Genomic DNA, 81,992 nt, shown 5'->3' with positions numbered 1-81,992 from the left:
CGCACGTAATATCTTGTTACGTGCTTTGTCGGATTCGACCTGTTCTGTCAGCCATGACGGAATTGCGATCGTTACATCTCCAGCATTGCACAGCTATGTAGAGAAATGTTCAGCGTAAAAGAATCAGCCGCAGTTTCAAGAACTGTCAACTGGAATTGGTGCAAGGCCCTCATGGAAAGAATATTAGTAGTTGACGACGAAGCAGACTGTCAAACAGTCTTGGCAATGTATCTCGAAAGCCAAGGATACCGGGTTGAATGCGCTAATTCAGGAGTTGAGGCGCTCTCAATTTTTGAAAATGCCCCCCCAGATTTGGTGATTTCAGATGTGATGATGCCGGAAATGGACGGGTTTGAGTTTTGCCGGCGCTTGCGTACTACACGTTTGGGACAGTTGGTGCCGTTTATATTTTTGTCTGGTCAAGGCGAAATTGAGGCAAAAGTTGAAGGTCATGCGATCGGCGCTGACGATTATCTGGTAAAACCTTTTCAGTCTGAAGAAATCTTGGCTAAGGTGAAAGCTCAGTTAGAGCGCTCCCACCGCATTCACGCCGAGATTGTCCGACTGCTGCAAACTTCTACCGCCCTGGCGGTGGAGCCCAAAGTTGTCGCAGTATTGCCACCACTAGCACCTTTGCCTCTAACACCAGCCGAGGAAAGAGTTTTTTGGGAGGTGATCCAGGGTTATACTAACAAACAAATTAGCGATCGACTGTTTATTAGCCCCCGCACCGTCCAAGCTCATTTAGGCAGCATATTCAGCAAACTACAGTTAGAAAATCGCGCCCAGCTTGTGAGATTTGCCCTAGAAAGGGGATACAAACCACCTCAAACTTAGCTCCGGTCTCAACTTACGGTGTACCAGCCCTTAATTACCCGCAATAAAAACGGTTTGTAGTGAGGACTTTAGTCCTCATAATCTGAGGACTAAAGTCCTCACTACAAACCCATCTGATTGTCGTCGTTCGAGAGAACCTGATATTATTCCAAATTCAAAACACAATAAGGAAAACTCGTCGTCACGCAAACCATCGGCCCCAAATTTGTACCCCGCAAATTTGCACGTTCCAAATCAGCCTGCCGCACGTCCCTCGCCGCATCGATATTTGTCCCGGTCAATTGAGCTCTAGGAAGCCTGGTATTTGACAGAATAGCATTCTGCAAATTAGTATCGCGCACGTCAGCAAAAGACAAATCAGCCCCGCTTAAATTCGCGCGATTCAAATTCACTCTAAACAGCAGCGAACGTCGCAAATCTGCATTCGACAAATTAGCTTGCAGCAAATAAGCTTCGCCCAAATTAGTATTAAAAAGCTTAGCACCGCGCAAATCAGCTCTCGTCAGATTGGCCCGCCCCAAAAAAGCATTAGACAAATCCGCATTTCGCAGATTAGCGCTGTCCAAGTCGGCACCATACATTTCAGCATTAACCAAGTTAGTATTTGCCAAATTAGCACCACTTAAATCTGCTTCTAGCAAATTAGCTTCGTAGAGATTAGCTCCGCTTAAATCAGATCCTCTTAAATTAGCTCTGTACAAACTCGCCTTAAACAAATCAGCATTTCTCAAATCGCAGCCCTCGCACTCCTTAGTTTCTAGCAACTGTTGGACGTGATCGGGATTTTGAGCTTTCACGGGGGGTGCCAGCAAAAACGGCGCTAAAACTGCTACAGTTGCCGTTACACTTGCCAAGATTTTAAATTTCACAAACAAACCTCACTGCCACTTCAGATCGATCGTACTCGCAAACAGTAAAATTTCAACCCATTTCCCTCACTCTTTTCTCCCTCTCTGCGTTCTCTGCGCTCTCTGTGGTAAAAAAAATAGCATTCGCCGCAAGGCGGGCAACAAAGCCCGCCCCAGTCAACTTAATTAAGCCTCATCTAAAGCCGCAACACCAGGCAATTCCTTACCTTCTAGCAGTTCCAAACTAGCGCCGCCACCAGTAGAAATGTGGCTCATTTCTGGCCCCAGATTCAACTGTTCCACAGCCGCCACCGAGTCACCGCCACCGATAATCGTGGTAGTACCAGTCTTAGTAATTCCAGCTAAAGAATGAGCAATTCCTTCAGTTCCCGCAGCAAACTTCTCCATCTCAAACACGCCCATCGGCCCGTTCCAGATTACCGTTTTGCAATCGGCCAAAGCATCTTGGAAAGTTTTCACAGAATCCGGGCCAATGTCCAAACCCATCCAACCGTCGGGAATGCTCTCAACGGAGACAGTTTGAGTGTTCGCATCAGCAGCAAACTTGTCAGCAACTATCACATCAGTAGGCAACAGGAAAGTAACTCCCCGTTCCTTTGCCTTCGCTTCCAAAGACTTAGCCAGTTCGAGCTTGTCATCTTCCACCAAAGACTTGCCAACGTTCAAACCGCGAGCTTTGTAGAACGTGAACACCATGCCGCCACCCAGCAGCAATTTGTCGCACTTTTCGAGCAGTTTTTCGATGACTCCAATCTTGCTGGAAACCTTAGAACCACCGATGATAGCAGCTAAGGGACGTTGCGGATTGTCGATCGCACTACCGAGATATTGCAACTCCTTCTCCATCAAAAACCCAGCCACCGAAGGACTCAGATACTTAGTCACACCCTCAGTCGAAGCGTGAGCCCGGTGAGCCGTACCAAAAGCATCATTGACATACAAATCAGCAACAGAAGCTAACTTCTTGGCAAATTCTGGGTCATTTGCTTCCTCTTCAGGGTAGAAGCGGACATTTTCCAGCAAAATCACATCGCCATCAGCCATCGCCGCCACAGTAGCAGCCACTTCATCACCAATACAGTCGTTAGTCTTTTTGACTTCCTTCCCCAACAATTCCGACAGCCGCTTAGCAACCGGAGTCAAGCGCAACTTCTCCGTCACACCCTTGGGACGCCCGAAGTGACTGCACAAAATGACCTTAGCGCCCTTCGACGCTAAATCCTGAATAGTCGGCAGAGCAGCCCGGATGCGAGTATCATCGGTGATATTGCCGTTGTCGAGCGGCACGTTAAAGTCCGCGCGCACCAATACCCGTTTGCCCGATAAGTCCGATGCCGATAAATTTGCTACAGTTTTTTTTGTCACAGGATTAACCTCCTAATATTTGTGTTTTTGTCTAATTCCGTTGAAATGGCGGCACTCGTCACTTGCACTTGGGGCCTCGGGCGCATTCAACCGCGCCCGTACAAAAAACGGAAGATGAAACAAACGGCACTGATTTGGCTCAACGTAAACATTTTATCGGAGTCCGTGTCCGGGAAATGCGAACTATGTTCAAGACTGTCTTATTTCCTGTAGATCAAAGCCGAGAAGCCCGCGAAGCGGCGGAAAAGGTTGTCAATATTGTGAAAACCTACGCTTCTCGTTTAGTTATTCTGTCGGTAGTCGAACCCCCAGCCGAGGAGGGTGAGGCACCGCGAGAGGTGATGAGTTCCCCCGAAGCAGTCGCCAAACTGCTGTCTGAAGCCCAGTCGATGTTTTCCCAGCAGGGAATTGAAGCTGAAATCATCGAACGAGAAGGCAAACCTGCTTTCACGATTTGTGATGTGGCTGACGAAGTTGGGGCTGATTTGATTGTGATGGGCTGTCGTGGGATGGGTTTAACTGATGATGGTGCGTCTGACAGCGTTACCAGTCGGGTGATCAATCTGTCTCCTTGTGCAGTTTTGATTGTGCCTTAGTCAGTTGACAGTTGACAGTTGACAGTTGACAGTTGGCAGTTGACAGTTGGCAGTTGACAGTTGACAGTTGGCAGTTGACTCCGAAAGCAGTTGACAGTTGGGGCGGTGCCCCGCCTTGCTCGCCCTCTTAGTTGACTCCGAAAGCAGTTGACAACTAACAACTGACAACGAACAACGAGAGCATCTCAGTTTTGATTTTGTAGTGCGAGCTTAAGAGCTCGCTTGCTGTTAAAACCAAGCGAGCTCTTAAGCTCGCACTACAACAAAAAAATGCTTTTTGCAAAAATTGAGATGCTCCCCGAACAACTGACAACGAACAACGAACAACTGATAACTGACCACTAACAACTAACAACTAACTAATAACTAATAACTAATGAAAATTCACTGGTATCCCGGTCACATTGCCAAAGCTGAACGGGCATTAAAAGAACAGCTAAAGCGGGTAGATGTGGTGCTCGAAGTCCGAGATGCCCGCATTCCACTAGCGACTTACCACCCCCAAATGCCTACCTGGGTGGGCGGTAAGGCGCGAGTGTTGGTCATCAACCGCATGGACATGATTACGCCTAGAACCCTCGATGCGTGGGAAACCTGGTTTGAATCTCAGGGCGAAACTGCTTATTTTACTAACGCCGAGCACGGTCAAGGAGTACACGATGTTTCCGATGCTGTCCAGGAGGCTGGGGTGCAGCTAAATAAACGCAGATTCGATCGAGGAATGCTACCCCGTCCAGTCCGCGCCGTGGTGATGGGCTTTCCCAATGTCGGCAAATCTGCTTTAATTAATCGCCTTTTAGGGCGCAGAGTAGTAGACAGTGCCCGCAGAGCTGGAGTAACTAAATCGCTCCGATGGATTCGCATTTCTGACGAAATTGAGTTACTAGACGCCCCCGGAGTAATCCCCACCCGGATTAACAATCAAGAAAATGCCATAAAATTAGCTATTTGCGAAGATATTGGCGAAGCAGCTTACGACAATCAGGTAGTAGCAGCAGCTATGGTTGATTTGCTCCTCGGGCTGGAGGCGGCTGATGACACATTGATATCAGTATCTGGTTTCAAATCTCGGTATAAATTAGATATAGGATCTAGCAATGGTGAAGATTATTTGCACGAAGTAGCAAAAGACAGGTATAAAGGAGATGTCGAACGAACGGCGCGGCAGATGTTAAACGATTTTAGAACTGGTGTGTTGGGTCAGCTTACTTTGGAGTTGCCGCCAGCTTTATAAGACTTGTAGGAGATTTGATCTGATGAATTCAAGTCTTATCAAAGCCTTGAAAATTCAACAGCGGTGCTGTCTATGAATGAACTGAATCTGGAACTTCAAATTAATGGAATCATCGAAAAAACCGTGCCTGTCGAAGGCGAGCAATTTATTATCGGTAGGTTGCTAGAATGCGATTTGCAACTGCCTTTTTCTGACATTTCCCGGCACCACACCCGCTTGTTTAAAATAGCTTCAGGGGAGTGGCTAGTTGAGGATATGGGCAGTACCAACGGGACGCTACTAAACAACAGTCCCCTCAACCAACCTCACTTAGTCAATCAGGGCGATGTGATTTATCTGGGACACCGGATTAATTTGATTGTCGTTTTGCCCGATCGCTCTGACCCCCAACTTCCTGAAATCGGCACCATGCCCGAAGGAGTGACTATCCTCGGCAAAGCTAAAGAACTGCAAAAACAGTGGATAGAACCAGACACAAAACTTGAAAAAAATTACGAACAAGCTATCTCGCGTTTAAAATACTTAGTCGATATTGCGAAGTATTTAAACACCGCTGAATCCATCGAAGCAATTTTCGATCAAGTCCAGCAAATCGTGTTCCGCGATATCAAAAATATCGAACGTTTGGCACTATTAATAGACTTTCAAAATAACGGCGAACTCGAAGTAGTTAAGACTGCCGCCAGACCCACTGCCAAAAATAAATATATCCCTGCTGACGGCAGTTGGATCGGCCGGACTATTTGCCGCAAAGTATTAGACGAACAAGTTGCTCTCAAAACTGCCGACGCTCAGTTTGACGAACAGTTTGACGACAATATAAGCATGATCGATAAAGGAATTCGCACGGCGATAGCTGTTCCTCTCTGGGATGAAAATACAGTTTTTGGAGTGCTTTACGGCGACGCTCAACTGACTTCTAGAGAGTGGTATCTGGGCGGAGATGAAGACTTGAGCTTTTTTTCAGCTTTAGGAAATATCGCTGCTTCTAGCGTGCAGCGGTGGCTGCTGACACAAAAACTCCGCACCCAAGAAACTATGCGGCAAAGATTGGAACGCTATCACTCTCCGGCTGTGGTGCAGCATTTAATGAATACGGGGACTTTAATTGACCACCGCCTGCCGCCTGTGGAACGCGAAATCAGCATTTTGTTTGCAGATATTGTGGGCTTTACTGCGATGTCTGAACGCTTGAGGCCCCCTGAAATTGCCCGGTTGCTGAACAATTTCTTTGAGGAAATGCTGCAAGAAGTTTTTGGGGAAGGAGGAACTTTAGATAAGTTTATTGGAGATTGTATTATGGCATTTTTTGGAGCGCCGGAACCTCAACCGGATCATGCCGATCGCGCGGTGGCTGCTGCTTTGGGAATGCTCAACCGTCTTGACGAACTCAATGCAAATAAGAGTTTGGGCGAACCGCTGCAATTGCGGATTTCTATTAACAGCGGCAAGGCAATAATTGGTGATGTCGGCAGTTCTAAAAGAGTTGATTATACTGTGTTGGGTTCGACTATTAATCTGGCTGCTCGGATGGAGGGAATTTGTCAGCCTGGGGAATGCGTGGTGAGCGAAGCTACTTACACGTTGCTGCGATCGCCCCAAAGTTTTGAGCCGATGGGAGATTTCCGCTTTAAAGGAATTGACAGACCGATCGTGGTTTATAGTACCAACAGAAATTTAAGGTAATGGGGCATGGGGCATGGGGCATGGGGCATGGGGCATGGGGCATATTGATTTGGACTAACGGAGGACACTCCAAAAGCCGTTTCCCTACCCCAAAATAATCGTCATGCTTGCAAGAGATGTAACTAACGCCCACTTAATTGTAGGGAAACGGCACTGCCGCGTCCTGACTCTGGGTAATATTAATTCCGGTGTTACCGGATTTGATATGAAGTCATCATAAAACTTTTATAACTGATCGGGAATGGTATTAAATAGGGAGTTTTTGACGCTGAGGATTTGAACTTCATCTCCTATGTGTACTATTTTTCCGGCTGATTGAAGTGGCACTCGCGTGTTAACGAGCAGCCGACTAAAGTGATTGAAATGCCCTTTTTTTTGCAATTCAGGCATGATTTCATTTTGCTTGGCTGTTAGCATAGTTTTCAAGTTTGGATAAGCTTCTTGAGCAGCAGAATTTCGGTTGGATTGCAGACAGGGCTGACCGGGATTAATACCTTCAAATATTACTGGCCCTATTTTAAACCTGACAACTTCATCGGCTGCTCCGAAAAGTCGATCTTCCCAAAAAGCCGGGACATCTCCTATTTCAATATTAGCTCGCAAGCGATGGCGCATTTCGTTAACGCAAACTCTCGGAAACCAAGATGCTACTTCGGCTATTGTTGCGGTACTGATAATGCTTGGCCCGGGTGCTGCGGTATCATCGGGAAAGCCTGCGAGCAAGTTTTCAATTAATTTGACCGGGAAACCGAAGTAGTTGCTCAACCAAGATTCTATTGCGGGGCGTTCTCTATCTACATGAAAAAATATTTCTTGTTCGGTGTCTTGAATTTTCAGACCGGCGATTCTCTTTTTTATGTCAAATGATAGGCGCAGAAAATGGACTCCGCTGTTGCGCTTAGCGTTAACAAATGCTCCGGAAAGATCGCAGATGGCAAAAGAGCGATCGCCTGCTAGAGCTCCGCTGGCAAGAATATTAGCTTGACTGACAGCTATGCCGTCAAGGGACTTGACCGGATAGATATGAATGCTGGCGACGTAAGACATTGTGATTCATTGATAAATAATTGTTGTTTTAGATACACTATAGCATCCTCCGCAGGCAGAATGATGACCGCAGTTAATTCCATGAAATTACAAGGGGCGATTTTTTATTAGTTTATATTTGGCAGCTACTTGTAAAGAAAAAGTAAAGAATTTTTGCTGGGCTGATGGCAAATATTATACTAATAAATATAAAACAATTAACCGAGTTGCAAGCAATGACCGACTCAAAAAAAATAGGCAAGATGTCGAGGCGGAGTGCGATCTGGATGTCAAGTGCAGGGGCGCTGGTGGCAACCATGGCCCCAGGGCTGTTCAAAACTGAACCGGCCTATGCAGAAGGAGTAGTCTCAAACATCACTCCTGAGGCCGCACTCAAGAAATTGATGAACGGGAATCAGCGGTATATTCACCAAAAACGGACATTTCCCGACCAAAGCCGATCGCGAATTACCGAAGTAGCAAAGGGTCAACATCCGTTTGCAACCATCCTTGCTTGTTCTGATTCGCGGGTAACACCCGAAATTATTTTCGACCAAGGATTGGGGGATTTATTTGATATCCGAGTAGCTGGAAATTTTCTCGACGACGGGGTTCTCGGAAATATGGAATATGCCGCATTAGAATTAGGCGTTCCGCTATTAGTAATTCTGGGTCACGAACGCTGCGGTGCTGTGAAAGCGGCTTTGGATGGTAAAGCTGTGCCGGGTCACATTAGCACTTTGGTGGCGGCGATTAAACCAGCCGTTGATGCTACAAAAAATCAATTGGGCGATGCTTGGGATAACGCAGTCAGAGCTAATGTAAAAATGAATGTAAAAAAGTTAAAATCTGCGTCGCCTATTTTGGCTGAAGCAGTGAAAGCGGGAAAGCTTAAAGTTGTTGGGGCGCGCTACGATTTGGACAGCGGCAAAGTAGAGATAATTGCTTGATTTTGTTGGTATTTTTCGCAATTTGTAGGGTTAATGCCAAGAGTGCTTACCCCTCTGGGATCGATGGGAAACTACCGACGATTGCCCCTACAAATGACCTACTTAACGAGAAAGTAGATATGCAGGTTTAGATTAAACCCATTTCTTGCAGTCCGCGGCGCAGGCGTTCTGCTTCAAAGGGGCGGCGCTGTTCGTGAAGGGCGATCGCTCTTTTGAATTCTGCTAAACTTTCGGGCATTTTGCCAATTTTCAGCAGCGCTACTGCCAAGTTTTGATGGGCTTCGGCGTGTTCGGGATCGATTTTAATGGCTTGTCGGTAATAGGCGATCGCATCTACCAAATTTCCGGTTGCTTTCAGTGTGAGTCCTAAATTGTAGTGACCTGGTGCAAAATTGGGATCTATTTTTAAAGCTGCTTTGTAAGCTTTTTCTGCTGCTGGCAAATCTCCTTCATCTTTGAGCAAATTGCCCAAATTATTGTAAGCACCTAATTTGAGCGCCGGGAAAACATCTGTATTAATTGCGAGTTGATAGTGTTCTTTGGCTTTGGCAAATTGCTGTTGCTGGCGGTAAGCAATGCCTAAATGATAGTTAAGTTCGTAAACAATAGATTCATCAATTGTCGCCGCAGTCAATCCCCTAGTTAATAAATTAATGCCCCGCGCGATTTGCCCGCTTTCTACGTACAGCGCGCCTAATTTGCTGCACGCATAAGCATCGTTTGGATAATAAGCTATATAGCGTTCCATTGCTGTTTGAGCTTTTTGGAATTTGCTTTTTGCTGCGATCGCATCTTTGTGATAACCAGAGTGCCAAATCGCCACATCGGGGAGAGAAGCTATTTTCCACTCTGGTTCGCGCTGCAAAATCTCAGCCACGCTGTCGTCTACCATGGCGTGGTAAGGGCGAGAAAAGCGGATGCCGGGGCGATTGCGAAACAAACGCGACACTAGGGAATAGGGTGATTGAGATGCACCGATTTCTTGGCGGATGAGATTGATTAGCAACAGTCGATCGCTCTTAATTGCCTGCTGGATCTGAGGTACAATCTCCGGTACCAGCACCTCATCGGCATCCAACACCAAAATCCAGTCGCCCTGGGCGTGCTTCAGAGACTCGTTGCGCGCCGCTGCGAAGTCGTCGCACCATTCAAAGTCATAAACCCTCGCCCCGGATTCTCGGGCTATTTCACGAGTGCGATCGCGCGAACCGGTATCTACCACCACAATTTCGTCAACAACACCCTTCACGCTGTCCAAAGTCCGCGACAGTGTTGCTTCTTCATTCTTGACGATCGTGCACAGTGTCAGATTCATCGGGGGCCAACTTTCCTAATTTGACAAAAATATTGTAATTTTTTTACCAGTAAAACACAAAAAGTCCCAGAAAAATTTTTCCTATTGCCCTTCGGCTTTGAGCATAGGTACCTTTCTTCCTTAGAAAAATTTGGTTGTACCAACCGCACCCAACGGTTGGGACGTTCTGAAATTGCACTTTATATGAGTAGTCGATTGCTTCTGTCCTAAATAAATAAAGCCTTCTATCCTAGATAATTAAAGGCTTCGTTCTTAGTTGTGCGCTCTACGTTATGCATTCTTAGTTGTGCGTTCTTCAATAACTCTTTTGACATATTAAAAAGCCTTAAATTAGGACGATTCATGAGAAATTCTACCTCTATCGGTTCATCCCTACGGTAGAGGAAAGGACGGGATATCAGTTGTTATTCTTAGAACATAAGACAAGGCAGACGAAAGTTAAACACTCAGGAGAAAAAGAAATGGGAATTATTGCTTGGATCGTTTTAGGACTGATTGCTGGTGCGATCGCCAAAGCCATTTATCCGGGAACTCAAGGTGGCGGTTTTGTCGCAACAACAGTTTTAGGAATTATCGGCGCGCTGGTGGGAGGTTATTTAGGCCAAGTCTTTGTGGGGACTAGCGCGGGAGCATCCTTCGGAGCATTAACTGTACCCAGCATAGCTTTTGCAGTCATCGGCGCGATCGTGGTACTTTTCATCTGGGGATTGTTGACTCAGCGTGCTGCATAATAAATATTTCCAATTCCCAGTCGATCGTATAGGGTATTCATAAACCCGGTTTCTTGAGGAAACCGGGTTTTTCAATATCGGAGTCGGCGGTTGAAACTCGGCGGTTGAAACTCGGCGGTTGAAACCGCTACTACACAGACAAAACCCGCCGACGCGGGTTGAAGAGTAAAGACAAACTCGGCGGTTAAACCCGCCGACGCGGGTTGAAGAGTAAAGACAAACTCGGCGGTTGAAACTCGGCGGTTGAAACCGCTTCTACACAGACAAAACCCGCCGACGCGGGTTAAAGAGTAAAGTTAATTAATCCGCAAGTCGAAAGGTAAGCGAACGTAAATCCCTTGCGGGTCATTCATCGACTTGATAACAGCCAATTCATCCTGCATTTTCTTAACTTCTGCACTCAGCGGATCGAGTTTGGTGGCTGGTTTCACAACGCGAACGCCGGATATTCTTTCCAAAATTTGCTCTTCCAAACTGCGGCGTTTTGGATATTCTTCTAACTGCCAATCGTCGCCTAGCTTAGCTTGCTTAGCTGCTTCTCTAACGGCATCTTCTAGGCCGCCAATTTCATCGACTAAGCCCAACTGTTTCGCAGCCGTACCAGACCAAACTCTGCCTTGAGCAATTTCTTGCACCTTGTTTTTTGGCAGTTTGCGGGAGTCGGCGACTTTGGTGATAAATCGATCGTAAATGCGATCGACTATTCTCTGAATATTCGCCAATTCTTGAGGATTTTTGGGGCGGGAAACCGTGTTAGTATCCGCAAAACGGGCGGTTTTTACCACGTCCCAAGTTATGCCGTTGTTAGCAGCCAACTTTTCGGCATTGAATAGCATCCCAAAAACGCCGATGGAACCAGTAATCGTACTGGCTTCGGCAAAGATTTTGCTAGAACCCATCGAAATCCAATAGCCGCCGGAAGCTGCTAAATTGCCCATCGATACGATAACTGGCTTTTTTTTGCCTGTCAGCGCGACTTCGCGCCCGATGACTTCCGCAGCCGTCGCGCTGCCTCCAGGGCTGTTGACGCGCAGAACTACTGCTTTTATGTCGTCATCTTCTCGGATTTTACGCATTTCTTCAGCGATGCGATCGCCCCCTACTTGAGTCGGGCCGCCTTCGCCGTCTACAATCTCACCTTCAGCGTAAAGGACAGCAATTTGGTTTTTCTTGTGAGCGCGAGTAGAGTTTTTACTCTCAGCAACTCTTGCGTAGTTTTTCAAACTTATTTGCTTGAAAGATTTATCTTCTGCATCGGTTCCTGTTAGTTTTTTCAGTTCTGTTGCAATTTCATCAAAGTAGACAACTTTATCAACTAACTTGCCTTTGAGAGCTTCGTTAGCCATCAAAGTTCCGCCATTATCTGCAACTGCTTGCAGTTGGGGAACGCTCAATTTGCGGCTCGGCCCGACAGTTTTTAAGTATTCGCCCCAAATATCTCCCAGCAATTTTTGAGTTTGCTGGCGATTTTCCGGGCTCATTTTTTTGAGCAAAAACGGTTCGACGGCTGACTTGTATTTACCGACGCGAGTGACTTGCACTCCGAGGCCGTATTTCTCGAAAGCACCGGTTAAGAACATTGCTTGACTGCTAAAACCGTTGATTTCAAGAGATCCGTAAGGATTCATCGCAATTGTGTTAGCAACTGAACCGAGGTAATAATCTCGCTCATTCCAGTCCATTTCGTAAGCAAAAATGGGTTTTTTGGCATCTCGGAAACGCTGTAATGCCGATCGAACTTCTTTGAGATTAGCAAACCCGCTGCTGCTGGAATCCGAACTGCCTTCGAGATACATCCCCACGATTTTCGGGTCTTTTTTCGCAGATTCGATCGCATCTAAAACAGTCCGCAGCGTCACAGCATCCCCGGATTCATCCGAAAGTGCTTCTTGAATCGCCGCGCTCGTGCTGCGGCTCGGTTTGCTATCGGTGATATTTAGAGAAAGGTCTAATACCAATACAGACTTATCTTTAACTTGCGGGCCTGAATCTTTAGACGACGATGCCGCCAGAGCAATTAGCAGTACCAGTCCTCCCAATCCGATGCCGCCCAGCAGCAACAATCCCAGGAAGGTTCCCAGCAAACTTGCACAAGTATATTTTAGGAAATCTTTCATTTAGATAATTAGTCAGTTGACAGTTGACAGTTGACAGTTGACAGTTGATAGTTGATAGTTGACAGTTGATGGTTAACAGTTACAGTTGGTAATTGGTAATTAGCAGTTGGTAATTAGCAGTTGTTATTTGTTATTTTTGAATCTCTCCCAATAATCAGTAACTACTGACTACTGACTACTGCCAACTGCCAACGGGAGCATCTCATTTTTGAAAAAAGCATTTTTTATATATAGTGCGAGCGTCCCCGCTCGCGAGTATTATACCGCTCGCGAGCGGAGACGCTCTATAAATGCAAAACTGAGATGCTCCCACTGCCAACTGCCAACTGCCAACTGCCAACTGCCAACTGCCAACTGTCTACTGCCAACTGCCAACTGACATACTTTTATCTTAACCTTTCCAAAACCCCAGAATGTTTTAACTCATCTAAGTTAGCGCAGCCCGTACAAAACATCACAGTAGCGATTTCTGCAATTAAAACCTCAGCTAGAACACCTGCTGCTGATTCCGATGCTGCGGCTGCTTCCAGAAACGGCCGCGCCAGCCCCGCCACATCCGCGCCGAGGGCGATCGCCTTGGCTGCATCCAAGCCGTTTTGCAAGCCCCCAGAGGCAATCAGGGGAACATCCGGCGCTACGGCGCGGGTGCTGACAACGCACTCGGCTGTCGGAATTCCCCAGTCGGCAAAGGTGGCACCCAACCTGCGCTGCTTGCTGTCTTTGGCTCGCTCTCCTTCTATTTTGGCCCAAGAAGTGCCTCCGGCTCCGGCAATGTCGATCGCGCTTACCCCAGCCGATCGCAATTTCTGTGCCATTTTTCCAGAAATACCGTTGCCTACTTCTTTCGCAATCACCGGTACTGGTAATTTATCGCACAATTTAGCAATTTTTTCGAGCAGTCCTTTAAAATTAGTATCGCCTTCAGTTTGAACGCACTCTTGCAGCGGATTGAGGTGTAAAATTAGGGCATCTGCTTCCAGAATATCGATAATTTTTTGACACTCTTCCAAACCGTAATTGTAGTTTAATTGAACCGCTCCGATATTAGCAAATAGCAGAATATCGGGAGCGCGGCGGCGCACTGCAAATGTAGGAGCAAGTTGAGGGTTTTCTACGATGATGCGCTGGGAACCGACTCCCATCGCCAGTTTGTATTCCTGAGCGACATCGGCGAGGCGATAATTAATGGTCTGGGCTAGTTCTGTGCCACCTGTCATTGAGGAAATTAGCAGCGGAGCGCCTAGTTTTTTGCCGAGAAATGTGGATGTGAGATCGATTTGGGTGCGATCGATTTCTGGCAAACAGCAGTGAGTAAAACGGTAGTGTTCCAGTCCGCTGGTAGTTTCGCGAAATTGTACGTCTTCTTCGAGACAGATCCTGAGGTGGTCTGCTTTGCGGGTTTCGGTTTGCGAGGGCGAGGTTAATGGCAAGTTCACAGTGGCTGTTGGGGGAAAGAGTTATTAGTTGGATCATACAGGAATCTTATTTTACTATTTTATTGTTATCCTGGAACGGTCATCGGCATTCCATTATCCGAAGGTTTCAATTTCAGTAAAAAAGGCACTGCTTTTTGCACCCATGCTTTGACAGGCGTATAACTTGCCGCGTGTTCTCCGAAAGAAATTTCCAGCATATCGGTGTGAATTATGCCCGGATTCAAAGGAATCGCTGCCATGCCTCGCGGGAGTTCTTGGGCGAGCGATCGCGTCAATCCTTCGATCGCCCACTTAGAAGCGCAATAGGGCGCGACTTCCGGCGAAGTTGACCTTCCCCAACCCGAACTAAAGTTGACAATTATGCCACTTTTTCGAGCAATCATTGCCGGGACAAAGTGGCGAATCACATTAGCTGTACCTTTAATATTAACATCAATTACCTGAGAAAATTCTTCGCTGGTGATATTCCAAAGAGGCGCGGAATAATTAGTTATAGCTGCATTGTTAATCAGCAAATCTGGCAGTTGCTGCTTTGCCAAAATTTCTGTAGCCCAAGCTTTGACTAGCTCGTCGCTAGCGACATCCAAACAAGTAAAATGATGGGGCGCGCGATATTTTTGTTTTAGTTTTTCCACTGCTTCCGAAGAGCGGGCGCATCCTAAAACTGTGTGTCCCAATTCAATAAACTTTTCGGTCATCGCGAGACCGAGACCGCGACTGACTCCGGTAATTACAATTAATTTTGTCATAGAATTGGTGCAATTTTTAGATTAAGTAATAGAATACATATTGACGGAGCATTTAACAAATCATCCCAGGGGGAAAGCATGAAAGTAAAAGCAGCAGTTGCTCGCAGTGCCGGCCAACCTTTGACCATTGAAACGGTCGATCTAGATGGGCCGCGAGATGGTGAGGTGCTGGTAGAAATTAAAGCGACGGGTGTTTGTCACACCGATGCTTATACTCTTTCCGGCGCCGATCCCGAGGGTTTGTTTCCGGCAATTCTCGGCCACGAGGGAGCCGGGATTGTTGCGGAAGTTGGGGCGGGAGTGACAAGTGTCAAAAAGGGCGATCGGGTAATTCCACTTTACACTCCCGAATGTCGCAACTGCGCGTATTGTTTGAGCGGCAAAACGAATCTCTGTCAAGCAATTCGCCTCACTCAAGGGCAAGGCGTAATGCCCGATGGCACGAGCAGATTTTCAATTAATGGCGAGAAAATTTTCCATTACATGGGAACTTCTACCTTTGCTAATTATACAGTATTGCCAGAAATTGCGGTAGCGAAAATTCGCGATGACGCTCCCTTTGACAAAGTTTGTTTGATTGGCTGCGGCGTTACAACTGGCATCGGCGCTGTCATCAATACTGCCAAAGTAGAACCAGGTTCTAATGTCATAGTTTTTGGTTTAGGCGGCGTGGGTTTGAATGTAATCCAAGCAGCGCGCCTGGTGGGAGCCAACATGATTGTCGGCGTAGATATGAATCCCGACAAACGAGCAATGGCGAAAAAATTCGGCATGACTCACTTTGTAAATCCCCGCGAAGTTGAGGGCGATTTAGTGCCTTATTTGGTAGATTTAACCAAAGGCGGAGCTGATTACACTTTTGAATGTATCGGCAACGTTAATGTGATGCGCCAAGCTTTGGAATGCTGTCACAAAGGTTGGGGTGTGAGCGTGATTGTTGGGGTAGCGGGAGCCGGGCAAGAAATTAGCACCCGCCCGTTTCAATTAGTAACTGGTAGGGTGTGGAAAGGCACGGCTTTTGGCGGCGCCAAGGGCAGAACCGATGTTCCGAAAATTGTTGATTGGTACATGGATGGTAAAATTGATATTGATAGTTTGATTACCCAGATTATGCCGATCGAGCAAATTAATGACGCCTTTGATTTGATGCACCAAGGAAAAGTAATACGCACAGTTTTAACATTTTGAACAAAAATATTTCTCTCTTCTCTCTTCCTCTGCGCCCTCTGCGCTCTCTGCGGTAAAAAAAATCTAATTCACAAATGAAATAAAATTAACATGATCTCAAAATCCCTAAAACTGGAAAAACAATATAAAAGTTTGGGTGGCAAACTCGGCTTTTACAGCCATCAATCCTCAACCTGCAACAGCGAAATGAAATTCACTGTCTACCAGCCACCACAAGCCGAATCACAACCCGTACCAATCCTCTATTACTTGTCAGGATTAACCTGCACGGAAGAGAATTTTATGGCAAAAGCGGGGGCGCAACAATGGGCAGCCAAATATGGGTTAATGCTGGTGGCGCCCGACACTAGCCCGCGCAATACTGGCATTCCTGGGGAAGCGGACAATTGGGATTTGGGAAGCGGCGCGGGTTTTTATGTGGATGCGACAGCCGCACCTTGGAATTCTCACTATCGAATGTACAGTTATGTGGTTGATGAGTTGCCGAATTTAATCGCGTCAAACTTTCCGGTGATACGTGAAAAACAGGGAATTTTCGGGCATTCGATGGGCGGACACGGGGCTTTAATTTGCGCGTTAAAAAATGGCGATCGCTATCTTTCTGTTTCGGCTTTTGCGCCTATTTGCGCCCCTGTCCGCAGCCCTTGGGGACAAAAAATATTTGGACACTACCTCGGTGGCGATCGGGAGAATTGGAAGGCTTGGGATGCTAGCGAATTAGTTTTGGAACAGCAATACAAGCGCCCGATTTTGATTGACTGCGGTACGGATGATTCGTATCTAGCTGACGGGCAATTGTTGCCGGATGCGTTTGCGGTTGCTTGTGCAAAAGTGGGACAGATGCTGACTTTAAGGATGCAGGAAGGTTACGATCACAGCTATTATTTTGTGGCGAGTTTTATGGAGGATCACATTCGCCATCATGCGGCTGCCTTGTGCGAGTAAAAAAGTGACTCGGCGGTTGAAACCGCGACTACACACACGAAGTCTGCCTCCGCAGACTAAGAGATCGAGGGGGTATTTAACCGGATTTGGTATTTAACCAAATCCGGTTAATTTACTTCATGGATCCTTGAGTATCGCGTTAATTCAGACTAATCGCAAATACCCACTCTTTGTACTTGCTATCGCGATTTTCGATAATCCCCGTCAGTTTGTCCAAAATCTTTTCGGTGATGGGTCTGTTTTTAGGCAATTGATAGTTTTCTACTCGGTTAATTGGCGTAATTTTGGCGGCGGTTCCGCACAGAAAAATCTCGTCTGCAATCAACAGTTCTGATTTGTCAACTGGTCTTTCTGTGACTTCAATCCCCAAGTCTCTGGCGATGGTGATTACGCTGTCTCTGGTGATTCCTTCGAGAATATCTTGCTCGAAACCGGGAGTAACTAATTTGCCGTTTCTGGCGACAAATATGTTCATCCCAGAGGCTTCGCTGACTTTTCCTTGGGTGTTCATCATAATCGCTTCGTCGAAGCCGGATTCTACTGCTTCTGTTTTAGCTAGGGCTGAGGTGATGTAGGCGCCGCTAATTTTTCCTCTTAAGGGTAAGCTGCGGTCTTCTTGACGGTACCAAGAGCTAATTCTACAGTTGACTCCTTCTTTGGGTAAGTAGTCGGAAAGTTCTAATCCGTAAACAAAGAAGTCTGTGTCTACGTTGTGCAGTCTGGGGGCTATTCCTAAACTTGATGTGTAGATAAATGGACGGATGTAAAATGATTTTGTTGGCTGATTTTTTTTAACAAAATCAGTGATTACTTGTTGGATTTTGTCCGGGGGAATATCGCAGTGGAGGAAGCTGGCACTTTGACTTAATCTTTGACAGTGACGGTCTAATCTAAATAGTAAGATGCGATCGCCATTTTGGGGGTCTGGAATTCCTCGCAACCCGCCTAAAACTCCGGTTCCGTAGTGCAGGGCGTGGGTGGCGATGGAGATTTTGGCGTCGGTAAATGGGAGAAATTGGTTTTGAAAGTAGGCGATGGGGAGAAAACTATCCATGATTCAAGCTGGCGATGAGTTGGGCAGTCCGCGAGGAATGGTGATTTTGGTTATATTACCATAAGTTATGCGATTTTAGATTTGGGATTTGGGATTTTAGATTGACAATGACTGATTAACTATGGTTATGAGATTGTCGGTTGTTTGATTGTTTTTTTTGAACTAAGATGATTCTTGTGTTGTTATAACGATTTATAAAATAATAAAAATTGCGGTCGGTTTGGTTGATAATTGTTTTGGTAAAGAGTGCGATTCTTTTCTGTAAGCTTCGCTAACGACTATTCACAAAAATCAAGGAAGGGGCAACTGTGGCACGTAAATGTTTCATCATTGAAATGGGGATGGGTATCGACCAGCACGGGCAGGAACCTACTGTGGCGGCGGCTAGGGCTGTACGAAATGCGATCGCCAATAATGCTCTGCTAGGCGTCTGGGAAGTGGCGGGTTTGACTGACCCCAATCAGATGATTGTTGAGGTAAAGGTGGCTGTTCCTTACCCGGAACAAGTGCGGCCGGATGATGTGTTGGCGGTGCTGCCTTTTGGTAGCAAAACTCTGATTGTGGAGCAAGGGGGCATGATTGTGCCAGGAAGGGCGATCGCCTCTCTGAATGATAAAAATGATGAAATGTTAATCGCTGTGGCGGCTGTGACTGTTTTTGTGGACAATCAGCAGTAACTAATAGTGTGTTGTTTGAATAAATCGGCGGGCGCGCAAGTGCGATCGCCCGTCGGTGAGAAAATTATTAATTTAGCCTAAGTTTAACAGCAGCAAAAATAGAGTCCGATCGCGTGAAAGTGCGATCGGACTCTAGCTAATTATTGCGGCTGAAGGACTGGATTATTAGACCTCCGGGCTAGAAGCCCATCCCACAAAAATCTTTTTTCTTGTGGGATGGGCTTCTAGCCCGTCCCAAAATTTGGTTAAAAGGATTTTTGCAAGAGGTCTATTCTAGTTGCTGGGGCTATTGCGAGTGTTGCTAGGGCCGCCGGCATCGTTATTGTTGCTGGGGACAGTAGAGTCGAAAGGACGGCCGCCCGGATTGGTATTGTTGTTCGGATCGCTCACAGGAGCTTCCGAAGAACGATCGGGATTGTTATTGTTGCTGGGGCTATTTGTAGAGTCCGAAGGACTGCCCCCCAAATCGTTAGTGTAGTTCGGATTAGTCGAGTCAAAAGGACGGCCGCCGGGATTGGTATTGTTGTTGGCGTCGATCGCAATCAAGCCCGCAGAATTAGAATTGTTCGAGTCGTTAGTCTGGCGGTTCAATTCTGCGAATCCGGGCACGGCGAGCAAGGAACTAACGCCGGCAATTCCGGCAACAGTAACCAATTTTACGAACAAATTTTGGCGATTTGGTGAAGTCATGAATTTCTAAGCCTCTATGTTTTCAAGTTTTCAATAGTACGCGCGTGCGAATCTATCCCGAGCGTGAATCGCCCGAAACTACCGACGAACCGACGCTGCATCGTCTTTTTTGCGAAACAAGTTGAGCAAACCTAACGCGCCCAAGGCACCCAGCCAGCCCAGATTGTTGGGGCGATCGCGCCGATCGCTCAAAACTCCAGAATTAGTCTCAGTCGGCGCCGAAGTTGTACCGCTGGTACCGGTTGTACCTGTCGTACCGCTAGTACCCGTGCCTGCACCGCCTCCCGACTGGGCAGAAGCAGGCACTGCTAAGGAAACCGTTGCTAAACCTAAAGTACAAGCCCCTGCTAAAACAACTTTCAACAATTTAGAAGATTTCATGGTTATGCTTGCTTTTGCCTTGTAGAGTCCTGCGATCGCTTTTGATTGCAAAACCTTATGGTCAAATTGACAACGGAACGTACAACTCTTTTCATATTCGCTACGGGATAATGAAGGTAAGAGAGCAAATTTAGTCCCGTTCCCTTGATTGTTTTTCCAATTGAAACTTACCCCACAGACTCAATAGTTTCTAAGCTATTACCTTTGGTCTACGGCGCGCTGGAAACAGTCGCTACCATCGGCCACATTCTAACTACAGGAGCGGTTTCCAGCGAAAACTCCAAACAACTGATTCTGTCCTTGATCGAAGTTGTAGATTTGTTTCTGTTAGCCACAGTATTTTACATTACTGCCCTCGGACTTTACGAGCTGTTCATTGACGAGCGCATAAAAGTACCCCACTGGCTGGAAATTCACAGCATCGAGGATCTCAAAACCAAGCTCACCAGCGTGATCGTCGTTGTATTGAGCGTATTGTTTCTCGCTGAGGTAGTTAGGTGGAAGGGCGATCCGAACATCCTTCCCTTGGGAGGGAGTATCGGTTTAGTAATCGCTTCGCTGACGTATTTTCTAAGTTCGCAGGTGAAAAAGCCGAAGTCAGATTTATAGCTGTGCGATCGGGTAAATTACCCAAATTCCGTGCCACCAGCAACGGCAAGCAAGTTCCTTTTTCTGAAACTAATAAATTTAAGATTACATCGGTCTTCGGACTGAGATAAATGCTGTCTTAAATTTGCTTTTAGAGAGAGGAAGGTAGTTGTTTATTCTATATAAAATAGCATTTATGTTAAAAAAAAGGAGACCATTATGCCAGAACAACAATTTGACACATTACCTTCAGAAGCACAAGAACTACCCCAAGGAGCGCAGAATATTTTTAAAGCGGCTTTTAAGAGCGCTAGCGAAGATGGAATGAGCCAAGATGCTGCTACTCGCGTTGCTTGGAACAGCGTAAAATCAGAGTATGTTCAAGGTGACGGCGGGTGGCATCACAAGGGCGACGATACTAACCAAACTCGCAAATCTGTACAGTCTGGTGGTAATTAGTCATTAGTCATCAGTCATGACTCAGAAGTGCGAGCGTCCCCGCTCGCGAACGTTATCAGTTCTATCGTGTCCGCTAAAATAACCTCGATCGGGTTTGAGCGTTGGGACTTGAGTCATCTCTCGTCTGATGAGGAATGAATTCCCAACGATCGAACCAATATGATTGAGGTTCGATCGTTTGGAATTAAGTCCGCATTTTCCGAGGAATTAAGTCCGCATTTTCCGAGTAATGAATTCCTCACTACCAACCAAGCAGTGTATTGATAAGTTAATAAGCATTGACGATCGCAGCAGATAAAATAGCAAGAGAGAGATTTAAAAAATTTATAAATAGCTCTTGCGACAGATGGCTGCCTTATTAGTTATTGGATACTTTGAGAACAGTAAACTTTGTTACAGAATTTATGCTCACTTCATCCCATCCTCTAAAACAGGTATTTCATTGCCCTGAAGAATCTGATTTTTACTCGCACTGCTTGGAAAGTTTAGTGTTAGATACCGCTGACAATTCTCGACTTATAGTAGAATTTGGTTCCGGAGAGGGAAGTCCAGTTATTAAGTCTTTGGTCAGAACTAATTTTGACGGAAAAATACAAGGATTTGAGTTAAATAAGGTTGCGTCGAAAATTGCTGAGTCTCAAATTAAGCAATATCAACTGAGCGAACAATACACTGTCCAAAATTGCTCTTTTTTTGATTCGCCTTTATATCAGTCGGCGAATTGTATAATTTCAAATCCGCCTTACTTGCCGGCGGCGGATGACAAGCTCTATCAGCCGCTGTTGCACGGCGGGACTGATGGTTCTACAATTGCTAAAAAACTTTTATCTTTGGGCTGCGACAAAGTTTTGCTGATGGTTTCGAGCTATTCTAATCCTGTGGGTTTGATCGATGATGCCTTGGATCGAGGCTACTCGGTGGTGAATTTTGAGATTGCACCTCTAACTTTTGGCTATTACAGTTCGGAACCGAAGGTGAAAAGCGCGATCGCCAATCTGCAAAAACAGGGCATGGCTTTTTATTCGGAAAATATCTATCTGCTGGCGGGAGTTTTGTTTCAGAAGCAGCAAAAGTCGCCCAGAGATTTGTCGATCGAGCTAATTCAGTTAATGACAGCCTTGTAAAATACAGCACGGATCGATCGTTCGTTGTTTTATCGGTGGGGGCGGGTTGATTAGATTGTGGGTTGAGTGGCAATTATTGTCTGTGAACCCGCCCCCACCCAACGGCAAATCCCCATCTACGTGTCAATTGTGTTCTGCTGCTTGGATCGATCGCACTACAGCCAACGCAGCCCGATCGCCGATCGACTTCTCCTGATCGTAGCCCAACACCAATTCCCACCCATCCTGCGGGTATTTGTCAACCAGCGGGATCGCCACCTCATCAAGCATCCAGCGCCCGTGACGCTCATCTTCTCGGATGTGGAGTTCCCAATAACCCATCGCAGCCTGGGACAACCCCAGGCGCTGCGCGGCGCCTAGATAATTGCGGTAAGCGACGGGCCCAGCCACCTCAAAATAAGTGAGTCCGCCGTTGTAGCGCAGAAAGTGGCGCTTGCGTTCGGTAAGCAGGAAGTTGTGGTTGATGCTGGCGAGCACTTCCCAAGGTACTAAATCGAAATACGCCTCCGGTTCCGTGCTCATCCCGAATTCTGCCATCATTTGGGCAAAATAGGTCGAGTGCTTGCGGGGTAAGCGACCGCCGCCGTATTCTTCGATCAGCACCCGCGTCAGGGTTGACTGAATTTCGTTGCCTGCCCCGCCGAGGATCCGGGAAAGACGGCTGGCTTCCACTAAACCGTCGAAGGAGGCGATCGCCAGCAGGTGTCTGTATCCCCCTTCAGTCATCTGTTCTCGCAGGTAGCGATCGATCTCAGACAGCGGAGGATCGACATCGACGGCTGCACGATCGCGCAGGGCTTGCTTGACATTCTCGATGTTTTGCACGGCTGCAACGTCGATTTGGGCGAATTCCCACTGCTGCCAAGGTTGTTCGATGCGATCGCGCACAGAACGCAAATAGTGCGATCGTTCGTTGTTGTAGCGGCGCAAGTCGTCGTACCAAAACAAGTTGAGGCGGTTGATGCGGTACAGTACGCGCTGCAAGAAACGGTGCGCGGCCTCATCGCCCTCCGGTTGCTGATATGCCGATCGCAGCGCCACGGCGATCGCGCTTTCAAAATCGCTAACAAGTAACGGTTTTGCAGCCACCGTCTTGTCTAAATCATCCACTAGCAGCAAATTGACAAATTGGCGATCGGCTGCTTCGTAATTTGGAAGTGCGGGTTGCTTTTTAGGAAGACTCGGCGAGTCAATTTTGGGGAGTAAATCTGCGGTATTTTGCATGGAATCAAGTTATGTTAACTCAGATTATTGTGCTGCCTGCCAAAACAGCCAACCGTTGCAGATTGCTGAGGATTCTGGCTGCTTATTTTCAAGATACCGAATCATTCAGCCGGACACACCTTTCTATTGATAGATATTTGTGAGTTTCCCTTCTTCTCTCCTCTTCTTTCCTCTTCTTTCGTGTCCTTCGCGCCTTCGCGGTTCGTCAAAAACAAATCCCACCAAAGTTATAATTTTTTATAACCCCTGTTAATATAGCTATGTTTCGATCGACTATAATCTAAGAACTAATTAGAGGAACGGTAAGTTATGGCTGTGCAGTTGCTCAAAAGACTTTTCACAGTAGAAGAATACCATCAAATGGGTAAAGCTGGGATTCTTTCGGAGGGCGATCGCCTAGAATTGATAGAAGGAGAACTTGTTGAAATGGCCGCTATTGGAACTCGTCATGCTTCCTCTGTGAGGCGCTTAGCCAGACTGTGCAGCCAAATTCCCGAAAATTTGGCTACTTTTGACGTGCAGAACCCCGTTCAGTTGAGCGATCGCACTGAGCCGCAACCTGATATAGTATTGCTGCAACCTCGCGCCGATTACTATTCAACCGCCCACCCCCTCCCATCGGAAGTTTTACTATTAATAGAAGTAGCTGACACTTCCATAGACTATGACAGAGATGTGAAACTTCCTATTTATGCCCGATCGCAAATTCAGGAAGTCTGGATAGTCAATTTACAGGAAAACTGCTTGGAAGTTTACCGCCAGCCGACTGTTAACGGTTACAGTTTAATGCTGAGGTTTTGGCGGGGCGATCGAGTGTCGCCGCTGGCTTTTCCCGAATTTGTAGTTAGTGTGGATTTGGCGATCGGCTAAATCAGGATTATACCATTTTAGATTTGAGATTTGAGATTTGGGAATGACTTAGTGGATATGGGTTTTAAGTTTGCTTGCAGTTGCATTATTTTTTGAATTCAGGATTATTTGCATTCTAGGCGAGCGCGAAAATACTCCTCATAAAAATTGCAGATCGCACTGCAATAATTGCCGCTCGCCAATTCCAGCAACCGCCACCTCTGCGACGGGATTGAAAGTCGATCGGGCGATTTGAGATTGTAGATTGTAGATTTACTCCGAGGAACCGGGTTTCTGCCTAAGTCTTGATATGCTTAAATTTGGTAGCAGGTAATAAATAATAGGTCAGGGCGATCGGTGTATTCAACTCTAGAGCAAAAGTACCAGCGCCTGCAAAAACAGTTAACGGGCGGCATCATCGCCCTTGGCGGCATTTTCTGCACGGGTACTCTTTGGTATTGGCTGGTGGAAAAATGGCCTTTGCTCGATGCCGCTTACATGACTGTATTTACTTTAGCAACTGTCGGCTACGGTGAAATTCACCCCCTCGGAAGACGCGGGCGAATGTTTACCATGTGCCTGATTTTGATGGGCGTGATGGTGATTGGTTATATCGTCAACCGCTTTACAGAAGCGCTGATTCAAGGATATTTTCAAGAAGGAGCAAGAATTAGGCAGCAGCGGCGTTTGGTGGATTCTTTGATCGAACATTACATTCTTTGCGGTTTCGGGCGCACGGGGCGACAGATTGCCTTGGAATTTGAGGCAGAAAATATTCCTTTTGTGGTGGTAGATTCGGCGCTACAGTCGGTGCAGGCTGCTTTGGCGTTGGGGTACACGGCGGTGCAGGGAGACGCGACACTCGATGAAATTTTGTTGAATGTGGGGATCGATCGCGCAATTTGCATAGTAGCAGCTTTGCCGTCGGATGCTGAGAATTTGTACACTGTGCTGTCGGCGAAAACTCTGAATCCGAAGGTACGGGCGATCGCCCGCGCCACCACAGAAGAAGCCGTAAAGAAGTTGCAGCGGGGCGGCGCCGATGCCGTTGTATCCCCCTACATTACGGGCGGCAAACGGATGGCAGCGGCTGCTTTGCGCCCTCAGGTGATGGATTTTTTAGACGGCGTATTGACGGGTACGGATAGTTCTTTTTATATGGAAGAATTTCTGGTAGATCCGAATAGTTGTGTCTACGTCGGAGAAACTTTGAGAAATGCCAAATTGCGATCGCAATCCGGGGCATTAGTGTTAGCAATTCGACGGGCTGGCGGCACTTTGATTGTCGGGCCAACTGGAGAAACTGCGATCGAAGGAGGAGATATGCTAATTTGTTTGGGCACCGCCGAACAATTGCGCGCCCTCAATCAAATCCTCAGCCCCCTAAGTTTTCGCATCCCCCGCCCTCCGAACTAAATTGAAGGACTAAAGTCCTCACTACAAACGGGTTTGTCGTCAAAAATGCCAGTCCTCTTTTGGGGCGGTTTCGGCGGGCGAAGGAGTTAACGCCGACGATCCTTGGGGAAGTTGGTGGGGTTGGGAGGTGCGATCGCTTTGGCAGATTTCACCTACGCAGGTTGGGAATGTCCCAATTGTGGGCCCAGGTTTAAGATTTCTGCTTTGTGGGTGCATGGCTGGTGTCAGCACTGTTTTATGAGGTTTGGGCAGATGAGCAATTTCCAGAAGTCCATCATTTTAGATAATATTTTATGTAGATATATAAATATAAGTAACTTATTTTCAGTTAAAATATAGATAAAAGGATGATTTATGATGGTAGTCTATTTGGAGGGAATTTGCTCTGACCTTGGGACAATTGGTTAGGGAATAAGGAATTCTCTATCATTGGCGATCGCTATGTCCATATAACAAGTATCAGGAAATAGATGAATCAAGTTGTCATTGAAAATCCTATTATTAACTCTGCCTTCTTGGAACCCAAGTACCACTTTCGCTTTGACGATGATGGTATTACCGATGAAATTCTCGAAGAGCGTCGCATCAGCCATTATTTTATCCCGATCGCCCAACCGAAGAAAAAAAGCAAGCAGTTTCAACAACTAGAGCTAAATCTAGGTGAATGGACACAAGACAGAGTAGCAGAAAACAAGTTTATTAACCAAATTCGCGATCGCGTTAGCCTGTGGAGACGTGGCGGCTATCTCTACGTTACCCCTACCACTAAAAAATTGTTGGCATATTGGACTAACCCCGATCGCGAACGTAAATTATATTTTTGCCAAATAGAAGCTTTAGAGACAGTTATCTATATCACCGAAGTTGCAAAAAAGTGCGGCGATAACTGGATTGAGAATCAACTCCGACAATTCAATGAAGATGCGAACCCGCTGCTGTTCCGCATGGCCTGTAAAATGGCGACAGGAAGCGGTAAAACAGTAGTCATGTCAATGCTGATGGCGTGGCATACTCTTAATAAAGCCGCCAACCCTCAGAACAATAAATTTAGCGATGCTTTCTTAGTAGTAGCACCAGGAATTACCGTGCGCGATCGCCTGCGGGTACTCCAACCTAATGATGCTGAAAATTACTACAAAAAACTTGACCTAGTACCACCAGATTTAATCCCAGAATTAGAAAAAGCTAAAATTGTTATTACTAACTATCATGCCTTTAAACTGCGAGAACTTAATTCAGCAGCTCGGTTAACTAAAGATATTCTCGCCCAAGGACAAAAAAGTGCTTTCACTGAAACCCCAGACCAAATGGTAAGGCGAGTTTGCAAAGGTTTAGGAAACAAGAAAAACATTATCGTGATTAATGATGAAGCTCACCACTGTTACCGTCGTCGCGTTGGTGATGACGATGCCAAGCTCAAAGGTGATGACCGCAAAGAAGCAGAAAAACGCAACGATCAGGCACAACTTTGGATTTCTGGCATTGAAGCTATAAAGTCAAAAATTGGGGTCAAAGTAGTTTATGACTTGTCAGCTACACCGTTCTTTTTAAAAGGTTCTGGCTATCAAGAAGGCAATCTATTTCCTTGGGTAGTTTCTGACTTTTCCTTGATTGATGCGATCGAATCAGGCATTGTCAAAATTCCCCGCGTTCCCGTATCTGACGACAACATGAAAGGCGAATTGCCTGCTTATCGCAGTATTTGGCCATTAATTCGCGATCAACTCCCCAAGAAAGGACGCAGTACCCAAGATGAAAGTAAATCATCACCCGAACCAAAACTTCCTAAAGAGTTAGAGGGAGCCTTAGAAAGTCTCTATAGTAACTACAAAAAAGCTTTTGAATTATGGGAACAGGACACAGAAGCTACTGACAGAGGACAAACACCGCCTGTATTTATCGTTGTTTGTAATAATACCAATGTCTCTAAATTAGTTTATGACTATATTGCTGGCTGGGATACTGGCAAAAAATATCCTGATGGTAGACCTGTTTTAGCTCCCGGTAAACTACCATTATTTAGTAACGTCCAAAACGAAAACTGGACAGCTAGACCTAACACGATTCTGGTAGACAGCGAACAACTAGAATCAGGCGAGGCGATGAGTGCTGAATTCAAAAAAATTACAGCACAGGAGATTGAAGAATTTAAAGCCGAATATCGACAAAGATATCCAGGTAAAGATCCCGAAAAAATCACACCAGAAGAGTTACTGCGCGAAGTATTAAATACCGTTGGTAAACCCGGAAAACTGGGGGAACACATTCGCTGTGTAGTCTCTGTTTCTATGTTGACTGAAGGATGGGATGCTAGTACCGTCACCCACATTTTAGGGTTAAGAGCTTTTGGCACTCAGTTGTTGTGCGAACAAGTTGTTGGACGGGGACTGCGACGGATTAACTATGCAGTGAATAAAGAGGGAATGTATGAACCCGAATATGCCGAAGTTTACGGTATTCCCTTTGCTTTTATCCCCTGTGCAGGTTCTAATAAAACACCCAAGCGGGGAACACTCCCTACCCGTGTTCGAGCTTTAGCAGAACGAAATGAATCTGAAATTACTTTCCCTCGATTGACGGGTTATCGCTACGACATTAGCAGGGGCAAATTAACAGCTAATTTTACAGATGTTTGTCAATATGTTATTTCTACGGCTGATTTGCCTACTCTTACAGTCAATGCTCCCATTGTTGGTCAATCCAGTATTCATACATTGGATCAATTGAAATCCCACAGAGAACAGGAAGTCGCTTTTTTGTTGGCAAAACTAACCTTAGAAAAGTATTTTCGATGGGATGGGAATCAGAAACCAGAAAAAACTACAATACATTTTTTTGATGCAGATGTACAAGCTTGGTTGTTTCCCCAAGTTTTGCAAATAACTAAACAGTGGCTCAAAGAATGTGTCCGTTACAAAGACAATACCTATCCTCAGTTGTTAATGCTGACTGAATTTGCCCACGATGCGACAGACAAGATTTATCATGCCATTGTGGAAGGAGAGTTGCGAAAATCTTTAAAGCCAATTCTCCGCCCCTATGATACTTTTGGTTCGACTCGCTATGTAGACTTTGACACCGCCCGTGCGGTTTATACGACTAACCCTCATAAATGTCATGTTTCCCATGTGGTACTCGATAGTAATTGGGAATCAAAGATGGTGCAATCCTTAGAACAAATGAATGAGGTTATCTCCTATGTAAAAAATCACAATTTAGGCTTTACTATTCCCTATACTCTCAATGGGGAACAGAGAAATTATTTGCCTGATTTTATTGTGCGAATTAATGATGGGCCAAAAGAACTATTGAATTTAATTTTGGAAGTATCGGGGGAAGCGAGAAAGGACAAAGCCGCTAAGGTGGCGACTGCTAGAACTCTTTGGATACCAGCAGTAAAAAATCACGGGGGATTAGGGCGTTGGGATTTCTTAGAAATATCCGATCCTTGGAATGCCGAAAAATCTATTCGGATGTATTTGTCTAAGCAGACAGCACAAACGGACACGAATATTAGTACCATTCAAAAAACCCCTGGTGTTTGTGGAGGTAACGCTAGGATACGCAATACACGCATTCCTGTCTGGACAATTATTTCTTTTTACAAACTGGGGGCATCTGATGAGGAAATACTGAGGAATTATCCGGGGTTAACTCCCGCAGATTTAAGATTAGCTTCGTCATACTACGAACAGCATCAAACAGAAATCGATCGAGTAATTGCTGCCCAGGATGACGATGATGAAGATAGCTAGGCTTTACTCTAACGAAAATTTCCCCCTAGATATCGTCAACAAACTTCGTTATCTCGGACATGATGTGTTGACATCCTATGACGCAAAACAGGCTAATCAAGGAATTCCCGATGATGATGTTCTCAAGTTTGCCCATCAACAAGAGCGGGCTGTGATTACGCTCAATAGGCAGGATTTTATTGAACTACACAAGCTTGTCAAAGAACACAGTGGAATTATCCTGTGTAAAGAATGTCAAGGAGATTTTGATTATGAACAACAAGCCTTAAAAATTCATGAATTGATTTTAGATTTCAGTGAATTGAAGTCTCGATTGTTTCGAGTACAAAAGCAGAATATCAAAGGCTGTAAAATTCAAACATTTATCTATAAGGAAATAACTAATGCCTAGGAAAAAGAATGACAAATCTACACCTATTGATAGTGTGAAACATCAGGATAAACGGGCTAATATTCCTACTGAAGAGTTGCGTGATTTTATGGCTGACGACGAGAAAAAACCTCAAAAAGTTCTCTATCCCCGCGATCCATCTTTAGATCCGCAGTTGGTGTGGCAGGGGAAAGACGAACAGGACAGTCAGGATTTAGAAGTGCCTGCTGTGCCGATTTATATTCAGGAGAAAATACACCCCCATGCGATTATTGAGGATTTCAAGAAGCAGGTTAAAAAGGAACAGCCAGCGGAACAATTAAGTTTATTTAGTGATTTTAATGGCTTAGAGTTTGACCAATTAATTGACTTTTATCAGCATAAGGATGGGGTGAAGTGGGCTAACCGGATGATTCTGGGTGATTCGCTGTTGGTGATGAATTCTTTGGCAGAGAAGGAGGGTTTAAAGGGTAAAGTGCAGATGATTTATCTTGACCCGCCCTATGGGATTAAGTTTGGTTCTAATTGGCAGGTTTCGACTCGGAAGCGAGATGTTAAAGATGGGAAGGCTGAAGAAGTAACAAGGCAACCGGAACAGGTGAAAGCGTTTCGGGATACTTGGGAGTTAGGGATTCATTCTTATTTGAGTTATTTACGCGATCGGTTGGTTGTAGCAAGAGAGTTATTGACGGAAACTGGTAGTATCTTTGTGCAGATTGGGGATGACAATGTGCATTTGGTTCGGTGTTTGATGGATGAGGTTTTTGGGAGCGAAAACTTTATTAGTCAAATTTCTGCTACTACTAAAGTTTCTCTAGGCAGTAAATACATCGCTGGGGTTCAAGATTATATTATTTGGTACTCCAAAAACAAAGAAAGTGTTAAATATAGACAGCTCTATGAAGAAAAAAATTTAGTAAGCAATTCTGAATTTACTCTAGCACAGGATATTGATGGTAATCATCAGAGATTAACAACTGAAGACAAGCAGGAAAAAAGTCATATTAGCGATAACTTAAAAATTTTTCAACGCATCGATTTACTTGCGACTGGTTGGGGAGCTAGTACAAATTTTCCTATTGATTATCAAGGCGAAAAATTTTATCCATTAAGGGGCAAAAGCTGGAAAACGCATTTGCCAGGAATACAAAGATTAAAATTAGCTAACCGAATAATTAAACTAGGTGGATATCTTAGATATAAATCTTTTTTTGATGATTACCCTGTTAGCCAAATTACAAATGTTTGGGCAAAAACGGCTGGTGGTTTCTCGGAAAGCAAAGTTTATGTAGTTCAAACAAATCCCAAAATAATTGAAAACTGTCTTTTAATGACTACAGATCCCGGTGATTTAGTATTAGATCCAACCTGCGGATCTGGAACCACAGCGTATGTTGCCGAACAATGGGGAAGACGTTGGATTACCATCGACACAAGCCGTGTTGCCTTAGCACTAGCTAGAACTCGCCTCATGTCTGCTAAATATCCCTACTACCTACTAACAGACTCCCCTGAAGGCATCCAAAAAGAAGCCGAAATCACTAAACAACTGCCATCAACACAACCTAAGACAGACAACGCAATCAAAAAAGGCTTTGTTTATAAGCGCGTTCCTCATGTTACATTGGGATCAATCGCCAATAATCCAGAAATTGATACTATCCATGCCAAATGGCATTTACAACTAGAACCAGTTCGCACTCAATTAAACCAGTTGCTCAAAAAATCCTGGGAAGAATGGGAAATTCCCAGAGAATCCGATGCCAAATGGTCAGATGAAGCTAAAGAATTAATAGCTAAATGGTGGCAACTCAGGCAACAACGGCAGAAAGAAATCGATGAATCTATTGCGCGTAATGCCGATACCGAACTACTCTATGACCAACCTTATGAAAACAATAAACGCATTCGGATAACTGGCCCGTTTACTGTCGAAAGTCTTTCACCTCACCGCATTCTTTCTACTGATGAAGCATACCCAGCCTCAGAACAGGAAGGCGTTACCCAAGCATCAGATCAATTTGAAGTCAGAATCATTGACAACCTGAAAAGGGCAGGAATCCAAAATACTTTAAAAAATCAACGCCTCAAGTTTGAAAATTTAGAGTATTTAGAATCTCATGCGGGTACTTACATTCATGCTGTAGGCGAGTACGCAGAAAGCGATGAAACCATCAAGCGGGTAGCAGTCCACATCGGGCCAGAATACGGCACTGTCAGCGTTGATGATATCAAAGAAGCTGCCAAAGAAGCTGTTAAAGGCTTGGGGAATGATGTATTAATTGTCTGCGGTTTTGCCTTTGAACCTAATGTTAATGAAGAAGCAAAACGTTATGGCAAATTGCAAGTTTTAATCACTCGCATGAATCCTGATTTGTTACTGGGTGATGAACTGCTCAAGAAAACAGGGGCTGGTAATTTATTTATGGTATTTGGCGAACCAGATATTGAGTTAAAACGCCAAAATGGTCAGCTAGTAGTCACCTTAAAAGGCTTAGATATTTACGATCCGACTACAGGAGAAATTCGCAGCAGTTCGCCTGATGATATTGCTTGTTGGTTTATTGACACTGACTACAATGAGGAAAGCTTTTTTGTGCGTCATGCCTATTTTACAGGTGCTAACCAACCTTATGAAAAATTAAAGCGGGCGCTGAAAGCAGAAATTGATGAAGATGCTTGGAGTCAGATGTATTCTACTACTAGCCGTCCTTTTGATTCTCCCAAAGGCAAGAATGAGTGTTAAAAGTGTATGAAAGTCTTTAGAACTTTTGACACTTCACAAAACCTAAAGCCGATGGCGGGATTTGAACCCGCGACCGATCGATTACGAATCGATTACTCTACCACTGAGCTACATCGGCAAGACGATTATGAATAATAGCACAAATTCAACAAAAAAGCAATGAGCTGTAGAATTTCATGAAAAACTCCACAACCCAAAACTCATAACTTGTTAAACCGCAAGTTCTCCGTCTGTTGAGCCGCCTCGGGCACCGGAATAAACCAATCCCCGCTGCATATCCAGCGTCAGCATCGTGCCGTCCCGAATTACCCGCATGGCATTCTCCACACCCACCATCACCGGCACGCCCAAACGCAAACCGATAATCGCGGCGTGAGAAGTCAAACTTTCCTCCTCAGTTACCACACCAGCGGCTTTGCGAATCATCTCCACAAACTCGGCGCTGGTGCGTTCTACTACTAAAATGTCTCCTGCGTGGAAATTGGCTACATCCGCAGCAGTGCGAGCAACTCTGGCCATGCCGCTCACAGATCCTAAACCGACACCGGTGCCTTTGCCTAAAACGGCTGTGACTACCTCAATTTTGATCAAATCCGTCGAGCCGGCAACCCCTTGCTGAGTACCGGCTGTCATCACTACTAAATCTCCGTCGCACAGGAACTCTTTTTCTTGGGCGACATTAATGGCAGATTGAAATGTCTGGCCTGTTGAGGGCAAATCCAGCACCAGTAATGGTTTGACTCCCCATACTAATTGCAGTTGTCGGGCTACGTCTACGTGGGGAGTAACGGCCAAAATCGGTGTTTTGGGTCGGAATTTCGAGACGTTGCGGGCTGTAGCGCCGGTTTTGGTCAGTGTCATAATCGCCGCTGCGTTTAACTGTTCGGAGATTTGGCTGACTGCTTGGCTGATGCCGTTGGTGATCGATCGACCAACATCTTCTACATTTCTAATATTGCCCCTAATTCCTTCCCTCTCCATCCGCACTGCAATTCTCGCCATCGTCGCCACCGCTTCGACGGGGAAACTGCCGACTGCTGTTTCATTGGAAAGCATTACCGCATCCGTTCCGTCGAGAATGGCGTTAGCTACGTCGGAAATCTCGGCACGGGTGGGACGGGGATTGTTGACCATGCTGTCGAGCATCTGGGTAGCGGTAATCACCGGAATCCCCATGCGGTTGGAAGTCGCAATCAAGCGCTTTTGCAAAATCGGCACGTCTTCGGCGGGCAGTTCCACGCCCAAATCGCCCCGGGCGACCATCACGCCGTTGCAAAGGGCGAGAATTTCTTCCATTTGTTCGATCGCCTCGTGCTTTTCGATCTTAGCAATTACCGGTACTTGCTTGCCCGCACTGGCAATCAGTTCTTTAATTTCGAGCATATCCTGGGGATTCCGCACGAAGCTGAGGGCTACCCAATCGACACCTTGGTCGAGGCCAAACATTAAATCTTTGCGGTCTTTATCCGTGAGCGCTTTAATTGACAGGTATACGCCCGGAAAATTCACGCCTTTGTTGTTGGAAAGCGGGCCGCCGACAACGACGCGACAGTACAATTCTCCCGCGCCGCGGTCTACTTTTTCCACACGCATTTCCACTTTTCCGTCGTCGAGCAGAATTACGGCTCCCTCTGGGACTTCCGAAGCTAGGGGTTCGTAGGTGACGGAGGAAATCAGCTCTGTGCCGGCTACCGGGCGGCTGGTCAAAATGAAAGGATCGCCGTTTTTGACAACTATAGAGCCTGTTTCAAAGCGCCCCAAACGAATTTTTGGGCCTTGAAGGTCTTGGAGGATGGCGACCGGCTGGTTGAGTTCAAAGGACGTTTGTCTGATTAAGCGAATGCTGCGCTGGTGGTCATCTTCTGTTCCGTGGGAAAAGTTGAGTCGCAAAGTTGTGGCGCCAGCTTCTATGAGGTTGCGGAGCACTTCTGGGTCGGATGTTGCTGGGCCAATGGTGGCTACAATTTTAGTTCGGCGTAGGGCTTTTGGCAGTTGCATGAATTGAGATGGGGTGGCTGGAGGATTTCTAGTTTAAATTTCGGCTAACTTTTCATCTTTCAGTACAAGCAATGACGCTAGTCTCAAGTCTTAAAAATTTTGATAGTCGTCAAAACAGCAGGCATTGACCAATATATAGAATATCTGACTTTTTACCGATCGGTAATCTTTTCTTGGCGATCGGCTTTTTTAGAAAATATTTCCGCTCCCAGGGTTGACATAAATACAGATATACCCATTTATTAGACTTGAGCTGCTCTGCTATGCGGCTAATCGAGGATTGGGATCGTTTCACAGCAGCAATACTTGGCTTCTTGTGCAGAGGCAACTGTCTGGCGATCGGACTCTGTTTTTTCACGAAACTTTACTATTGGCAGACTTGTATCTTATACTACGCAAGTGTGAAATATTAAGGAGTGTTAACAAAAATGTCGGAGGCAGGACGGCCGCTGACAGTGCCGAAAGAGTTTCTGAGTCCTCCGGGTGACTTGAATCCGACGCTGCTGTTGTTTTTGAGTGCATTAGCGATTATCGCGATTTCCTTTGTGGGTTACTGGTACGGGGACTGGCCGGATTGGTGTTGTTTTTCGCTGAACGTGCTGGCGTTGCACATGGCTGGAACGGTGATTCACGATGCGTCTCACAACGCGGCGCACCGCGATCGTACAATTAACGCTATTTTGGGACACGGTAGCGCGCTGATGTTGGGCTTTGCTTTCCCGGTATTTACGCGGGTACATATGCAGCATCACGCCCACGTTAACGACCCAGATAACGATCCAGACCATTATGTTTCTACGGGTGGGCCTCTGTGGCTAATTGCTGCGAGGTTTTTTTACCACGAGATTTTCTTCTTTAAGCGCAAACTGTGGCGGAAATACGAACTTTGGGAATGGTTTTTCAGCCGTTTGTTTGTGATCGGAGTGGTTTATCTCTCAATTCAATACGACCATTTAGGCTATGTGCTGAACTTTTGGTTTTCTCCTGCTTTGGTAGTGGGGTTAGCCTTGGGCTTATTTTTTGATTATTTGCCACACCGTCCGTTTCACGAGCGCGATCGCTGGAAAAATGCCAGAGTATATCCTAGTCCAATTCTGAATATTTTAATTTTGGGACAGAACTATCATTTGATCCATCACTTGTGGCCTTCAATTCCTTGGTACAATTACAAGCCAGCTTATGAAGCTGTGAAGCCGCTGTTAGATGAAAAGGGTTCTCCTCAAAGTCTGGGAATATTGGAAGGTAAAAAGGACTTTTGGAGTTTTATATATGACATCTTTTTAGGGATTAGGCTGCATCACAAGAAAGCCACTGATTGACAAAAAATCCGGTTTCTTCGAGAAGCCGGTTTTTTTATGTTTTTTATCTAAGCCAATCCCAACCGAAAAAGGTAAGCTAAAATAAATTTATCTGCTGGAGAAGCCTATTTCAATTCAGCCGATCGCAACTGCCATGACCCAAATTACTCTCGACCTCAACCCAATTATCAAACTTACCGAAGAACAGTTTTATTTACTCTGTCAAGAAAACCCAGATTTAAAACTAGAAAGGAACCCTAATGGAGAATTAATCGTGATGCCGCCGACAGGAGGAGAAACCGGAAAACGTAACGTCAAACTGATTGTACAACTGGCAATCTGGAACGAGCAAACTCAACTCGGCGAAGTCTTCGACTCATCGACAGGGTTTACTCTACCAAACAAAGCCGATCGATCTCCCGATGTCTCTTGGGTCGAAAAATCTCGCTGGGAGGCTTTGACTGCACAACAAAGAGAAAAATTCATCCCGCTGTGTCCCGATTTTGTGATTGAAATTCTTTCACCAAGCGATAGCCTGAAAAAAACTCAAGACAAAATGCAAGAGTATATCGACAATGGCTGTCGTCTGGGTTTGTTAATTAACCGCAAAAAGCAACAAATGGAAATTTATCGCCCCGATCGAGAAGTTGAGGTATTGCAAGAACCTCAAACTGTTCCGGTAGATGTGTTGCCGGGATTTACCTTGAATTTACGGCAAATCTGGGATTAACAACAGACTGTTGCAATCCATAACAATTGCAGCTAATAGCTCAACTTCATCAATACTTAATCAGGACTATACCTGTACATTATGTGTTTTTCAGTTGGCTCGTAAACAATTGTGTTTTTCTGATTTTTCAAAGGCTTAGTGTGTTTAATTTGCGCGTCAACAATTATTAAGGGAATTAGACCTGGATCGAAAGCCGGACAAGTTCCGTCTGCTCTAAAATGTTGGCAGTAGTTACATCCTTTGGGAGCATCTCATTTTTGTAAAAGCATTTTTTTCTTATAGTGCGAGCGTCCCCGCTCGCGTATCGTATAATACGCGAGCGGGGACAGCACTATTAAATGCAAAACTGAGATGCTCCCCATCCTTTGTAATCACTCATTTTGTTATTACATCTTTTCATTCCTCAGTTAAAAATCAACCCACCATGGCTGGTGGGTTTACTCTTGAATCAATCAAAAAGTGATTTTCTTATTTTTCCGCAGCAACCGCGACGGCTAAATTCCAATCGGGCCGCAAATTTTGAGCTCCGCGCAAATAAGGATGATAAATTTCGGTGTGTGCGGGCCAATTGACGTGAATTAAAAAGCGGATGCAGCGTTCTAATGAACCCTTAACGTACATTTGCTGCACGTCCAACAAAGGAACATTGCACCACCGAGGGCGTTCGCGGGCGATCGCAGCCGGAAAGACAGCATCCAAATCGCGGGTAACAGAAAACGTAACACTAATTATTAATTCCGGATCTAAATTATTTCTTGTTTCTAATTCATCTAACAGTTCTCTCACCGCTTCTCGAATTGCTTCTACCGAATTATCGCTGGCAGTTGTTGCCCCGCGAATCGCCCGCACTTGCCAATCCACGCAAATATTCTCCATTTTTTATCAGTTGTCAGTTGCTAGTTGTCAGTTGTTAGTTGTCAGTTGTTAGTTGTTAGTTGTTAGTTGTTAATTGCAATTACCAATTACCAATTACCAATTACCAATTACTAATTACCACTGCCAACTGACTACTGCCAACTGCCAACTGACTATTTAATCACGGGCGATACAGCCACAGCGGTAAACCGCTAGTAGACAGCTCGAATTCCAGCAAATTTTTGTAAGCCCAAAGCCCGGATGTATCAAGACTACTCCCCAAGACGCGATTTAGGAAAGGTTTTTGTTTTTCTAGAGTGCAGCATTCGGTTTTTTCGGGATCGAGGCCTGCGAGTTCGGCAGTCCAGCGGCGAGCGTCCTCTTCGGTTCCGAGTCGATCGACCAAACCCAATTCTAAGGCTTGCTGGCCGGTAAAAACGCGACCGTCGGCAAAAGTTTTGACGTTTTCAACGGGGAGTTTCCGGGCTTCGGCGACGGTTTCCACGAATTGCTGGTAGCTGCTGTCGATCAAGTCTTGCAGAATTTGCTGTTCGGGCTCGGTCAATTGTCGATCGAATGCCAAGATATCTTTATAGGGCCCGGATTTAATCACTTGAAAAGAAACGCCGACTTTTTCTAGCAGCCCTTCTAGATTGTTACCCCGGATAATCACGCCGATGCTGCCGGTAATTGTACCGGGATTAGCAACGATATGTTGAGCTCCCATGCCGATGTAAACTCCGCCAGAAGCTGAAATATTGCCAAAACTAGCGACAATTTTGATTTTTTCGCCCAAACGCTTGAGGGCGCTGTAAATTTCTTGGGAATCGCCGACAGTGCCCCCGGGGCTGTCTATCCGCAGCAGCAAGGCGGGAAATTTGCGCTCTTCAACGGTTTTGAGCGCTTCTAGAACTCGTTTGCGGGTTTCTCCGGCGATCGCTCCGGTGACTTCGATGCGGGCGATTTGTTTGCGGTAGCGGGGCTTGAATGGCCAAATCATGGGCAGTTTCGGGCAATGTGAAATTTTGTATCTCACTTCTAGTGTGCCTTATTCATTGGGTTAGATGTTGTGCTTGTGTTCGCAACAGGCAAGATGCCTGTTCCACAAACAATTTCACAGATTTTGGAATGCAACAGGCAAGATGCCTGTTCCACAACCAATTTCACAAATTGTGGAACCGCAACAGGCAAGATGCCTGTTCCACAACACATTTCACTGATTTTGGAATGCAACAGGCAAGATGCCTGTTCCACAACACATTTCACTGATTTTGGAACTGCAACAGGCAAGATGCCTGTTCCACAACACATTTCACAAATTGTGGAAGGGGCATCTTGCCCGTTCGATCGCACTTAACCCACCTTCGATATATAATTGTAAAAATTGCTTAACAAATCTACATCATTCCCGAGAGCGCCACTCTCATCAATTATTTGGAGCCTCCGCCATGCAGCTAAAACTTACCGATTCTAAACTGCCCTTTGCCCCGCTGTTACTCATTGCGCCGTTTTTCCTGTGGGGAACCGCGATGGTAGCGATGAAAGGGGTGATGCCACACACGACACCGCTGTTTGTGGCTGTCGTGCGTTTAATACCTGCGGGCGTGTTGGTGTTGCTGGCGGCGGCATTGATGGGAAAACAGCAGCCGCAGGGTTGGAAAGCTTGGCTGTGGATTTCGCTGTTTGCATTAGTTGACGGCACTTTGTTTCAAGGCTTTTTAGCCGAAGGTTTGGCGAGAACCGGTGCGGGTTTGGGTTCTGTAATGATAGATTCTCAACCACTAGCAGTGGCGATTTTGTGTTTGTGGCTGTTTCAAGAAAAAATAGGTTTTTGGGGCTGGTTGGGCTTAGTAATTGGCGTTATCGGCATCAGTTTGATTGGGTTGCCGGATGGCTTTATTTTGGGGCTATTTCATCCTGAAACCGTGCAGGTTTCTGCGGGTATCGAAAGTGTGTTTCAGGGCGGGGAATGGTTGATGCTGTTGGCGGCTTTGTCGATGGCTGTGGGTACGGTTTTGGTGCGCTGGGTTTGCCGTTATGTCGATCCGGTGGTGGCGACGGGCTGGCACATGATTTTAGGGGGTTTGCCGTTGTTGGCGATTTCGGCGGCTACTGAGTCGGGGCAGTTTGTGAATATCGATTTGTCGGGTTGGATGGCTTTAGGGTATTCTACTGTGTTCGGAAGTGCGATCGCCTACGGTTTATTCTTTTACTTTGCTTCAAGCGGCAGTTTGACGAGTTTAAGTTCTCTAACGTTTCTGACTCCGATTTTTGCTTTGCTGTTCGGGAATTTGTTGTTGGGCGAAGTATTGAATCCGCTGCAATCGATGGGAGTCGGGCTGACTTTGGTAAGTATTTATTTGATTAATCAGCGGGATACTTTGGCTGAGAAATTGGGGAAAGGCCGGAATGGTGCAGCGAATTCTGAGGAGGAAGTGCAGTTATTAGAGTCGTCGGAGTTGAATGCAGTTGAATTTCCCGTGCAAGTGCGGGCTACAGAATTGGAGCCGGAGGTTTAGACAGAATTGGTTAACTCTTCAATTAACTGATTGGGAGTGACAATTCGAGGAGTTGTCACCGGAAAATCTCGCGGGTTGCGGGTGACAATGGCATCAATTTGATTGACTACGGCAGTGCTATACTGAATCGCATCTTCAAAATCCTTGAAGTTGGAAATTAATGCCATTGAAATAGCAGAGCTATCCACAGTCGCCACTTGACAAAATGTGGCTATATATTTCAAAAACTCAAGCGTTGAATCTCGACCTTTAACTTTACGTATGATGTAGTAAATATCGCCAAAAGTAGAGGCTGAAATATAACCTTCTACTTGTGCCTGTTCAACAAAGGACAAAACTTGTTCGCTTTCACCAAAAAATTGCTGTCGTTCAAGGGCGATATCTAAGATGATATTGGTATCTAGCAAGATTTTCATAGCTTGTGTTTCTCCTTCAAAGCTTCCCATCTAGCTTCCTCTGCATCGAAGTCAGGCGGGACAGGCTGAGTATTCTCAAACCAGGCTTGCAAAGCCTTGATTTTAGTTTTCACTTTTCTTTTAAGGTTAGCTTCTTCTGACTGGATTACTAGCTGTGGGGAACTGACAACCGCATCAGCCACCGGCCAAACGATGATTTCCACATCTCCGGCTGGCATATCCAGGGATTCCAAAACTACCAAATTCCCAGCCTCATCTATTTTACCTCTAAGTTTGTATGCTTGCATACTAATCTCCTAAGCTTTGTCTCTATTATAGGACATAAAAATTCGGTAAGTCCCTTTGTAATCAATCCAAACTTAATCATATTAAAAATTTTCAGGAAGTCCGCCGATATAGCCCCTCAAAAATGCCTCTGATAAATCTACAGGTTCTTGTCCATCCAAAGGTTCCGGGTTGAGAATACGTCTAGCTTTAGTATAACCTAATTGGTTGCGGGAAATCACAAACAACCGCTGTTCATCATCATCTAAATCTAAGCCGTCCAAAACAGCGGGGTTATGAGTTGTCAAGATGACTTGTTTATCGTTATTTTTTGCTAGTTCGACTAATTCTTCGATTAACCGGCGGCATAATCGAGGATTTAGAGAAGCGTCAATGTTGTCAATTGCAAAAAATTTAGGTGTGATATCGCTTATGAACAAGGTAAAGTAAAACAGTAAAAACAAAAAGCCTTCATTCGAGCTTCTTTGGTCGAAATAACTTAAATCTGTATCTAAGTATCTATCTGTAATTTGGAGAGAAGTTTGCATCGCTGATAGATTGTGAGGAATTTCAAAATCTTTAAACCAATCTATCAATTGCAGCTTGTCTTTGATTTGATTAAGTTTATCTGGGTTATCTGCATTCAAGATATTTATAAGTTTAAACAAACCTTGACCATTAATGCCTAATGGTTGAATTTGCCCTTCTTTTTCAAAGGTTCGTAAAGCTGGGTTTTCAGGGGAGTAAACAATAAACTTATTTAGATAATATAATTCAATAAATGAGTCTACATCCTTGTTGAATATTGATAATTCTTGTTCCGTTAGTTGAGTTGCTCCTTTTAAAATTGATAAAAGTTTGTCTTGTCCCCCGTATTGCTCAACAAAAAGTTTAAGAGCATTCTCTGTAGATATTTCAGAATTACCAAAAAATTTTTTACTAATCCACTGAGAATAGGGAGAATTATCATTTTGTAAAATACAACTAAATTGTTCTTTATCATTCTGTCTTAATTCAATGCTGATATCTTTAGTAAGATTATCTTTTTCAAAAGCCGATCGCATAAATCGAGGTTCTGTCACCCGAATCCCCCGTGCAGCAAGAAACTCGTTATCCAGTTTATCATTAGCAGCCGCCGAAGCCAGGGCGATGGCTTCCAAAATATTGCTCTTACCGCAGCCATTTTCGCCAATCAGTACGGTGACTCGTCCTAATTCCAGCTTCAGCTTTTGAATAGACTTGTAATTTTTGATTCTGACTTCTTTAATCATAATTAAATCCCCTATAATCTGAATGTACTCATTGTATCTCGGATGTCATGGATCTAAAAGAACGCCTGCACAGCCACCTAATTCAAATTGTACGCGATCGCAATCCTTACTTGGCATCCGCAGGGCACTTCTATGTGCAGCAATACATTCGCGAACAGTTGGGACAGTGGGGCGCTGTAGAAACCGACGATTTTGCGGTGCGCGGGCGAATTCATCACAATTTTATCTTGGATTTACCCCCCCTCAATCCCCCCCTTGCTAAGGGGGGGAAGCAAGAAAATTTGCCGATTATTATAGGCGCTCATTACGATACTGTGCCGGGGACGCCTGGGGCTGATGATAATGCTACGGGTGTTGCTGTGTTGCTGGAACTCGCAAGGGCGATCGCACTTCAACCGCTAAAATATCCAGTACAGTTAGTTGCGTTCGATATGGAAGAATCTGGTTGTTGGGGAAGCAGGCATTATGCAGCTAAATGCAAGCAACAGCAACAGTCAATTCGGTTGATGATTGCTTTGGAAATGTTGGGTTATTGCGATCGCACTCCGAACTCCCAAAGCTATCCGGCTGGACTAAAATATTTTTATCCGAATATTGGCAACTTTATTGCTTTAATTGGGAACTTGCGGACTGTGCGCGATATGATTACTTTGAGCAGAAATATCCGCAAAGTCGGTCAGGATTGCGAGTGGTTGCCGGTGCCGAATCGAGGTTTGATTGTGCCGGATACTCGCCGCAGCGATCATGTTCCTTTTTGGGATAATGGTTATCCGGCGATTATGGTGACGGATACGGCTAATATGCGGAATCCGCACTATCATCAACCGAGTGATAAGATTGAGACTTTGGATTTGGATTTTTTGGCTGGTGTTTGTGGGGGCTTGGTTGAGGCTATTCGATATCTATAATTTTATTTTAATGAACTGCGAAGACGCGAAAAACGCGAAGGAATAAAGAAAGAAGATGATAGAAAAAGATATGAATGTTGATTTTCCCGATCGCACTTCGTGGCAATTTTGGATCGATCGCGGTGGTACTTTTACCGATATTGTCGCCCAAAAGCCCGACGGTAGGTTAGTTATTCACAAGCTGCTGTCGGAAAATCCCGATCGCTACACCGATGCAGCAGTGCAAGGAATTCGCGATATTTTGGGGATTGAGGCGGGGGAATCGATACCGGCGAACAAGATTGCAGCGATTAAAATGGGGACGACGGTGGCGACAAATGCTTTACTCGAACGTAAGGGCGATCGCACTATTCTGTTAATTACCAAAGGTTTCGGCGATGCGCTGAGAATTGGCTATCAAAATCGCCCGAATATTTTCGCCCGCCACATTGTGCTGCCCGAGATGTTGTACGATCGCGTTATTGAGGTTGCAGAACGTTACAGCGCCCGAGGTGAAGAGTTAATTGCTGTCAATCCTGAGTTTATCCCGTTTTTGCAGCAAGCCTACGATGACGGAATTCGCAGTTGTGCGATCGTCTTTATGCACGGCTACCGCTATTCGGAACACGAAAAACAAGTTGCTCAAATAGCCAGAGAAATTGGTTTTAGTCAAATATCAGTATCTCACGAAGTCAGCCCTTTAATGAAATTAGTTTCGCGGGGAGATACTGCGGTTGTCGATGCTTATTTATCTCCGATTTTACGCCGATATGTCGAACAAATAACCAGTGAGTTAATTGAGGTAGATCCTCGGAATGCCCAATTCCCAATGCCCAATTCCCAATGCCCAATTCCCAATGCCCAATTCCCCCAATTAATGTTTATGCAATCAAACGGCGGCTTAGTTGATGCCGCCCAATTTCAAGGAAAAAACAGTATTTTATCAGGCCCGGCTGGGGGAATTGTCGGTGCAGTTCAAACGAGTAAAAAGGCTGGTTTTGACAAAATCATCACCTTTGATATGGGCGGAACTTCGACAGATGTTGCCCATTATAACGGCGAATACGAACGCGAATTTGAGACGGAAATTGCTGGGGTGAGATTGCGATCGCCCGTGATGGCAATTCACACTGTAGCAGCCGGTGGCGGTTCGATCGTGTTTTTTGACGGCGCGCGCTACCGCGTCGGGCCGGAGTCTGCGGGCGCAAATCCAGGCCCTGCTTGCTATCGGAAGGGCGGCCCTTTGACGGTGACTGATTGCAATGTGATGTTGGGCAAAATTCAACCTGATTTTTTCCCGAAAGTGTTTGGATTGACGGGAGATTTGCCGATCGCCTCTGACGTAGTTAAGCAAAAATTCGTGCAGTTAGCGGGGGAAATTGGAGGCGAGAGGACACCGGAACAGGTGGCGGAGGGGTTTTTGGCGATCGCGGTGGAAAAGATGGCTAATGCGGTGAAAAAAATCTCGCTTCAGCGCGGTTACGACGTTTCCGAGTATACGTTGTGCTGTTTTGGCGGTGCGGGCGGCCAACACGCTTGTGCGATCGCCGATTGTTTGGGCATGAAACGGGTGTTTATTCATCCCTACGCGGGGGTGTTATCCGCCTACGGTATGGGTTTGGCTGATGTGCGGGCTATGCGCGAAAGGGCGATCGAGCAATTATTAACTGCTGAATTAATTGCGGATTTGCATGATATTTTAGCGCAATTGGAGGCGGAGGGAAAAGGGGAATTGAACCGCAGAGGCGCAGAGGGCGCAGAGGGAGAGAAAGAGGTTTTGGTTGTGAGGAAGCTGCATCTTAAATATCAGGGAAGCGATTCGGTTTTGATGGTGAATTTTGCTGGGAGTGTTGAGGAGATGCAGGCTGATTTTGAAGCAGCACACCGACAGCGTTACAGTTTTATTATGCCGGAAAAATCGCTAATTGTAGAAGCAGTTTCTGTAGAAGTTGTAGAAACAATGGATGTACTGGATAATTCTACAACTTCCCCATCTTGTGGCACAGGCATCTTGCCTGTGGCTGATAATTATACAACTTCCCCATCTTGTGGCACAGGCATCTTGCCTGTGGCTGATAATTATACAAATCCCCCATCTTGTGGCACAGGCATCTTGCCTGTGGCTGATAATTATACAACTTCCCCATCTTGTGGCACAGGCATCTTGCCTGTGGCTGAAGCATCAACAAATCCCCCATCTTGTGGCACAGGCATCTTGCCTGTGGCTGAAGCATCAACAACTTCCCCATCTTGTGGCACAGGCATCTTGCCTGTACAAATGTATGTTGCTGGCGGGTGGCGAGAAACACCTGTTTATCAGAGAGACGATTTGCGATCGGGCGACTGCATTACGGGCCCGGCGATGATTGTCGAAGCAACTGGAACTAATATCATAGAACCGGGTTGGGAAGGCGAAATCACCGAAAACAATGACTTAATTTTGAACCGCAGATCCGCGCCGATGAATGCAGTTAAAACCCATTCATCGGCGGTTAAATCAGATCCAGTTTTGCTAGAAATTTTTAATAACTTATTTCGCGCCATCGCCGAACAAATGGGCGTGACTTTACAAAATACAAGTTCCTCAGTCAACATCAAAGAACGCCTGGACTTTTCCTGTGCAATCTTCGATGCAAACGGGCAATTAGTTGCCAACGCGCCGCACATTCCCGTGCATCTCGGTTCCATGAGCGAAAGTGTTGCAGCTTTAATCCTAGCACAAAGTCATACTATTAAACCGGGCGATGTTTATGTTTCTAACAATCCCTACAATGGCGGCACGCATTTACCAGATATCACCGTTATTAGTCCAGTATTTAATCGTGATTCCTCGCTTCCTTTATTTTATGTTGCGTCGCGGGGACACCACGCCGACATCGGCGGCATCACTCCCGGTTCCATGCCTCCCAATAGTAAAATAGTCACTGAAGAAGGCGTATTGTTTGACAATTTTCAGCTAGTCAGCGAGGGTAAATTCCGAGAAACAGAATTACTACAAATTCTGACAGCCGGGGATTTTCCGGTTCGCAATGTCGCACAAAATATCGCAGATTTGCAAGCCCAAATTGCCGCCAACAATCGCGGTTTAGCAGAACTTGTCAAGATGGTAGAACATTACGGCTTGGAAACAGTACAAGCTTATATGGGTTTTGTGCAAGACAATGCTGAAGAATCTGTGCGGCGCGTAATTGAGGTTTTGACTGATGGCGAGTTTACTTATCCGATGGATAGCGGCGGACAAATTAAAGTAGCTATTACAATTAACAAGTCTGCGCGCAGTGCAAAAATAGATTTTACTGGCACTTCTTCCCAACAATTCAACAATTTTAATGCTCCCGCTGCGGTGTGTAAAGCGGCTGTGTTGTACGTTTTCCGCACCTTGGTAGATGACGATATCCCTCTGAATGCTGGCTGTTTGAAGCCTCTCGAAATCATCAATCCCGCTGGCTGTATGCTGAATCCGCGTTATCCGGCGGCTGTGGTTGCGGGAAATGTGGAGACATCGCAGAATATTACGGATGCTTTGTATTGTGCGCTGGGTGCGATCGCATCTTCTCAGGGCACCATGAATAATTTCACATTTGGCGATCGACGCTATCAATATTATGAAACAATTTGCGGCGGTTCGGGTGCTGGTGCAAATTTCGACGGCACAGATGCGGTACAAACTCACATGACTAATTCGCGTTTAACCGATCCAGAGGTGTTGGAATGGCGGTTTCCGGTGTTGTTAGAAAGTTTTGCAATCCGGGCTAATAGCGGGGGAAATGGAAATCATCGCGGCGGTAATGGAGTAGTGCGGCGAGTGCGGTTTCTGGAAGCGATGACTGCGGGAATTTTATCGGGGAGGCGAGTGATTTCTCCGTGTGGTTTGCATGGAGGTGAAGCGGGGAAAGTTGGTCGGAATTATGTTGAAAGATTTGATGGAAATGTTGAGGAATTGGGAAGTACGGCGAGTGTTGAGATGGATCGCGGTGATGTTTTTGCGATCGAAACCCCCGGAGGTGGGGGGTTTGGAGTGTCCGAGTAAAACATAACTTTGCTCTAACTCTTTTCATATCGTAACTTTTATGCTACATTAATGTTCATTATAGCATTTTACCTAGGGATATAAAAAATGGAAGGAAAGCAATTATCTCTATTTTCAGAAGAACCAGAAAATTCAGAAAACTTTTTTGAACGCAAACGAGACTGGTCAGCATCTAAACATCGGATACTGCTTAAATACCTACAAGCATTTTGCTATAATCTTGGAGGTGATGGAAACTATCAATCCGATCATATCAACTATGTTGATGGTTTTGCCGGTACCGGGAAATATAAAGAAGGAATTGGAATTGAAGATTTTGTAAATAATTCTAATTTTTGGACAAAGTATCAACATAACTTTGAAAATACAGATGGTTCACCCTTAATAGCTCTAAAATGTGCTAACCTTTTTGGTCAAGAAAAACGAGTAAACTTAAGATGCTTTTTTGTAGAGGCTGAAGCGGCGTCTAATCAACAGCTTCAAGAAAACTGTCGAGATATCGGCAAAGATTTGTTTTATAAAGTTTATGAAAATCAAAAATTTGAGGTGGCTTTTCCAGAGGTGATGAATGATTTGAACAGCTATCCTACTTTATTTTTTCTTGACACTTTTGCTGTCAAAGGAGTTACTTTTGAGCATATATATGAAATAGGAAATTATGTCCGTCAGAATAAAGGAGAGCTATTTATACTATTTCACAACAGTGCAGTAGCTCGCCATGCGGGGCATCATAAAACCGCATATGATAGCATAAAAGAGCAAAAAACTGCTGAAACTTATATCAAAAACTTGACTAAACTCCTAGGTGTCAATTCAGACCAAGATTGGAAACCAAAGTGGCTAGAACTTAAAGATCAACCTCAACAATTTGAAAAATGGGCACTGGAATATTTTAAGGAAAGAATGAAAAGAGAAGCAGGGTTTAGAGGAGCAACCAGTTTTGAAATTAAAGAAAGCTACAGTGATCCCAGACCAAAATATAGTATTGTAGTAGGTAGCAATCACCCCAAAAAAGCTTTTGGAAGTTTCTTGAACGATTTCGTTTGGGAGGAGGAAAGATTGCTATTTTTCAAGGACAGTCACACAGGAATTAAAAAATTCTTAGAAAAAGAATGGAATTCAGATCAGCAGAAAAGATTAGCTGAAATAAAAACTCAAGCTATCAAAAGTTTGGGCAAGCTTAATGATTGGATATCTTTTGAGGATGCAATTACTCATCTAATATTAGAAATGAATGACATAGGACGTTTAAAGCGAACTCATTACAACAATGATGTTTTAGATTGGTTGTACACAGAACAACTGATAGAAATCAAAAATCCTTCTAAGCAGAAAAAGCCTTACACATTAAAAAGCCACTTTAGGCTTAAAAAATGATACGAATATCCAACAGTATCTGTAAGAAAATTTATTTTTTTTACTCAACAGGGATTAAGGGTAGTTATTTGAGCCATCTTTTTTGATGTTTCTTCCATGCTTCTGGCATCTCATCCCAAATTTTCTCATCCAATAATCTCCCAGCAGCTTTAGGTGTTCTACCTCCCCATTGCTTAAAGAAAAACGCGACTCCAGCATCCTGACATTGATCCCGAATACTTTGCGCCCATTCTTCCTGCATTGGACGGTATTTTTGCCCCGACTCTCCCCCAACTATTACCCAGTGAATATCCCTTAGATCGAGTTGCAAAGGCCCTAAAAGTGGTTCGCATGATAGAAATCTGACCTTTGCAGGTACTTGTCGCAAACAATCAATCCTGTTAACATAGTTTTGATTTTCAACAGACACCCCCATCCAAATATTATCAGACCAATCAAGTTCAGGCGCTAACTCTAGTAAACGTTTGTGTCGTTTCGTAAGAATTTGATAAATGTGGTGAGGAGTTTCACGCATTACCTCAAAAACTTGTTTCAGAAACTCAATAGAAACATCTTCGTGGAACAAATCGCTCATTGAGTTAACAAAAATGCGACTAGGCTTTCGCCAAGTCTTAGGTTCGTTCAAACGTTTTGGGTATTCCGTTAAAGTAAACCCGTTAGGAAAATTAGTGTGAAACCTTTTTGTTAATGCTTCTGCATAACAATGGGTGCAGCCGGGACTGACTTTATCGCAGCCAGTTGTTGGATTCCATGTGCGATCGCACCACTCGATACCAGTATTAATGCTAGACATACAAACACTTGACCCTTGAAACAACTAATTATCTTTTTAGATGCGCTGGATACATAGAATTTATATGTATCAATTTAGATTAATGCAGCATCACCTACAACTCCATTATATAATTAAAATTGACTTAAGTATCAACACTTTTTAAGCAGTTGCATTAAATGTAGATCGTAGTGTAGAATCGGGCTGCAACAGCATTGATACCCAAAACCTTTACAGAACAATTGTGCAAGCACCAGTTTTTTCCGAACTCAACCACCCTGTGGTCAAATCCCTGTTCCATCACAGCGATCAGGAATTATTGACCCTGTTTCAAAACCATCCCGATCAGGGCCGCTTCTTCACGGCGATTTTTTGCCGCTACGCTCAAATTGTACACTCCCTGATCCGCCATTCCGTGCGATCGCCCGTACAAGGCGATTACCTCTTCGCCCACACCTGGCAGCACATCTATCACGAGCTCCGAGGCCTCGATTTGCGCCGCGAAACCCAAGATCCTGATGGCGACAATCTCAGTCTCCAAAACTGGCTGATTAATGTCACCGCTGTCTGCATCAATCAAGCCGAATTACCCCCAGTTGAGTCTATTCACTACTCTTTGCAATCCGCTTCGCCTCCCCTGTGGTGTTACGTCAGACAAGCCTTAGAATTGTTGGCGCCACTGCCACGTTTAGTCGTGTTGATGGCCCAGACTTTCCGCTGGAGCGAAACTCGAATTGCAGCTTATTTGCAAGCAGAAGGTGAAGCTATTTCGCCCGCTCAAGTTAGGGCTTTGCTGCAAAAAGGATATCAAACTTTAGAGTCAAATTTGCCGCAGGATATTCGCGCTATTTATCTGGATGAAAATCTCGATTATCAACAAGCACTTGTCTAGCAGCCGAGAATTCCGCTAATATCAATTATTCTTCAGTCCCCCTCTGCTGCGGACTTTGTTTGACAAGAAGAGGTTTCAATCGCCGATATCAAGAAGCTAACATCAATTATTCTTTAGTCCGCGGAGGCGGACTTCGTTTGTGTAGACGCGGTTTCAACCGCCGAGTCTCGATTGTATTTGACAAAAATCGGTTTCAACCGCACTAATAGTCGGAAATAATATCAGAGGTGAAAATGGCAGTTTATCAAGTTCGGCTGGTGAATGAGGAGCGATCGCTCGATCGCACGATCGCAGTACCGGACGACCAGTATATCCTAGATATGGCAGAAGATGCCGGCATCCGCTTGCCGAATGGATGCAAGCAAGGAGAGTGTTCTGCTTGCGTTGCCAAACTGCTTAGCGGTGAAATCGACCAAAGCGAACAAAAGTTTTTGAAGCCCTCAGAATTGCAAGCTGGCTACGCTGTTACCTGTGTCGCTTACCCGCTTTCTGACTGCACTTTGTTAACTCATCAAGAAAAAGTTTTATATGAAGCAGCTCTCTATTTTAAGTAATGCCAGATGCGTATTATATATTGTCAGAGTCTCGCTAGCGATTCCACAAAGGTGTGCATATTATAGTGCTGTCCCGATCGCGAGCTGTCAAATTCCGTGACATCATAATTATATTATAGTGCTGTCTCGCTCGCGATGACAGCTCGCGAGCGAGACAGCACTAAATTCAGAGAATTATTATTCGTATACCAGCAGAAACGAGTTAATGCCAGGTGCGCCACAAGCACCCTACTCACTACTTAAAAATCAACTACGGCTTGCCATTAAATTTCAACAATTCCAGAATCCGCTTCAGCGGAATTTCCGCCCAATCCAAGCGGTAATTGAGTTCGTAGGCCAGCTCAGCAACCCCTTTTTCCAAAATGTAAGCATCCAGCAAAACTTGTAGTTCTGGTATAGATTTTGGCAAGAAACTGGCATCGGCTGCTGTTACCAAATAGCTGTTAAGAAAAGTGAGGCTGACCCAGCGGTGCCAAACATTCGCCCACTGCTGCATCTCCGGAAGATTTTCAGGGCGGATCATACCGCTTTCAACTTCATTTCGCAGTGCCAAAGTAACAGCATAATTGAAAGATTGTAGCATTCCCGCCACATCTCGCAGGGGCGATCTTTTCATCCGCCGCTCGCTTAACGGTCGATTCCGTTCTCCTCCGAAATCAATAATTACGAAGTCTTTACCTGTATAAAGAACTTGTCCGAAATGGAAGTCCCCGTGACAGCGAATTCGATCCGCCGTGATTCTCAAGTTCAAAATAGACTTGAAACGTTCCATCAGCAACTCTTCCCGGTTTAGGAGATTTTGTGCTAGTTTATGCGCTTCTGGCGGCAGTTTTGACAGCCGCTTTTTCAGCAGCAGCAAAGTTCTTCCTGCCATATTTCTCATGTGTTGGTAGATGGAACGCTGGTAAAATGAGGTGAAGTTTTCTGGAGCAAAAGCGGGATTTTCGGTGTCTGAAGCTAAAGCGAGGTGAAGTTCCGCTGTCCGCTGACCTAAAAGTTCGGCTGATGCTAAGTAAGAGCCGATTAGTTCGCGAGCTAAGGCCGGAATTTCTAGGGATAAATCGGCTACTAGAGAGTTTGGTTGCCGCATTTGTGCGGTCAAAGCGCTGGGTAAATAGTTTTCGGGATCTGTCGATAAATTATCGCCTAAATGCTTGGCTTCTACTGTCATTACTTGCTCGAAATAGTCGCGCAGCGTGTCTAATGTATAAGACCAAGCGTCCCTGCTGTCGGGGATTAGTTTTTGCAGTATTCCGACTGTAATTACTTGTTTTTCGGCTGTGTGATATTCCAAGGCTCCGGCAATTGGAGCGTAGTGTTGGATCGGGTTGCGATCGGTTAAAAACCGCCCGATTTCTAATTCGGGGTTGATTCCTTCTTCGACTTTTCGCAATATTTTTAGGACGTAGCGATCGCCGTAAGCTGCGGATGTATTGCTTTGTTCTTTTTTGAACAGGTGAGGTTCGAGCTGCGATAAATCTTGGTCTGAGTTGAATGCAATGTCGGCAATTCCCACCAGTTGACCTGCTGTACCTTTGTAACTGCGAGAATTGCCGATCGCCCCCAGCAGCGCGCTCAGCAGGCCTTTGTCCCCAGCAGCATCAAATAGCACCCCGGCTTCGTTGCTTTCAGGGAAGTGCAGGCGTGCGATCGCGCGATCGTCCGCATCGCCTTTCATCTCTTCCCAACCTACGGGCAAAACGTAAGTTTCCGGCATACCTTCTGTATAATTCAACAGCACAAACAGAATGTAAACTGTAGATTCTTCTCCCGCACCATTGTGACATTCTACAGGAATAATTTCACTAATTTCCAACGATTGAATCGTCCTATCTGCACCGATGAACCAGCGATTGCTGCGTAAATAGTTTGGCAAAAGAGAGAGTAGCATCTCGCTTAATTGACTTGTTACAAAAGCGGTTTTCCAATTGCCGATTACCGCCAAACTAGGCAAGTTTGTCTTAAAACCGTGCAGCGAAAATTCTTCGGGTTTAGGAGTAAGAGTAAACCAGTAAAATGTGTGAGGACTCAAACTCAAAAAGTAAGGTGATTCGCCAACAGGTGGAAACTCAGCGCGACCGAAAATCTCCACCGGCACAGCACCTTTAAACGGAGAAAGGTCTAATTCTGCCGTCTGCACGAAGCGCGACAAATTAGCGACTACGAGGATGTGTTCGTCTTGATAAGTGCGAACAAAAGCTAAAACTTTGCGGTTTTCTGGGTACAGAAACTCGCAAGTGCCGCGGCCGAATGCTTGGAAGCGCTGGCGCACAGCAATCAAGCGTTTCATCCACCACCAGAGTGAACTTGGATTCGCCCGCTGCGCTTCCACGTTCACAGATTCGTAGTGATATTCAGGGTCAACGATTGGTGGCGCGTACAGCCGCTGCGGGTTAGCGCGGCTGAAACCGGCATTGCGATCGCTACTCCACTGCATCGGAGTTCTCACCCCGTTGCGATCGCCCAAATAGATATTATCACCCATCCCAATCTCATCGCCGTAGTAAAGCACCGGCGTACCAGGAAGAGACAGCAGCAAAGCATTCATCAACTCAATGCGGCGGCGGTTATTTCCCATCAGCGGAGCCAAGCGGCGGCGGATACCCAAATTAATTCTCGCCTGAGTATCTTGAGCGTAAACCCGATACATATAATCTCGGTCTTCATCGCTCACCATTTCCAGCGTCAATTCATCATGATTCCGCAAAAACAATGCCCACTGACAATTATTAGGAATCTGCGGAGTTTGCTGGAGAATATCGCTAATTGGGAAGCTATCTTCCATGTGCAAAGCCATAAATAAACGCGGCATCAGCGGGAAATGAAAATTCATGTGACATTCATCGCCACCCGAGTAATATTCAACCGCATCCTCCGGCCACTGATTCGCCTCAGCAAGCAGCATCCGGTTCGGGAATTTCTCATCTACGTGCTGCCGCAAATGCTTGAGAAATACGTGAGTTTCTGGCAGGTTTTCGCAGTTAGTACCTTCCCGCTCGTACAGATAAGGCACGGCATCCATTCGCAGTCCATCTACTCCCAGTTCCAACCAAAAGTCTACCACATCTAAGATGGCTTGGCGGACGGCGGGATTGTCGTAATTTAAATCTGGTTGGTGAGAATAAAAACGGTGCCAGTAATAAGCTTTTGCTACCGCATCCCAAGCCCAATTAGAAGTTTCAAAATCTTGAAAAATAATCCGAGCATCTTGATATTTTTCCGGCGTATCGCTCCACACATAAAAATCTCTTTCGTTACTGCCTTTCGGGGCGCGCCGCGCTCGCTGAAACCATGCGTGCTGGTCGGAAGTGTGGTTGACAATTAACTCAATAATAACTCGAATTCCGCGCTGGTGCGCTGCTTCTAAAAGCTCTTTAAAGTCGTCTAACGTGCCGTAAATCGGGTTGACGGTGGTATAGTGAGATGTATCGTAGCCGTCGTCTCGGAGTGGCGAGGGAAAAAATGGCAGTACCCAAATTGCTGTTACTCCCAAGTTTTGCAGGTAATCTAGTTTTTCTGTGAGTCCCCGAAAGTCGCCGATGCCGTCTGCATTGCTGTCTGCAAAAGCGCGAATTGGTACTTCGTAAATGATGGCGTCTTTGAACCACAAGGGATCGTTATTTAACATTGAGTTTGGCATAATTTTTATGGGAGAATGGTAATTTGGATTTGGTAATTTGGATTTGGTAATTTGGATTTGTTAGTGAAAAATCCAAACTGATAAATCATAACGCATAATTCTATCGCGATTCGTCATGCCAGTGGTAGAGTTTTAATCGTAATTTATGAACGCAAAACTTATAAGTTCTTAACTAAAAAAATTAAACAATCTTATTTGTTATTGCGGATACAGTTCATGATTCGGATCTCGATCGCCGTATTACAGACCCGTGCTTGGCGGTGCACGCCCTACATACTTATATATAAATCCTTTCCCCGTGTCCCCTCTCCCCCTCGAACCCTCTCCGGCGGCCGTCGGAGTGACGGTTTTTACTACCTACCGGACGGTTTGCACGACACTACACTGCCTTGACGCTGTTTGTAAATTTTTGTTACATTTGTTTACATAAAGCAACAAAAGTTTAAGGAAATAGCAAAAATGACTATTGTAATCGCTCTTTTGGTCGTCGGTTGGGTCGCAGCATCTTTAATTGGCACTCAAGCATATTTCCTGGGCGAACAGTCCAAGCCCATTCACGATCGCAATTGGAGCAATGAATCTTTTGAACAACTGGCAAAATCGATGACTGGAACAGAAATTGATTACACTGTTCGCGTTCCCGCCTACAGCATGGATGCTTACACCAGTCGCACGATGGCTAATTAGTAATATTAAGCAGCAGGCTTGACTATTTTGAATAACAGGCTTTCTGGCCTGTTCCACAAGCAGATTTATTTTTGTGGAACAGGCCAGAAAGCCTGTTTTTAATTTTTGAATAACAGGCTTTCTGGCCTGTTCCACAAGCAGATTTATTTTTGTAGAACAGGCCATAAATAATTATCGAAGTGTAATCGGCAAAATTCTCACCCTAGAGCGCGTTTCATCCACAGAAATGAACGCCCCCGACTCAATTTGTGGCTCAAATTGATGTAACACTTCCACAATCAAACTCTCTATATTAGCAGGCAGCACGTCTTGAATACGCACTTGAATGACACTGGGAGCATCAGCTTGGGTTGCGGCCAGCAGTGCGCCAAAATCTAAATCATGAGTGAATACGGCATAGTCATTTACTCGCGCCCATTCCATAATAACGCGATCTGTGGCACGAGGATCGCCGACTGTAGACCAATGAAGAGACTCTATTCCGTATTTAGTAAATACGACAGTCCACTCAGGTGACAGGTTCATATCAATCAAAATTTTCACGCTATTTTGAGAGGAATTTCTACTTCTTCAACTCGCCACGCTGCATAGGCAAGCGCTTCATATATATCTGCTTCTTCCAGGTAGGGATAAGCCTGCAAAATGCCTGACGGTGAGTGTCCCGATGCCATCAGTCCGACTATCGTGCCAACAGTGACTCGCAAGCCGCGAATGCAGGGTTTTCCTCCCATTACTTCTGGATTCAGAGTGATTCTAGTTAGTTGTTTCATGATTTTAAACTACCAGGCTTTCTGGGAAACAAGAAGATTTCTTTTTTGTGGAACAGGCCGGAAAGCCTGTTCCTAACACAACTACAAACTGTTACCTACCAACGCGGGGAGAGAGTCTTTTTTACGAAACTGCAAATGGTTATTTACGCAGTCGATCGCAATTGTATCGCCTTCAACAAACGCATTTTCGAGAATCTTGTTAGCTAGCGGGTTTTCCAACTCCCGCTGGATGGCGCGTTTCAGGGGACGAGCGCCATAAACTGGGTCGTAACCGACATCTGTGATATGGTTTTTTGCAGCATCGGACAGTTCCAAGGTGATTTTCTGTTCCGCCAACAGCCGCTCGATCCGCTTGACTTGAATGGTGACGATTTGCCGCAGTTCCGTCTTGCTCAAAGTGTGGAACAAAATTGTCTCGTCCACCCGCTGAAGAAACTCCGGCCGGAAGTGCGATCGCAAAGCAGTCATCACCCGTTTTAACATTTGTTCGTACTCTTGGTCTGTCTCCCGTTCTTGAGTCGGTAAATCTTCACTTTCACTATTGTCTTTTTCACTCTTGTCTGAGATATCGACTCGCTGGGCAGATACCTCGACAGTGCCATCATCAGCAACTTTATAATCAGTCTTGGGAATTGACACCTCCTTCGGTTCCTGCTTCCTAGCAGCAGGTTTTTTGGTAGTTTTTCCCTTCTTAGCAAACACTTCTAAAATGTGGTCGCTGCCGATATTGCTTGTCATCACAATGACGGTATTCTTAAAGTCAACCACTCGACCTTGAGAATCGGTAATTCTGCCGTCATCCAACACTTGCAGCAAAATGTTAAAAATATCAGGGTGCGCCTTTTCCACTTCGTCAAATAGCACCACCGAATAAGGGCGTCTCCGCACTGCTTCCGAAAGTTGTCCCCCTTCATCGTAACCGACGTATCCGGGGGGAGCTCCTACCAACCGGGAGACATTTTGCTTCTCCATATATTCCGACATATCGATGCGGATAATCGCATCATCGCTGTCAAACAAAAACTCCGCCAACGCCCGCGCTAACTCGGTTTTACCGACGCCTGTGGGGCCCATGAACAAGAAAGAGCCGATCGGTCTACCGGGATCTTTCATCCCCGCCCGCGCCCGCCGAATCGCCGCAGCAACCGCCGTTACAGCCTCTTCTTGACCGATAACTTTCTTGTGCAAATGGCTTTCCAATTGCAGCAATTTTTGGCGTTCCGATTCTAACAACCGATTGACCGGAATTCCCGTCCATTTAGCAACAATTTCCGCAATATCGCCCTCAGTAACTTTTTCCCGCAGCAGGGAAGAACCTTGAGCTTGTTGTTTCAAAAGTTCGGCTTCCTTGGCTTCGCGATCGCGCACCGCAGTCTCCAATTTACCGTACTTCAACTGCGCCGCTTTATTCAAATCGTAAGCTCTTTCTGCTTGTTCGATTTGGACTCGCAACTGGTCTTCTTCTGCTTTCAATTTATTGATTGCATCCAACAACTGCTTTTCGCCCAACCACTGAGAAGACAGTTTTTCCTGCTTGACTTTTAAAATGTCAATCTCCGATGTGATGCGTTCGATGCGGGGGCCGATTCCCGGGGATAGAGCGCCTTTACCCTCACCTTCGATCGACAATTTTTCCATTTCCAACTGCATCACCCGGCGGTCAATCCCTTCCAATTCCACGGGTTTGGAGGTAATCTCCATTTTCAAATGGGCGGCCGCTTCGTCTACAAGGTCGATCGCCTTATCCGGCAAAAAGCGATCGGAAATATAGCGAAAAGACAGAGTAGCAGCAGCAACCAGCGCCGAATCGGTAATTTTTACCCCGTGGTGGCGTTCGTAACGGTCTTTCAATCCGCGTAAAATTGAAACAGTATCTTCCACAGTCGGTTCCCCGACAAATACTTGTTGAAAGCGGCGTTCCAGTGCCGGATCTTTTTCAATATTTTTGCGGAATTCATCGAGAGTTGTAGCGCCGATACAGCGCAATTCACCTCTGGCTAACATTGGTTTCAACAAATTTCCGGCATCCATTCCCGAACCGGAACTTCCGCCGCCGCCAGTGCCAACAACCGTGTGCAATTCATCAATAAATAGGACGATTTGCCCGTCGGAATCGATAACTTCTCGCAGCACAGAACGCAATCGTTCTTCAAATTCGCCCCGGAATTTTGCCCCAGCAATTAAACTGCCCATATCGAGGCTGAATAGTTGGCGATTTTTCAAAGATTCCGGTACATCGCCGTTGACAATGCGCTGGGCTAAACCTTCGGCGATCGCAGTTTTTCCGACTCCGGGATCGCCAATTAACACTGGATTGTTTTTCTGACGGCGGGAAAGAACTTGCACGACGCGGCGGATTTCCTCGTCGCGGCCGATTACTGGGTCGAGTTTGCCTGCTTTTGCCGCTTCTGTCAAATCGCGCCCGTATTTAGTGAGGGCGTCGGAGTTGGCGTCAGAATTTTGGTTTTGACTTTGACTTTGACTTTGGGTTTGCTTTTGATCTTTGACTTTGGTAGTAGCACGAATTGATTTGATTGCTTCTTCGAGTTTCGCGCGATCGATCGTACCGGGGGCCGGTTTGCGATCGTATCCGGGGCGGCCCGGCGGCCCGTCGCCCTTAGTCAGCAATCGCCTACCAACTCGTTCATCTTCTAGCAAGCCTATTAATAAATGTTCAACGGCGATAAAATTATCTTGCCAAGCCTGTCTGGCAGACTCAGCAGCATCTAACATCACTTCTAAGCCGCGGCCGAGGTATAGTTGGTCAGCGTTGGCAACTCTCGGCTGTCGTTTGGCAAAAGCATCTAACTGTTGCGCCAAGCGGGGGACATCGACTCCGGCCTTGCTGAGAATGCTGTTTGCTAGGGCTTGCTGTTCTAGAATGGCGATCGCTAAATGTTCAACCTCTAGCTGCTGATTGGCAAAGCGGCGGGCTACATCCTGGGATTTGACTATGGCTTCCCAGGCTTGATCTGTAAATTTGCTAGGGTCTGTTGGCTGCACGTTGGTTCCTCGCAATCAAGGGGATTCCTGTTGTTATCCGTTCATACATGGTCTCACAACTATCTTAATCTTGAAACACGATTGTTAATCTATGAGTGCGGTTAACGAGCGCCGAAGTTGCAACACAATTGACTGCTTGTACAAGCTTACAGTCCGCAATCCACCGCAAAAATTTGTGTGGTACGACCGGATCGGGCGATCGAACTTATGAAAATATACAGGTTCTCCATTGCCTATAATACTGCACAGACACGGCGCCGTACCCATAGGTGTCAACTTAAGACTAAAATTCATGAGAAATCTCGCTTCTAGCAAAGTCTCGATCCCCCTAAATCCCCCTTAAGAAGGGGGACTTTGATCGCTCTTGTCCCCCCCTTCTTAAGGGGGGCTAGGGGGGATCGAGCCTTAATCGCCAGACAGAATATCGGCACTAAGTTTGACGTTTTTTGGCACCAATGGGTACTGGCGTGTACTGCCCAATATCTACATTGCACTCAACTGAAAGCCTCTATATTGCCATAACTTTTTTGGATTCCTTGACATCTATGTTATTTCCTACTTACCAATTTTTAGTATTTTTCCTAATTATTTTTAGCGCCATCCTCTCCTTAAAGCCCAAAGTTGATTTGTATAAAATTGTCTTGCTAATTTCCAGTTTATTATTTTATTCTTTTTGGAGCTTAGACTTTCTCGGACTCCTGATTTTAAGTACAGTATACAATTATATCATTCTCCGAGCAGTCGATCGCGGCAAACAGCCAAAACTTGCCTTCATCTTCGGCATAATTGTCAACATTGTCAATCTCGGCATCTTTAAATATTGCAACTTCTTTGTAACCTCCTTATTTGAGGTACTAAACCAGCTCAAAATTCCCGCCAATTTTCAAATATTACAAATAATCGCCCCCGTCGGCATATCATTCTACACATTTAGAATAATTTCTCATTTAATCGACTGCTACCAACAAAAAATTTCCTGTCCTAAATTTATAGACTACGCCACCTACATTACCTACTTTCCCCAAATTGCCTCCGGCCCAATCTCCCGCCCTCACGAATTTTATACGCAGCTAAATTCACCAAGTAAATATGACTATAAAATCGAAGAAGTTATCGTTTTGATTTTGTCTGGACTCTTCAAAAAATATACTTTAGCGAGCTTTTTGTTTAATTTCACTCAACTACCATTCAAAGTCCCCCAGCAGTACAGCAGCATAGATTTAATCCTCGCGGCAATTTCCTATTCTTGTTTGATTTACGTAGATTTCAGCGGCTACTCGGATTTAGCTAACGGTATCTCTTGCTTGTTGGGTTTCAAACCGATCGCCAATTTCAATATGCCATACCGATCGCTCAGCCTGCAAGAATTTTGGAAAAGGTGGCACATCAGTCTTTCGGAGTGGTTGAGGGATTACCTTTACTTTCCCTTAGGTGGCAATAAATACGGCAAATTGCGGAAGTACGTAAATTTACTGATAACAATGGCGATCGGCGGATTTTGGCACGGCGCAGGATTAAACTTTATTTTCTGGGGAACAATCCACGGTTTAGGACTGATTGTCAACCATCTATGTAAAGATATTCCCCAAGCTATCCATCTCAAATTAGACTACGCCTTTCCGAGATTTGCCAAATTTTGCAGTTGGTTGTTAACCTTTACCTTTGTTACCTGTAGCTGGGTATTTTTCGGCACACCCAACTGGAAAACTGCGATCGGGTTTTTTCAACGAATCTTTCGTTTTTCTGCTGCAACTGTTCAATTCAACTTTTGGCAATTGTATCTAGTAATTGCAGTCATTGGCGCAATCAACCTGTGGGGCGAGATCATTTCCCAAGTATTGCAAACAATATTGTCATTAAACAACCTATTCTTTCGGGTTGTCTTAGTTTCCCTGCTCGTGTATGCTATCTTAATGCTAGGCCCAAGTACCGTCCCACCTTTTATTTACTTTAACTTCTAATAAACAAGTATAGCCTTTCGAGTTCTCATATGAGGTACTCATGGGCATAGGGCATAGGGCATAGGGCATAGGACATAGGGCATAGGGCATAGGGCATACCTGGCTTTTTTGAGAACCGCTATATAAATCACAAAAAAGACTTTTTTTTATCTTATTACGTTCTTTCTCCTTCCTTTATGATGACAAATAACAAATAACAAATAACTTCTTATGAAAGACCGAGAAATTTTGTTGATAGTTACCTCTGTAATTCTCACCTTAATATTTTCCAACTTATCCTTATTTGTGAAAAGCTTTTCTTCAACTCCTTTAGCCAGTACCGAAATCAAACAAGCAGCGCGCCAGATCGAAATAGACGGCTTCAGGAAATCCGAACAAGATTTTTGGAGCAAAATCAAAGATATTAACTTCGATAGCATTTCCAAAAACCCCGACAAAATTCCGGTCAAAACCGCAACAAAATCGGCAGTCATCCTCCCAAAGCCTGCCAAGAAACCCACTCCATCCAAACCAAAACTAACCGTAGCTTATCGCAAATTTTTATTTATTGGAGATTCCGTAATGTTCGATTTAGGAACTCAACTCCAGTACACTCTTAAAGAAAAATACAATATCTCAAATACCAAAATCGACTACAAAGTATCGAGCGGATTAAATCGGATAGATTATTATGACTGGTACGCCAGAACCAGTGAAATGATCCAGGATTACGGGCCAGATGTAGTGATAATTTTGTTCGGAGGTAATGACACTCAAGATATCACCGATAACCAAGGAAAATATCGGGCTATTCTGACCCCAGAATGGCAAAAAGCTTATCAAGCAAGAGTAGATAAATATGCCAAATTACTTGGCTCTTCCACCGTAAAAAAAGTGTATTGGATAGGTCAATCGATATCTAACAAATCTTCGTATCTCAAAGCTTTTCCCATCATGAACGACATCTATAAAAATGCCAGCAAGTCTTCATCAAAAATAGAATTTATTTCTACTTGGGATGCTTTTGCTGAAGCAGGGAATTTTGTCCCCGTAGTTGCTGACAAATCCGGCAAGCGAGGTTATGTAAAAATTAATGATGGCGTGCACTTTACCTCCCACGGAGCTCAAATTATCAGCGACGTAATCGTTGACAAAATGGCGAAGGACAAAATTTTAAAACTCCCGAAAAAGAAAGAAGCATCCTAGGTTGATTCGAGTCAAAAAAAATAGCCTGCAAATTAGACATCTTATCGGATTCGTGTAAAATTATATACTGAGGATCGCGAATTAAATAATTTACACATATTTGTGGGATGGGCGGGAGAGCCCGTCCCGAAAAGACGGGCGGGACGCCCATCCCACAAGAATAATAAAAATTGTAAGTTATTTAATTCTCATTCCTTAGTCGCCGACAGATATTTGGCTTGCTCAACCCGGTTGCTACGGAAAATATCGGTTTTGTTAACCATACGGTTGAGTTAATACTGTCGAGCCTTCGGAGATCCTCGCATCGCCCTGATAGTTAGGAGACTTGAAGAACTCTTTTATTCCCCTTATTCAGGGATAGGGGGTATCAGCCTTCACTGAACTCGATCGCATGAAAGCAACCAACCAGAAATATACTCGTGAAATTTGATACCCAGCTTACCTATGTGTCAACTGCGTTCGGGACTAATATTGACAAAAAGCAGCAGTAGATGTAGAGTTGCATTCAGCATCGGACAACGACGTTAAGATCTAGCAATTGTCATGGCGACAAATTATGACAAGCAATCTCTGGAAACTCGATCGCACTAGCATCCCTGAGTCAATGGAGTGCAGCGACACAGCGCTCATCTTCAGTCTCACCAAATATACTCAACCTTGGGAAAGAATAAACACCGTTGAAGGCATCTTGCAACAATGCGGAATCGCTCCTTTTGCTGAAGTTCTGGACGTACCCAAAAGCGGAATATTAGGGCAAGATATACCAGAATCCGCTAGAAAACCGCATCCAAATTTGCTGTTTCGGGCTTTGGCAATTCAAGCATTGGGCAAGGTGCGAGAGGGTATTATATCAAGTGAGGAACCTGTATCAAGTGATTTTAGCGAAAATAAGCTAGCGGTGTTGGAACAGGAAGCGCTAGGGGGAGCGACTCCTTTAATTCGGTGGTGTGCTGCTGTTAGCATTCAGTCAATTTTGTTGGATGAATGGCAAGCACAAGGCAAGGAATCTGCTGGCCATGTCACAATTAATGCAGCAGAAATTGAGCAGCGGGTTGTAGAAGAGCAAATTAAACTGTTAGCCAGCAATAAATTTGCTTTGAACGACAACAGCAGAATGGACAGCGGTAAGGAATATGAGAATTGTCTCGATTTTTGGGTCTACGGCCCTAGCTGGCTGCTGCTAGGTGTGTTAATGGATTGCGAGGAATATCTGTTTTGGGTCGATCGCGTATTTCCTGCGATCGCAGTTACGGATGATGGGTACAAATTTCATGCCGAAAAGGATGCAGCCATCACCAACTTTTTGGATGTGGCGAAAAATAATTTTAAGGAGTGGGAATTCTCCCAAATAGTTGCCAAAGTTTTTGAGTTTCTGCACCACCCGGAGGCGGCGATCAAAAATCGAGCGGCAATTATGTTAGAACCTTACCAAGATCGGCTAGACCGAAAATCGGCGCAAATTATGACAGCGCTCCTATATAAATTTCATGTAGAACATCAGTCTTTAGAATCTCTGACCATTCCCGAAATTGAGGAGTGCAAAGCGTCACTGTATCTAGATAAAAAGGAAATTGACGGCGTGTATTCTGAGGCTGTGTCGCTGTGCGACGATGATATCGCAATGGCAAATTTCTTGTCAGATAAACAGAGGGAATACCAAAATGCTGTAGACGAGCATATTCACAATTTGAGCAAGTTAGTTAAGTCGATCCTAGATTGTCAGAGCTTGTTAGATGCGAATAGGGAACTTTTGTATTTGACAGTAGAGCGGCTGCAAGAATGGGATCAGACCCTTGGTAATAAACTGGCTGAACACCGCAGGAAACTCCAAAACGTGAGTGTTGACAAAAGCACGTCCGAGCAGTGCATAAACCTCGACAACGATTTGAATTTAATCAGAGATTCTTTGCAGTCTACTTTGTATGAAGTCACATCAAAAATTAACAGCAAAATTAGAGATTTAGAACTTTCGGCGTCCAAAAATAACAAGACTGCAACACAGATGTTTAAGTGGACGTGGCTATTGTTAGGAGTGTGGTTTTCAATAGGGCTAGTTTTGTATTTATCCGATGCAGTGATTAACTCGATATTGACCGTCAACTACTACCAAAGTGAATTTCTAGTCTATTGGACTATGTTTTTTATTGTGATGGTGGTATTTTTGTTAGTATTAGCTATATTCTTTGCGACGCTCGCTGCCTTAGACAAGCGCCGAGAATCTAAATTAATTCCTAAATTTGACAGTTTAAGCCAAATAGGGAACAGTTTTTCTATTTTGTGGCAAAAGAGTTACTTGCAGCAATTTGTACCGTCAGTGCGATCGAATTAAAAGTGTGGAAAACCCCTTCGCATTCTGTCAGTAGCAGGGCGGTTTTATTGTCGTCAGACAAATTAGGTACGTAGTTGCGCTTCAGCGCTCCAAAGGTACGTAGTTGCGCTTCAGCGCTCAAATTAGGTACGTAGTTGCGCTTCAGCGCTCAAATTAGGTACGTAGTTGCGCTTCAGCGCTCTTCCCTAATATTATAAAGAGCGCTGAAGCGCAACTACATACCTTGGTAGGTGCCAGCCTACCTTTGAAAGCAGACTTGAATTGCCAAAGTTCTTTTAATCAAATTTTGGGACAGGCTAGAAGCCCATCCCACAAGAAACACAATTGTGGGATGGGCTTCTAGCCTGTCCTAGCGAAGACTAAGATGCAGTCGCCGCACTTACTTTCTGACTGCTGCTACCTTGATTTTTCAGTTGAATTAATTCAACTTTATATCCATCTGGATCTTGGACAAAAGCGATGACTGTTGAACCGTGCTTCATCGGGCCGGGTTCGCGAATAACTTTGCCGCCGCGGGCTTTAATTGCTTCGCAAGTACCGTAAATGTCGTCAACGCCGATCGCAATATGACCGTAAGCATCACCCAAATTGTACTCGGCGACGCCCCAGTTGTAAGTTAATTCCAAAACTGTAGTGTCGGATTCGTCGCCGTAGCCCACAAAAGCCAGAGTAAATTTACCGTCTGGATAGTCCTTTTGTCGCAGCAATCTCATCCCCAGAACCTCGGTGTAAAATTTGAGGGACTCTTCCAGGTTTCCGACTCGGAGCATCGTGTGTAGTAGTTGCATTTAGCTCACTCCAAATTTTTTAAGCTTTCTTAATTTTACCGAGTTCTTGGTGGAAAAAACCGCAACGGCCAAATTTACTTTGTTTTAGGTAAATCCACCTAATAAAACGTAAAATACGGCTCGCTAAAAAGCTTGCTGTGTATCTCTTCTTCCTTCTTCCTTCTTCCTTCTTCCTTCTTCCTTCTTCCTTCTTCCTTCTAAGCTTGATTTTTACTGAACAAAAACCACCATAATTCTAAACCAATTAAGCTCAATCCGCCTGCTGTTATGCCAATTTTTAAACTTATCGGTTGTTCTATTTGCCGAAATTGAGCAGTTGAATTTGCAGGATGAGTTGATATTTGATTGGCTCGAACTCCCGATGCAAGTCCGAGCATAATTCCTAAACCTGCGAGACTTCCTAAAACTTGACGCTGGCTAAACATTTCTCAAATCCCTCTTAAATTATGCAATAACTTTCACTTTAAAATTCCGCAACCGCAAAGCATTAGTCACTACCGAAAGCGAACTAAAAGCCATTGCTGCACCAGCGATAATCGGATTGAGCAACCAGCCAAAAATCGGGTACAAAATGCCAGCGGCGATCGGGATACCCGCGATGTTGTAAATAAAGGCAAAAAACAGATTTTCGCGGATGTTCCGCATCGTGGCGCGGGAAAGTTGAATTGCTGTAACTATGCCTTGCAAATCGCCGGAAATTAAGGTAATGTCGCTGGCTGCGATCGCCACATCTGTGCCGGTACCGATCGCAATTCCCACATCCGAAGCGGCCAAAGCAGGAGCATCGTTAATCCCGTCTCCCACCATCGCTACAATTTTGCCTTCTCCTTGCAGCGCTTGGATTTGAGCTGCTTTTTGGTCGGGTCTAACTTCGGCAAAAATCCGAGTAATTCCTACCGATTGGGCGATCGACTCCGCAGTCGCGCGGTTATCCCCAGTCAGCATGGCCACCTCCAAACCGAGTTTTTGCAGCGCTTTCACCGATCGCGCCGACGAAGGTTTCAGAGCATCCGCAATGGCCAGAATTGCCTCAATTTTGCCCTCTACAGCCATCCAAACCACCGTTTTGCTCGCAGCTTCAAAAGCTCGCGCGCGCAGCTCCAGATATTCAGTATCGCAGCCTAGTTCCTGCATCCACCTGAGGCTTCCCAGGGCGATCGACTTTCCCCCCGAAACCCCTCGCACGCCGCTCCCCACCACAGCCTCAAAATCCTGAATATCTGTCAACTTCACCTCTTGAGATTGAGCGTATCTAACCACAGCTTCCCCTACAGGATGCTCCGAATTTCGCTCTACAGACGCCGCCAATTGCAGCAACTTTAACTCATTGCTCTGGGCCGTTCCTTTAATTGTCACAAAATCAGTAACAGTCGGCTTACCTTCCGTAAGCGTTCCAGTTTTATCTAACACGATAATTTGAATTTTGTGAGCCAATTCTAAACTATCGGCTCCTTTAATTAAGATTCCATTTTCTGCACCTTTACCCGTGCCAACCATCACAGCAGTCGGAGTCGCCAAACCCAAAGCACAGGGACAGGCAATAATCAGCACTTCCACCATTGTCACCGTCGCCAAAGTGAAGTTACCCATCGCGTTAAACCAAATAATAAAAGTAGCTAAAGCGATGGCAATTACTACAGGAACAAACCAGCCCGTCACTTGGTCTGCTAACTTTTGAATCGGTGCTTTTGAAGCTTGGGCATCCTGCACCATCTTGACAATTTGAGCTAAAAATGTATCTTTGCCAACTCTGGTAGCGCGAAACCGAAAGCTGCCTGTTTTGTTAATTGTCGCTCCAATAACTTCATCGCCAAGTTGCTTTTTGACAGCCAAACTTTCCCCCGTAACCATTGCTTCATCTACCGTCGAAGCACCTTCAATCACTTCTCCGTCAACGGGGATTTGCTCGCCCGGACGCACCTGCACAATGTCACCAATTGCCACTTGGGCGATGGGTACTTCTAACTCTTCTCCGTTGCGAACGATCCGAGCAGTTTTTGCTTGCAAACCCATGAGTTTGCGAATTGCTTCCGAAGTCTCTCCCTTCGCTCTATTTTCGAGGTTTTTTCCCAACAAAATTAACGCTATCACGCTGGTGGCAACTTCGTAGTAAACGCTAGGATTCAAACCTTGCGAGGTAAATAAACCGGGCAAAAATGTCACAAATACCGAATAAAAGTAAGCAGCACTTGTCCCCAAAGCAATCAGGGTATCCATTGTGGCGACGCGCCGTTTTAACGATTTCCAAGCCCCCACATAAAACGATTTACCGCACCAAAACTGTACTGGTGATGTCAGCACTAATTGCAACCAAAAATTGTGCAGCCATGCGGGAATGAATGGCAGGTGCCAGCCTGTCATGGTTGGAATGCCGCCCAAAACCAGTATAATGCTGATGCTGCCTGCGATCCAGAGTTTTCGCTGCAAGTTTTGAGATGCGGATTTGCGATCGGCTTTTTCTGCATCATCCTCTGCCATTTCTTGCAGGGGCAAAGCTTCGTATCCCGCTGCATCAACAGCTTCTTGAATGATTGTTAAGTTGGTTTGCTTCGAGTCATATTGGATGGTTGCTTGTTCCATGCCAAAATTGACGCTGCACTCAATTACGCCGGGGACAGATTTAATTGCTTGTTCGATAGAGGAAGCACAAGCAGCACAACTCATGCCCCGCAATTTAAGTGTGAGATTGTCCATAAATGCCCTCCTAAATTAGAAAATGAGCTTCTGGGTTCAAATAATCCCAAAAAACGGGTGCATCTGGGTTTGGCGAATACATCCGTAGGGGCGAAGCATGACCGCAGAAAATATGGGATGATAACTGATAATTTATATGCGGTCATGCTTCGCCCTCTTCAAAAACCAGATGCACCCCAAAAAACGGATACAAGCGGCCGCAGGGCTGTAGTAGAGAATCAAAAAAATGAGACTCTTATTCAATCTCCCAGATTCATCTGTAGAGTAATATTATGTCCTGTAAATTACCATAATAAAAACGGTTTGTAGTGAGGACTTCAGTCCTCATAATTCAGAGGACTGAAGTCCTCACTACAAACAAATCTTATCATGGTCGTTCTCTGCGGACATGATATAAATCTAAAATCTAAAATCTAAAATCAACTGGCTGGATAGCCAGCAGATGCGATCGCTTTTCTAACTTCACTTTCCGGCTTAGCCGTTTGAATCGCGACCAATTTTGTCTTGATATCTGCCTCAACAGCAGCGCCTGAGTCAATAGCTTGGACTGCTTTTGTGATTGTATTCACACAAGCCGAACAAGCCATTTTGGGAATTTTTAGCTCTAAAGTCATAATTGTGGAACCTCAGCAGAAACTACTTTGCTTCGGGTGCAGCGACCTGTGCAAGGCAAATATGTTTGTAGGGGCGAAGCATGACCGCAGTGAAAATAAGATTATAACTAATAACTTGTATGCGGTCATGCTTCGCCCTCTTCAAAAGTGAAATGCACCCGAAGCTTCATAGATGAATTAACTCCATTGTAAAGTCTCCAGTTAGCAGGAGAGTCAAGGGGAAATTCCAAATTAATTATTAAGTTTTACTGAAACTCATCCTTTATCTAACTGGCACGGCAAGATTTATTTACCAGAAAGAATCGGTTGAAAGCCCCAAGCTTTTTTGGGAGAAATTAAAATCAGACTATTCATTACTCCAATCCTCTTCCTTCTAGGTAAAGGTCGCTGTCAACTGTCAACTGTCAACTGTCAACTGACAACTTTGACTCAAGAATTTCATGCCAATTTCATTTATATGTGAGAAACTGAATAAACCTGGGAGTTTTAAGGATATAAAATCTATGAAACCAATTTCATTAAAAACAGGCTTGGCAGCGCTAATCTTGACCGCCACAGCCACCGCAACCAGCGGAATTCTAGCAGCTTGTTCAAAATCTCCTACCAGCCCAACTCAAGCCCCAAATGTTACCGCAACAACCCAAGCGAACAACAAGCAAGACGCGGCACAAAGTGGCGGCATGGGTGGTATGAATCATGGCATGAATCACAATATGTCAATGGATTTAGGCCCGGCTGATGCCGACTACGATTTGCGATTTATTGATGGCATGACAGTACACCATCAAGGTGCTGTAAACATGGCGAAAGAGGTGCTCAACAAGTCAAAGCGCCCGGAAATGAAAAAACTAGCTAATAACATTATTGCCGCTCAAAACCGCGAAATCAATCAAATGAAAGAGTGGCGAAAAACTTGGTATGCCAAAGCCGACAGTACGCCAATGGCTTATCACGCTCAAATGAATCACATGATGCCAATGACTCCCGAACAAATGCAAGCCATGATGATGAGCATGGATTTAGGAGCGGCTGATGCTGAATTTGACCTCCGATTTCTGAATGCGATGATTCCCCACCACGAAGGAGCTTTAGTGATGGCTGAAGATGCGTTGCAGAAGTCGAAACGGCCGGAAATGAAGAAATTATCTCAAGAGATTCTGACTTCGCAAAAGCAAGAGATTGAGCAAATGAAACAGTGGCGCCAAGCTTGGTACAAAAAGTAGTGACGGGGCGGATAAATTAATTGCAATAGACTTCTTGCAAAAATAGTTAGGACGCTGCTCTGAGCAACCTCCCAAAAAAATCTTTTTTCTTGTGGGATGGGCTTCTAGCCCGTCCCAAAATTTGATTAAAAGGACTTTTGTAATCTTGTCTAATATCTGTAGATACTGTCTTGATTTTTTAGGGTAGCTAGAGTATAATTGGAGTCGCACGGCTTTGGGGTTTTATAAATCCAAAAAGCCTTCGATCCCGAATTATTTGAGCGCTACTCCTTGACAGTTCCAGACAGTATCTACAATCCGATCGCAATTCTATGAAACGAGCAGTATTTCTCGACCGCGATGGCGTTCTCAATATCGAAGCTGGCTACATTCACAAACTAGAAGATTTGCATTTAATCCCCGGCATAGCTGAAGCTGTACGCCGTTTAAATGACAGACAAATATTTTGCTGTTTGGTTTCCAATCAATCGGGGCCGGCGAGGGGTTATTATCCTGTGGCCCACGTAGAAAATTTGCACAAACGCCTGTGTTTGTTACTAGAAAATGAAGCCGGAGCGAGGTTAGATGCTCTTTATTATTGTCCTTACTTGAGTGCAGCAGAAGGCGGAACAAATCCAGAATTTACCCGGTACACGACTTGGCGAAAACCGAATACGGGGATGTTGGTAGCGGCGGCTTGGGAACACGATTTGGATTTGGCGAATAGTTTTATGGTGGGGGATAAAGCGACGGATGTCGATATGGCTCACAATGCCGGTTGTACTGGTATTTTGGTGCAGACTGGTTACGGGGAAAGCGTGTTGAGTGGCGAGTATCAGCACCATACTAAACCTGATTTTATTGCTGCAAATTTAGCTGCGGGGGTTGAGTGGATTTTGCAACATTTTGATTAGTGGCATCGGAATTGATATTACCCACAGCGGTGGGTGAGCACAGTTGAACCACGTCTGACACGGCACTGCCGTGTCCCTACAATAAATGCTTGCGATGGTTACATCTCTCATCAAGGGTTCATGATTATTTTGGGGTAGGGAAACGGCATTGCCGTGTCCTCCGTTACCTGGCATTTAAGTCTTTGACAATTCAGCCTTAGAGGAAAGGGCTACGTAAGGAAGCGCGACTGTAAAGGTAGTACCAACCCCGAGTTTGCTTTCGCAGGCGATCGCACCTCCTTGCAAATCCACAGCTTTTTTAACAATCGTCAATCCCAAACCGTTACCTTTAATCTTTCCACTATTCTTGCAACGGTAAAACATTTCAAATATTTTCCCTACTTCGGTTTCTGGGATGCCCATACCTTCGTCTCGGATGCGAATAATTAGTAAAGGAGAGTTAATATTTTTAAATGGGGAATTGGCAAACAAAGACTGAGTAGACAAGCAGAAAATAGCTTCTTTGTCTCCCTCGCCTGGTTGACGGCATTCCAATTCTAAGGTTATTTGCCCGCCGTCGGGAGAATATTTTATGGCGTTGACGATTAAGTTAGAAATAATGCCGTGCAGCAATTGTTGATCTAACATCGCGCTGGTAACGGCAGACGGGCTGAATCTTAGTTTGTGTTTGGCTTCATGTCCTAACTGCAATTGATCCAGCAAATCTTGACAAAATTCGAGTAAATTTATCGGTAATGGATTGCATTTGAGTCTCCCTGCTTCTGCTCGGCCCATGAACAGCATATCCTCGATTAGCTGGTTCATCTTTTGGGTAGCTGAGTGCACTAGGCGCAGGGTTTTGACTTGAGATTCGTCACTGCTGCGAGTGCGATCGAGTTCTAGGAGCTCGGCAGAGATTAAAATCGTGTTCAGCGGGTTCCGCAATTCGTGGGCAGCCATTGATATATACTGGTTTTGGCGGTGCGCTTTTTCTTCCACCGACTCTCTGGCTGCTTCCGAAGCTTTGAGAGCTGCTCGCATTTTGGTTTCGATTTCGTGCCTGTGGAGCGCAATCTCGATCGCCACCCGCAAATCATTTTGTTGAAATGGTTTGATAATGTAGCCGAATGGATCTGTAATTTTCGCTCTTTGCATCGTTTTATCGTCGGCATAAGCTGTTAAAAATACTGTCGGTATATCTATCTTATTTCTAATTTTTTCTGCGGCTGTCACGCCGTCCATCTCACCTTTAAGCACGATATCCATCAGCACTAAATCTGGCGGACTTTCGTCTACTTTTTCTAGAGCTTCTTCTCCTGAAGCAACAATAGCTGTTACTGCATAACCCAGCTTTTTTAATCTGCCTGCTATGTCCTGAGCTACAATTATTTCATCTTCTACTACCAATATTTTTATAGGATTCATATTTTTTTCTTAAATGCGACGCCGATAATTTAACTCAAGGAAAGTAATATGGTAACAAGTTCCGCACTCAGTGTCAATAACCAGATTTCCTTCTAATTGCTGAGTTAACATCCGCACTAATCGCAATCCTAATGTTTCGCTACTTTCCACATCAAAGTCCGCCGGAAATCCGCTGCCGTCGTCTTGAATACTTAAATGAAATTCTGGGAAATTACTTTCATTAAAATTAATACTAATTTCTCCCGATAAACTTTGACCAAAAGCATACTTTAAGGAGTTTGAAACCAGTTCATTAATGATTAAACCGCAAGGAATTGCCGTTTCTATATTTAAATATATGGAATCAACATTGAGATTGAATTTGATAGAAGTGTTACCACAACCAAAAGATTGATACAAATTAGCAATCAAGTTTTCAACGTAAGGGGGGAGGTGGATTCGATCGATATTTTCCGATTGATAAAGTTGCTCGTGAATCAGAGCCATTGAATGGATGCGGGTTTGGCTTTCTTCAAATAAAGCAAGCGTCGGTTCGTCTTCAATGTATTGAGCTTGAAGTTGCAGCAGGCTGGAAACTACCTGCATATTATTTTTGACTCGGTGGTGAATTTCTTTGAGCAATACTTCTTTTTCGCGGAGTGCCGCTTGGATGCGGGCCTCGGTCAATTTGCGATCGCTAATATCTTCGCAAATACCCGCCAGCCGATAAATTTTGCCCGCTTCGTCATAAATGGGAAAAGCTCGATCGCACACCCAGCGAATTGTGCCGTCAGGCAGTACAATCCGATATTCGATACTGGTGAACTCGCCCTGCAACACTTGCGGAAGTCCCTCTTGCAGCAAATGTATATCCTCTGGATGCACCCACTCCATCCATTTTATCGGCTCGGCATACAATTCTTCGCGACTGCGCCCCCAGATTTGTTCGTAAGCTGGGCTCAGATATAATAAATCGGTAAAATCAGCAGAAACTAGCCAGAAGGAATCTTGGATATTTTCTGCAAGCTGGCGGAAGCGTTCTTCACTTTCACGGATCGCTTTTTCTGCCTGTTTTGCTTGGCTGATATCTTCTGCAATCCCAACAACGCGGTAAATTTCACCACCTTGATTTCTAATCGGAAAAGCCCGATCGCGAATCCAGCGAATTTCGCCGTCCGGCCTGACAATGCGATACTCAATCTCGTCTTCAGCTAGAACTTGTTTAGTGAATGTAGCAATCACCCGAGCGCGATCTTCTGGATGGAGTGACTCTGCAAAAAAGCGCCCGCAAGCATACAAATCAGCACTGCTTCTCCCCCAAATTTTTTCGTAACCCGGACTGACATAAATAAATTCTTGGGGGTGAACGCCTACCATCCAAAACACGCTTTCAATATTTTCTGCTAGCTGTCGAAACCTTTCTTCGCTTTCCTTCAGTGCTGCTTCAGCTTTTTTGCGATCGCTAATATCTTCTATGACTGCTACATTGTAAATTGCTCCGCTCAACGGTTCTTGGACGAGGGAAACAGTGATATTTACCCAAATTAAAGAACCATCTTGGCAAACCAAGCGTTTTTCCATGTTGAAACAGTCAATTTCCCGGTCAAACAATCTGTTATTTTTTTCCCTGTCCGGCTCTAGATCTTCACAGTAACTGACATCCATCCAAGTTCCGCACAGCAACTCTTCCGCAGTATATCCCAAAATATTACAGAACTTTTGGTTGACTCGCAAATAGCGACCATTTTTATCGCAATGAGTAATGCCGACTGCTGCTTGTTCGACGGTTGCGCGAAAACGTTCTTCGCTATCTCTAAGGGCAGCTTCTGCTTTTTTGCGATCGCTAATATCGCGCTGCACCCCAAAATACCCGGCAATTCTGCCCTGGGAATCGTTAATGCAAATATAATCGCCTTCCACCCAAATTAGCTCACCATCAAACTTGCGATTGTCATTTTCGATGTGAATTCTGCCAGCATCAAAAAATTGCCTAATAATTTCTCTGTCACCAGCCAAGTTGTGGAACAAGAAAGAGTTAAGCGTCACGCCAATAAACTCTTCCCTAGTAGCTCCGTATTGAGCGATCAAAGCATCATTTGCCTTCGTTACCCGCCCGTTAGAAAATACGTAATCCAAAACTTTTTCTTTGTCAGAGGTATCGTCCCAGTACACTGGTTCGTCCAGCATCATAAAGAAAAAACCATCTAAAGATTGAGAAAAAAACAATTCTAGCTGTTCCTGACTTTCCCGCAAAAATTCTTCGGTACGCCAGCGATCGATAATTTCTTCCCGCAAGTGTTGGTTAGCTATTCTTAAATCTTCAGTACGCTTGTGATATTTTATTTCTAGCTCATTTTTAAGGCGTTGCAGCACGAATTCTGACTGTTTTTTTTCTGTAATATCTTGAGTAACTACCATGCCTGCAAAAATTTCTGCCTGGTCGTTTTTGACTGGAGAAACTGTTGTTGAATAAAATCGATCGCGATATTTATATTCAAAATTATTCTCTTCTCCTGCTAAAGCTGCGCGATATTTGGTCTCAAAAAATTCCAAATCTTCTGGCGGCGATATTTCCGACAAGGTTTTGCCTTCCACCAGTTCTTTGGACAAACCAACTACCGCCAAACCTTGACCGTCAACCAAAATATAGCGCAAATCAGAATCGAACAAAAATACCGATCCATTCGGATAATGCTTGATCAGAGTTCGGTACATTTCCTGGCTTTTTTCAAGAGATGCGATTAACTCAATTCGCTCTAGGGCAACTCGCTTGTGTTCAGTAATATCTATAACAATACCGAGAGTTTGTTTCGGCGAACCGTCAGAGTTTCTCAAGAAAACAATATCTCTGCCCATAAACCAGCGCCATTCACCCCGAGCATTTCTCAGCCTGTACTCGCACTCAAATATTTCGCCCTCCTTGAGTGTTGATATTTTTGCTTGGATTTCCGGGATTTTTAGCAAATCATCGGGGTGCATAATTGTGGGAAAAAGTGCGTCTCCTAACTGTTGAACTTGTTCGGAGGAATAGCCGAGAATTTGGTTAACTTGGTTGTTGGTATAAATATTTCGATTTTCAGTAATATCGTAAATGTACGCAAGGCCTGGAAGTGCTTCGGTTATACTGTGAATAAACTTTTGATTTTCTCGGAGAGCGGCATCTGCCTCAATTCGCTCGGTGATATCTTGGGCAACTCCGACTATTTGTTTTGGCCTGCCGTCAGGAGTGCGAGAAAAAATTGCGTGCCGATCGTGAAACCACCGCAATTCGCCGCTAGGGTGCTGAATTCGGTACTCTGTTTCCAGGATTTCTCCATCTTTAGCTACGGCTATTTCTGTTTCGACATGAACGCTAAGTTTCTCTATATCTTCAGCATAAACTAGCAAAGAAAGGGCATCGTTTCCCATTTCCTGAACTTGTGCCGCCGTGCAACCATAAAACTCGGCGATGTAGCGATTTCCATAGAGATTGCGGTTTTCTATGAGGTCGTAAATGTATAAAACACCGGGGGTAGTATCAGCCACCCTTTGCATAAATTCTTGATTTTGTCGGAAAGAAGCTTCTGTTTGAGTTAGCTCAATGATATCTCTTTTCAGTTGTGCTTCTAATTTGCGCCGCAATTCTATTTCTTCCTGCAAATTCTCTTCGAGTTGCCGAATTTTTTCTTTTTGCTCTGCGACTAGCGCTTCGCAGGTGGTGAGGGCGCGATCGATCTCTGTGGGCTCACTACACATAGTAAGTTATTAATTTGCAGTTGCGGACTATAGTTGTGTCTAGCCTAACATTAGAAGGCTCCAGTCTTGACTGCAAACTAGCACCATTTCACACAAAATTTACAAATATATTAAGTTTTGCCCAGAAAATGCCTGCTGATTGAGATTATTCCCATTTTCTGCCTTCTTCGCTTTGTGAAATTGAAATGTGAAATTGACCGCAGCCAGACAAAAGATTTATTACCTTCTGCTTTGTTACCAGAAAGAATTGGTTGAAAGCCTCTGGGTTTGGCGTAGAAATTAAAAGAAGACGATTCATTACTCCCATCCTCGGACTTCCAGGTAGAGGTCGCCCTCAAGCGGTCAACTGTCAACTGTCAACTGTCAACTGTCAACTGTCAACTGTTGAAACATAGCGGCTTTCATTTCGGAACTCCGGCGGTCAAAACTTCATGACTGTCAATTGTCACCAAAACATCATCTTCAATTCTCACACCTATACCGCGCCATTTTTCAGGAACCTCCGGCTGTCCTTCAACGGGTTTAATATAAGGAGAAATATAAATCCCCGGTTCCACCGTCAGAACTTGTCCTGCTTGCAAAAGTTGCGGATTTTCGCCGTACTGATAAACACCGACATCGTGCACGTCCAATCCCAGCCAGTGACCAGTGCGGTGCATATAAAATGGCTTGTATTTCTCCTCTTTAATTATCTCTTCAATGTCGCCCACCAAAAGTTTTAAATCCATTAAACCTTCCACCAAAACGCGCACTGCGGTTTCGTGAATTTTGCTGTAAGGATTTCCCGGATATACTTGACTAATTGCCTGGGTTTGTGCTTGCAAAACTAAGTCGTAAATTATCTGTTGTTCGGCGGTGAATTTGCCGCTGACGGGAAAGGTGCGAGTAATGTCGGCATTGTAGTAGCCGCAAGCACAACCGGCATCTATTAGCAGCAAATCATTTTCCTGCATTTGGCGGTTGTTTTCGATGTAGTGGAGGACGCAGGAATTGTAACCGGATGCAACAATTGAAGGGTAGGCGGGGGTGCCGCCGTTCATGCCGAAAATATGTTCTATTTCTGCTTGAATTTCGTATTCGTATCTGCCTGGTTTGGCAAATTCTCGGGCGCGGTTGTGGGCGGTAACTGAGATATTAGCTGCTTTTCGCATTAATGCTAATTCTGTTTGGCTTTTTACCAGCCGCATCGGGTGTAATATGATGTTGGAATCTTCGATCGCAGTGGGGCCTGTACCGCGTTTGGGGTAAGTTCGCATCAAGCTTTGCCAGTGGTTGAGGACTGTTTGGTCGAAATTGCGATCGCGCCCGAAGTGATAATATATGCGATCGGCTTTTTCTAAATATTTTGGCAATTTTTCGGCAAGTTCGGCGATCGGAAACGCTTCATCGGCGCCGTACAAGGCTTTGGCGCCTTCAATTCCAGCGCGATAACCGTGCCAAGTTTCTTTTTCCAAGTCTTTTGGCTGCACAAACAAAACAAATTTGTGTTCTTCGTGGTGTGGTGCGAGCACTGCTACCGCCGCAGCTTCGTTGAAACCAGTTAAATAGAAAAAATCGCTATCTTGTCGGTAGGCGTATTCAACATCGTTGTGCATGACGGCTGCGGGCGCGCTGCGAAATATTGCTGTCCCGCTGCCAATTTTTGCCATTAACTGTTCGCGTCTTTGCCGGTATTCGATGGGGTTGGTCATCCGATTTTAGATTTTAGATTTTAGATTTTAGATTGCAGCCTACACAAGTATAGGGTGCGCGGTTAACTAGCCGTAGGGTGCGTCAGGGGGGAGAATTTTTGAGTAGGTACAAAACATATTCAGCCCCCTGACGCACCCTACAATAATTACTATTCATTACTCTAATCTTCTTCCTTCCAGGTAGAGGTCGCTATCCCCGGTCAACTGTCAACTGTCAACTGTCAACTGTCAACTGACAAGTATAGTCAACCATCCGAGACAAAGATGAGTTGCGATCGACTAAAGTCCACCTCGGATCGAAATTTGACCAATTTTCGCCATCTTGGCTAACTCTGACAGTTCTAAACTCTCGCTGCTTGCAGTTAACTTCCATCTGCACCCGCATTTTCTCGTTACTAAACTGCTGAGTTCCTAAAAGAGTTCTGACAGGATAAGAGGGTGCACCGGGAAAATTGGATTTACTTAATTTTACGCTGCTGGGGTCAATGCAAATATCTACAAAACATCTTAATTTTTCGGCGCGGGCGCTCAAAGTATTGAGGGGAATAAAAATTAAAGTAGCTAGAAACAAGCTTGACAAATTATTGATTTTATGGGTGACAAATTTATTGTTCATCTGGGTTAATTTACGTTAATCTACTGTTGCTATTTTACAAACAAACTCGGCGGTTGAAACCGCTGCTACACAAACAAAACCCGCCTGCGCGGGTTGAATTTCTTCAGTCCGCGGAGGCGGACTTTGTTTGTGCGATCGTAAACTCAGCGAATTCTATTCGCCCTGAATATTTTCCGTGAAGATTAGCTTTTTAAAGCTGAGGAACGTATTGTTCTTTTTCAGGAACAAAAGTGTATTCAGAGACGATTAGGCGCAACTCTTCGCCGTCGATGGTTTCTTTTTCGATTAACAAATCGACTAAACGATCGACTACGGTACGATTGTCGCGAATAATTTGGCGCGCTTCGTCATAACAGCGATCGACAATCGATCGAACTTGTCCATCAATGCGAGAGGCAATTTCTTCGGAATATTCCGATCGCGCCGTGTAGTCGCGGCCGAGGAAAATCTCGCTTTGTTGAGCTTCCAGGGCGATCGGGCCCAAGGTAGACATCCCGTAGCGAGTAACCATTTGGCGGGCCATGCCGCTGACTTGCTGCAAGTCGTTGCCGGCACCGGTGGTAACTTCAGCATCGCCGAAAACTACTTCTTCGGCGGCGCGTCCACCCAAAGCACCGCTAATCCGGGCTAGGATTTGCGATCTTGAAATCAAACCTTGGTCTTCGCTGGGCATAAACCAAGTTAAGCCGCGGGCTTGTCCGCGAGGAACTAAGGTAACTTTTTGGACGGGATCGTGGGCTTGAATGACTGTGCCGACGATCGCGTGGCCGATTTCGTGGTAAGCAATCAAGCGTTTGCTCTTGCTGTCTACCAGCGGTGTACCTTCCATACCTGCGACGACGCGATCGACTGCATCGTCAATTTCCAGCATCGTAATCGCATCTTTGCGCCGTCTTGCTGTCAAAATGGCAGCTTCGTTGAGCAAGTTAGCCAAATCAGCACCGGTAAAACCGGGAGTGCGGCGGGCGATCGCATCCAAAGAAATCTCCTCAGACAGCTTCTTGTTGCGCGCGTGAACTTCAAGAATTTCCAACCTGCCCTTGATATCCGGTGTATCAACGCTAACTTGGCGGTCAAAACGTCCCGGACGTAGCAACGCCGAGTCGAGCACGTCAGGGCGGTTCGTAGCAGCAATGATGATGATGCCAGTATTGCCCTCAAAACCGTCCATTTCGGTCAGCAACTGGTTCAGGGTTTGTTCCCGTTCATCGTTACCGCCACCGATACCGGCGCCGCGCTGGCGGCCCACTGCATCGATTTCATCGATAAAAATTATACAAGGAGCATTTTCTTTAGCTTTCTTGAACAAGTCGCGGACGCGGGATGCGCCAACACCGACAAACATTTCGACAAATTCTGAACCGGAGATGCTGAAGAAAGGGACGGCGGCTTCACCTGCGATCGCTTTTGCCAGCATGGTTTTGCCGGTTCCGGGAGGGCCTACTAGCAGCACGCCTTTCGGAATCTTGGCGCCGACTGCGGTGAAGCGTTCGGGTTTTTTGAGGAAAGTCACGACTTCGGCAAGTTCTTCTTTGGCTTCTTCTACGCCTGCTACGTCGTCGAACAGTACGCCTGTTTTAGCTTCCATTTGAAAGCGTGCTTTGGATTTGCCAAAATTCATGGCTTGGCCTGGGCCCCCCGGCACGTTGCCGCCGCGGCGGAACAGGAAGAACAGCCCTCCTACTAATAAGAGAGGAAATACTAGATTGCCTAACACTCCCCAGATGGCGCCGTCGTTGCGGAGGGGGTGAGTGTCGAAGCTAATTTTGGAATCTCTGAGTCTAGAAACGAGTTCAGGAGCATTTGACGGCAAGTCTACCCGCCACCGCTGCTCGTGATTGTCCAGTTCGGGATCGACGGCTAGGATGATCGCAGTGCGGCCTCCGTCGTATAAATCAACACTGGTGACTCGATCGGCGTTTAAGTAATCTAAGAATCTACCGTAGCTCAGGCGGGTGCTGGCGGTGTTCTTGCTCATTTCTGCCGGGGACGCGGCGAAGGCTCCCTGCCACAGGAAAAAGCCGATGACTAGGGCGGGTAAAGTCCAAAGTAGTATAGTTTGCCAAGAAATTTTCATAAATGCGGGTGCCTTGAATTGGGGATAGATCGGGTAAGCTGGCGGTCTCGGATTAGTGTGACAAAAGTTTACACTCAGAATCTTTACTAAATTTAACTTAACAATGCACGATCGGGCAAGATGCCGGCGATCGTCGCGATCGAGAAAAAGTTAGCTTAGTTACGGTAAGGGCGATCGTCCCGAATATAATGTTTGGTGCTGATTTCAATACCGATCTAGGTAGAGTTAGAAGAATCGCCTCAAAACCCACTGTCTTTAAGCGCGGCAGTGTCCAGGGATAAGGCATGATAATGGTGAGGCTCAGTGAGGTAACACATTTCAATGACAACTAGACAGCTTGTTCCTAATTCGGCTATGCTGACGCAGCAGACTAAGATCGCTTCTCACAAATCGATTATTAGTGCTGATTTGGGTCGTACAGCAACTAAAGCTTGCGTGAGTCGCAACCCAAATGGTGTTGTTTTCATCCCTGCCAACGTGGCTACTATGCCCGTGGAAAAGGTGCGGGGCGGCAGCTTTGAGTCAAAAGCAACAGACCCTCTGTTGGATATGTGGCTGGAGCACCAGGGCAAGGGGTACGCCATCGGCCAACTGGCCGCTGACTTTGGCGCTAATCTCGGTGGGGCTGACCAGTCGAAAGTAGTAGATGCTTTGGTTAAGGTTTTTTCCTGTGCTGGATATTTCCAGATGAAGGGCGAAATGGCAGTAGTGCTGGGTTTGCCTTTTTATTCGCAGGATCAGTTTGAGAAAGAAAAGGAAGAGATTATCAGCCAACTGCGCTCTCCCCACGTTGTGGTATACCGCGGCGAGCGTTTGGAAATTGATATTCGCCACGTTTGGGTGATGCCGGAAGGATTCGGCAGCCTGATTTGGTGCGAAGCTCAAGACAACAAGGAGTTTACGCCGGAGTTGCCGGAACTGTCGGTGGCTGTGGTCGATATCGGACACCAAACTACCGATTTGTTAATGGTCGATCGTTTCCGGTTCGCCCGAGCGGCTTCTAAGAGCGATTCCTTCGCCATGAACAAATTCTACGAACAAGTTGCCTCAAAAATTCCGGGGGCAGACCCTCAATCCCTGTCTTTATTGGAAGGGGTGAACAAACCCGAAGGGCAGCGTTTCTACCGTCCTAGAGGAGCGACTAAGCCGACTAATTTAGATCCGATTATTAAGGATTTGCGGGAGGCTTTCGCTAACGAACTGTCCGAACGTTTGGTACAGTGGTTGCCGGAACGGGTGACGGACGTAGTTCTGACTGGCGGTGGCGGCGAATTTTTCTGGGAGGTACTCCAACCTTTGCTGAAAGACGCCAATCTTAAGGCTCACTTGGCTCAGCCTTCTCGGAAAGCTAATGCTTTGGGACAGTTTATTTATGCTGAGGCTCAGCTAGCCACGATAAAGTAACGCATTAAGGCTTGAACCCTATGGCACTGTGGGCAAAAAATAAGGCGAATTTCTCGGTGGCGTTTACGGAAGATGCTGCCGATCAAACTTTGCTGGCGGCTATTGAAAAAGAGTTGGCTTTTACGAAGTATCAGACTTTCAGCAATCTCTGCAAGCAAGCTTTGTGGCAGTTTTTGTCTGTATCTGAGTCTGCTAGCTCTACAGATAGCTCTGAGCGGTTGGAACAGCGTATTGCTGAACTTGCGGTCAGATTTGCTGAGTTTGAGCGCAATGTTTCTGCTGAGGAATTAAGCCGTTTGGAAGGACTGGAACATCACCTGAGTCAATTGGGCGCGCAGTTGGATCAGTTGCAGGGGAGTGTTGACAGTAAGTTTGCTCAAGTTTCTTTTGCCCAAGTTTCAAAAGTAGTAGAGCCTGATCCGATCGAGTCTGAGTCTGTAGCGAATGATACAGTTTCTGATGCTGAGGTTCCTCCTCGTCGGGAGTCCGATCCTTTATTGGAGCGTTTAAGTTCTTTGTTACCGCAAGATTTCTAGAATGAGGTAGAGCAAGGCTAAAAAGCCTTGAGATGTGATGTTAGTGGCCCGCTGTTGGCAGCAGGTACTGAATAAATAAACAAAGCGATCGCTCTTTTGAAAAAAAGGGCGATCGCTTTGTTATTAGTTATTGGTTATTAGTTATTAGTTATTAGTTATTGGTTATTAGTTATTGGTTATTTGTTATTTGCTGTTGGTTATTGGTTATTTGCTGTTGGTTGTTGGTTGTTGGTTATTGGTTATTGGTTATTTGCTGTTGGTTATTGGTTATTGGTTATTTGTTATTTGTTATTTGCTGTTGGTTATTGGTTATTTGTTATTTGTTATTGTTATTTGTTATTAGTGCGAGCGTCCCCGCTCGCGTATTGTACAATACGCGAGCGGGGACGCTCGCACTATACATAAATGCAAAACTGAGATGCTCACATTCCCAATTCCCAATTCCCAATTCCCAATTCCCAATTCCCAATTCCCAATTCCCAATTCCCAATTCCCAATTCCCAATTCCCAATTCCCAATTCCC

At 45.2% G+C, this 81,992-nt stretch carries 66 protein-coding genes and 1 tRNA gene; 34 read left to right on the top strand and 33 right to left on the bottom strand.

Annotated features, from left to right (window positions below; all coding sequences use genetic code 11):
- Positions 1-171: 171 nt before the first annotated feature.
- Entirely contained in the window at positions 172-837 is a 666-nt protein-coding gene (locus JGK20_RS03490; protein WP_293177811.1) for a response regulator, read from the top strand.
- A gap of 143 nt (positions 838-980) precedes the next feature.
- On the opposite strand, the gene JGK20_RS03485 is transcribed toward JGK20_RS03490, so the two are convergent.
- Positions 981-1,706, bottom strand: a complete 726-nt coding sequence (locus tag JGK20_RS03485) for a pentapeptide repeat-containing protein (RefSeq protein ID WP_293177786.1) — start codon at positions 1,704-1,706, stop codon at positions 981-983.
- A gap of 165 nt (positions 1,707-1,871) precedes the next feature.
- A complete protein-coding gene (locus JGK20_RS03480; protein WP_293208208.1) occupies positions 1,872-3,071 on the bottom strand; it encodes a phosphoglycerate kinase in 1,200 nt (399 codons plus the stop codon).
- A gap of 185 nt (positions 3,072-3,256) precedes the next feature.
- On the opposite strand from JGK20_RS03480, the gene JGK20_RS03475 reads away from it, so the two are divergent.
- The 3 genes from JGK20_RS03475 (at position 3,257) to JGK20_RS03465 (ending at position 6,587) form a co-directional block, all read left to right on the top strand.
- On the top strand, positions 3,257-3,667 hold the full coding sequence (locus tag JGK20_RS03475) for a universal stress protein (RefSeq protein ID WP_293177780.1): 411 nt from the start codon (positions 3,257-3,259) through the stop codon (positions 3,665-3,667).
- Positions 3,668-4,043: 376 nt separating this feature from the next.
- Entirely contained in the window at positions 4,044-4,901 is an 858-nt protein-coding gene (ylqF, locus tag JGK20_RS03470; protein ID WP_293149305.1) for a ribosome biogenesis GTPase YlqF, read from the top strand.
- Positions 4,902-4,973: 72 nt separating this feature from the next.
- The gene (locus JGK20_RS03465; protein WP_293177777.1) at positions 4,974-6,587 is read left to right on the top strand and encodes an adenylate/guanylate cyclase domain-containing protein; all 1,614 of its coding nucleotides are present in this window, start codon (positions 4,974-4,976) and stop codon (positions 6,585-6,587) included.
- 225 nt (positions 6,588-6,812) lie between these two features.
- Here the strand turns inward: JGK20_RS03465 and JGK20_RS03460 are convergent, their stop codons facing one another.
- Entirely contained in the window at positions 6,813-7,634 is an 822-nt protein-coding gene (locus JGK20_RS03460; protein ID WP_293190001.1) for an MOSC N-terminal beta barrel domain-containing protein, read from the bottom strand.
- A 215-nt stretch (positions 7,635-7,849) separates the two neighbouring features.
- On the opposite strand from JGK20_RS03460, the gene JGK20_RS03455 reads away from it, so the two are divergent.
- Positions 7,850-8,563 carry a carbonic anhydrase gene (locus tag JGK20_RS03455; RefSeq protein ID WP_293177771.1) on the top strand — a complete coding sequence of 238 codons (714 nt, stop codon included), beginning with the start codon at positions 7,850-7,852 and terminating at the stop codon, positions 8,561-8,563.
- Positions 8,564-8,690: 127 nt separating this feature from the next.
- On the opposite strand, the gene JGK20_RS03450 is transcribed toward JGK20_RS03455, so the two are convergent.
- Complete coding sequence (locus tag JGK20_RS03450; RefSeq protein ID WP_293177768.1) at positions 8,691-9,878, bottom strand: glycosyltransferase family 2 protein; 1,188 nt, start codon at positions 9,876-9,878, stop codon at positions 8,691-8,693.
- 461 nt (positions 9,879-10,339) lie between these two features.
- Here JGK20_RS03450 and JGK20_RS03445 point away from each other — a divergent pair, with 461 nt between their 5' ends.
- The gene (locus JGK20_RS03445; RefSeq protein WP_293177765.1) at positions 10,340-10,609 is read left to right on the top strand and encodes a GlsB/YeaQ/YmgE family stress response membrane protein; all 270 of its coding nucleotides are present in this window, start codon (positions 10,340-10,342) and stop codon (positions 10,607-10,609) included.
- A gap of 296 nt (positions 10,610-10,905) precedes the next feature.
- Here JGK20_RS03445 and sppA (JGK20_RS03440) read toward each other — a convergent pair whose 3' ends face one another.
- The 3 genes from sppA (JGK20_RS03440) to JGK20_RS03430 all read right to left on the bottom strand — a co-directional run bounded on the left by sppA (JGK20_RS03440) (position 10,906) and on the right by JGK20_RS03430 (position 14,911).
- Positions 10,906-12,726, bottom strand: a complete 1,821-nt coding sequence (gene sppA, locus JGK20_RS03440; protein WP_293229351.1) for a signal peptide peptidase SppA — start codon at positions 12,724-12,726, stop codon at positions 10,906-10,908.
- 386 nt (positions 12,727-13,112) lie between these two features.
- The gene (fni, locus tag JGK20_RS03435; protein ID WP_293214251.1) at positions 13,113-14,162 is read right to left on the bottom strand and encodes a type 2 isopentenyl-diphosphate Delta-isomerase; all 1,050 of its coding nucleotides are present in this window, start codon (positions 14,160-14,162) and stop codon (positions 13,113-13,115) included.
- A gap of 65 nt (positions 14,163-14,227) precedes the next feature.
- Positions 14,228-14,911: an SDR family oxidoreductase gene (locus JGK20_RS03430; RefSeq protein WP_293214249.1), complete on the bottom strand. Its 684-nt coding sequence runs from the start codon at positions 14,909-14,911 to the stop codon at positions 14,228-14,230.
- A 78-nt stretch (positions 14,912-14,989) separates the two neighbouring features.
- Between JGK20_RS03430 and JGK20_RS03425 the strand changes: the two genes are divergently transcribed.
- Positions 14,990-16,099 carry an S-(hydroxymethyl)glutathione dehydrogenase/class III alcohol dehydrogenase gene (locus JGK20_RS03425; protein WP_293190009.1) on the top strand — a complete coding sequence of 370 codons (1,110 nt, stop codon included), beginning with the start codon at positions 14,990-14,992 and terminating at the stop codon, positions 16,097-16,099.
- A gap of 90 nt (positions 16,100-16,189) precedes the next feature.
- Positions 16,190-17,044: an S-formylglutathione hydrolase gene (fghA, locus tag JGK20_RS03420; protein ID WP_293229349.1), complete on the top strand. Its 855-nt coding sequence runs from the start codon at positions 16,190-16,192 to the stop codon at positions 17,042-17,044.
- Positions 17,045-17,183: 139 nt separating this feature from the next.
- On the opposite strand, the gene JGK20_RS03415 is transcribed toward fghA, so the two are convergent.
- A complete protein-coding gene (locus tag JGK20_RS03415; RefSeq protein WP_293190013.1) occupies positions 17,184-18,098 on the bottom strand; it encodes a branched-chain amino acid transaminase in 915 nt (304 codons plus the stop codon).
- A gap of 308 nt (positions 18,099-18,406) precedes the next feature.
- On the opposite strand from JGK20_RS03415, the gene JGK20_RS03410 reads away from it, so the two are divergent.
- Positions 18,407-18,775 (top strand): Lin0512 family protein, encoded by a 369-nt coding sequence (locus JGK20_RS03410; RefSeq protein WP_293177745.1) that lies wholly within the window; start codon positions 18,407-18,409, stop codon positions 18,773-18,775.
- Between the two features lie 273 nt (positions 18,776-19,048).
- Here the strand turns inward: JGK20_RS03410 and JGK20_RS03405 are convergent, their stop codons facing one another.
- Both JGK20_RS03405 and JGK20_RS03400 read right to left on the bottom strand, forming a co-directional pair.
- Positions 19,049-19,465, bottom strand: coding sequence for a hypothetical protein (locus tag JGK20_RS03405; RefSeq protein WP_293177742.1), 417 nt, complete (start codon positions 19,463-19,465; stop codon positions 19,049-19,051).
- A gap of 78 nt (positions 19,466-19,543) precedes the next feature.
- Positions 19,544-19,846, bottom strand: a complete 303-nt coding sequence (locus JGK20_RS03400) for a hypothetical protein (protein WP_293177739.1) — start codon at positions 19,844-19,846, stop codon at positions 19,544-19,546.
- Positions 19,847-19,990: 144 nt separating this feature from the next.
- Between JGK20_RS03400 and JGK20_RS03395 the strand changes: the two genes are divergently transcribed.
- From JGK20_RS03395 to JGK20_RS03385, 3 genes are all read left to right on the top strand, one after another.
- Complete coding sequence (locus JGK20_RS03395) at positions 19,991-20,455, top strand: YqhA family protein (RefSeq protein WP_293177736.1); 465 nt, start codon at positions 19,991-19,993, stop codon at positions 20,453-20,455.
- A 198-nt stretch (positions 20,456-20,653) separates the two neighbouring features.
- Positions 20,654-20,893, top strand: coding sequence for a ChaB family protein (locus tag JGK20_RS03390; protein ID WP_293177733.1), 240 nt, complete (start codon positions 20,654-20,656; stop codon positions 20,891-20,893).
- A 404-nt stretch (positions 20,894-21,297) separates the two neighbouring features.
- Positions 21,298-22,017: a methyltransferase gene (locus JGK20_RS03385; RefSeq protein WP_293229346.1), complete on the top strand. Its 720-nt coding sequence runs from the start codon at positions 21,298-21,300 to the stop codon at positions 22,015-22,017.
- 123 nt (positions 22,018-22,140) lie between these two features.
- Here the strand turns inward: JGK20_RS03385 and JGK20_RS03380 are convergent, their stop codons facing one another.
- Entirely contained in the window at positions 22,141-23,241 is a 1,101-nt protein-coding gene (locus JGK20_RS03380; protein WP_293224867.1) for an iron-containing redox enzyme family protein, read from the bottom strand.
- Between the two features lie 309 nt (positions 23,242-23,550).
- On the opposite strand from JGK20_RS03380, the gene JGK20_RS03375 reads away from it, so the two are divergent.
- The 5 genes from JGK20_RS03375 to JGK20_RS03355 all read left to right on the top strand — a co-directional run bounded on the left by JGK20_RS03375 (position 23,551) and on the right by JGK20_RS03355 (position 32,377).
- Positions 23,551-24,111: a Uma2 family endonuclease gene (locus JGK20_RS03375; RefSeq protein ID WP_293177724.1), complete on the top strand. Its 561-nt coding sequence runs from the start codon at positions 23,551-23,553 to the stop codon at positions 24,109-24,111.
- 336 nt (positions 24,112-24,447) lie between these two features.
- Positions 24,448-25,506 (top strand): potassium channel protein, encoded by a 1,059-nt coding sequence (locus JGK20_RS03370; RefSeq protein ID WP_293177721.1) that lies wholly within the window; start codon positions 24,448-24,450, stop codon positions 25,504-25,506.
- A 470-nt stretch (positions 25,507-25,976) separates the two neighbouring features.
- On the top strand, positions 25,977-29,261 hold the full coding sequence (locus JGK20_RS03365; RefSeq protein ID WP_293190029.1) for a BPTD_3080 family restriction endonuclease: 3,285 nt from the start codon (positions 25,977-25,979) through the stop codon (positions 29,259-29,261).
- Positions 29,245-29,652: a DUF5615 family PIN-like protein gene (locus tag JGK20_RS03360; protein WP_293229344.1), complete on the top strand. Its 408-nt coding sequence runs from the start codon at positions 29,245-29,247 to the stop codon at positions 29,650-29,652. The genes JGK20_RS03365 and JGK20_RS03360 overlap by 17 nt, the downstream gene beginning before the upstream one ends.
- Positions 29,645-32,377 (top strand): site-specific DNA-methyltransferase, encoded by a 2,733-nt coding sequence (locus JGK20_RS03355; protein WP_293229343.1) that lies wholly within the window; start codon positions 29,645-29,647, stop codon positions 32,375-32,377. The genes JGK20_RS03360 and JGK20_RS03355 overlap by 8 nt, the downstream gene beginning before the upstream one ends.
- Positions 32,378-32,423: 46 nt before the next feature.
- Here the strand turns inward: JGK20_RS03355 and JGK20_RS03350 are convergent.
- A tRNA-Thr gene (locus tag JGK20_RS03350) sits at positions 32,424-32,495 on the bottom strand.
- 92 nt (positions 32,496-32,587) lie between these two features.
- Positions 32,588-34,375 carry a pyruvate kinase gene (gene pyk, locus JGK20_RS03345; RefSeq protein WP_293177597.1) on the bottom strand — a complete coding sequence of 596 codons (1,788 nt, stop codon included), beginning with the start codon at positions 34,373-34,375 and terminating at the stop codon, positions 32,588-32,590.
- A gap of 428 nt (positions 34,376-34,803) precedes the next feature.
- On the opposite strand from pyk, the gene crtR reads away from it, so the two are divergent.
- Positions 34,804-35,694, top strand: a complete 891-nt coding sequence (gene crtR, locus JGK20_RS03340) for a beta-carotene hydroxylase (protein ID WP_293177805.1) — start codon at positions 34,804-34,806, stop codon at positions 35,692-35,694.
- Positions 35,695-35,827: 133 nt separating this feature from the next.
- Positions 35,828-36,403, top strand: coding sequence for a Uma2 family endonuclease (locus tag JGK20_RS03335; RefSeq protein ID WP_293197554.1), 576 nt, complete (start codon positions 35,828-35,830; stop codon positions 36,401-36,403).
- 468 nt (positions 36,404-36,871) lie between these two features.
- On the opposite strand, the gene aroH is transcribed toward JGK20_RS03335, so the two are convergent.
- Together aroH and sppA (JGK20_RS03325) are read right to left on the bottom strand one after the other, a co-directional pair.
- A complete protein-coding gene (gene aroH, locus JGK20_RS03330; protein WP_293177591.1) occupies positions 36,872-37,279 on the bottom strand; it encodes a chorismate mutase in 408 nt (135 codons plus the stop codon).
- 160 nt (positions 37,280-37,439) lie between these two features.
- A complete protein-coding gene (sppA, locus tag JGK20_RS03325) occupies positions 37,440-38,258 on the bottom strand; it encodes a signal peptide peptidase SppA (RefSeq protein WP_293177588.1) in 819 nt (272 codons plus the stop codon).
- A gap of 93 nt (positions 38,259-38,351) precedes the next feature.
- Between sppA (JGK20_RS03325) and JGK20_RS03320 the strand changes: the two genes are divergently transcribed.
- Positions 38,352-38,615, top strand: a complete 264-nt coding sequence (locus JGK20_RS03320) for a hypothetical protein (RefSeq protein ID WP_293229341.1) — start codon at positions 38,352-38,354, stop codon at positions 38,613-38,615.
- Positions 38,616-38,706: 91 nt separating this feature from the next.
- Positions 38,707-39,777 (top strand): DMT family transporter, encoded by a 1,071-nt coding sequence (locus JGK20_RS03315; protein ID WP_293229339.1) that lies wholly within the window; start codon positions 38,707-38,709, stop codon positions 39,775-39,777.
- Here JGK20_RS03315 and JGK20_RS03310 read toward each other — a convergent pair.
- The 3 genes from JGK20_RS03310 to JGK20_RS03300 form a co-directional block, all read right to left on the bottom strand.
- Positions 39,774-40,193: a PIN domain-containing protein gene (locus JGK20_RS03310; RefSeq protein WP_293177585.1), complete on the bottom strand. Its 420-nt coding sequence runs from the start codon at positions 40,191-40,193 to the stop codon at positions 39,774-39,776. The genes JGK20_RS03315 and JGK20_RS03310 overlap by 4 nt on opposite strands.
- Positions 40,190-40,480, bottom strand: coding sequence for a hypothetical protein (locus tag JGK20_RS03305; RefSeq protein WP_293177582.1), 291 nt, complete (start codon positions 40,478-40,480; stop codon positions 40,190-40,192). Before JGK20_RS03305 ends, JGK20_RS03310 begins: the two co-directional genes overlap by 4 nt.
- Before the next feature lie 81 nt (positions 40,481-40,561).
- Positions 40,562-41,728 (bottom strand): AAA family ATPase, encoded by a 1,167-nt coding sequence (locus JGK20_RS03300; RefSeq protein ID WP_293190037.1) that lies wholly within the window; start codon positions 41,726-41,728, stop codon positions 40,562-40,564.
- A gap of 47 nt (positions 41,729-41,775) precedes the next feature.
- On the opposite strand from JGK20_RS03300, the gene JGK20_RS03295 reads away from it, so the two are divergent.
- The 3 genes from JGK20_RS03295 to tcmP all read left to right on the top strand — a co-directional run bounded on the left by JGK20_RS03295 (position 41,776) and on the right by tcmP (position 48,022).
- Positions 41,776-42,636: a M20/M25/M40 family metallo-hydrolase gene (locus JGK20_RS03295; protein ID WP_293177576.1), complete on the top strand. Its 861-nt coding sequence runs from the start codon at positions 41,776-41,778 to the stop codon at positions 42,634-42,636.
- Positions 42,637-42,706: 70 nt separating this feature from the next.
- Positions 42,707-46,645 carry a hydantoinase B/oxoprolinase family protein gene (locus JGK20_RS03290; RefSeq protein ID WP_293229353.1) on the top strand — a complete coding sequence of 1,313 codons (3,939 nt, stop codon included), beginning with the start codon at positions 42,707-42,709 and terminating at the stop codon, positions 46,643-46,645.
- A gap of 87 nt (positions 46,646-46,732) precedes the next feature.
- Positions 46,733-48,022 (top strand): three-Cys-motif partner protein TcmP, encoded by a 1,290-nt coding sequence (gene tcmP / locus JGK20_RS03285; RefSeq protein WP_293211636.1) that lies wholly within the window; start codon positions 46,733-46,735, stop codon positions 48,020-48,022.
- A gap of 64 nt (positions 48,023-48,086) precedes the next feature.
- Here the strand turns inward: tcmP and JGK20_RS03280 are convergent, their stop codons facing one another.
- Entirely contained in the window at positions 48,087-48,815 is a 729-nt protein-coding gene (locus JGK20_RS03280) for a phage Gp37/Gp68 family protein (protein WP_293211638.1), read from the bottom strand.
- A 223-nt stretch (positions 48,816-49,038) separates the two neighbouring features.
- On the opposite strand from JGK20_RS03280, the gene JGK20_RS03275 reads away from it, so the two are divergent.
- Together JGK20_RS03275 and JGK20_RS03270 are read left to right on the top strand one after the other, a co-directional pair.
- Positions 49,039-49,686, top strand: a complete 648-nt coding sequence (locus JGK20_RS03275) for a sigma-70 family RNA polymerase sigma factor (RefSeq protein WP_293177564.1) — start codon at positions 49,039-49,041, stop codon at positions 49,684-49,686.
- 233 nt (positions 49,687-49,919) lie between these two features.
- Positions 49,920-50,240: a 2Fe-2S iron-sulfur cluster-binding protein gene (locus tag JGK20_RS03270; protein ID WP_293157012.1), complete on the top strand. Its 321-nt coding sequence runs from the start codon at positions 49,920-49,922 to the stop codon at positions 50,238-50,240.
- A gap of 250 nt (positions 50,241-50,490) precedes the next feature.
- Here JGK20_RS03270 and treS read toward each other — a convergent pair whose 3' ends face one another.
- Positions 50,491-53,868, bottom strand: coding sequence for a maltose alpha-D-glucosyltransferase (treS, locus tag JGK20_RS03265; protein WP_363319173.1), 3,378 nt, complete (start codon positions 53,866-53,868; stop codon positions 50,491-50,493).
- 471 nt (positions 53,869-54,339) lie between these two features.
- On the opposite strand from treS, the gene JGK20_RS03260 reads away from it, so the two are divergent.
- Positions 54,340-54,567 (top strand): hypothetical protein, encoded by a 228-nt coding sequence (locus tag JGK20_RS03260; RefSeq protein ID WP_293177558.1) that lies wholly within the window; start codon positions 54,340-54,342, stop codon positions 54,565-54,567.
- Positions 54,568-54,738: 171 nt separating this feature from the next.
- Here JGK20_RS03260 and JGK20_RS03255 read toward each other — a convergent pair whose 3' ends face one another.
- The 3 genes from JGK20_RS03255 to JGK20_RS03245 form a co-directional block, all read right to left on the bottom strand.
- Complete coding sequence (locus JGK20_RS03255) at positions 54,739-55,110, bottom strand: DUF5615 family PIN-like protein (RefSeq protein WP_293177555.1); 372 nt, start codon at positions 55,108-55,110, stop codon at positions 54,739-54,741.
- Positions 55,107-55,337, bottom strand: coding sequence for a DUF433 domain-containing protein (locus JGK20_RS03250; protein ID WP_293177552.1), 231 nt, complete (start codon positions 55,335-55,337; stop codon positions 55,107-55,109). The genes JGK20_RS03255 and JGK20_RS03250 overlap by 4 nt, the downstream gene beginning before the upstream one ends.
- Before the next feature lie 81 nt (positions 55,338-55,418).
- A complete protein-coding gene (locus JGK20_RS03245) occupies positions 55,419-58,340 on the bottom strand; it encodes an AAA family ATPase (RefSeq protein ID WP_293177549.1) in 2,922 nt (973 codons plus the stop codon).
- A gap of 545 nt (positions 58,341-58,885) precedes the next feature.
- On the opposite strand from JGK20_RS03245, the gene JGK20_RS03240 reads away from it, so the two are divergent.
- The 3 genes from JGK20_RS03240 to JGK20_RS03230 all read left to right on the top strand — a co-directional run bounded on the left by JGK20_RS03240 (position 58,886) and on the right by JGK20_RS03230 (position 63,815).
- Positions 58,886-60,301, top strand: a complete 1,416-nt coding sequence (locus JGK20_RS03240) for an MBOAT family O-acyltransferase (protein ID WP_293229337.1) — start codon at positions 58,886-58,888, stop codon at positions 60,299-60,301.
- 210 nt (positions 60,302-60,511) lie between these two features.
- The gene (locus tag JGK20_RS03235; RefSeq protein WP_293211642.1) at positions 60,512-61,486 is read left to right on the top strand and encodes a DUF459 domain-containing protein; all 975 of its coding nucleotides are present in this window, start codon (positions 60,512-60,514) and stop codon (positions 61,484-61,486) included.
- A 556-nt stretch (positions 61,487-62,042) separates the two neighbouring features.
- Entirely contained in the window at positions 62,043-63,815 is a 1,773-nt protein-coding gene (locus JGK20_RS03230; protein WP_293177537.1) for a hypothetical protein, read from the top strand.
- A 359-nt stretch (positions 63,816-64,174) separates the two neighbouring features.
- On the opposite strand, the gene gloA is transcribed toward JGK20_RS03230, so the two are convergent.
- The 4 genes from gloA to JGK20_RS03210 form a co-directional block, all read right to left on the bottom strand.
- Positions 64,175-64,603 carry a lactoylglutathione lyase gene (gloA, locus tag JGK20_RS03225; RefSeq protein ID WP_293177534.1) on the bottom strand — a complete coding sequence of 143 codons (429 nt, stop codon included), beginning with the start codon at positions 64,601-64,603 and terminating at the stop codon, positions 64,175-64,177.
- A gap of 197 nt (positions 64,604-64,800) precedes the next feature.
- Entirely contained in the window at positions 64,801-65,028 is a 228-nt protein-coding gene (locus tag JGK20_RS03220) for a hypothetical protein (RefSeq protein ID WP_293177530.1), read from the bottom strand.
- Between the two features lie 19 nt (positions 65,029-65,047).
- Positions 65,048-67,297 (bottom strand): heavy metal translocating P-type ATPase, encoded by a 2,250-nt coding sequence (locus tag JGK20_RS03215; RefSeq protein ID WP_293225122.1) that lies wholly within the window; start codon positions 67,295-67,297, stop codon positions 65,048-65,050.
- Positions 67,298-67,716: 419 nt separating this feature from the next.
- Positions 67,717-67,911, bottom strand: coding sequence for a heavy-metal-associated domain-containing protein (locus JGK20_RS03210; RefSeq protein WP_293177525.1), 195 nt, complete (start codon positions 67,909-67,911; stop codon positions 67,717-67,719).
- Between the two features lie 503 nt (positions 67,912-68,414).
- On the opposite strand from JGK20_RS03210, the gene JGK20_RS03205 reads away from it, so the two are divergent.
- Together JGK20_RS03205 and JGK20_RS03200 are read left to right on the top strand one after the other, a co-directional pair.
- Positions 68,415-69,134, top strand: a complete 720-nt coding sequence (locus JGK20_RS03205) for a DUF305 domain-containing protein (RefSeq protein ID WP_293177523.1) — start codon at positions 68,415-68,417, stop codon at positions 69,132-69,134.
- Between the two features lie 311 nt (positions 69,135-69,445).
- Positions 69,446-70,027: an HAD family hydrolase gene (locus JGK20_RS03200; RefSeq protein ID WP_293177521.1), complete on the top strand. Its 582-nt coding sequence runs from the start codon at positions 69,446-69,448 to the stop codon at positions 70,025-70,027.
- 174 nt (positions 70,028-70,201) lie between these two features.
- Here the strand turns inward: JGK20_RS03200 and JGK20_RS03195 are convergent, their stop codons facing one another.
- The 6 genes from JGK20_RS03195 to ftsH2 all read right to left on the bottom strand — a co-directional run bounded on the left by JGK20_RS03195 (position 70,202) and on the right by ftsH2 (position 79,529).
- Positions 70,202-71,431: an ATP-binding protein gene (locus JGK20_RS03195; protein ID WP_293229335.1), complete on the bottom strand. Its 1,230-nt coding sequence runs from the start codon at positions 71,429-71,431 to the stop codon at positions 70,202-70,204.
- A gap of 9 nt (positions 71,432-71,440) precedes the next feature.
- Complete coding sequence (locus JGK20_RS03190) at positions 71,441-75,145, bottom strand: PAS domain S-box protein (RefSeq protein ID WP_293197715.1); 3,705 nt, start codon at positions 75,143-75,145, stop codon at positions 71,441-71,443.
- A gap of 145 nt (positions 75,146-75,290) precedes the next feature.
- Complete coding sequence (locus JGK20_RS03185) at positions 75,291-75,443, bottom strand: hypothetical protein (protein ID WP_293177515.1); 153 nt, start codon at positions 75,441-75,443, stop codon at positions 75,291-75,293.
- A gap of 103 nt (positions 75,444-75,546) precedes the next feature.
- Positions 75,547-76,836 carry an aminopeptidase P N-terminal domain-containing protein gene (locus JGK20_RS03180; protein WP_293177513.1) on the bottom strand — a complete coding sequence of 430 codons (1,290 nt, stop codon included), beginning with the start codon at positions 76,834-76,836 and terminating at the stop codon, positions 75,547-75,549.
- A gap of 214 nt (positions 76,837-77,050) precedes the next feature.
- The gene (locus tag JGK20_RS03175; protein WP_293219134.1) at positions 77,051-77,452 is read right to left on the bottom strand and encodes a hypothetical protein; all 402 of its coding nucleotides are present in this window, start codon (positions 77,450-77,452) and stop codon (positions 77,051-77,053) included.
- A gap of 190 nt (positions 77,453-77,642) precedes the next feature.
- Positions 77,643-79,529 (bottom strand): ATP-dependent zinc metalloprotease FtsH2, encoded by a 1,887-nt coding sequence (gene ftsH2 / locus JGK20_RS03170; protein WP_293177509.1) that lies wholly within the window; start codon positions 79,527-79,529, stop codon positions 77,643-77,645.
- A gap of 321 nt (positions 79,530-79,850) precedes the next feature.
- Here ftsH2 and JGK20_RS03165 point away from each other — a divergent pair, with 321 nt between their 5' ends.
- Both JGK20_RS03165 and JGK20_RS03160 read left to right on the top strand, forming a co-directional pair.
- Positions 79,851-80,933, top strand: coding sequence for a ParM/StbA family protein (locus JGK20_RS03165; protein ID WP_293155295.1), 1,083 nt, complete (start codon positions 79,851-79,853; stop codon positions 80,931-80,933).
- Positions 80,934-80,953: 20 nt separating this feature from the next.
- A complete protein-coding gene (locus JGK20_RS03160) occupies positions 80,954-81,469 on the top strand; it encodes a hypothetical protein (protein WP_293177507.1) in 516 nt (171 codons plus the stop codon).
- Positions 81,470-81,992: the final 523 nt, after the last annotated feature.

Origin of the sequence: Microcoleus sp. PH2017_05_CCC_O_A (genome assembly GCF_020738785.1) — a bacterium.
In the GTDB taxonomy this organism is placed as follows: domain Bacteria; phylum Cyanobacteriota; class Cyanobacteriia; order Cyanobacteriales; family Microcoleaceae; genus Microcoleus.
Note: the sequence above shows the minus strand (reverse complement) of the source record. Positions and strands in the feature narration are given on the sequence as shown.

Coding starts and splice junctions, on each gene's coding strand:
- JGK20_RS03465 (WP_293177777.1), top strand. CDS start 4,974: ATGAATGAACTGAATCTGGAACTTCAAATTAATGGAATCATCGAAAAA.
- ftsH2 (WP_293177509.1), bottom strand. CDS start 79,529: ATGAAAATTTCTTGGCAAACTATACTACTTTGGACTTTACCCGCCCTA.
- JGK20_RS03375 (WP_293177724.1), top strand. CDS start 23,551: ATGGCTGTGCAGTTGCTCAAAAGACTTTTCACAGTAGAAGAATACCAT.
- crtR (WP_293177805.1), top strand. CDS start 34,804: ATGTCGGAGGCAGGACGGCCGCTGACAGTGCCGAAAGAGTTTCTGAGT.
- JGK20_RS03235 (WP_293211642.1), top strand. CDS start 60,512: ATGAAAGACCGAGAAATTTTGTTGATAGTTACCTCTGTAATTCTCACC.
- JGK20_RS03195 (WP_293229335.1), bottom strand. CDS start 71,431: ATGAATCCTATAAAAATATTGGTAGTAGAAGATGAAATAATTGTAGCT.
- JGK20_RS03270 (WP_293157012.1), top strand. CDS start 49,920: ATGGCAGTTTATCAAGTTCGGCTGGTGAATGAGGAGCGATCGCTCGAT.
- ylqF (WP_293149305.1), top strand. CDS start 4,044: ATGAAAATTCACTGGTATCCCGGTCACATTGCCAAAGCTGAACGGGCA.
- JGK20_RS03315 (WP_293229339.1), top strand. CDS start 38,707: ATGCAGCTAAAACTTACCGATTCTAAACTGCCCTTTGCCCCGCTGTTA.
- JGK20_RS03280 (WP_293211638.1), bottom strand. CDS start 48,815: ATGTCTAGCATTAATACTGGTATCGAGTGGTGCGATCGCACATGGAAT.
- sppA (WP_293229351.1), bottom strand. CDS start 12,726: ATGAAAGATTTCCTAAAATATACTTGTGCAAGTTTGCTGGGAACCTTC.
- pyk (WP_293177597.1), bottom strand. CDS start 34,375: ATGCAACTGCCAAAAGCCCTACGCCGAACTAAAATTGTAGCCACCATT.
- JGK20_RS03335 (WP_293197554.1), top strand. CDS start 35,828: ATGACCCAAATTACTCTCGACCTCAACCCAATTATCAAACTTACCGAA.
- tcmP (WP_293211636.1), top strand. CDS start 46,733: ATGGAAGGAAAGCAATTATCTCTATTTTCAGAAGAACCAGAAAATTCA.
- sppA (WP_293177588.1), bottom strand. CDS start 38,258: ATGATTTGGCCATTCAAGCCCCGCTACCGCAAACAAATCGCCCGCATC.
- JGK20_RS03430 (WP_293214249.1), bottom strand. CDS start 14,911: ATGACAAAATTAATTGTAATTACCGGAGTCAGTCGCGGTCTCGGTCTC.
- JGK20_RS03320 (WP_293229341.1), top strand. CDS start 38,352: ATGCCTGTTCCACAAACAATTTCACAGATTTTGGAATGCAACAGGCAA.
- JGK20_RS03445 (WP_293177765.1), top strand. CDS start 10,340: ATGGGAATTATTGCTTGGATCGTTTTAGGACTGATTGCTGGTGCGATC.
- JGK20_RS03260 (WP_293177558.1), top strand. CDS start 54,340: ATGACTATTGTAATCGCTCTTTTGGTCGTCGGTTGGGTCGCAGCATCT.
- fghA (WP_293229349.1), top strand. CDS start 16,190: ATGATCTCAAAATCCCTAAAACTGGAAAAACAATATAAAAGTTTGGGT.
- JGK20_RS03230 (WP_293177537.1), top strand. CDS start 62,043: ATGACAAGCAATCTCTGGAAACTCGATCGCACTAGCATCCCTGAGTCA.
- treS (WP_363319173.1), bottom strand. CDS start 53,868: ATGTTAAATAACGATCCCTTGTGGTTCAAAGACGCCATCATTTACGAA.
- aroH (WP_293177591.1), bottom strand. CDS start 37,279: ATGGAGAATATTTGCGTGGATTGGCAAGTGCGGGCGATTCGCGGGGCA.
- JGK20_RS03185 (WP_293177515.1), bottom strand. CDS start 75,443: ATGAATCGTCTTCTTTTAATTTCTACGCCAAACCCAGAGGCTTTCAAC.
- JGK20_RS03365 (WP_293190029.1), top strand. CDS start 25,977: ATGAATCAAGTTGTCATTGAAAATCCTATTATTAACTCTGCCTTCTTG.
- JGK20_RS03415 (WP_293190013.1), bottom strand. CDS start 18,098: ATGGATAGTTTTCTCCCCATCGCCTACTTTCAAAACCAATTTCTCCCA.
- JGK20_RS03450 (WP_293177768.1), bottom strand. CDS start 9,878: ATGAATCTGACACTGTGCACGATCGTCAAGAATGAAGAAGCAACACTG.
- JGK20_RS03220 (WP_293177530.1), bottom strand. CDS start 65,028: ATGTTTAGCCAGCGTCAAGTTTTAGGAAGTCTCGCAGGTTTAGGAATT.
- JGK20_RS03360 (WP_293229344.1), top strand. CDS start 29,245: ATGATGAAGATAGCTAGGCTTTACTCTAACGAAAATTTCCCCCTAGAT.
- JGK20_RS03300 (WP_293190037.1), bottom strand. CDS start 41,728: ATGATTAAAGAAGTCAGAATCAAAAATTACAAGTCTATTCAAAAGCTG.
- gloA (WP_293177534.1), bottom strand. CDS start 64,603: ATGCAACTACTACACACGATGCTCCGAGTCGGAAACCTGGAAGAGTCC.
- JGK20_RS03390 (WP_293177733.1), top strand. CDS start 20,654: ATGCCAGAACAACAATTTGACACATTACCTTCAGAAGCACAAGAACTA.
- JGK20_RS03490 (WP_293177811.1), top strand. CDS start 172: ATGGAAAGAATATTAGTAGTTGACGACGAAGCAGACTGTCAAACAGTC.
- JGK20_RS03295 (WP_293177576.1), top strand. CDS start 41,776: ATGGATCTAAAAGAACGCCTGCACAGCCACCTAATTCAAATTGTACGC.
- JGK20_RS03180 (WP_293177513.1), bottom strand. CDS start 76,836: ATGACCAACCCCATCGAATACCGGCAAAGACGCGAACAGTTAATGGCA.
- JGK20_RS03405 (WP_293177742.1), bottom strand. CDS start 19,465: ATGACTTCACCAAATCGCCAAAATTTGTTCGTAAAATTGGTTACTGTT.
- JGK20_RS03310 (WP_293177585.1), bottom strand. CDS start 40,193: ATGAAAATCTTGCTAGATACCAATATCATCTTAGATATCGCCCTTGAA.
- JGK20_RS03290 (WP_293229353.1), top strand. CDS start 42,707: ATGAATGTTGATTTTCCCGATCGCACTTCGTGGCAATTTTGGATCGAT.
- JGK20_RS03355 (WP_293229343.1), top strand. CDS start 29,645: ATGCCTAGGAAAAAGAATGACAAATCTACACCTATTGATAGTGTGAAA.
- JGK20_RS03240 (WP_293229337.1), top strand. CDS start 58,886: ATGTTATTTCCTACTTACCAATTTTTAGTATTTTTCCTAATTATTTTT.
- JGK20_RS03400 (WP_293177739.1), bottom strand. CDS start 19,846: ATGAAATCTTCTAAATTGTTGAAAGTTGTTTTAGCAGGGGCTTGTACT.
- JGK20_RS03160 (WP_293177507.1), top strand. CDS start 80,954: ATGGCACTGTGGGCAAAAAATAAGGCGAATTTCTCGGTGGCGTTTACG.
- JGK20_RS03475 (WP_293177780.1), top strand. CDS start 3,257: ATGTTCAAGACTGTCTTATTTCCTGTAGATCAAAGCCGAGAAGCCCGC.
- JGK20_RS03200 (WP_293177521.1), top strand. CDS start 69,446: ATGAAACGAGCAGTATTTCTCGACCGCGATGGCGTTCTCAATATCGAA.
- JGK20_RS03175 (WP_293219134.1), bottom strand. CDS start 77,452: ATGAACAATAAATTTGTCACCCATAAAATCAATAATTTGTCAAGCTTG.
- JGK20_RS03250 (WP_293177552.1), bottom strand. CDS start 55,337: ATGAAACAACTAACTAGAATCACTCTGAATCCAGAAGTAATGGGAGGA.
- JGK20_RS03190 (WP_293197715.1), bottom strand. CDS start 75,145: ATGTGTAGTGAGCCCACAGAGATCGATCGCGCCCTCACCACCTGCGAA.
- JGK20_RS03305 (WP_293177582.1), bottom strand. CDS start 40,480: ATGCAAGCATACAAACTTAGAGGTAAAATAGATGAGGCTGGGAATTTG.
- JGK20_RS03460 (WP_293190001.1), bottom strand. CDS start 7,634: ATGTCTTACGTCGCCAGCATTCATATCTATCCGGTCAAGTCCCTTGAC.
- JGK20_RS03385 (WP_293229346.1), top strand. CDS start 21,298: ATGCTCACTTCATCCCATCCTCTAAAACAGGTATTTCATTGCCCTGAA.
- JGK20_RS03215 (WP_293225122.1), bottom strand. CDS start 67,297: ATGGACAATCTCACACTTAAATTGCGGGGCATGAGTTGTGCTGCTTGT.
- JGK20_RS03380 (WP_293224867.1), bottom strand. CDS start 23,241: ATGCAAAATACCGCAGATTTACTCCCCAAAATTGACTCGCCGAGTCTT.
- JGK20_RS03165 (WP_293155295.1), top strand. CDS start 79,851: ATGACAACTAGACAGCTTGTTCCTAATTCGGCTATGCTGACGCAGCAG.
- JGK20_RS03210 (WP_293177525.1), bottom strand. CDS start 67,911: ATGACTTTAGAGCTAAAAATTCCCAAAATGGCTTGTTCGGCTTGTGTG.
- JGK20_RS03455 (WP_293177771.1), top strand. CDS start 7,850: ATGACCGACTCAAAAAAAATAGGCAAGATGTCGAGGCGGAGTGCGATC.
- JGK20_RS03425 (WP_293190009.1), top strand. CDS start 14,990: ATGAAAGTAAAAGCAGCAGTTGCTCGCAGTGCCGGCCAACCTTTGACC.
- JGK20_RS03205 (WP_293177523.1), top strand. CDS start 68,415: ATGAAACCAATTTCATTAAAAACAGGCTTGGCAGCGCTAATCTTGACC.